Consider the following 112,751-nt stretch of genomic DNA (forward strand, 5'->3'; position numbering starts at 1 on the left):
TGGTCCATCAGTTCGCCATTGGCCTCATATACCTTGCGGCCTTCTGTCTTTTCCACGCGAAAAGCCTGAATGGTGGCGACGATGATAACCGCGCCACCGTCATAATCCGCTCGCTTGGCATAAAGGGCATCCTGAATGGTCATGACCTGGACATTCTCGCCGAAGCGGTCAGCTAGCGCCCGGCGGTTGGAATGCGCGCGGTCCGAAAGCGTTGCCAACGTCTGCTCACGAATTGCGTCTGAAGGCACCAACCAAAGCACGGTTGGATTGTCGCACCGAAGAAAACTATCGGCGGCAACGCCGATGCTGTGAGCCGCAAGAATAGTCTTGCCGCCGCCGGTTGGTACGCGCAGGCAGATATAGGGGAGACCCGGCAATCCCGGCGGCTGAAAGAATTGACGTTTCGTCAACGCATAAAAGGCGGTGTCGGCATCGTTCAGTTCGACGGCTTTTTCGAGATATCGGCGAAGGCTTGAAAGCGTCTGAAGCTGATAGTTCTTGAGCGAAAAGAGGGGGAGCGTCATCTCCTCAAATCCCTTCAATCTGATAAGGAATCTGCTTGAAGGTAACGCCAAGGCTGGCCAGCCTGCTATCCGGCACCGTGCAACCCTCGGCATAAACGATGCGCGCGCCGTCGAATCCCGGATCCGGCAAGGGCAGATTTTCGAGCATGGCGCCTGTTAGCACATTGCCGAATTTCTCATATGCCACGCCAACGCTTTCTGACGAAAGCAGCAGATAGATCGCCCGGTTCTGGAAGGTGCCGATGAGCGGTGAGGCGCCATCGGCGCGCTTTGGAATCGGCGATCCAGTTTCGCAGAAGAACACATGCGCGGCCAGATCGGCAAAGGTTACGGCCGGCGATACATTGCCATCGGAATCGAACAGCGGTTCGCCGAGGGTGCAGAAACGGAAGCCGCCGCCCAATCCGAGCACGTTGCAAATTTTACCGCTTTTATCTGCAAACTGGTAGCCTCCTATCGCTGCCTTCAATCTGGAGCTAGTTTTCCCCACGGCAATTTCTGCGTCGAGTTCCACCAGAATAAAATTTCGGTTTCCCCCAAGCTCGGAGTTGTTTGCCAACAAAGAGTGCGCTGTAGTACCTGATCCGGAGAAGGAATCTAAAACAATTGAATCTTCCGGTTCGGCGCCAATCTTAAGCAAGTAAGCGATGAGGTCTACCGGCTTTGGATAATCGAACTCAACACCCATTTTCCGCAGTTCATTTTTGCTACGTTCTGTAGTGCCAAGCCCACGCAATACGGACAATATATTTCGCGCGGCGACACGAGTTTTACGATATCGAATGCAGCCGTTACGGTTTATATAGAATTGGATTTCATCCTCGCCCTCTTTAACTGGCTCAAAGCTATTGGAAATGAATTCACCAAGCTTCTTTGAATTAGCCCACCCCGAGAAGAGGCGAACCTCCCTAGTTAGCTTCCCATCGATGATCTCCAAATCGTCTAGGCGGACAGGAACGTTGGAGATAGAATAACGTTTCTGAAGATCACGGCTAATCTCTTTCTCGGTATATGCAATATTCAAAAATTGATCGTCTACACGCTCCTTCTCAAGATTCAAATTATCGATTGAAGCAGGAAAACCAATCGGAAGGGTGACTATAGAAGGAGGGTTTTTTGGTCCGTTCTTTGTAATGTTGTTGTCGGCGTAACCAGCCAGCAAATTGCTGCCTTCTGGCGTGTTGGGGTCTACAACAGACCCGAAAGCGTATTTCCTAAATTTTTTATTCGCGCAATAACAAATAACGTACTCATGATTCACTTTAATTTGGAGTTGGTTGTCGGTATTTCCTTCGGTGTTCCACACAAAGTCGGCAACATGGTTTGGCTTACCAAATATTGCGTCACATATTATTTTAAGATTATGAAATTCATTATGATCGCAGGAGACAAGAAAAACACCATCATCACTTAAAAACTCCTTCAGCAGCCGCAAGCGCGGATACATCATGCAAAGCCATTTATCATGGCGGGACAGGTCTTCCGCTTCCTTACCTACGACGCTGCCAAGCCATGCTCGGATTTCCGGCGAGTTCACATTGTCGTTATATACCCAGCTTTCATTGCCGGTGTTATACGGCGGATCGATATATATGCACTTCACCTTGCCGGCGTAGTAGGGCAGCAGGGCTTTTAGCGCTTCGAGATTGTCGCCCTGCACCAGAAGATTGCCGGCATCGGGATCACCGTGGCTTTTGTCCTTGTCGCAATGGATGAGCCGATAGGGTACCTCGCGATGATGGTTCACCACCGCCTTTTTGCCGATCCAGTCGAGTGTGGGCATGGAATTTCCTGCAATCTATCATTGGTTCAATGACAAGCTTTGTAGACACCCCCTATCGCCCTGTCACGCCCTCTTGCGCAGGCTCTCCACAAGCGCCGCAATCTGTTCAATTTCGTTGCCGGTGCGCCCTTCTGGTTCGTCCTTGAGCGCCGCAATGATCTCCGCCTGCCGATTGGTGGCGACCATCCCGTAGCTGGATAGCGTGGTCAACATGCTTTCATGGCCCAGGTTCTGGCTCCACGCCTTCATTGCTTCGGTATTGGGGCAAATCCTCATGCCCAGCGCCGCCAGCGTATCGCGCAGGCAATGCGGATTGCTGTAAGGCAAGCCAGCCGCCTCGAAAGCGGATTTGAAAATGCGTCGGATCGCGCCGGCATCTTTCCAATGTTCACGGGAAAGGCCTGCGGCACCGAACAGTCCGCTATTGCTGAGCGCAACTTTCGTTGCCGGAAACAGCGGATCGTCCGGCCCGAACAACAGCGCGCTTTTCAAATGCCCCATCCAATCGGCAAAGATCGCTTCCACCTCGTCGCCAACGGGAAAGAAGACCGTGGTGAAAGTTTTGCGGTTTTTGGTCCGCACCTCGCGCGCATCCTGATCGACCCTTCTTTCAAGAAGTTCGATATGCTTGAGCTTGAAGGAAGCAATCGCGCTGTCCCGTGCACCTGTCAGCAGCGTGAAGGCGACAATGGCCCGGTCCCGCTTTTCAACGTCGCTGCCAACAGGCATTTTCGAAAGCACAAGCTTGACCTGTTCGACCGTCGGCACCCGCTTTTCGCGGCGCGCTGTGGCAATACGGCTGTCATTGGCTGATGGATTGAAATAATCAGAATCTGCATAGGCAATACGCGACCTGTATCCCGGCTGCCCGGCTAGCCAGTGAACGAAATTCTTGAGCTGCATCAGCCGCGAATGGATTGTGGCTTTGGCAAGCGGTTTGCCGGTCTTATCGTTTCGCTGTTTTGCAATAAAGGCCTTGAAGCCCTTGGCCAGCTCTATATGGAAGCTGGCGAAGTCGCGGTGGTTCGACCATCGCTCGAAGCCGGAAATCGCTGCGGCGGCGATATCAACGCTGCTGACGTCCATGCGCTTTGCTTCCTTCAGATAATCGAAGTAGCGGCGCTTTATCCGCTCGTTTTTCGGATGATGTTTTCTCATGCTGTCAGTTCCTTCTCGAAGTGATCATTTCCACTAGGCTTGCCCATATCGGTTAGGCGTGGATCACCGTGGGGAAACGAAACCTCCGCTTGCCGCTCCAGCACTGGTAGTTTCGACGCGCTGACGTTCTTGTGCATGATAGTTCCGCAATCCTCGCAGATCGCGCTAAGCTGCCCGCTGAACACGGTTCTAGGGACGTAATCCATCAAGCCGCCGGCAGCGGTTCTCGGCGCGCGGCAACGGAAGCAATAGAGTTCGTGAGGCTGACACCGCTGTTTCGGTTTGCGCTGCTTGTCGAAGAAATCGATCAGGTCCCCCCCCAAAATCAGGAAGGGCCTTTGTTCCGAGATATGCGGCAAGCCGTGTTTGAGCCATCGGCGAACACTTCCCTTTGCAACGTTGAGGGTGAGCGCCGCCTCTTCGACCGTGTAGTTGCGATGCTGCTTGATAGCGCGCCGGTTTGGGCGGTGCCGGGCCATTTATCGGCCCCCGTTGTCAATCAGCGCGCGGATGTCTTCAACCCGCCACGCGGTGATGCGCGGCCCAAGTTTCACCGGCTTGGGAAACCGCCCGTCCTTAATGCCCGCCCACCATGTGGACTTGCTGACAGGAATGGGGCCACTGGGAGCGATGATTGAGGAAAGCCGGACGAAGCCGGTAGTCGGGAAGTTTGATGTGTTCGGCATGGTGCCACCTCGTCTTGTTGAAAGTGAGGTGGTTCTAGATTGGCCGATAAGGGCTTTGGCCGAATTCGGTTTAGGCGAAACCGAATTCGATTTTGAGGACGACTATTCGGTTTCGCTGCCGTCAAGCAGGCCCTTTGCCTCGTTCAAATATTTTCTGATCGTATCCGCGTCTAGAGAAATGCCGCGTGTTGCCAGATCGGTTTCAATTTCAGACGTCGCCGCATTCTTCGCGGATTTGGGATTATAACCATAGCCCCCCATAGCCATACCGATTGCAAGCTTCAGCAAACTTTCCCGTTCGCGGCTTCCAAAAACCTTGTCAGGACGTCCGTTCGATTCGGTTTGGAACTTTGCAACTTTTGCAGATAGCTCGTCATTCGCCTCTTTGTATTGGCCAATTATTTCTCGATAGTCGGCCTCTTGTTGCTTGTGACTAGCTAACAGTTCCGACGTGAAATCCAGCCGTTCCTGCATGTCCGTCGCATAGGACTGTCGCGCCTCCTCAAGTTTAAGCCTCAGGGCAGCGGATGTTTCTGACTGGGCGTCGTAAAGTGTTTTCCAGTCGCATATCTGAATGCCGAGGGCCTTAACTTCATCGACAAGGTCACTTGGAAAAGCGATTTTAATCCTAGCGGCCCAGGCAAGGACCAGTGATGGTATAGTCGAATCCCAAAGCTGCCCCATCGTCTTTGCGCGAACGAACAACGAGTGCCTTTCGCCATAGAGCGCCACAAAATGGGGCTGCGGGTTCTGTCTTACAAACCGGCCAGCGTTGACGATACGTGGGTCTCTGCCAAAGCTAAGCGCGGTCGCCTCTTCAAGAGTCCAATAGGGCATTTTCGCCCAATACGTGAAGTCCGCCATGGCCTCCGGGCGATTGAAAAACAACTGCCGATCACGCTCTTCTTGTGCAAGCCGTAAATCCTCAAGCTGTTTAGCCCGCGTCTCTTCGACCAGCTTTGCGCGAGCCTCATCTGAAAGCGCCATAAGTTCCTTCCGGTATCGTTTTATGGCCTCACCGTCGAGAGTTGGTTTTGATGGCGATTTCATCCGCGATATTGAGGGAGGAAGATTCAACTGGTTCAGTTCAGGGAAACGTGCGCTCAACAGAAAGTGAATTGGGTCGGCTTTGTACAGATGCGCTGGAATTGTGGCCACGACCTATCCGATTCGCTTGTTTAATCGGACAATATCGTACGTCAAAAAACTATTACGCGGCAGTGTGGCAAGCGCTATTTCCACTATCCGCGAAGCGCAATGATCTCGGAAGCCCACCATTCCGCCATCTTCGTCCGCTCTTCCCAATAGAGCGCGCGGTGATAGGCCTTGCGAACTTCATCCGCCCCAATATGTGCCAATTCCGCTTCTATCGCGTCCGGCGACCAGTTGCCGCTTTCGTTCAAAAGCGACGAAGCGCTTGCTCTGAAGCCGTGGGAGGTGGCTTCGTGTTGAGCGAAGCCCATGCGCCGCAAGGCGCTATTCATGGTGTTCTCGCTCATGCTGCGGGTGCGGGACGTAACAGCTGGAAACAACTGCCTGCCGTCGCCGGTCAACTCGTAAAGGTTCTTCAGAATCGCCAAGGATTCTGCAGAAAGCGGTTTACGATGTTCTCGCCGCATTTTCATGCGCGATGTCGGGATGGTCCAAATCGCCTGTTCAAAATCGATTTCCTTCCATTCGGCTTGGCGAAGCTCACCCGGTCGCGGGTACAGCAGGGCCATCAGCTGAAGTGCCGCCCGCGTTTCAGGCATACCCTCATAGTCCCAGATAGCGCGAAGCAGCCCCCCATATGCTTTTCTTTCCGTTATCGCCGCACGATGCGAGACTGTGGGCACCGTTAGAGCACCCTTCAAACCGAACGTGGGATCGTTGTTGGTCCGCGCCGTCGCGATGGCATAGCGGAATATTTGCCCGATGGTCGAACGGACGCGACGGGCCGTTTCGTAATTGCCCTTGGCTTCGATCCTTCGCAGCGGGACAAGGATTTCGGCAGCAGTAATTTCCGATATGGCCCGCGACCCGATATCAGACATGGCAAGACTTAGCAGCCATTCCTTCTTGTTCTGTGTCGTATCAGCCTTGCCCTCTTTCGCGATCTTCATAAGGTATTCGTCCGCCACCACCTTGAACGTCACCGCATTGCTGACCTGTTTGGCGATGCGCGCAAGCTTCGTGTGCTGTGAAGGATCGATTCCTTTGGCCAGCAAAACTTTGGCGCTGTCCCGCTGACGACGGGCATCAGCAAGAGAAACCGACGGATAGGCTCCAAAAGCCATGGTCTTCTGTTTGCCAGCGAACCGATAGGACAGCCGCCATAGCTTTGAGCCTTGCGGAGAAAGCAGGATATGCAGCCCGCCGCCGTCACTATACTTCGTTGGGCGTCCTGTCGGCTTCAGCGCCTTTAAGGCGGTGTCAGTGAGCGCCATGTTGGTATCCAGACAGAAATTTGTTGGCATCGGGCCAAGCCGCTGTTGGCATTTTCTGCCAAGCACCAACGATGCTACCAACAAAATTCTCGGATGCAACAGGATGCTACTGGACGCCAGACAACAAAAAAGCCCGGAAAACCGAGCTTTCTTTAGTGTTTCTGGACCATCTAGGACGGTCTAAAACGGGAATTTGGTGCCCAGAAGAGGACTCGAACCTCCACACCCTTTCGAGTACCAGCACCTGAAGCTGGCGCGTCTACCAATTCCGCCATCTGGGCGACGGAGGGGGATGTACGGGGCTGACGCGCAGGTGTCAACAGGGTTTTTGAACTTTTCTTGAAAACTCCTGCAATAAGTGCATCAAGCACTTGGTTTGCAAGGGTTTTCCGATGGAATCAATTCCACTGGAAAGACACCGAACTGTCATCTTCCCCGTTGCGAATCGAAGGCGCGAATCCGGCCGAGACCCCGTTCAAGTAATGACTCGGCTTTCTCCTCTGTTTCTGCCTCCACATAGCAACGCATTTCCGGCGCATTTCCGGATGGGCGGAAGTGGATGATGCTCATATCGGAGAGCGTGACACGCAATCCGTCGATGTCGCTGACCGATTGCGGCGTGCCGATCGGCTCGAGGAAGTCGGAGAGATTGTCGTTGCCCCCACGAAGGTAGGTCATCAGCGCGCCGCTCGTCTCCAGCGGGAAATTCTCGATGCGGTCGGCGAGAGCGATGGGCAGGGCATAGGCCCGTGAGAGTTCAGAGAGCGACGTACGGCGCTGAACGGCGAGGGAGAGCACGGCCAACACCGGCAGGAAGCTGTCGCGCGTCGGCAGTGCCTTCAGGATCCCACCATTGAGCGCGAAGTCCGTCGCGGTCAGTGTGCCACCGTTCGCCTCGAAACCGACGACGCCTGTTTCGCCGCTGTTCACGGCGTCCTGCATCGCTTCGATGACAAAGGGTGAGCCGACCCGCGTTCGAAGCACCGTGAGTCCTTCCTGGCGCTCCAGGCCCGAATTGGAGGTGATTGGCGTCACGGCAACCGTGGCATCGACGAATTGCGCGGCGATCAGGCCCAGAAGGTCGCCCCGCAGCGGCAGGCCGGTCTCGTCGCTGACCAAGGGGCGATCGCCGTCGCCATCGGCCGATACGATGGCGTCGAGGCGGTGTTCTCTGGCCCATCCCTTGAGCAGGTCAATCGTGTCAGGCGAAACCGCCTCCGTGTCGACCGGAATAAAATCGACGGAGCGCCCGAGGGGAACGACATTGGCGCCGTAATGCGACAGCACGTCAACGAACATGTCGCGCGCCACGGTGCTGTGCTGGTAGACGCCGACCTTCAGGCCGGCCAAGGCTCCCGCCGGCAAGATCGCCTTGTTGCGAGAGGCAAACAGGCTCTCGGCCTGGGGAGCGTGATCCTCGGCGCTTCCCGGCGTCGCGTCGATGGGCGAGGTTTGCAATCGGATGGCCTGCGCGGCTGCGCCAATGGCCTGCTCGTCGCTTTTGGCGATCTCGCCATCCGGACGGTAGAACTTGATGCCGTTGCGATCGGCCGGAATATGCGAGCCGGTGATCATCAGGCCGGCGGCACTCTTTTCAAGGCCGTAGAGCGCCAGCGCCGGCGTCGGAACGGTGCCGCAATCGAGAACCGTCAAGCCGGCGCGACCGAGCGCGCCGGCGCAGATAGCCGAAATCGATGGGCTTGAATCGCGAAAGTCGCGGCCGAGCAGAACGGGATCACCGGGCTTGGCCTGGCCGGAGGACAGAAGATACTGCGCAAAGGCGGTGGCGTAGAGAGCGGCGGCAGGACCGTTCAGGTCCGTGGACAGGCCGCGCAGGCCGCTGGTTCCGAATTTCAAGCTCAAGGGATTCTCCGTCAGGCTGACAGTTTTCAGGCGTGGATTCACGTGACTCAATCGAAATAGTGGAGCATTCTGGATTTTCAGTAAGGACTGGGCGTCGGCGGACGCGGAAATGACAGGCGAGGCAAAATCTGAAACACGAATAATGCAGAAATGATGATCCTTATATCAAACAGGGACAGCAGCCGAAGCAAACCCTTTTGGGAGAAGTGAGGACACAAATGACGGGATTTCGACATTTCATTATCGGATGCGTGCTCAGTGCAGCCTCCATTATGATGCCTGTGGTACAGACACAGGCCTTTCCATTGCCAGCCGGTGACGTGACGGTCGCACGTCAGACGGACGTTCAGACCATCGCCCGCCGCGGCGGCGGCGTCCCGGAATATCGTGGCGGATACAATCGCCACTATCGGCCCGGATATAATTACCGGCCCAGCCACCGGCCCTATTACGGCTATCGTCCGGGCCATGGCTACCGACCCTACTACAACCGCCCCTACTATGGTGGGTATAGGCCATATTATGGATACCGGCCGTATTATCGCCCGGGTGTCAACGTCTATGTCACCCCGCGGCCTTACTATAACGATTCCTATTACGGCAATCAGTCCTACGGCAATTCGCATGTGGACTGGTGCCTGGCCCGGTATCGTTCGTATGATCCGGCGACGGACAGTTTCATCACCTATGGCGGGGTCGCCAAAGTCTGCATCTCGCCGTATCGATGAACCGTGAGGGGTGGAAACGGCAGATTTTCCGCCGTTTTTGCCTCAGCTCGTGGCGGTATCCCAGAGCCACAGTATCACAGCGTAACGTGTCGCCTTGCCGACCGTTACGTAGACGAGGAAGATGGGTATTGGCGTGCGCAGCAGCCCTGCCGCCAGGGTCAGCGGATCGCCGACGACCGGAAGCCATGAGAACAGCAGTATGGGGCGGCCGAAGCGGGCAAACAGCCTTTCGGCCTTCTGGCGGCTTGCGGGACTGACGGGAAACCAGCGGCGATCCTCGAAGCGCGTGAGAAAGCGGCCGAGCGCATAGTTGACCACCGCGCCAAGCACGTTCCCCAGCGTCGCTGCAAGAAACAGCAGGAACAGCGATGCTTGAGGCAGGCTTGCAGCGGCAAGCAGAGCCGCTTCCGATATGCCGACGAGGAGGGTTGCCGACAGGAACGCGGCACTGAAGACGCCGAACAGCACACTGGCGGTCAAGTCAGGTCCGGTCCGTATGGCCGAGATCGCGGTCCGGCTCGATGATGTCGCGCACGCGCTGTTTCAATTCCTTCGGTCCCGGAAAGCCGCCATCCCGCTTGCGCTCCCAGATCAGGGCGCCGTTCACCTGGATCTCGAAATTGCCGCCGGTGCCGGGAATGAGCGCCACTTCGCCGAGACTGTCACCGAATGTTGAAAGCAGTTCCTGTGCCATCCAGGCCGCGCGCAGCAACCAGTTACATTGGGTGCAATAAAGGATGGTGACGCGCGGCTTGTCGCTCATGGGTATTTCCGTGGTTTCCGAACGAGGCGGACGTTAGTCGTCCGCCAGAATTGCCGCAACCCCGATACAGCAAGGCGGCCTCACGAAAATGTCAACTAAATTTATCAGGTTTTCGGGTGCGGCAACTTGCCCCGGCGGATTTTCGCGGCAAGAAAATGTTGCGTTGCGAAATTTCAAAGGACACGACATGACCGACATCACCTCCACACGCCCGCCGGCGATGGTCCCCGCTCTCCAGCGACTCTATCTGCCGTTCGACACCACCGCCGAGACGCTGCTGCGCGTGGTCGCCGGCGTCCTGCTCGTCACCCATGGTTATGTCAAGATCATCAACCCGTTCGGCGCCGTCGGCATGGTGGAAGGCCTCGGCTTCTATCCGGGCGTCTTCTGGTCGCCGCTGCTGTCAGCCACAGAGTTCTTCGGTGGCATCCTCGTCGCCATCGGCCTATTCACCCGCCCGGCCTCGTTCGCCGCGATGATCGTGCTGCTGGTGACGGTCTATTTCCACGGCATCGTGCAGGGCGAAGGCCTCGGCGGCGCTGAAAAATCCATCCTCTGGGCAGCGATCTTCCTGTTCTTCGCCATCCGCGGCTCGAATTCGCTGTCGGTTGACGCCAAGCTCGGCCGGCAGATCTAAGAGCGTAAATTCAGGGCTGCGGCTGTGATGCCGTGGCCCTATTCCGCATATACACCTTGCGCATTTTCCAGCGCTTGCAAGCAAAACATCTTGAACTTGAGAAGCTTTTTCTCGCTGCCAAAAATTCGTTTCGGCAAGGCGATTTCTGCCTCCGAGCCCCCAAATATCATGAGGTAGTTTTCGGTCTCCCGGATTTCGGTGACCTCCTGCCACGGTATCTCGATTTTTCGTCCTCCACCATCGTAGGTCAGGGACTGAAAGTCGACGTCACATGTGACATCGCTCCCTTTGGTAAAACGCCGAAGGGAAATCTTGAAATAGATTTTCAGCACGAAATGCGCGATGACGGCAATCAGCGCAAAAATCCCAAAGCGAAGACTGAAATCCATCTTTCCGACATTCGGGGAAACCGAATAGAGGACCAGCATGGTCATTAGCGACACGAAGCAGAGAAATAGAACGTAATAAGAATATTGGAACGTGTTGCGAATACGCAGAAATAATCGATCTAAATAATCCCGGTCTCTATTTGCGGATATTTCGCGAACGACTTCCGTTGCGATAAACGTATCCAAACCGTTGGCTCGAAATTCCAGCCGCCAATTGCCGCCCGCTCTTGCAGCGGACAGCAATTTTTCCAACGGAAAGTCCATCGAAGCTTTTTACAGCGTGCGAGTGATATGCTCGACGCGGAAGCACTCGATCGTGTCGCCGGCGCGGATGTCTTCGTAATTCTCGAAGGCCATGCCGCATTCCTGGCCCATCGGCACTTCGGAGACTTCGTCCTTGAAGCGCTTGAGGGTCTTGAGCTTGCCTTCGTGGATGACGACGTTGTCTCGCACGAGGCGAACACCTGCACCACGCTCGACCTTGCCTTCGATGACGCGGCAACCCGCAACCTTGCCGGTCTTGGTGATGTTGAACACTTCCAGGATTTCGGCATTGCCGAGGAAGGTTTCGCGACGCTCCGGCGAGAGCAGGCCCGACATCGCTGCCTTCACGTCATCCACCAGATCGTAGATGATGTTGTAGTAGCGGATCTCGATCCCGGCGCGCTCGGCAGCCGTGCGGGCCTGTGCGTTGGCACGAACGTTGAAGCCGATGATGGCCGCGTTCGAGGCTTCCGCCAGCGAGATGTCGGATTCGGTGATCCCACCGGCACCCGAATGCACGATGCGCGCCCGGACTTCGTCGGTTCCCAGCTTGTCGAGTGCGCCGGCAATGGCTTCGATCGAGCCCTGCACGTCGCCCTTGATGACCAGCGGGAATTCCTTGAGGCCGGTATTCTGCAGCGTCATCATCATCTGCTCGAGCGAACCGCGCTGGCCCGATGCACGGGCAACGGCCTTGTCACGGGTCAGGCGCTGACGATACTCGGAGATTTCGCGAGCACGGCTTTCGTTCTCGACGACGGCGAAGCGGTCACCCGCCTGCGGCGTTCCGGAAAGACCGAGGACTTCGACCGGAGTGGCCGGGCCTGCGGACTTCACATGCTCGCCCTTGTCGTTGACCAGAGCCCGCACGCGGCCCCACTGATCGCCGGCAACGATGATCTGGCCAGGCGTCAGCGTACCCTTCTGGACGAGCACGGTCGCAACCGAGCCGCGACCACGGTCGAGCTGGGCTTCGACAACGGTACCTTCAGCGGAACGATCCGGATCGGCCTTGAGGTCGAGGATTTCCGCCTGCAGCAGGATGGCTTCGAGCAGCTTGTCCAGGTTCTTGCGGGTCTTGGCCGAAACCTCGACGTCAAGAACTTCACCGCCCATGGATTCCACGAAGACTTCGTGCTGAAGCAACTGCTGGCGCACCTTGTCCGGGTTTGCCTCATGCTTGTCGATCTTGTTGATCGCCACGATGATCGGAACGCCGGCAGCCTTGGCATGGCTGATGGATTCGATCGTCTGCGGCATGACGCTGTCATCGGCCGCGACGACGAGGACGGCAATGTCGGTCGCCTGCGCACCACGGGCACGCATTGCAGTAAACGCCGCGTGGCCGGGGGTGTCGATGAAGGTGATCTTGTTGCCGTTCTGCTCGACCTGATAGGCGCCTATATGCTGCGTAATACCGCCGGCTTCGCCCGAGACGACGCTCGTCTGACGAATGGCGTCGAGCAGCGAGGTCTTGCCGTGGTCGACGTGACCCATGATCGTGACGATCGGCGGACGCGATACCATGGCGTTGTCGTCGTCGGACTTGCTGAAGAGGCCTTCTTCAACGTCCGATTCCGAAACGCGCTTCACTGTGTGGCCAAATTCGCTGGCGATGAGTTCCGCGAGGTCGGCGTCGATGACGTCGCCCGGCTTCATCATCTGGCCTTCCTTCATCAGGTATTTGATCACGTCGACGGCCCGTTCGGCCATACGCTGCGACAGTTCCTGAATGGTGATGGTTTCCGGCAGGATGACTTCGCGCATGACCTTTTCGCGCGTTTCCTGCATCTGGCTGCGGCGGAACTTCTCCTGACGGCGGCGTATGGCGGCCATGGAACGGCCACGCGAGCTACCTTCGTCATCGAGAGCGGCTGTCAGGGTCAGCTTGCCCTTGCGACGTTCTTCTTCCGTCTTCGGACGAGCCGGAACCTTGGCCGGTTCAGGACGAACGACCTTGCCACGTGCCGGAGCCGCAGCACCGCCACGGTTCGGACGGGCGTCTTCTTCCTCGGTCTCTGTCTTGCGGCGAAGGCCTGCCGGCGGCACTGCCGTCGTGGTGGTTGCAGGCTTTGCAGTCTGTTGCGCGCGTGCCTGATCTTCAGCCTTGCGGGCTGCGACGGCGGCGGCCTGGGCTTCAGCGGCCTGTGCGGCTTCAGCTGCTGCCTTTTCGGCTTCGCGTTCGGCCGGCGTGCGCGCTGCTTCTTCGGCTGCGAGGCGGGCGGCTTCGGCCTGCTCTGCCTTCAGGCGCTCGGCTTCTTCAGCTGCGCGGCGTGCCTCTTCGGCAGCGCGGCGCTTGGCGTCTTCGGCGTCACGGATCTGGGCTTCGGCCAGCGCACGACGGCGGGCGTCGATCTCGCCAGCGGAAAGCTGGTTGAGAACCACGCCCACACGCGGGCGATTGTTGTTGTCCTGGCGATTATCCTGCTGGCGCGGCTGTTGCTGCTGCGGGGCAGGGCGCGACGGCTGATGCTGCTGGACCGGCGCCGGGCGCGGCTCGGGAGCGCGTACGACAGGGGCCGGCGCTGCAACGATCGGCGTGACCGGCTTTTCGTCTTCCGGCCGCATCGGGCGCCGTTTGCGTGTTTCGACCACGACTGCTTTCGTCCGGCCGCGACCCATGTCCTGCCGAACAGTTCCCTGACTGACCCCGGAGGGCTTCAGGGTCAGCGTCTTCTTGGCTCCGCCGAATGTCTTGTCGTCGTTGTTGTCGGTCATTCCGTTCCGTTCCTAAGATCAGGGCCGGATGCGTATCACCAGACCCCGCCGTTCGATTTCTTTTCTGCAATCGCGGTATTGCCGGCCTGCGCCGGTGACCCGCGTCATTGTGTCGGCAAGCCAGATTCGGCGCCAACGGCTCGAGCGGGGACGGTTCCCCGATATCGTTCGAGCATGTTTGCGCGCTTCACTACACCCTCACCCGCCTGCCCTGCAAGCGCGCAAGCATGGATAAAAGCATTCTGGCCCAAAAGCCCTTCCATTTCCGCCTCGGTGAAGAAGCGGAAGGAGGGTATTTCTTCTCCATCATCGGCGACAAAGCTCATGGCCTTGCGCGCCTGGTCAATTTTCCGCACCCCGTCGGGGGCGGCATCCACCGCGTGGAAGGTGGCAAGTGCTGCCATTCCCCGCACGGCCTGTTCCACTTTCGAGGCGCCGCTGACGAACTGGGCCGCCTTCCGCGCCATGTTCATCATGCCGGCGAGTTGCATCGCCAGGAGACGATCGACATCGTCGGCAAGCTCCGGTCCGGCTGTCACATCGGCCCGTTTCAGGCCGCGCGCGAACAGCTTCTTGGCGATCGCCTTTTCCAGCACCGCCCGTTCCGCGCTCACCCAGCAGCCGCGACCCGGCAGCTGCTTCTTGAGGTCGGCGACCACGCGACCATCCGGACCGGCGACAAAGCGGATCAGCGTTTCCGGCGTCCCGCCCTGCCGTGTCACGATGCACATGCGGCCGTTCACTGCTTCACCATCAATGTCCCCGTCAGGGTCGTTGTCCTCAACCAGCATGGCGGTTTTCAAGCAGCATCATCAGCCCGATCACGATCAGCAACGCCTTCTCAGGCGTCCTGTTCCGCGCCTTCCACGACTTCAAGTGCCTCTTCCTCGCGTGCCAGATCCTCTTCGGTGATCCAGCCGGCCGCGAGACGCGCCTGCAGGACCATGCGTTCGGCTTCGACGCGCGAGACTTCCAGCTTTGAGAACAAGCCTTCGAACTTCTTGGTCTCGCCATCCTTGCGCTCCGACCAGCCGACGAGATCGTCGGCGGCGCAGCCCGCGAAGTCTTCCATCGTCTTGATGCCGTCTTCGCCCAGCGCGACCAGCATCTGGCCGGTCATGCCATTGATCGCGCGCAGTTCGTCGGAAACGCCGAGCGCAACGCGCTTGGCATCCATTTCGGCTTCCAGGCGCTCGAGATACTCGCGTGCGCGGGTCTGCAGCTCGTTGGCGGTGTCTTCGTCGAAGCCTTCGATACCGGCGATTTCGTCGAGTTCGACATAGGCAAGCTCTTCGACGGCTGCAAAGCCTTCCGACGCGAGAACCTGGCCGACCATCTCGTCGACGTCGAGTGCTTCCATGAACAGGTTGGTGCGCTCGTTGAATTCCTTCTGGCGGCGCTCCGATTCCTCGGCTTCCGTCATGATATCGATGTCCCAGCCGGTCAGCTGCGACGCGAGGCGGACGTTCTGGCCGCGACGGCCGATGGCGAGCGACAGCTGCTCATCGGGAACCACGACTTCGATGCGCTCCGCATCCTCGTCGAGAACGACCTTGGTGACTTCAGCCGGTTGTAGCGCGTTGACGATGAACGACGCCGGATCCTGGGACCACGGAATGATGTCGATCTTTTCGCCCTGCAGTTCGCCGACAACCGCCTGGACGCGCGAACCGCGCATACCGACGCAGGCGCCGACCGGATCGATCGAACTGTCGTTCGAGATCACGGCGATCTTGGCGCGGGAGCCCGGGTCACGAGCAACCGAGCGGATCTGGATGATGCCGTCGTAGATTTCCGGAACTTCCATGGTGAAGAGCTTCACCATGAACTGCGGATGCGTACGCGACAGGAAAATCTGCGGGCCACGCTGTTCGCGACGGACGTCATAGACGTAAGAGCGGACGCGATCACCATAACGCATGTTTTCGCGCGGGATCATTTCGTCGCGGCGGATAATGCCTTCGCCACGGCCGAGATCGACGATGACGTTGCCGTATTCGACGCGCTTGACCGTGCCGTTGACGATTTCGCCGATGCGATCCTTGAATTCGTCGAACTGGCGGTCACGCTCGGCTTCGCGAACTTTCTGGACGATGACCTGCTTGGCCGACTGGGCGGCGATACGGCCGAAATCCATCGGTGGCAGCGGATCGGCGATGAAGTCGCCGAGAACGGCATCCGGGTTGCGGTCGCGGGCCAGTTCGAGCGGGATCTGCGTCGAGTAATCCTCGGCGTGCTCGACCACTTCGAGAAGGCGCTGCAGCCGGATTTCGCCGGTCTTGGAATTGATGTCGGCGCGGATGTTGCTTTCCGAACCGTAACGCGAGCGGGCTGCCTTCTGGATCGCGTCGGCCATGGCGGCCAGAACGATTTCGCGGTCGATCACCTTTTCGCGCGCGACGGCATCCGCGATCTGCAGAAGTTCGAGCCGGTTAGCACTCACTGCCATATTAAAGTCTCCGTCTGATTGCCGGGGCCTTCATCGAGGCTTCCCGCGCCCATGAACTCAATTGATCGGCGAATCTTCGTCTTCGAAGTTTTCGTTGGCAGCCTGCGCCGCCTTCGCCTTCTTGTCTGCCGTCAGCGCATCGCGGATCAGGTCGTCCGTCAGGATCAGCCTGCCCTCGGCGAAGGCCGTGAACGGAATAACCACGCGCGGCTCTTCGCCATAGGCGGGCTGGTCGCGTTCGATGGTGAAACCTTCGCCGTCGGCCGACAGAATCTTGCCGCGAAAACGCTTGCGGCCGTCGACCAGTACAGACGTTTCGCACTTGATGAGGTGTCCGGCCCAGCGGCTGAAATCCGACTTTCGCACCATCGGCCGGTCGATGCCGGGCGACGATACTTCGAGATGATACTCCCGATCGACCGGATCTTCCACATCGAGAACCGGCGAAATGGCGGTCGAGATCGTCTCGCAGTCTTGCACCGTCATCGTACCGTCAAGGCGCTCGGCCATGATCTGCAGTGTGGCGCCGTTCTGCGAGGACAGGCGGACGCGAACCAGCTGGTATCCCATCGGAACGATCACCGGTTCGATGATATCGGCGATGCGCTGGTCGATACCGGTCTCGGTGACCAGGCGCGGTTCCTGTGTATTTTCTGCCGCTGTCGTATCGGACAAACGATGCTCTCCCAAAACATCGGTAATAAAAAAGAGCGGGTCCTGACGGGCCCACTCTTCATCAACCGATCAAGAATTTGAGGGTCATATACGCTCGATTATCCGCAAATGCAAGATATGCCGGAATCGCATCCAAAATGCCGGACGATAAGGCCAAGTGGCAAAATCCTGCCGGGCTTGGCGCTTTTGCTTGCCCGGCGGATCATCTGGCCTAGATTGGGCTGACAACAACAATCAAAGACAGACAGGGTGGGGACAGCGTTGCCGCATCGACTATCGCCATTGGCGCCGTTCAGGCATGACACGTTCCGCGTCATCTGGGTGGCAAGCCTCGCGTCCAATTTCGGCGGCCTCATCCAAGCTGTGGGTGCGGCCTGGATGATGACATCGATCACGTCCTCGGCCAACATGGTCGCCTTGGTGCAGGCATCGACCTCGCTGCCGATCATGCTGTTTTCGCTGGTTTCAGGCGCGCTCGCCGACAATTTCGACCGGCGGCGGATCATGCTGGTGGCGCAGTGTTTCATGCTGGTGGTCTCGGCATTGCTGACCGTGTGCGCCTATTACGGCTTCATCACGCCGTGGCTGCTGTTGACATTCACCTTCCTCATCGGCTGCGGCACGGCGCTGAACAATCCATCCTGGCAGGCCTCGGTGGGCGACATGGTGCCGCGCGATGTGCTGCCGGCTGCTGTCGCGCTGAACAGCATGGGCTTCAATATCACCCGCTCGGTCGGTCCCGCCGTCGGCGGTGTCATCGTTGCGGCGGCGGGCGCGGCGGCCGCCTTTGCCGCCAACACGCTCAGCTATTTTGCCATTCTCTATGCGCTCGTGCGCTGGCGGCGTGAGGTGACGCTGTCACCGCTGCCGCGCGAATCGATGGGGCGGGCCATTTCGGCGGGCCTGCGCTATGTCGCGATGTCGCCCAATATCGGCAAGGTGCTGGTGCGCGGCTTCGTCTTCGGCCTGTCCGCCAGTGCCATCCTGGCGCTTCTGCCGCTGGTCGCCCGCGATCTCGTCGCCGGCGGGCCGCTGACCTACGGTATCATGCTCGGCGCCTTCGGGCTTGGTGCGATCGGTGGCGCGCTGCTCAGCGCACGGCTGCGCGAGCACATGTCGAGTGAATGGGTCGTGCGGATCGCCTTTGCCGGCTTTGCCATCAGTGCGCTGGTGACGGCCTTCAGCCCTTACGGCTGGCTGACGAGCCTTTCCCTGCTTTTGTCCGGCGCCGGCTGGGTGCTGGCCCTGTCGTTGTTCAATACCACCGTGCAACTGTCGACGCCGCGCTGGGTCGTTGGCCGGGCGCTGTCGCTCTACCAGACAACCACGTTCGGTGGCATCGCGGCCGGCAGCTGGATGTGGGGGCAACTGGCCGACATGCATGGTCCGGCCAACGCTCTCATCATCTCGGCATTGCTGATGATCGTTGGTGCCGCCATCGGGCTTCGGCTGCCGCTACCTGAATTCCAGTCGCTCAATCTCGATCCGCTCAACCGGTTCTCTGAGCCGCTCCTGAAGCTTGACCTGAAACCCCGCAGCGGTCCGATTGTGGTGATGATCGATTATGAAATCGCCGACGAGGATGTGCAGGAGTTCCTGACTGCCATGGCCGAGCGCCGCCGCATCCGCATCCGCGACGGGGCGGGTCAATGGGGCCTGATGCGCGACCTGGAAAATCCGACGGTCTGGACCGAAACCTATCACGTGCCGACCTGGGTGGAATATGTCCGCCACAACCAGCGCCGCACGCAGGCCGATGCTGCCATCGGCGACCGGTTGCTGGCGCTGCACAAGGGCGATGCCGCGCCGCGCGTGCACCGGATGATCGAACGCCAGACGATCCTTCCCTACGATTACGAGCGCTACAAGCAGCAGATGGACATGCACTGATCCATCTCTGTAGCCGCGAACTTTCAGGGGAGGACGGCTTTTCCGCGTTTGAAAATGCTCACCCGCATGGTTGACTGATTTCGATTATTTCGATATTCAACCATTAAGGTGAATAAATGGACGACGATGCTCTGTCACGGATATTGAAAGCTGCGGGCGATACCACGCGGCGACGCATCCTGACACTGCTGGTGCAGGAAGGGGCGCTGCGGGTCACCGCGCTTGCCGCCCATTTCGACATGTCGCTAAATTCTGTCTCCAAGCACATCAAGGTGCTGGAGGAGGCGGGTCTCGTCACCCGCCGGACCATGGGACGCGAGCACTTCATCGCGGCCGAACTCGAACCGTTGAAGGTGACAGAAGATTGGTTCGCGCAGTTGAAGTCCATCTGGGAATTGCGTCTGACGGCGCTGGAAAACCTGTTCGTTTCAAAGGATGAGAACGATGACCGAGCTTGAACTGACAGTGAACCGCAAGATCGCCGCGCCACGCGAAAAGGTCTTCAACGCCTGGCTCTCGCCCGCGATGCTGTCGAAGTTCATGGCGCCGCCCTTTGGCAGTTCCGAGCCGAGCAGGGTCACCAACGACCCGGTGAAGGGCGGTCGCTTCTCGATCGTCATGGTGACGCCGGACAAGGACATTCCCCATGCCGGCACCTATCTGGAAATCGACCCGTATTCGCGTCTCGCCTTCACCTGGGAGTCGCCCTATTCGCTGGATGACAGCGTCGTCACCATCGATCTTGCCGAGGTGGATGCCACGACGACCGAGATCACGCTCAAGCAGGTGAAGTTCCGGAGCGAGGAGGCGCGCGACGGTCATGAGAAGGGTTGGACCTCGATCATGGTCCTTCTGGAAGACCTGCTGGCTTAGAGCTTGCCCAGCATGTTTTCTTCCGGATAGCAGGTCGGCGTCATGCCATTGTCCGCCTGCCAGCGGCCGATCGAGCGGCGGGTCTTGAAACCAGGCAGGCCGTCTGCCTTGCCGACATCATGTCCCTGCGCTTCCAACGATTTCTGCATGCGCAGGACATCGGAGCGCAGCATCTTGCCGACATCGCCAAAAGCGCCCTTGAACGCCCCGCCACCCGTTGAAATCCGGTCGGCGAGGTTGCCGATGAACAGCGCATATAGGTCGGAGTTGTTGTATTCCTTGATAACGTAGAAATTCGGCGTGACGATGAATTCCGGCCCATGCCGGCCCGCCGGCACCAGCATCATGCCGTCTGCCTTCGATTCGCTGGATGGAAATGCCTTGCCGGAAATCCGCGTGATGCCGCTTGCCGCCCATTGGCCGATGGGCTTGGCAAGGTCCGGCCCTTCCTGCGCACAGGATACGTTGGCGGGAATCTTGACTTCGAAACCCCAGTCACGACCCCGCTGCCAGCCCTTCTCCGCCAGGTAATTGGCGATCGAGGCCAGCGTGTCGGGCGTCGACTTCCAAATATCCCGTCGTCCGTCACCATCGAAATCGACGGCATATTTGAGGAAGCTGGTCGGCAGGAACTGCGGCTGGCCCATGGCGCCCGCCCAAGACCCCTTCATTTCCGCCTCGCGTACGTCGCCGCTGTCGAGAATGTGCAGCGCCGCGATCAGTTCGCGCCGGAACAGGTCACCGCGCGTCGACATGAAGGCCTTGGTCGTCAGCACGTCCATGATTGGATGCGGAATTTTCGCCTTGCCGAAACCGGATTCCCTGCCCCAGATGGCAACGACGATCTGCCCGGGAACACCATAGGTCTTCTCGATCCGCTTGAGCGTCGCGGCATTTTCCTGCGCCAGTGCCCGGCCGGTCGCGGCCAGTCCCTGCAACCGCTTTTCGGAAAAATAGGCGCCCGGCGAGGCAAACTCCGCCTGGTTCTGCTTCTGCGTGCTCGGCGGTTTGCTGCCGGGCGGAACGAGGTCCGGCAAGTCCCAGTTCAGCTTCACATCGGCAAAGGCTGCCTTGAACGATTGTTCCGAGATGCCGGATTTCTTCGCCTCCGGCCAGAGGTCGGTTTGCAGCCATTGGCGGAACTGCGCCTCGGTCTCGGCCTTGGAAGCAGCGAGGGCGGGCAGGGGACTCAGAGCAAGGAGGATGCCTACTAGGAGGGGTAGAATGCGCCGCCCTTTACCTGACGGTGCATCCATACACTCCGTCATCCTCGCCCTTGTGGCGGGGATCCAGCGGCGCCATGTCCATGGCGCCTTAGACTCTTTCACGCGACGGACGTCGCGTGACTGGACTCCTGTGACAAGCACAGGAATGACGGAAGATGGTGTAATGGCTTTGCCAGCCAATTCCGTATTTGCCGCGAGAGAGGCGGCGGTAGCGAGATGCGTTGTCTTCCTCAAATCGCCGTCCTCGCCCTCAGCGCTGCCGTCAGCGTACCCTCGTCCAGATAATCCAACTCGCCGCCGACGGGGACACCATGCGCCAACCGGGTGATCTTGACGCCGAGTCCATCCAACTGGTCGGTGATGTAATGCGCCGTCGTCTGGCCCTCGACAGTGGCGTTGACGGCGATGATCAGTTCACGCACGCCACCCTTGGCGACGCGTTCCACCAAGCCCTTGATGTTGAGATCCTCAGGCCCGACGCCGTCGAGCGGCGAGAGTGTTCCGCCGAGCACGTGATAGGCCGTGTTCATCGCGCTCGCCCGCTCCAATGCCCAGAGATCGGAGACATCCTCCACCACGATGATGACGGAATTGTCGCGCCGGTCGTCGGAACAGACGCTGCAGGGGTCGATCGTATCGACATTGCCGCAACGGGAGCAAATGCGCACTTTCGCATGCGCCTGGCCCATCGCATCGGCCAGCGGGCCGAGCAGCTGGTCCTTCTTCTTGACCAGATGCAGCGCCGCGCGCCGCGCCGAGCGCGGCCCGAGTCCGGGCACCTTTGCCAGGAGCTGGATGAGTTTTTCGATTTCGGGGCCGGTGACTCGCTTTGCCATGCGGCGGTTCTACCCCATATCCAACGGGAACGGAATCGCTGAAAAGAAGGTGTCCCGCATGAAAATCCTGGCCGTCTGTACCGGTAGCGCCGAAGCGCTGGCCGGAAAATCCTACAAGACCGGCATCTTCAAGCATCCCGTGGAGGCCGCCGTAATGGTGGATCGCGAGGGCCTGATCGGCGATGCCATCTGCAACCGGAAACACCATGGCGGCACTGATCAGGCGGTCTATGTAATGGGTTCCGTCGATCTCGACTGGTGGTCGAAGGAATTGGAGCGCGATCTGCCCCCGGGCACGTTCGGAGAAAACCTAGTGCTCGAGGGCGCGGACAGCCGTACCATTTCCGTCGGCGATCGGTTCGAAACCGAAACGGTCGCGCTGGAGGTGACCTCCGCACGCATCCCTTGCGCTACCCTCACCGCAAGAATGGGCGATCCGGATTTTGCCAGACGCTTCGTCAGGGCGGGGCGGCCTGGTTTCTATTGCCGGGTCTTGATGGATGGTGTGATTCAGGTGGGCGATGCTGTCAGCTACCACGCCTATTCCGGCGACCCGGTGACCATGCCGGAGTTGCTGCGGACCTATGGAAAGAACATTCCGGATGAGGACAGGTCCCGCTATCTCACCGCGCCCATCAACGATCGACTGCGTGCAAAGCTCACCGGCGCGTGAGTTGGCTCGAAATGTGCGGCATTTTACAGATCGCCGGTTTTAACCATTTGTTTAACTTCTGCTTTATTTCACACTGCGTGCAATCTATGAAGCAGGTGTCGCCAAGGCCTTCATTGCATTCCCGCCTTTTGCGACACATCGATCATCATGCGGATACAAAGAAACTCGAGCGGGCTTGCGAGCGCAAGAATGCCGCCGGCTGTGTTTTGTCCGCGCAACTGGGCTAGGGCGGATCATGGCCGGATTGAAGCAATTGGCGTGTTGGAGCGGACGGCTCGGAATGCTGCTGATCGTTACGATGATCGGTGTGGTATTTCATGGCCATACAGCGCAAGCCGCCGGCAATGCGGAAATCGCTCGCTTGCAGCGCCAGATCGCCGCAAACCGCGCGTTTGAAACCAAGTACAGCTGTGCCACGCGTTCCACCTTCGCCTGCCGGGAAATCGCCGGCCGTATTGCACAGACCAGCGCCCGCCTTGCAAGCCTCTCGGCTGCGGCTCGCCCTGAGAGTGAACCGCGCCCGGTCGTGGCCGAGCGCACGCCGGTGAAACGCCAGAACAGCGGCCATATCAGCGCGCGCACCATGGCCGCCGCCTATGCCCTGCCGCGCAACAAGACCAAGATCGAGACACGCTGCGTCCGTCTTTCCGATGGTTACTATTTCCCGACCCCCAACTCAGGCTACAACACGGCCGACGACATGCAGGCGATTGCCGGGCAGTGCAAGTTCATCTGCGACGATCCGTCGATGGACGTCTTCCGGATGACGGGCACCGACCGCAATGCCGATGACATGGTGTCGGTAACAACTGGCCTGCGTTATGCCGACCTCCCCAATGCCGGCGCCTATCGCGCCGCCTCACCGCTCAAGACCTGCGACATGGCGCGGTTCTACAAGACGGTGCTGGCAAAAACGCCGGCTACAGCCGGCGAAAATATGGAGATTGCCGGCGTTGAAACCGGGGAGACGGCTGTGGCTGCCATCGATCAGGTTTTGCTCGGTGATGTCGGCCTGCGTGGCTCCACCAGCTTAGTTCCGCCGCCGGCCCGCAAGGTGCGCGTCGTCGGCGCCGCCTACCTGCCGTTCAACTGAGATTACTTAGAACGGAAATTTCATGCCGGGCGGGATCGGCAGGCCTGCGGTCAGTGCCTTGGTCTTCTCGGCGGTGATGGCCTCGGCCTTGTCCTTGCCGTCCTTGTGGGCGGCGACGATGAGGTCTTCAAGGATTTCGACATCGTCTTCCTTGAACAGCGACGGGTCGATCTTGATGCCCTTGAGATTGCCCTTGCCGTCCATGCGCACGGTCACAAGGCCGCCGCCGGAGGAGCCGTCGACTTCGAGAGCGGAAATCTCTTCCTGCATCTTCTCCATCTTGGCCTGCATTTCCTTGACCTTGCCCATCATTCCCATGATGTCACGCATCGTCATGTCCTCTTCTTTGTCTCGTGAAGTCTCTGGAATCAGTGCTCGATATCGTCGCCGGGCAGGATATCGCCGTCAGCGGATTCAGCGGCGGCCACCACAAGGGTTTCGCTCTCTTCTTCAGGCTCCGGCCCCTTGATCCTGACGTCGGTGATCTTGGCGCCGGGAAAGCGGGCGAGGATGGCAGCGACATCCGGATCCTGGCGGGCGTCACTGACACGCTTCTCCTGCGCCTGCGTTTCCGCCTCGATCAGCGTGGGCTGACCGGGTTCGCGGCTGAGGATGACCATCCAGCGGATGCCGGTCCAGTCTTCCAGCTTCTTCTGCAGTTCCGCGACCAAGGTCTTCGGCGCGTCGTCCGGCAGATTGAGTTCCAGCCGTCCGGGCTCGAGGCTGACCAGCCGCACGAAACCACGCACCAGCGTCTTCAGCTTGATGTCGCGGTTTGTGCCGCAGAGATCGGCGATATCGCTGACGGACCGGACGGAAACCTTGGGTTCGGGCTTCGCCGCAGGTGCTTCGACCGGTCGGGTCTCCGTCATGCCGACAGCCACCGGCTGCGGTGGCGCGACATCGGGAACCGCGCGCAGCATGGTGGCGCCGTTTCCGGTCGTCCGCTGGGCGGGCTGCATGTCGCTGCCGCGCGCTTGGGTCGATCCGCTGGAAAATGCCTGCGATGCCTGCGCGCCACCGCCGTTGCCGCCGTTCGGGGCGGGCGATGGGCGTTGCTGTGCGTCGCCATTGGACAGGTCGAGCAATCGCCGCGCTGCGTCTTCCGGGGAGGGGAGATGGGCCGCATGCGCCAACCGGATCAGTACCATTTCGGCGGCACCCGCCGGGCGTGACGAGCTTTCCGTTTCCGGAATGCCCTTCAAGAGCATCTGCCAGATGCGCGACAGAGTCGTCACCGCCACGGATGAGGCGAATTCGGCGCCACGGGTCCGTTCGATTTCGCTCAGCGACTGGTCGTTGGCAGCGTCGGGAACGAATTTCAGCCGGGTTACCAGATGGGTGAAGTCGGCAAGATCCGTGAGCACGACCGACGGGCTTGCGCCGGCTTCATATTGCCCGCCAAACTCCTCGAGAGCCGCCGCCACATCGCCTTTGACGATACGCTGGAAGAGATCGACGATGCGGGCGCGGTCGGCAAGGCCGAGCATCGAGCGCACCGCCTCGACCTCGACCACGCCGCCGCCATGGGCGATGGCCTGGTCGAGCAGCGACAGGCCGTCACGGGCCGAACCTTCGGCCGCGCGCGCGATCATGGCAAGCGCATCCGGATCGGCGGAAATGCCTTCCTTGCCGAGAATGGTGGTGAACAGGCCGACGAGGTCCGATGCGCCGATGCGGCGCAGGTCGAAGCGCTGGCAGCGCGACAGGACCGTGATCGGCACCTTGCGGATTTCGGTGGTCGCGAAGATGAATTTCACATGCTCCGGCGGCTCTTCGAGCGTCTTCAACAGGCCGTTGAAGGCCTGCGTCGAGAGCATGTGCACTTCGTCGATGATATAGACCTTGTAGCGCGCTGAAACCGGGCGGTAGCGCACCTGCTCGATGATCTCGCGGATGTCGTCGATACCGGTATGGGAGGCTGCGTCCATCTCGATGACATCGACATGGCGGCCTTCCATGATCGCCTGACAATGCTCGCCGGGCACACGGAGGTCGATCGTCGGCTTGTCGATCTCGGGCGTCTTATAATTGAGCGCGCGGGCAAGGATGCGGGCGGTGGTCGTCTTGCCGACGCCGCGAACGCCGGTCAGCATATAGGCCTGCGCGATGCGGCCGGTCTCGAACGCGTTGGTGAGCGTGCGGACCATCGGCTCCTGCCCGACCATCAGGTCGGAGAAATCCTTCGGCCGGTATTTGCGCGCAAGGACGCGGTAGGCGGCGGGCTTTTCGGATGTCGGGATCAACGTGTCTTCGCTCATCGCCCTTTTTTCCCCAAGACGGGGCCGCTTGGCTGCAAATCGCGTCCTGACGGACAGAAGAAAAAGGGTGGGAGGCTGGCACGATGACCCGTGCCTGGCTCGTTGGGGCTGCTTCCTTCCGGACCTGACCCGGTTGGCGAGTGGCTCGTCCACCACCAACCTCCCGGCTCTCATATCGGCAATATCGAAACCAAATGCAAGCCAAGCCTTCAAAAAACTGCTATCGATCTTGAAACAAAAGAAAAATCACCGCTCAGGGAGAGCCGCTTGCGTGCCTTTAATATCGATGAACGCCTTCAGCGTGACGGATTGCATATTGCGACGCTCGGTCTTTGCCAGTTGCGCATCAACAATGATCGCCGCTGGCCTTGGCTGGTGCTGATCCCGCAGCGCAACGGCATGTCGGAAGTGTTCGACCTCACGCCACTCGATCAGGCGATGCTGACATTCGAGACGAATATGGTTGGCCTGGCATTGAAAAAGGCGACGGGGGCGACGAAGATCAATGTCGGCGCGCTTGGCAACATCGTCCGCCAACTCCACGTCCATGTCATCGCCCGCAACGAGGGCGATGCCAACTGGCCGGGGCCGGTCTGGGGTTTCGGCACCGTGGAACCCTGGGACGAAAACGAGCGCAAGGCATTCGCAGCAAGGATACTGGAAAACCTCTGACATGACGAAATCGATCTTCGACCTGCACAGCCCGCATCCGGAACCCAGCACCCTCGTCGCCTTTGCCGAAAATCATCTGGACCGTCAGTCCGAACATCGAGCCGACGATTGTGTCGAGACGGCTTTCCGCAAGGAAGGCGCGCACGCGTTTGCTTTTTCAGCCGGCAAGCTTGTGGTCAAGCACGACGAGAAGATCATCGACCCGCTGTTTGCGCCCTACGAGCTGGCTGGGCTCGAGCCAGATCTAGACGAAGCGATCCTGCTCGGCTTTCTGCCCAATGGGGAGCCACGCCTGGCGGTGCCGATTGGGCTAATTGAAGAGACGCTTCCCGAGCCCTTCAAGCTCGCCGATGGCCGCACGCTCTATCGCCAGCAGATGCTGACGGATGAGCTTCTCGGCCAGTTCGCGCAGGCCTCCAGCCTGTTGAGCTGGAATGCCACAAACCGGTTTTGCGGCAAGTGCGGATCGGCGATGGAAGGCAAGGCCGGCGGCTATCGCCGCGTCTGCTCCGCCTGCGGCCACATGATCTTCCCGCGCACCGATCCCGTTGTCATCATGCTGACGATCGATCTGGAACGTGACCTCTGCCTGCTCGGACGCAGTCCGCATTTTCCGGAAGGCATGTTTTCCTGCCTCGCCGGCTTCCTGGAACCGGGCGAAACGATCGAAAACGCCGTGCGGCGCGAAACGCTGGAGGAATCCGGCATACGCGTCGGCCGCGTCCGCTATCATGCGTCCCAGCCATGGCCCATGCCGCATACGCTGATGATCGGGTGTTATTCAGAGGCGAAATCTCGCAACATTCATCGCAACGATCAGGAACTGGAGGATTGCCGCTGGTTCAACCGCGAGGAAACGGCAGCTATGCTGGCGCGCAATACCGGCGTGTCCTTGACCAATGGTGAAATAGGATCGCCGCCCAAAGGCGCGATTGCGCACCAGCTCATGCGCGACTGGCTCGATTGGCCGCGCTGAAACGAAACCGGCGCCCTCCGATGGAAGGCGCCGGTTTCGCATGCAAAGCTGTATACTGAGAATCCGGATCAGAAGTCGCGCTGGAATCGGATCGTGCCGCCAATCGCATCGCCGGTCCCACGCAATCCGTCGAAATCGGTGTAGTTCAATTCCGGCTGGAACTTCAGGCCCTCCACAACCGCATAGTCGAGATTGAGGGCGGCAGCGAACGTGCCGTCTTCTTCGTATGCTGCCTGTGCATTGATCGAGGCCTTTTCGTTGACCTGGATGGCAACGCCGCCCCACGCAGCCCAGTCGCCGAACCAGGGACCATAATAGCTCAGACGGCGCGTGCCACCGGGGCCATTGTCGTTGTCCCAGTCAGACTGGTAACCGCCCATGATCCAGGCGGAAAAGACACTGTTGAAGATCACGTCGAGACGGGCCTTGCCGCCGAACGATTCGGCTTCCGTGTCATAGCCGCCCACCGCCGCGATGCTGCCCCAGTCGCCGGCATATTTCACGCCGCCAATGATATGCGGAACGTCGGCGCCGTCATAATTGACGGTCGGCACGGGTGCAAAGCCGGTATCGTAGCTGCCTGAACCCTCTTCAAGTCCGATCAGAGCCGAAAATCCCTTTTCCTCATCGCCGAAGGTATAGCTGATCTGATTGGTGCGATCGCCGGTATAGTCGATCACGTCGTCATTGATGATATTGCCGGCCGAATTCAGCCAGATATCGAATCGGGAGTCGCCATATCCGGCGCGAAATCCGGACAGTGTGATGAAGGCGGCGTTCAGATAGGTGTCGGTATCGGTGATGTTGTTGGCGTCGCTGCGCAGTTCGATGAAGCTGCCAAGAGTGCCGAATTCCGTGTCGTTTCTCGCGTCGAACGTCATCGTACCGCGCGTGAAGGCATCCCAGCCGTTGCTTGTGCCGTCATAGGGGCTCTCGCCGTAATTCGAATCGAAGCGAACATAGCCGCCGATCTTCAGGCAGGTCTCGGTTCCCGGAATATAGAAAAAGCCTTCGCCGTAGGCGTCGCAGACGCGCACATATTCCATCGGTTCCGGCTCGGCCGCCACGATCGCGTCTGCGGCGTGGGTTGCGCTCGCGGCCATGAGTGCCGCAGTCGAGCTGAGAAGAAAAGTTCTGATGGCCATGATCACCCTCGCTTGCGCCCGCGTCTATAAGGCCCGCAGGTGCTGTCGTTACCGAAATGGTTGGCGCTGCCCCCGAGAACGGCCCAACGCATGAGCAAATCAAAGCTGCTCATGGCTAGGCAATCACTTTTTTTTGATGATTTCCACTCTTTTTCGAGAGTCCTTACCCCCTAATTCTAGCGAGAGTTGGCGTGGCTGGCTTCTTTACAACACGAGCCGCATCGGGTGCGCGGCATAGGAGCCGAGGATGCGGACCTTCTCCGAGAAGTATCGCAGTTCGTCCAGAGCCTGGCGAACATGGGCGTCGTCCGGATGCCCCTCGATGTCGGCGTAGAACTGGGTGGCGATGAATTTGCCGCCAAGCTGATAGCTCTCGAGCTTGGTCATATTGATGCCATTGGTGGCAAAACCGCCCAGCGCCTTGTAGAGGGCGGCCGGGATATTGCGCACGTTGAACACGAAGGTCGTGACGATGACATCCGAATCGGCCGTGCGCCGGATGATCTTCGGATCACGCGCGAGAACGACGAAACGAGTCACGTTGTTCTCGGTGTCCTCGACATTCTCGGCGACGATATCGAGATTGTAGAGATCGGCAGCAAGCCGGGGGGCGAGGGCCGCCATCGACCGGTCGCCCATTTCCGAGACGAGCTTGGCAGCGCCGGCCGTATCACCGGCGACAACCGGCTTCCAGCCATTGGCGCGAACGATCTTGCGGCATTGGCCAAGCGCATGGATGTGGCTGTGAACGGTGCGGATCTCGTCCCGAGTCACGCCTGGCAGGACCATCAACTGGAAGCGGATCGGCATGAAATATTCGCCGATGATATGCAGCCGCGAATCCGGCAGAAGGTGATGGATATCGGCAACGCGCCCCGCGATCGTGTTTTCGATCGGGATCATCGCCAGGTCCGCTTCGCCGTTTTCGACGGCCAGGAACGCATCCTCGAAAGTCTGGCACGGTAGCGGCTCCATCTCCGGGAACATGTCGCGGCAGGCCATGTCGGAATTGGCGCCAAAGTCCCCTTGGAACGAGATGCGGTTGGTCTTCGTGATCATGCGGGCTTCCGATCAGGCTTTCGCGGCGAGCAGACGCCGGGCTTTTTCAAGGTCGGCCGGGGTATCGACGCCCAGCGGAATGGATTTGACGATTTCCACGTCGATGCGCATGCCGGCTTCGAGCGCGCGCAGTTGTTCGAGCGACTCGCGCTTTTCCAGCACCGATGGCGGCAACGAGACGAATTTCTCCAGGGCGGCGCGCCGATAAGCGTAAAGGCCGATATGATGATAAAGTGGTCCCTTGCCGTGCGGCGCAGTGGTGCGCGTGAAGTACAGCGCCTTCAGCCGCGTATCAGAGAGCGGCGAGCCGACGACCTTGACGACGTTCGGATTGGTCTTTTCTTCCTCGTCCTCGATCTCCACGGTCAGCGTGGCGATATCGACCTCAGGGTTTTCCAGCGGCCGGAGAGCCGCGCGGATGGTTTCCGGTTCGATGGTCGGCAGGTCGCCCTGAACGTTGATGACGATTTCGGCCTTGCCTTCCGGATCGCTCTTCTGGAGCGCCTCATGGATACGGTCGGAGCCGGACTGGTGATCGGTTCGTGTCATGACGGCTTCGAAACCGGCGTTTACGACTGCGTCGAACGTATCCTGATGATCGACGGCGACGACAATCCGACCAGCTTGCGCATCGCGGGCACGAAGCGCCACCTGGATGATCATCGGCAGGCCGCAGATATCGGCAAGCGGCTTGCCCGGAAGACGTGTCGAGGCCATGCGCGCGGGAATGAGGATGAGGGTTTTGTCCAAATTGTCGTTCTTCATGCTTAGGCCTTCAAAAGACGCGGGAATAGTGTCAAAAGGTCTCAGTCCTGCGCGATAATGTCTGTTGCAACACAAAGCCAAAAGACATAGGTTCCGCGCGATTTCAAGATAGGCTGGCGCATTGTTTGCGCCGGGTGCAAGGGGAGCATTGGCGGATGAACTCATATGTGAACATGGGCGTGGGTGCCTTCCTGGGTACGGTCTTTGTTTTGATGTCCGTATCGATTGCATCGGAAGGCATCTTCCATTCGGAAGTTCCCGAGAAGGAAGGCTTCGCCATCATCGCCGAGGAAGGCTCGTCTGAAGCTGCCGGTGGTGCGGCCGAGGAAGTGGAAGTCGATATCAAGCCGCTCCTGGCAGGCGCAGATGCCGCCGCCGGCGCGACCGTCTTCAAGAAATGCGCAAGCTGTCACACCTCCGAGAAGGGAGGGCCGAACAAGGTCGGCCCGAACCTGTGGGGGGTCGTCGATCGCCCGATCGCATCGCATGAGGGTTTCAGCTACTCCGCTGGCATGAAGACCTTCGCCGAAGCCAACAAGACCTGGACCTATGATCACCTGAGCTTCTTCATCGAAGCACCGAAGAAGCACGTTCCGGGCACAGCAATGGGTTTTGCCGGCGTCAAGAAGCCGGACGAGCGCGCCAACCTGATCGCCTGGCTGCGTGAGCAGGCTGATACTCCGGTGGCTCTGCCGGATGCGTCCGCCGCTGCGACGCCCGCTGCCGAAGGCGGCGCTGAAAAGCCGGCAACCGAGACGGCTCCGGCACAATAATCAGACGCTGTTCGAATGCCGACAAAATAAGATTGAGGAATAGCCCGGCCATCGCGTCGGGCTTTTTCATGCCTGAATTTCCGTAAACCGGTCTCTACAGCAGGATATAGGCCCAGGCGGAAACCGAGATGACGCCCAGCGCTGTTGTCAGGGTGATCGTTGACGAGGCGAGCCCATGACCGACATTGAAATGGTTGGCGATCAGCCAGGCGTTGACACCCGTCGGGACCGAGGAGGTCAGCACCAGTGCCGCGGTCCAGTCACTGTTGAGACCAAGCACCTGGCAGGCCCCGTAGACGGTCGCGGGCAGCACGATCAGTTTCAGGGCGCTGGTGACGGACGCAATGCCCGTATTGCCGGTGAGGCCGTATTTGTCGAGCGCCATTCCGATCGAGATCAGCGCCGCCGGCGCGGCCACCCCGGCGAGTTGATCGACAATGATCTTCACCGGGCCGCCAATCGGCATCCCGATCAGGTGCACGACGGCACCCAGCACCAGGCCGATGACCAGCGGATTGCGAACGAGGTTGCGCAGGATGCCCCTGATCAGCCGTAGTGGGCTTTGTCCAGGCTTGCCGCTGGTCTTGCGCTCGGCGCGCTCCATCAGGATCGTGCCGGCAATCATCATCACCGGCAGGTGGACGGAGAGCAGGATGGACAGGGCCACCACACCGCCTTCGCCGACATTGCGTGAGACGAGTGGCAGACCGATAAAGACCGTGTTGGCAAAGGCGGACGAGACGCCGGCGAGAACGCCGATCCGTGCATCCTTCCCGAAAAACAGGGTTGCTGCGAAATGCCCGAGCGTCCAGGTCACGGCGACCCCGGAGAAGTAGGCCACCCAGAGAGGCCAGGGCGAGCCATCCTTGAAATCGGCCTCGGCAATGGTCCGGAAGAGGAGAACGGGAACGGCGACACGGAACACGAAATCGCCAAGCGCATCTCCAACCGTTGCCTTCAGATAACCCATCCGCACGATCAGCCAGCCGAGCAGGATGAGCACGAAGATCGGGACGACATTCAGGAAGACATCAGACATATGGATATAGCCTCTTGGCGATCAGGCTTCCGCCATAGACCCTTTGTGCGCCACGCCGCAACCCGAGCCGGCCCTGATTGCCTTCGCTGCGTACATTTCACGCAAGGCTCATATGACAGGATAATGACTGGAGGTTGCCCTATGATCGAAAAATGGTGGCAGGAACCCGTCGTCCTGGAACTCGACGGCATTGGACATTACCGCATCATCCGCAACACGCGCGAGGCGGCGGAATGCCTGCTCGACAAGTGGCCCGTGCATGACGGGACAGCCTACAAGGCCGCGATCCGCATGTGTGGCCACGTCCTGCGCGGCGAACAGCCCGTCGACTACGCGCGGCAGGATTTCATCGCCGCCGCCGTGGAAGCCTATATCCATGTCCAGGCCGGTCCTCAGGCCGGCGCCTGATCTGTAACGCACCGATGTCTCGTCGCCGGATTGCATGCCGCCTGAAGTGCATGTTGTTTGCCTTGAAAACACATTGGCGGAATTGCGGAACATTCAGGAAAAGCTCGCGTTGTTCCCATGAAGGACACCACCGCGATGCACAAGCAGATCTACATTCATCAAGACGACCATCCGGACCTGACGGACGATGAACTCGCCGGCAAGGTCCTACGATACATCCAGTATGTCTCGTTGATCGACACGTCAAACCTGTCCGTGACGGCGTTGGGCAGAACGGTGATCTTGAGCGGGTTTGTGTCCTGTGAGGCAGAAATCGGTTGTGTCGAGGAGGCGGCCGCCGCTGTTATCGGCGTCCATCTCATCGAAAACAGGGTCGAGGTGATCAGGCATTGAGGCAAGTTGCCGGAATGGTCTGGACTTGCAGCATCGCACGGGAGTTTTCCCGGTCTCGCTGTGAAGCTATATGGGCGCCCCTTGGGTGCCCATTGTCTTGTGGCTCAGAACACGAACAACGCGATGACGAGGAGAATTGGCAGTGGTACGCCAATCAGCCACATCAGCAGCTGTCTAAACATCAGCTGGCGATACTCCCGGTGCGCAGCCATTCTCTGAGTTTCTGAGATAATCATTTGCGTTCTTCCTCAAAGCGCTCCGCCGGTGACGGGATTCACCACGGGCCGCTCACTCTCATCCTTTCCGCCGATGGGTTGAACCATCGGCGGCGCCTTCGACTTTTCATCGGCGTGCGAGAGTTGGCCGGGCGGGCGGTGTACATCCTTTGGCTTCTTCTGTTCTGGAGTCACATTGGTATCGTCCGTCGACATCATCGTCTCCTCACGCCATTCCCGCAGGATCGCCGATCGGCAGCAGAGCCGGGTCGAGCACCGGATCGTTCGGGTTCTTGTTGTCGCCCTTGTCGATCACCGGCGGCTTCGCGGGCTTCTCCTGCGAGCGGTCTGGAATGCCGGGCGTAACCTGGGGGCCGCGCGGGTTTTCGTCGTCTGGAACGGGAATGGTTGTCGGCATGGTCTTACTCCTTTCGAGCAAAACGACGCGCAGGGCCTTATGGTTCCGAGGAGATTTCCGCAGCCGTTGCTGACGGCTGCGGAGATTTCAGTCGCGCGGAACGGTCGGGGCCAAGCGCCCCGACAAATCGTGTCAGTTTAACAGTGCAGGCTCGGCCTGAAGCGTTCCATCGATATGCTCTGGCTTCTTCTTCGGCGGGGTCTTCAGATTGCCGGAGACAAGATCGACCGGTGCCGCGACTGTGGTGGCAGCAACCTTGCCGACGGTGCCAACTGTTCCGGCAACGATTGCGGTGATGCCGTCGCCAACGCCGATCGTGGAGTCTGTCAGTGTTTGTCCCGTCACAAGCCTCTGACCGATCAATTGCACGATCGCCGGGCTTTCGGCAAATTTGCCGTGGTTGAGGCTGTCTGCCGATTTCACCGTGGTCAGGTCGACGACAGTAATGCCAGCCGCCTCCAGCTTGGTCTTGTAGGGTTCTTCCGCCGGATTAATCTGCCCCAAGCGCTGGACATCGCCCGAAATGTAGCGCGACAGGGCAAGGGCGCGGTCATCCTGCGAGACGAAGATGGTAAAGTTCGGCTTGTGTTCCCCAAGTTCGGTCCATTGGCGAGCAAACACATCGACATCGATATCGGGCGAGGCGAGGATGACGTTTTCGATCTTCTTCGGCAGGCCGCCGTCGCGGATCGCCATCTGGCGGATCGATTCCATCGCCAGCCATGTTCCCATCGAGTGAGCGAGGATGGTGATGTCCTTGATGTTCTTGTCCTCGATCAACGCCTTCAGCGTTCGTTCGAGGGTGGTTCGCGAATAGTTCGTGCTTTCCTTGTCGTAGTTATAGTCAAACACTTTTGCGCGTGATGGCCAGGTGAAAAGGACCGGGGTGACGTCACCGCCTGAATCGTGAACGATCTGCGCAAAGCGGAAAACCGAATCCTCGTAAGTATTGTTAAAGCCGTGGATAAAGACCATCGCATGGCCGCCGCGAGAGTGGCGGCGCACCCATTCGTGCCCGTCAGCCACGGTTGTCAGCGGCTTCACGCGGACAACCGTGAAATCGGTTTGCGGATTGGGTGGCAGTTTCTTCGGCCATTGAACGGTACCCGACGCGCGCGCCGGCGGAATCGAGACCGCAACGTCCGTGATGGACGGCTGTATGCTGCGCTCGCCGGAAAAAAGCGTTGCCGGATCGTCGGACGGCCGCCGGCTGGTCGCCACGAGCATGTCGACAACCGCGCCTCCCTGCGGCTCGGCCGCAAGGGTAACAGGTTGCATGACGCCCTTGATGTGGCCGCCACAGGCGCTCAGCGTCAGGATCAGCGGGATGATGAGCGCCATTCGCCCAAACCGTTTCACGGAACCGAATACTGCAGGCTTCTTATGCGACATGGTCATGATGGCGCTTCCGGCAAAAATACGAGAATTGAAAAATGCTTATTCTGGTGGAGGCAACTCCGCCCATAGTCCGCGGTACACGTCAAGCCCGCACAGCGCAACTCACCGGAACCGAAGTCTTCATCGCACAGCTTCATATTGTATTTTTGACACATTGGCGCGCACGCGAAAATAAAGCGCTTGACCGCTGAGACCGCGACATGATGGCGGTTTCGTTCAGTTCATTGTCAGCGACAGAGCCCAAGACATCCGAAACAAGGATGTCGCACAATGGGCAAGAGACTTTTCAAATGGGGTGGGGCGGTAACCGGTGTGGCTGGCCTCGCAATCGGCGTTTACCTGCTGGGCATGCAGATGACCGGCAATTTCCACGAGGTTTTGCCGGGTGAACTCTACCGCTCCAGCCAGCCGACCGCCGCCGATGTCGCCGACTATGCCAAGCGTTATGGTATCAGGACGATCGTCAACCTGCGCGGCAGCGCGGTCGATGCGCCCTGGTACCGCGAAGAGGTTGCGACGGCCGCCACGCTCGGCATGCGTCATATCGATTTCAGGATGTCGGCGTACCGTGCGCTCACGCTTGACGAGGCGCACCAGTTGATCGCTCTTCTGCGGGACGCTCCAAAACCGATCCTGATCCATTGCAAGTCCGGCGCCGACCGGACCGGTCTCGCCTCGGTCATTTATCTCAACCAGATCGCGGGCAAGAGTGAGGAAACGGCCGAAAGGCAGCTTTCGATCGCCTTTGGTCATCTGGCCATCCCGCTTCTGTCGCCCGCCTATGCCATGGACGAAAATTGGGAAGAACTGGAAAAGATGCTTCCGCGTCTCGGCTGATCCGCCTTCCACGGGAAGGGATCACGCGGACGAAGCTTGCCTTGTGTTAACTTAGCCTGTGTTAACCTGCCGCCAGTTTCTCGTCTGGAGGTCGACATGAGCCGTACGCTGTTCTCTATTTTCGGCGCCCTTGGATTGTCCGTCGCAACATTGTCCGGTTGCACCAGCGATAGTTACGATTACTACGCGGCCGCCCCGGACGGTGTTTATAGTGAGCGGGTCGTCCTCGGACGGAGCGAATATTACGCTGTTCCGAAGGTCGACTATCGTCATCGCAAGATGCCACCGCCCATCTCTTCCGGGCTGGCGGCCCACAGAAGCCCGCGCTGCTTCGAGACCAACTGCTATGTCGGTACGACCTATAGGGAAGATCCCTATTATCGATAGTCTTCCCAGCGACGCTGGGGTAGCGCATCGGCCGCATTTCGGGGATCAGGGAAAGAGAACGCATCCACTGGGGATTAGGTGATCATTGAGCTGGATCAAGAAGAGAATGGCGGACAGAGCGGGATTCGAACCCGCGATACGCTCTCACGTATACACACTTTCCAGGCGTGCGCCTTCAACCACTCGGCCACCTGTCCGTTTTTCAATCGCACCGGCGGTTGGGTCCGGTGGATCAGAGACAAGCGATTGCTTTCTCTTGGCGTCCGCTCGGCTTAACCGATCGGGTGCTCGCCAGCGCAAACCAGCGAACCGCCGCCGTATATACCGATGCGCTCCATGGGATCAACTGGTTTCTGACAGTTTTTTGACTTCTTCCAACATGCTGCCACCAAACCGCACCATTGCCCTTTGCGGGCGACATGCCTATTTCTGGTTGACACCGGTCTGCGGTTGAGACGGCGGACGGCAATGCGGGGAGGGGTAAATGCGTTTCTTGCTGCGATTTGCGAGTTTTCTGTCTCTTGTCCTCGGTGTCCTGGTGGCGTCGGTGGATGCCATCCAGTCTGTCTCGGCATCCCAGCCGGTTCTGACGCCGCTCGCGACGGCCCTGGCCGCCGGCGGCCCGTCGACAACGGCTCTGGTGCAGTCGCTGGAAAGACCGCATGCCGGCATTGCCATGTTCGATCCCCTGATCCGCTGGTCGCTGCAGCAGCCCGCCTTTGCCTTTCTTCTCCTGATCTCTCTGGTGCTCTGGATGGTCGCCTACAGGCGTCCGCCGGTGGCAGGCCGGTTTTCAGCCTGAAGCGTGCCGTATACGCGGTTTGGTCTCGGCGATAAGACCGCGTCCCGTCATTCTTCCTCTACGACCTGCAAATACAGGGGAGGCCTTTTCCGCGCGTATAACATGCAGGCGGAACTTGCCTGCGCCCATTGGGCGAAAATTTCATGGCGAAAAGGTCACAACCGCCGGGAAACGGGCGTTTGCGCTGTGTTTGAGCAATTGCAAAGATTCGGGTTCTGGATTAGTCAAAAACATGACTATTAAAAGCAGGTTTTATCCATGCCTGCAGCCTTGAGACCCCGATGACCTTTCAACCGCGCATGAACAACAGGATTTCCGGCTTCTCCGTCATCGGCGGTCTGAACCGGCGCGAGTGGAATGGTATCGTCGCCGATCTCTGGGATGTCGAATGCGCACCTGCGGCAGGTGGGTTCTATGTTGCCGATGATCCGCGTCTGTTCATCGTCCTCGACGCCAAGGGCGGCGGGCGGCGCAATCTGCGCCTGCGCCAGACGCATCAGCCCGTTGCCGAGGACAGCCGGCGGCAGGTGATTTCCTATATTCCCGCCGGCATGGAGCTCTGGGCGGAAATGGTCGATACAGACTATGTTCGCCATCTCGACCTGCATTTCAACATCGAAACCCTCAGCCGTCGCTTGGGCGAGGACCTCGATCGCGGACAGCTGGACATTCCGCGGCTGATGTTTTCGGAGCCGCGCTTCCTCGCGCTTGCCGAACTGATCGCCGCCGAATGTATCAATCCGCAGCCGCTGCACGATCTCTATGGCGATGGCCTGGCTGTAGCGCTGTTGATCGACGTGATGAAGCTCGCGCCGGTCAAGACCCGCAAGCGCAGCGAGCTGGCGACATGGCAGCTGCGCCGGTCGATCGATTATATCGAGGACAATTGCCTGCGTGGTATCCGGCTGGAGGAGTTGGCTACACTCACCGGCCTGTCGCAATCCTATTTCAGCCATGCCTTCAAGGCCTCCACCGGCCTGCCGCCGCATCAGTGGCAGATGAAAGCGCGCATTGAGCGCGCCAAGCAGTTGATGCTGAACGCCGATCTACCGATGAGCGTGGTGGCTGCCGAGACCGGTTTTGCCGACCAGGCGCATTTCACCCGCGTCTTCCGTAAGATGGTGGGCGCCACGCCGGCCAGCTGGGCAAAAAGCCAGAGGGCTTAGGTTGTCCCATTGTCTGTGTGCGATGCGGAATATGCGCCAGAATCGTTCAATTACCGCAGCCAGAGACAATCCCGCCGCCGCATAGTTGAGATAAATACTCAGCTTATATTCATGACATTGCCGGATTTCGCAGGGCCGACGGGGGCAGGTGCGGTCCGGTATCAGCTGGGGTGACCAATATATGCAGATCAAGGGGACTGGTCTTTATCGCGTGCTGATGGCAAGCGCGGCGATCGCTGTTGTAACATTGCCGCAGGCGGCCATGGCGCAGGATGCGGCGGGTGGAGCCACCCAGTTGGAGCGCCTGACGGTCGAAAGCGGGCAGGACGTAACCGACAAGGATGCTACAGGCCCTGTCGATGGCTATGTAGCCAAGGCCACTGGCACCGGCGCCAAGGCCGCGACGCCGGTTTCCGAGATCCCGCAGTCGGTTTCGGTCATTGGCCGCGAAGAACTCGACGACCGCGGTGTCGTCACCAAGATCGACGAGGCGCTGCGTTACACAGCCGGCGTGTCGACCGAGCCTTTTGGCAGCGATCCGGACACGGACTGGTTCTACATCCGCGGCTTCGACGCGACCCAGACCGGCGTCTTCCTCGATGGCCTCAATCTCTTCTCCTATGGTTTCGGGGGCTTCCAGACGGACGCCTACATGCTGGAGCGCGTTGAAGTGCTGAAGGGGCCGGCCTCCGTTCTCTACGGGGGGTCGAGCCCGGGCGGTATCGTCAACCTGATGCGCAAGCGCCCGCAGGACGAGACCGCCTATTCGACCGAAATCGGCATCAACAATTTCGGCAACGCCTTCTTCGGCTTCGATGCCAATGACAAGTTGAGCGCCGACGGCACCTGGACCTACCGCGTGACCGGCAAGGTCGCGGGCGGCGACAATTATTCGGATTATTCGGAAGACCTGCGCGGTTTCCTGATGCCGCAGGTTACCTATTCGCCGGATGACGCGACATCGCTGACCGTCTACGCCATCGCTTCCTCGCTCGACCAGACCCATGTCGGCAATGGCTTCCTGCCGTATGCCGGTACGGTGACCGATGGACCGTTCGGCGGCAAGATCGACCGTGATTTCTTCTTTGGCGAACCCGATCATGACTTCGGCCGCTATGACCAGGAAATCATTGGCTACGAACTCAGCCATGAATTCGACAATGGCTGGAAAGTCTCGCAGAACCTACGTTTCGCGCACTTGGATAAGCGGGAGGAACTGGTCTATCCATACGCGTATAGCGCCTTTAACCCGAACGAGTTGGCTCGTCTTGGCTTCAAGCACGATACCTCTGTCGACAATTTCTCGGTCGATACCCGTGTTGAAAAGGAGTTCCAGACTGGCGCTCTGGAACACAAGTTCCTGGCAGGACTGGACTACAAGAACTACAAGATCGATCAAACGCAGGCTTCTGCCTTCATCTTTAATGATGATCTGGACATCGACCCCACCAATCCGGAATATGGGAACCCTCTGCCGGCTTACAACACGTATCTCGACGGCATTACCAGATTGAACCAAATTGGCGTTTATGCCCAGGATCAGGTTCGTTTCGGCGATGGCTGGTTGGTGACACTGAACGGTCGCTACGACTATGTGGATATCGACAATGATTCGCGCCTGACGACCGGTTCCTACACGTTCGACGACAGCGCGCTCAGCGGTCGTGCCGGTATTGCCTACGAGTTCGATAACGGCCTGACCCCGTATGTATCGGTCGCGACCTTCTTCAATCCGCTGATCGGCACCTCTTATCTCGGGGGTGGACTGAAGCCGGAAGAGGGCCATCAGATCGAAGGCGGCGTGAAATACGATCCGACGTTCTTCGACGGTTCGTTGACCGCCTCCGTCTACCAGATCGTCAAGAAGAACGTTGCGCTGACGCGTCCTGATTTCCTGCAGGAGCAGCTTGGCGAGGTGACCTCGACCGGCCTCGAACTGGAAGGCAAGGTCAACCTGAATGAAAAGTGGAAGCTGCTGGCGACATATACCTACAATGATCTCGAAATCACCGAAGACCTGAACCCGGCGCTCGTCGGCAATCGCCCGTACCTCATACCGGAACAGCAGGCGTCTCTGTGGGTCGAGTATCTCGTGACGGACGGCCCGATCGAAGGCGTGAGCGTTGGAGGCGGCCTTCGCTACCAGGGCGAATCCTACGCCAACAACACAAATACCCTCACGGTGCCGGATGCCGTGGTTGCCGATGCGGCGATCCGTTACGAAAAGAACGGCTGGGGTGCTGCACTGAACGTCACCAACCTGTTCGACAAGGAATACGTCAAGGGTTGCCAAGGCGAGTTCACCTGCGGCTACGGCGACCAGCGGACGATCACGCTGAAGCTCAGCAAGTCCTGGTAAGCTGTTCCACCCCGATTTCGAAAGGCCGCCGCGCGAAAGCCCGGCGGCCTTTTGTTCTTTTGAGGGGGTGTGTCCCAAGGGTGGCGAGCGTCCCCACTGGCAGCATTTTTGGGCATGCTTTTCCCAAAACACACTGATTTCGCCGCCTTTTTGGGCAATTTACCTTTTTTTACCAATTGAAAAATTTCGGGTGAATTTTGATTTGAGGCATGCAAGGATGCGCCCCAGCCAGACATACCCTTGAAAGGGAGTGGTGGTTCCGCAGACATGCTCCCGCAGAGGAGCTTGCGGGAGGACCCAACAAGATCAATAGCAACAACAGGGCTGCACAATGAAAAAACCCCTCCTCGGTCTCCTTGCTTTCTCGATGATGTCGGCCACGGCGCTCGCCGCCGACATCAAGCCGGCGATCATCTACGATCTCGGCGGCAAGTTCGACAAATCCTTCAACGAAGCGGCCTTTAACGGCGCCGAGAAGTTCAAGACTGAAACCGGTATCGAATATCGCGAGTTCGAAATCGCCAACGATGCGCAGCGCGAACAGGCGCTTCGCCGCTTTGCCGGCGACGGCAACAACCCGATCGTCATGGCCGGCTTTTCCTGGGCTGCTGCCCTCGAAAAGGTTGCCGTCGAATATCCGGACATCAAGTTCGCCATCATCGACATGGTCGTCGACAAGCCGAACGTGAAGTCGGTCGTCTTCAAGGAACAGGAAGGCTCCTACCTCGTCGGCGTTCTCGCCGGCCTCGCTTCGAAGTCCAAGACCGTCAGCTTCATCGGCGGCATGGATATCCCGCTGATCCACAAGTTCGCCTGTGGTTATGTCGGCGGTGCCAAGTCCACCGGCGCTGACGTCAAGGTTCTGGAAGCCTATACGGGCACCACGCCAGACGCCTGGAACGACCCGGTCAAGGGCGGCGAAATCGCCAAGTCGCAGTTCGACCAGGGTTCTGATGTCGTCTATCACGCTGCCGGCGGCACCGGCGTCGGCGTTCTGCAGGCTGCCGCTGATGCGGGCAAGCTCGGCATCGGCGTCGATTCCAACCAGAACGGCATGCAGCCGGGCAAGGTCCTGACCTCGATGCTCAAGCGCGTCGACGTCGCCGTCTACGACGCCTTCACCTCAGCCAAGGACGACAAGTTCGCGTTCGGCATTTCCAACCTCGGCCTCAAGGAAGATGGCGTCGGCTATGCGCTCGACGACAACAACAAGGCCCTGATCACCCCGGAAATGGCTGCCGCCGTCGACAAGGCCAAGGCCGACATCATTGCCGGCACGGTCCAGGTTCACGACTACATGTCGGACGAAGCCTGCCCCTACTGATCGATCGTTATGTGAATAAAAAAAGCCGCCGGTCTCTGCAGATCGGCGGCTTTTTATGCTCGTTGCATGGTGATCAGTCGTTGTTTTCGGCCGACGTCGCCAGCGCCCTTCTGATCTGGTCAATCTTGCCGAAATCATCGCCGACGCCGAGAATATGTTTGGCCCGATCCAGTGTCGCATCTGACACGGTCGTCGTTCCGGCAGCGCTTGCCAATGCATCCCGCAAGGCCTCGTCCGAGAGGGCCGGATCGGATGGAAGCGTATCGGTCCCGTATTTCAGCTCATATTCGGCATAGGCGCGGGCATAGGCAAAGACATCCGAAAAGCGCGGATCGTTTGAGTTGAGGTAGGCATGATAATTGCGGTTCAGCGAGCTGAGCTTTGCTCGTTCCGCGACCTCGGTCTTTTCGGCCTTTCGGGCGATATGGACCTTGTTTTTCCGTTCGCCGGAGCGATCATCACTCTTTGCGGCTCGGGAATGGCCGCTGTTGGACTTGTCGCGTCCGGAATTGCTTCCGTGGCTGCCACCGTTGCCGCCACCATGGTCGCCGTTCTTGGCAGAGGCGCTGCCGATTGGCGCGGTGAGCGAGACGGCGAAAGTGATCAGGACCGAGGTGGCAATGGTCTTGACTGGCATGGTTCTCTCCTGGCTTCACCCGTGCTGGTGCGCGGATATATCATGCCAGTACATTGCGGCAATTAGGCGGCTGCAAGCCTTCCTGGACTAATGCTTGCCGGCACGGGACCAAAGTCTGGTTCAATCGTCATGGGCAGGAAGACGGCAAAAGCCTTCAATAATGCGGCGGCCGCGTGATTGCCGGGACCTCGAGGCTCTGTTCTTCCAGATTGAGGAAGCGTTCGGTCAGCCGGTCGAGCTTGGCGCGGACCTGTTCCACGACCTTCCACTGTTCCGTTAGCTGATCGGACAGTTCCTCGATGGTCTTGGCCTGATGGGCGATGGTCTCTTCGAGCTGGGTAATGCGTGCTTCGCTCATGTCTGTCTCCTGTGGCCAAGCCTGCGTTCGGCGCTCGCGCTGCCCTCCAGTATCACATGGATTGTGGTTGTGCAGGGACATGGCGGCATTTCCGTCTTGTGCTTGTGCAAGCGATGCAAATCCCGCTGGACTCTCTCGAATGAACTGGGAAGAGTAGGTCCGTCTTCGATTTTTGGGCTACCATGCGCGAAATTCGATGCTAAACTTATACCAATTGGTAAAAAAATCGATGCCTGGGCGCCCGTGGTCAACACGGATGAAACCGGGCCGACTTGGGGAACGTGGGTCAATATGAGCGATATTGCCATCGAATTGCGTGGCATCGACAAGAGTTTCGGTCTTGTCCATGCAAACAGGAACATAAACCTGACCGTCCGCAAGGGCACCATCCACGGGATCATCGGTGAGAACGGTGCCGGCAAGTCGACGCTGATGTCGATTCTCTACGGCTTCTACCAGGCCGACAGCGGCGATATCGTCGTCGATGGGAATGTCGTGACGATCAAGGATCCGAATGCGGCGATCGCGCATGGCATCGGCATGGTGCATCAGCATTTCATGCTGGTCGAAAATTTCACCGTGCTCGAAAATGTCATGCTCGGGGCTGAAGACAGCCAGATTCTCAATACCAGCATTTCCAAGGCCCGCGTCGAGCTGAAGCGGCTGGAAAAGGAATATGCGCTGGAGGTCAATCCGGATGCGCTGATCGAGGAGTTGCCCGTCGGCCTGCAGCAGCGCGTCGAAATCCTGAAAGCCCTTTATCGCAAGGCCGATATCCTCATTCTCGACGAGCCGACCGGCGTTCTGACCCCGGCCGAAGCCGATCACCTGTTCCGTATCCTTGGCCAGTTGAAGGACCAGGGCAAGACGATCATCTTCATCACCCACAAGCTGCGCGAAATCATGGCGATCACCGACGAGGTCTCGGTCATGCGCCGCGGCGAGATGGTGGCGACGCGCAAGACCAACGAAACCTCGGTCGAGGAATTGGCCGAACTGATGGTCGGCCGCCGCGTTCTGCTGCGGGTCGACAAGGGCGAGGCCAATCCCGGCGACGTGAAGCTGTCGGTCGAAAACCTGACGGTGCGCGACGGCCGTGGCGTCACCATGGTCGACAATGTCTCCTTCAACCTGCGCGCTGGCGAAATCCTCGGCATTGCGGGCGTGGCGGGCAACGGCCAGTCCGAACTGCTGGAGGCGATCTCCGGCATTCGCAAGGCGGTCAGCGGCTCGGTCCTGCTGAACGGCAAGCCGATCGATGTCACCGGCCACGCCGATCCGCGCGACCTGCGTGATCGTGGCCTCGCGCATGTCCCGGAGGACCGCCACCATGTCGGCCTCGTCTTGAAATTCGAGGAAGCCGAGAACGGTATTCTCGGCTATCACCATGACAAGCGCTACCTGAACGGCGTCTTCTTGAACACCAAGGCGATCCAGGCGGATGCCGAGGAAAAGATCAAGAAATACGATATCAGGCCGCCCAATCCGCGGCTGAAGACGGCCAATTTCTCCGGCGGCAACCAGCAGAAGATCGTGTTGGCGCGCGAGATGGAGCGCGGGCCGGACGTGCTGATCATCGGCCAGCCGACGCGCGGCGTCGATGTTGGCGCCATCGAATTCATCCACAAGCGGATCATCGAGATGCGCGACCAGGGCAAGGCGGTTCTGCTTGTCTCGGTCGAACTCGATGAAATCCGCGCCCTGTCCGATCGTATCATCGTCATGTTCGCCGGCCGCGTCGTCGGCGAGCGGGATCCGGATGCGACCGAAGGGGAACTCGGCCTGCTGATGGCCGGGGTCGAAGGCCGCAAGGAGGCCGCCGAATGAGCAATCCATATGCAAAACTGCCGGCCTGGGCAGAATACGGCCTGATCCCGCTGATCAATCTCGTCGTCGCCTTCCTCGTTGCCGGACTGGTCGTTCTGCTGGTCGGTGAGAACCCGCTGAAGGCGGCCTATCACATGATCAACGGCGCCTTCGGCCGTGGCGAATATATCGGCTTCACGCTTTACTATGCGACGACCTTCATCTTCACCGGCCTTTCGGTCGCCGTCGCCTTCCATGCCGGCCTGTTCAATATCGGCAGCGAAGGCCAGGCCTATATCGGCGGCATTGGCGTGGCACTGGCCTGCCTGTGGCTCGACAAGACCATGCCTTGGTTCATCGTCTTCCCGGTGGCGATCATCGGTTCGGCTGCTTTCGGCGCGCTCTGGGCCTTCCTGCCCGGCTGGCTGCAGGCTAAGCGTGGCAGCCATATCGTCATCACCACCATCATGTTCAATTTCATCGCCTCCAGCATCATGGTCTATCTGCTGACCAAGGTGATGAAGCCGCTCGGCTCGATGGCGACACAGACCCGCACCTTCGAGGCTGGCGGTCAGTTGCCGAAGCTGGATTGGCTGCTCGGCATCTTCGGGCTCAATGTCGGCAATGCGCCGTTCAACGTATCTTTCCTGCTCGCCCTTTTTGCTGCATTCGCCGTCTGGGTTTTGATCTGGCGCACGCGGTTCGGCTTCGAAATGCGCACCATGGGCCATAGCCCGTCGGCAGCGCGCTATGCCGGCATCAGCGAAACCCGCATCACCATCATCGTCATGATGATTTCGGGTGGTCTGGCGGGCCTGATGGCGCTCAACCCGATCATGGGCGAGCAGTTCCGAATGCAGCTCGATTTCGTGCAGGGCGCGGGCTTCGTCGGCATCGCCGTGGCCTTGATGGGCCGGTCGCATCCGGCCGGTATCATTCCGGCGGCGATCCTGTTCGGCATGCTCTATCAGGGCGGCGCGGAAATCGCCTTCGAGATGCCGTCCATCTCGCGCGACATGATCGTCATCATCCAGGGTCTCGTAATCCTGTTTGCAGGCGCGTTGGAAAACATGTTCCGCCCGGCGATCGGGCGTGCCTTTGCGGCGATCGGCAGCCGCTCCTCTGCCGCCGCACAGACACGAGGAGCCTGATCCATGGACCTTTTCCACACCATCATCGCTCTTCTCGAATCCACCATCCGCGTTTCCGTGCCGCTGATCTTCGCGGCGCTTGCCGGTCTCTTCACCGAGCGAGCAGGCGTCTTCGATATCGGGCTTGAGGGCAAGATGCTGGGTGCCGCCTTTGCCGCCGGCGCCGTCGCAGCCGTGTCCGGCTCGGTCATCATCGGGCTGCTCTGCGCCATCCTCATCTCGGTGCTTCTGGCACTGGTCCATGGCTATGCCTCGATCACCCAGCGTGGCAGTCAGATCGTCTCCGGTGTCGCCATCAACTTCGTCGTTGCCGGCTCCACCGTCATTCTCGGCGAAGCCTGGTTCCGCCAGGGCGGCCGTACACCCGCTTTGGCCGGCGACGCGCGTTTCCAGACGATCACCTTCCCCTTCGCCGATGCGGTGAAGGACGTGCCCATCCTCGGGCCGATCTATTCCAATCTGTTGTCCGGCCATTTCGCGCTGACCTATCTGGCCTTCGCCATGGTGCCGATCAGTTGGTGGATCCTCTATCGCACCCGTTTCGGCCTGCGGCTGAGGGCCGTGGGTGAAAACCCCGGCGCCGTCGATACGGCCGGCATTTCGGTCATCTGGCTGCGTTATCGCGCGGTCATCTGCGCCGGTATCCTGTGCGGCTTTGCCGGCGCCTACCTGTCGCTTGCCATGAATGCCGGCTTCGTCAAGGGCATGACGGCGGGCAAGGGCTATATCGCGCTCGCCGCGCTGATCTTCGCCAAGTGGCGGCCGTTCAACATCATGCTGGCCTGTCTGCTGTTCGGCTTCCTCGACGCACTGGCGATCCGCCTGCAGGGCAATCCGCTGCCGCTGATCGGTCAGGTGCCGGTGCAACTGATGCAGGCTCTGCCCTATATTCTGACCGTCGTCTTGCTCGCCGGCTTCATCGGCAAGGCGATCCCGCCCAAGGCCGGCGGCATACCCTATGTGAAGGAGCGTTGATTATGGCAAATGATCTGTTCGAAGCCGCCCGCGAGGCGATGGCCAAGGCGCATGCACCCTATTCCAAGTTTCCGGTCGGTGCCGCCATTCGCGCCGAGGACGGCAAGATTTATACCGGCGCCAATATCGAGAACCTGTCTTTCCCGGAGGGCTGGTGCGCCGAGACGACCGCGATCAGCCATATGGTCATGGCCGGCCAGCGCAAGATCCTCGAAGTCGCTGTTATCGCCGAAAAGCTGGCGCTCTGCCCGCCCTGCGGCGGCTGCCGCCAACGCCTCGCCGAATTTTCCGGCGCCTCGACACAGATCTATCTATGCGATGAGGCCGGCGTGAAAAAGACGCTGTCGCTCTCCGACCTGCTGCCGCATTCCTTCGAAACCGAAATCCTCGGATGACCGCCGCCGCCGACATGCTGAAGGGGAAGCTTGCTGGGCTTTCACCGCGCTACGGGATCGTGCTCGGTTCCGGCCTCGGTTCGCTGGTCGAGGCGGTGGCAAATCCGGTGCGGATTTCCTATGCGGATATTCCGGGTTTTCCCGTCAGCGCCGTCTCCGGCCATGCCGGCGAACTGGTGGGCGGAACGATCGGTGGCGTGCCTGTCATTGTGCTGTCAGGCCGTGTCCACTTCTATGAGCGCGGCGATGCCAATGCCATGCGCGGACCGATCGAGACGCTAAAGGCGCTGGGCGTCGAAACGCTGATTCTGACCAATTCCGCCGGTTCCCTGCGGGAGGACTTGCCGCCGGGTTCGGTGATGCAGATCGCCGACCATATCAATTTCTCCGGTGTCAGCCCGCTGATCGGCGTCGATAGCGACGATCGCTTCGTCGGCCTGACCTCCGCCTATGACGCGGAGCTTGCCGAGCGCATGCGCGCCGCCGCGATCAAGCTCGATATTCCCTTGGGAGCCGGCGTGTACATGTGGTTCTCCGGCCCCAACTTCGAGACGCCAGCGGAAATCCGCATGGCGCGCATTCTCGGCGCCGATGCGGTGGGCATGTCGACCGTGCCGGAGGTCATCCTCGCCCGGTTCTTCGGCCTGAAGGTCGCGGCCGCTTCCGTCATTACCAATTATGGGGCCGGCATGACCGGTGGCGAACTCAGCCATCACGAGACCAAGGACATGGCCCCGATCGGCGGCCGGCGTCTGGCCTCCATCCTGACGCAAATGATCTCCGGATGAAGCTCGATCGGCATTTCATGCCGGCCGTAGCGCGCATGACGGTTTGCGCGGCGCGCTCAAGCGTATAGAACATGCGCTCGTGGCCGCTGCTTCGGTCGTGTAGTGTCATCTCAGAAAATGGACGGAACCCATGATGCTCGAAGCCAACAATCGCCAGATCGCGTCGCTTGCCCTGTCGCTGCTTGACCTGACCGACCTCACCGACAATTGCACGCCGGAAGCCATCGAAAAGCTCTGCGCCCAAGCCCGCACGCCGTTCGGCCACACCGCCGCCATCTGCATCTGGCCGCGCTTTGTCGCCCAGGCACGGGCGATCCTTGGACCGAACAGCGCTGTGAAGATTGCGACTGTCGTGAATTTCCCGTCCGGCGATCTGCCGGTGGAAACGGTCGTCAAGGAAACCCGCCAGGCAATCGCCGATGGCGCCGACGAGATCGATCTGGTCATTCCTTACCGCGCCTTCATGGCCGGTGACGAACAGGCCGTCCGCACCATGATCTCCGCCGTCAAGGCTGAATGCGCAGCACCTGTCCTGCTCAAGATCATCCTCGAAACCGGCGAATTGAAGGACCGCGATCTCATCCGCAGCGCCTCCCACATCGCCATTCAGGAAGGCGCCGATTTCATCAAGACGTCAACCGGCAAAGTCGCCGTCAACGCGACGCTTGAAGCCGCCGACATCATGCTCACCTGCATCCGCGAAAGCGGCCGCAAGGTCGGTTTCAAGCCGGCCGGTGGGGTGCGCACGGTCGGCGATGCCCGGCTTTATCTCAATCTCGCCGCTACCATTCATAGCCCGGACTGGCCGATGCCTTCGACTTTCCGGTTCGGCGCGTCGGGTCTGCTCGGCGATATCCTGTCGGTCTTCGAAGGCCGCGAGCCTGTCGCCGGCGCGGCGGCCTATTGATGATCCCGCAGGAAATCATCCGCAGAAAGCGGGATGGCGCGGCGCTGGACAAGGCGGAAATCGCCGCCTTCATCCGCGGTCTTGCCGACGGATCGATTTCCGAGGGGCAGGTGGCGGCTTTCGCCATGGCCGTCTGGTTTTCCGGCATGAACCTCGATGAAACCGTCGCGCTGACGCTCGCCATGCGCGACAGCGGCGATGTTCTGTCCTGGGCTGATATCGGTCATCCTGTCGCCGACAAGCATTCGACCGGTGGCGTCGGCGATAATGTCTCCCTGATGCTTGCCCCCATCGTGGCTGCCTGCGGCCTTGCCGTGCCGATGATTTCCGGGCGAGGGCTTGGCCATACCGGCGGGACGCTCGACAAGCTGGAATCGATCCCCGGCTATGACATCATGCCGTCGGAGGCATTGTTCCGGCAGACGGTGGCAGAGGCCGGTTGCGCCATCATCGGCCAGACCGCCGAACTCGCCCCCGCTGACCGGCGGCTCTACGCGATCCGCGACGTCACCGCGACGGTCGATTCCGTGCCGCTGATCACCGCGTCGATCCTGTCGAAGAAGCTCGCCGCCGGGCTTCAGTCGCTGGTGCTTGATGTCAAGATCGGCAATGGCGCCTTCATGGTTGGGCTGGACGAAGCCGAGACGCTGGCCCGCTCGCTGGTCGGCGTTGCCAATGGCGCAGGGGTCCGGACCACGGCGCTCATCACCGACATGAACGAGCCCTTGGCGGATGCTGCCGGCAATGCGCTTGAGATCGTCAACTGCATGGCCTTCCTGCGTGGCGAAAAAGCCGGGACGCGGCTGGAAGCCGTGGTCATGTCCTTCGCCGCGGAAATGCTGATGACAGCCGGTGTTGCCGCAAGTCCAACCAAGGCAACCGATCTTGCCAGCCGCGCCCTGCAGAGCGGTGCTGCCCTCGAGCGGTTCGGCCGCATGGTTCATCTCCTGGGCGGCCCCGCCGATTTCGCTGATCATCCGCAAGGCTACCTGCCGAAGGCGGCGGTCATCCTGCCGGTCGAAGCGCCGCGCGATGGCTATCTCTCACGCTGCAACGCCCGCGACATCGGTATGGAAGTGATCGCGCTTGGCGGCGGTCGTACCCGCCCGAACGAACCGATCGATCACAGCGTTGGTTTCAGTGGGTTGAAACCGCTGGGCGCCAAGGTTGGTAAGGGCGAACCTTTCGCTTTCGTCCACGCATCCAACGAGGACAAGGCGTTGGCGTCTCGCGCCCGACTGCTGGAGATTTACGAGGTAGGTGACGCAACCGCCGCCGAGCGTCCCGTGATCGTGTCCCGGATCAGCGAATAAGGCGCAAGGCCCCGCCTTCGACGCTGTAGGACGACAGCTTGCCGAGAAAGCTCATGCCGACCAGCATGCCGGAGAGCGATTTGTCCGGCAGCACCAGTGCGTCCACATCCTTGACCGATATGGTGCCGATCTCCATCCGGTCGAGCGAGACACGCGCCGCCTTCACGGTGCCGTTCGCTGTGCCGACCGGTACGGTGAAGGAGAGTGAACCGGTGGAAATCCCAAGGCGCCTGGCGGCCGAGACATTGATGGCGACGGTGCTTGCTCCGGTATCGACAAGCCCGTTTTCCTTGCGGCCGTTGATGGCGAATGTACCGAAGAAATGTCCGCCTGCGCCTGGTTGCAGCAGCACCCCGCGCCCGCCCGCATATTTCGCTGTGCTCACCGGCTGCGGCTTGGCGTCTGTTTCCTCGGCCATTGGCTGGTCGAGATAGGAAGTGGCAAGCCCCGGCAGCACCATAGCCGCCGCAACCATTCCCCCGGCAAAAACAGCCATTCGTACCAGCATTCGAGCCACACTCCGCGACGTCAGAAACAGCGACGAGCTAAGCATGATCCTGTCTAACAGGATGCAAAAAGCCGCCGGTTTTTATCCGCGGCGGCTTTCCAACTGAAAATCAGGTTAAGAAATCGAAAAAATCCGAAGGATTACTTCGTCCCGTACATCCGGTCACCCGCATCGCCGAGGCCGGGAACGATGTAACCGTGCTCATTGAGATGGCTGTCGATCGAGGCTGTGAAGATTGTAACGTCCGGATGGGCAGCCTGAAAGTTCTTGATGCCTTCCGGCGCTGCCAGAAGGCAGACGAAACGCAGGTTCACCGCACCGCGCTCCTTCAGCTTGTCGATGGCAGCGATCGAGGAATTGCCGGTGGCGAGCATCGGGTCGACGACGATCACGAGGCGTTCGGCCATGCTCTCCGGCGCCTTGAAGTAATATTCGACGGCTTCCAGCGTTTCATGGTCGCGGTAGACACCGACATGCGAGACGCGGGCCGAAGGCACCAGTTCTAGCATGCCCTCGAGCAGGCCGTTGCCGGCGCGCAGGATCGAGGCGAAAACCAGCTTTTTGCCCTCAAGCACCGGCGCCTGGATGGTCTGCATCGGTGTTTCGATGGTCTCTTCCGTCAGTTCGAGATCGCGGGTGACCTCGTAGCAGAGCAGGGTGGAAATCTCACGCAGCAGCCGACGGAAACCAGCCGTCGAGGTCTCCTTCTTGCGCATGATGGTCAGCTTGTGCTGCACCAGCGGATGATTGATGACTGTAACGCCGTCCATGGCCAAGCCCTCCTGCGGAAACCCGAATTTAAACTCTTTTTTTCACGGAAAGGCGCGGGGCCGCAAGGCCTGAGCAGTGCTTTGCCCCGTCATCAACAGCCCACAAGCCCTCAAAACGCAGCGAGCAGCTTCTGGCGGGTCGGCTCGTCCACGAAGGCGGCTTCGATCGCGGTCCGGGTCATGCCGTTAATCTCGGTGTCGGTGAAGCCCATGACCTGTGAGGCGATTTCGTATTCCTGTTTCAGCGAGGTGTGAAAGAAGGGCGGATCGTCGGAATTGAGCGTCACGCGGCAACCGGCCTCATAGAGCGCGCGCAGCGGATGCGAGGCGAAATCCCGAAACACCTGCAGCGAGACATTGGAACCCGGGCAGGTTTCCAGCACCACGCCCTCGTCGGCAATCCGCTTGACGAGATCGGCGTCCTCGATGGCGCGCACGCCGTGGCTGATGCGCGACGGACGCACATGGTCGAGCGCATCGCGCACGCTGAAGGCACCCGCCATCTCGCCAGCATGGATGGTGATGCCGAGGCCGCAATCACGCGCAATATCAAAGGCGCGGGTGAAGTCGGCGACCCGGTGCATCCGTTCCTCGCCGGCAAGATTGAAGCCGGTCACCAGCGGATGCTCTCGCTTGGCCGCATAAAGCGCGGTACGAACGGCCGCTTCCGGCCCCATATGGCGGATGATGGTGATGATCATCCGGCCTTCGATACCGGTCCTGGCCTTCGCCGCCTCGATGCCGGCGGCAAGGCCGCGAATATAGGCGTCGCTGCCGATGCCGATCGTGTTGCCATGGTCGGGGGAAACGATGATTTCGCTATAGATCGTGCCGGCCTCTGCAAGTTCCGTCAGATAAGCCTCGGCCAGCAGCGCATAGTCTTCCTCGGTGCGGAAGAGTTCGGCCACGGCATCATAGCATTTCAGGAAATGGCTGAAATCGGCCGAGACATAGGCACCGTCCTGGATGATGCCGCTGACATCGACATTATATTTGCGGGCCATTTCCAGCGCGAGGGCCGGCGGGGCCGCACCCTCGATGTGGCAGTGCAACTCGGCCTTTTTCAGATATGCGGTCACAGAAAACTTCTCCCATGCAGGCCCGGTTCAAGGCCAAGATGTTTGGCAACGCTCTCACCGATCCCGGCAAAGCCCGGCAGGACGCCAATAGAGCGGGTGCGGACGTTTGGACCGAAAACAAGGATCGGCACGCGCTCGCGCGTATGGTCGGTGCCGCGCCAGGTCGGATCACAGCCGTGGTCGGCAGTCAGGATGACGATATCGCCCGGCTTCAGCTTGCGGTCGAGATCGGGCAGGCGCTGGTCGAAGGCTTCGAGCGCGGCGGCATAGCCGGGCACGTCGCGGCGATGGCCATAGAGCATGTCGAAGTCGACGAAATTGGTGAAGACGAGATCGCCGTCCTCGGCCTCGTCCACGGCCTTCAGCGTCGCGTCGAACAGATCCATGTTGCCGTTCGCCTTGATGACACGACCGATGCCCTGATGGGCAAAGATATCGGCGATTTTGCCGACGGCATGAACGGTGCGACCCGCTTTCGTCAGGCGATCCAGCAATGTCGGTTCGGGCGGCAGGACGGAATAGTCGCGGCGATTTCCGGTTCGGACAAAATCCTTCGGTGTGGTGCCGATAAACGGGCGGGCGATGACGCGGCCGATATTGTAGTCATCCAGCAGGCGGCGCACCGTCTGGCAGAAGCCGAGCAGCCGGTCGAGACCGAAGGAATGCTCATGCGCGGCGATCTGGAAGACGGAATCCGACGAGGTGTAGCAGATCGGCTTGCCGGTCCGCATGTGCTCTTCGCCATAGCGGGCGATGATGTCTGTGCCCGACGCATGGCAATTGCCGAGAATGCCAGGAACTTCGCCCTCGCGGCAGATCGCCTCGACGAGTTCGGGCGGAAACGCGTCACCCTCGGCGGTGAAATAGCCCCAGTCGAACTGCACCGGCGTGCCGGCGATCTCCCAGTGGCCGGACGGTGTGTCCTTGCCGCGCGAGACTTCGCTTGCCGCGCCATAGAGACCGAAGATCCGTTCCGGCAGCGGCATTCCGGCCGGCGTGCGGCCATTGGCCAATTTGGCGGCATGCAATAGCCCGAGCGCAGACATGTTCGGCAGGTTCAGCGGTCCTTCGCGCAAGCCTTCACGGTCGCCGGCACCCGCCGCGCAGAACTCGGCGATATGGCCGAGCGTATCAGCGCCAAGATCGCCGAACTCGGCGGCATCCGGTGCTCCACCGATACCGAAGGAGTCAAGAACGAAGAGAAAGGCACGCGCCATGGATCACCCGAAAGCTGTCAAAAGCGCGGTATCCTGAAGGGAGGCCGCGCCCGACAAAACTGCTATTGCTCGTCTCAGGGCGCTCACCTGCCACCGGGACGAAGGCGCGAAGAAATACCCCGGTGCGGGCCGGATTGCAAATCGCGGACCTCGCTCCCAGGGGCTGGTTTTCGATCAGCAGTCGCTGCAGGTGATCTTGTCGCCGACGCGCTGGCGGAAATAGTAGGTCTTGGAAAGGTTGATCGTCTTCAGCGTATTGTCGGCCAGACCCGGCGCGAACAGCAGGAGATGGTGGGGTACGACCAGTTCAGACCGCACGACGAAGGCATTCACAGCGGAAATATCCGAAGGCAGGGTCACGACGGAGCCGGCCTTGTAGGGTGTGCCACCGGCCTGGTCGCGTGACCACGCGACAGTTCCGACGCCGGCGGCCGTGACGGTAATGCCGGTCATCTTCAGCGTATACGTGTTCATCTCGTAAGGCGCCATGACGCTCTTGGCCACGTCTTTCATGCCGTCCAGGGTCGCCTTGCTGACATCGGTCTGTTGGGTCAGGACGTCGGCGACAGTGCTGGAAGCGCGGGCGACCTTGCGCGAGATGCTGAAGCCCAGCGACACCTCGAACGAGCCGATATAGGCCATGATCAGCAGTGGCGCGATGATCGCGAACTCGATCGCTCCGGTACCTTTCCTGTCGCGCCAGAATCTGCGGAAGGCCTCGGTTTTGTCGGAGAGCACGGCCATGTGGTAGCGGAGGACGTTTTTCATCGCGTGCACCTCAATAGTTTTCGTTGCGGAATGCGGCCGTCGATACCATCAGGTAGTCGTTTGGCATGCTGCTTCCGGCGGGGCGCAGGTTGGTGATATAGGGGCGGACCAGGTCGGTAATCACCTCCCAGCGGTAATAGGCGCGCACGATATTGATCGTGGTCGGGCCGCCGGGTGAGAACTTGAATCCGCTGGTGTCGAGATCGCCGCTGGAGCCGCCCTTGCGTGGGATCGCGACCGGAATTTTCGAGAAATCCGCAAAGCTGCGAACGTCGATGAACAGCCGCGACGGCTTCTTCGCTTCGGTTTCCGAACATTTCATGATGATCGAGATCTCGTTGCAGAAGGCCTTGCGGAACTGCTCTTCGGACATGTCCGTCGCCGGATTGAGACCGAAGGTGATTTCGCCGGTGCGCACCTTGCGCGCCATTGTGTCCGTGGCGTTGGACAGCAGCTGTTCGGCCGTAAATGCCGCGAAGGTTTCCAGCGATGCGAAGAGGACGATGAGGAAAGGCAGGGCCAGGAGGGCGAACTCGATCGTCGATGTGCCCGACTTTTCCTTGCAGAATCGCCGCAACAAGCCACGCCGCACTTTGGGGCGCGTGTCTCCAGTGCAGTCGGTCACAGGATTTTCATTCTGGTTGTTCAACATCCGTCATTCCGCCAAGCCACAACACGATGACGTACATTAGGAAATGACTGTTGATATTTCGTATGCAGGAACCGGGGTAATTTGAACGGACTGATTCACGAAATGGCAACGATTGATCGTTGCCATTACCGTTCAGGGTATGGACGCCCTAGTTGGCGGCGGCCGCCTTCTGTACGGCGTGCGCTTCGCAGGTCGGCGTGCACGACAGCACGGAGCGTGAGGTCTGGCGATAGACGCGCAACGTGTTGCCCTCGTCGATCGAAACCAGGATGCGTTCGTCGACGATCGCATTACCAGCACTGTCCAGGATGACCAGGTTCGTCGTTCCGAATGAACGGCCTGTCAGCACGATGGTCTTGGCATCGGCGACGGTGGCGTCGGCCACGTCGGAATTGCCAATGATGACCTTGCTTACGGGGCGATCGAGCTTCAGGACGCGTGCATGGTCCATATAGACGCGCAACATGTCTTCCGAAGCGCCCGCCGGATTGGCGAAGAGAACGGCGGCCAGCGTCAGGCTTGCGAAGGCAGGCGCCAGCAACCGGGCGCCGATGGCTGTATGGAACATGTTCATGGCCGTGTCCTGATGATGCAGATGATCCAACATGCGCGGTTTTGGTGAATGAAGCGTTAAATCCGCCACCAAATTCCGGGCGGGCATCCCCCGGGCAGACATCCGGCTTCCTGCCGTTGCCAGGCAATACTGATAGATAGAATTTTATACTATCGGTTACTGATATTTTTACCAAGAAACGCGGTGTCGGCCGTTAACATCTCGGTAACTGTTTTCCTTAAGCGGTTTGCAATTCACCGTGTGTAGGTTCGCTCCATCCGATCAACGGAAACAGTTGGCGGTAGTGCTGAACAACAAGTGAAGTAGGAGTATGACCATGACCAAGATTTTCGCACGTTTCATGAAGGACGAATCTGGTGCAACCGCGATCGAATACGGCCTCATCGCCGCGCTCATCTCGGTGGCTCTGATCACTGGTGCAACGACGCTCGGCTCTGCCCTGGACACGCAGTTCCAGGACCTGAGCACGAAGATGACGACTGCCGACAAGTTCTAATTTCCGTAGTCGCTTGAAATGGGGCGCAGCCGGATCGGTTTCCGACCGGATGCGCCCAAGTCCCGCCGATGAGGCGGGCAACAGTACCCGTCGCTGTTTTTCAATAATATCCGCCCGGGACCGGCCACTCATTACAGATGAACGTTGGCGGTTGACTGGAGCGGCAACCAGAACCAGGAGAAATGATATGACCAAGATTTTCGCACGCTTCATGAAGGATGAGTCCGGCGCCACCGCTATCGAGTACGGCCTCATCGCTGCTCTCATCTCCGTCGCACTCATCACCGGTGCAACGACCCTCGGCTCGGCTCTGGACACACAGTTCCAGGACCTGAGCACGAAGATGACGACCGCCGACAAGTTCTGATTTCGGTGTCATTTCGAAAGGGAAACCGCCCGTTTGGGCGGTTTTTCTTTTTCGGGACCAGTTTTAGCAGCAGGATTGGCGTTTCGTTAAATCGAGAGGGGTAACCTCTCTAGCGTCCGCGATCGGCATCGACCGGCCTTGATCGCCTTGTGGACATGCAAATCGGAGGTATGCGAGTGATCGAAGCAGCCATTTTTGTCATTTTTCCGCTGTGCCTGGCGATCGCGGCCTTCTCCGACCTGTTCACCATGACCATCCCCAATCGGGTATCGGCCATTCTGCTCGGCTCTTTTTTCCTGGTCGCGCCGCTCGCCGGCCTAGCGCTTCCTTTGATCGGCATGCATTTACTGGCCGGAGTGATCGTGTTCGCCGGCTGCTTCACGCTGTTTGCGCTCAATGTCATGGGCGGGGGCGACGCCAAGCTCCTGACGGCCAGCGCTGTCTGGTTCGGATTCAACAGTTCGCTGTTCGAGTTCCTGATCTATGTCTCGATCTTTGGCGGTCTGTTGACGATTCTGATTCTCATCATGCGCAAGCAGGAAAATGCAATCCTCGCCTCGGGCATCCCGGTGCCGCCGCTGCTGTTCACCGCCAAGAAGATTCCCTATGGAATCGCCATCGGTCTGGGTGGCTTCATTGCCTATCCCTCGTCGCCCCTGATGCAGGCCGCATTGGCGCAACTGCATTAATTTTTGCGTGCCAGCCTGACCCAAGCGATACGAATGCGGCACGCGTGCCGCATTTTTTATGTGCCTTTGCGGTGCAAATCATTTGTTAACCACGATTGTAAGCAGTCCGTTAACTATAATTACACCAATTCCTGATCAATCTGTTCCAAGCATAGTCTCCGACTGCAGGGAAAGATCATGAAACCGGTGCGCGTTATTATTTTGGCGGTTGCTGTCGTCTCGGCAGGACTGGCCGGATTTTTGGCACTCAAGCTCACCAGTGGCAGGGCGCCGATGACATCGGCCGAGCCCGTCATCGAGCGCGAGCCCACCGTTAACGTGCTGGTCGCCAGCAAGAGCCTGCCGGTCGGATCGCGCCTCGATCCCGATGCAATCCACTGGATGTCCTGGCCAAAGGACGGCGTCGTCGATGGCCTGATCACCGAAGAGCTCCGTCCCAACGCCGTCGCTGACCTCCAGGGTGTCGTCGTTCGCCTGCCGATCTTCAATGGTGAACCGGTACGCGCCGAAAAGATCGCCGATTCGTCGAGCCGGGTCATGTCCGCGCTGCTGCCGGCCGGCAAGCGTGCGGTCGCCACCGAAATTACTGTCGCGACCGGCGCGGGCGGCTTCATCCTGCCGAACGACCGCGTCGACGTGATCATGGTGCGCAAGACGCCGGAAGGCTCCTTCCTGACCGAAACCGTGCTGAGCAACGTCCGCGTTCTCGCGATCGACCAGCAGATCGAGGAAAAAGAAGACGGCAGCAAGTCGGTGGTCGGCACGACCGCGACGCTGGAACTTACCCCGGACCAGACAAAGGTCATGACCGTCGCCCAGCAGATGGCCGAGCGCCTGTCGCTCGCGCTTCGCAGCGTGGCGGATGCACAGGAACCGGATACCGCTGCGGCGGACTACCTGCTGAGCGGAGATGGCCGCCCGGCAATCCAGATCATCAAGTCGGGTTCGATCGTGAAGAGCGAAGAAGGCTCTTCCATGAACGAAGCGCAATAATGTTTGAGCGGGAGCGGAACGTGAACCGGATCGGCAAGAAATTTCGTAGCTCCGTCGCAGGCGGCCTGGCATTTTGCCTCGCCTTCTCCGGCATGCCCGCCCTGACCTCTACCGCGGAAGCGGCGAACACGTCGGTAGTGCGCATCGTCGATAGCGGGCCGGGCGTCAAGAAGACCATCAAGCTGGGGCTGAACAAGGCCGTCGTCGTCGATCTGCCGGCAGACGCCCATGACATCCTGGTCGCCGACCCGACGCTGGCCGACGCGGTCACGCGCACTTCGCGGCGCATCTACCTTTTCGGCAAGACGGTCGGGCAGACGAACATCTTCGTCTTCGGTCCGAACGGCGAGGAAATCGTCAGCCTGGACCTCGAGATCGAACGCGATATCTCCAACCTCGAAGCCAATCTGCGGCGTTTCCTGCCTGATTCCGATATCAAGGTTGAAATCGTTTCGGACAACATCGTGCTGACCGGAACGGTCCGCACACCCCTTGATTCGACCCGCGTCGAAGATCTTGCGAGAGCCTTCCTCAAGGGTGGTGAAGCGACAACCCGCAACATCACGGCCCAGGGTAACAATGGCGATGCGGACATATTCGCCGAAGACCGCCAGGAATCTCAGATCGTCAACCTGTTGAGGATCGATGGCGAAGACCAGGTCATGCTCAAGGTCACCGTTGCGGAAGTGTCGCGACAGGTGCTGAAGCAGCTTGGTTTCAGCGGCTTCATCGGCAGCACCAGCGGCGAAGGGATTTCCTTCCGCAACCCGGCCAACCTCGGCAACGCCGTGAACGCATTCTCGTCGAAGATCACCGCGTCGATCGGCTCCGGCTCTGGTCTGTTCGCGAGCTATTTCAACGCCATGGAGCAGGCGGGTGTCATGCGCACCCTGGCCGAACCCAGCCTGACGGCTATCTCCGGCAAGAAGGCGAGCTTCTCCGTCGGCGGCGAGTATCGCCTGCCGTCTGAGCAGGAAATCGGCGAGGACGGATTGTCACGCACGGTCGAGACCGTCGAATATGGGATCGGACTGGACTTCACGCCGGTCGTGCTCGGTCCCGGCCGCATCGCCCTGGAAATCGCTACCGAAGTTTCCGAGCCGACATTCGAAGGCTCGGTCGTCAATGCGAATGCCATCGATGCCCCCGGCCAGACCTACATGTCGATCCGTCGGCGCAAGGCGGCCACCAGCGTCGAGCTTCCCTCGGGTGGTTCGATCGTGATCGGCGGTCTGGTGCAGGACAATGTCCGTCAGGCACTGTCGGGTCTTCCGGGCGCGCAGAAGATTCCCGTCCTCGGCACGCTCTTCCGCTCGAAGGACTTCATCCGCAACGAAACCGAACTGGTCATCATCGCAACGCCGTATCTGGTCAAGCCGGTGGCGCGCGGAGAACTCTCGCGTCCGGATGACAATTTCAACCCGACCGACGATCTGTCCAGCGCATTCCTCGGTGAGGTCAATCGAATCTACGGCAACCGCCAGGCCGCCCCCGTCGGGCAGTATCATGGCAGTGTCGGCTTCATCTACAAATAGGCGGAACCGGTCATGACAGCGAAGCTCATCCTGAACCGCAATCTGAAAAGGCACTCGATCATGCGGCCAAACACCTTTAACGGTCCGGTTCGTCTCCTGCGTATGCTGACCATCGGTGCCGTCCTCGTCACTGGCACAACGCTTGCCGGTTGCGCCCGCGACCCCAACACGACAGGCGCGCTGCCGGATGATTACCGCACACGTCACCCGATCGTCATCGCCGAGGCCGAACGTTCGATCGATATACCGGTCGCATCCGGTGACCGGCATCTGACAAAGGGTGCCCGCGATTACATCCGCGGCTTTGCATCGAACTACAAGAACGATGCCAGCGGAGCGGTGCAGATCATGCTGCCGCAGGGATCGGTCAACGCCCAGGCGGCGTCGGTTGTCCGCAAGGAAGTCCGCGGTGTTCTGGTTGGCGCCGGCATTCCGGCCACGCGCATGATCGAAGTAAGCTATCAGGCCGATCCCAACGGTGACGCGGCCCCGATCCGACTGACCTATAGCGCCATCACGGCGAAGACGGCGCCCTGCGGCAACTGGCCGTCGGATCTTGCCATGAACACGTTCGAGAACAAGAATTACGAGAACTTCGGTTGCGCCAGCCAGGCCAATCTCGCGGCCCAGGTCGCCAGCCCGCTGGATCTCCTCGGTCCGCGTGAAATGTCGCCGATCGATGCCGTCCAGCGCGGTCAGGTCATCAGCGATTATCGCGGGATAGAGACTGGCACGGAAACGACTATCAACATCAACAATTGACGAATCCGGACGCTTTGACGGGATAGCAACATGAGCGCGATTGACTACAAGATCGAAACCGGAAGCGGTGAAGCCGACAGTGCATATGACGCTGTTCGCCCCAGCGACATCGACCATTTGCGGCCGCTTCCGCGCATTTCGGTACACGCCTTTTGCGAAACCGAAGCGCTGCAGCGGGTCATGGAGCGGTGCGGCCAGGACCGGCGGATGAGCAAGGTCAGCCTGCGTATCAACAGCGGCACGATTGCGGCCGCTGCCAATATGTTCGCGACCGCGCCGACGCCGAACCTGATCATTCTGGAAACATCGACCGAGCCGCGTTTCCTGATGGCGGAACTGGAGCCGCTGGCTTCCGTCTGCGATCCCTCCACCAAGGTGGTGATCATCGGCCGCTACAACGATATTCCGCTCTACCGCGAACTAATCCGCAACGGCATTTCCGAATATATCGTCGCGCCGGTCACCATGCCGGATGTGTTGGCGGCCATCGCCTCGATCTTCGTCGACCCGGAAGCCGAACCACTCGGTCGCAGCATCGCCTTCATCGGCGCAAAGGGCGGCGTCGGCTCCTCGACACTCGCACACAATTGCGCCTGGGGCATTTCCAACCTGTTTTCGACCGAAGTCGTGCTTGCCGACCTCGATCTGCCCTATGGCACCGCCAACATCAACTTCGACCAGGATCCGCCACAGGGCATTTCCGAAGCCGTATTTTCGCCGGAACGCCTCGACGAAGTCTTCCTCGATCGCTTGCTGACCAAGTGCTCGGAGCGGCTGTCGCTGCTTGCAGCGCCCTCGATGCTCGATCGCCCCTACGATTTCGACGCCACGGCCTTCCAGCCGTTGATGGAAATCCTGCAGCGCAACGCGCCGGTTTCGGTGCTCGACGTGCCACATATGTGGGCTGACTGGACACGCTCGGTGCTGGCCGATGCCGATGAGGTGGTAATCACCGCCGTGCCGGATCTCGCCAACCTGCGCAACGCCAAGAACCTGCTGGATTCTCTGAAAAAGATCCGTCCGAATGACAAGGCGCCGCATCTGGTCCTCAATCAGGTCGGCATGCCGAAGCGGCCCGAGATTTCGCCGAACGATTTCTGCGATTCTCTCGAAATCGAGCCGGTGGCGATCATTCCGTTCGACACGATCCTCTTCGGCAATGCCGCCAACAGCGGTCGGATGATTGCCGAGATCGACAAGAAGGCACCAACGGCCGAAACCCTGGCGCAGCTCGCGCATCTCGTCACCGGCCGGGTGACGGCCAAGAAGGCAAAGAAGGGCGGACTTGGCAAGATGCTTGGAATGCTCGGACGCAAATAACTGATATCGAAGCAAAGACCGGATTGAGCGCATGTTTGGTAAAAAAGGAAACGAAGGCTTCGGCAAGAGCGGCTCCATCAGCCCTCCCGTGCAACAGCCCGTGCCTGCCAGTGCCGCCGCAACCGTGGCAGTGGCCGAGCGGCCCGCCACGCCTGTGCTTGCCGAGCCGGCGCGTGAAGCAACGCCGGTCACCCGCGCGCAGCCCAGTCCTCCACCGGTCCGCAAGAAGGCGGCCCGCACCGAGGATTATTACGATACGAAAAGCCAGGTCTTCTCGGCGCTGATCGACACGATCGACCTGTCGCAGCTCGCCAAGCTCGACACGGAGAGCGCGCGCGAGGAAATCCGCGATATCGTCAACGATATCATCACGATCAAGAACTTTGCGATGTCGATCTCCGAGCAGGAAGAACTGCTCGAGGATATCTGCAACGACGTTCTGGGTTACGGTCCGCTCGAGCCGCTTCTGGCGCGCGACGACATCGCCGACATCATGGTCAACGGTGCGGGCCAAACCTTCATCGAAGTCGGCGGCAAGACCATCGAGTCGGAAGTCCGCTTCCGCGACAACGCCCAGCTTCTGTCGATCTGCCAGCGCATCGTTTCCCAGGTCGGCCGCCGCGTCGACGAATCGTCGCCGATCTGCGACGCCCGTCTGCCCGACGGTTCGCGTGTCAACGTCATCGCGCCGCCGCTCGCCATCGACGGTACGGCGCTCACCATTCGTAAGTTCAAGAAGGACAAGCTGAAGCTTGATCAGTTGGTCAAGTTCGGCTCGATCACGCCGGAGGGCGCAGTCCTCCTGCAGATCATCGGCCGCGTCCGCTGCAATCTCGTCATCTCCGGCGGTACCGGTTCCGGCAAGACGACACTTTTGAACTGCCTCACCGGCTATATCGATGAGCAGGAACGCGTCATCACCTGCGAGGATACGGCCGAACTGCAGTTGCAGCAGCCGCATGTCGTGCGTCTCGAAACCCGTCCGCCGAACATCGAAGGCGAAGGCGAGATCACCATGCGCGATCTCATCAAGAACTGCCTGCGTATGCGGCCGGAGCGCATCATCGTCGGCGAAGTGCGCGGACCGGAAGTCTTCGACCTGCTTCAGGCGATGAACACCGGTCACGACGGCTCGATGGGTACGATTCACGCCAATACCCCGCGCGAATGCCTGTCGCGTATGGAATCGATGATCGCCATGGGCGGCTTCACGCTGCCGGCCAAGACCGTGCGCGAAATCATCTCCGGCTCGATCGATATCATCGTCCAGGCCTCGCGCCTTCGCGACGGTTCACGCCGTATCACCCACATTACCGAGGTGATCGGCATGGAAGGCGACGTGATTATCACGCAGGACCTCCTGCGCTACGAGATCGAGGGCGAAGACGCCAATGGCCGGATCATCGGCCGTCACAAGTCCACCGGTATTGGCCGTCCTCATTTCTGGGATCGCGCCCGTTACTTCAACGAAGACAAGCGGTTGGCTGCGACGCTCGACGCGATGGAAAAGGACTGATCGCTTTGTTGTTCGGGATCGATATCATCGTTCTGGCCATTGCCGGTCTTGCCGCTCTTGCGACGGCCGGTCTTGCCTATGGCGTCCTGTTCACGCGTATCGAGACCGAGAAGAAGGCCGAAAGCCGCGTCCGCAAGGTCAAATCCGCTGAAACCGATCGCGTTCAGGTCAAGGCCGCGCGCGACCGCATGAACGAAATGTCGAAGCGGCGCAAATCCGTGGCCGACTCGCTGAAAGACCTCGAGAAGAAGCAGCAGGAAAAGACCGCCAAGGCGAAGCCGACGATGAAGATCCGGCTGATGCAGGCCGGTTTGAAGATCTCGATCACGCAATTCTATATTTTCAGCGTTGTCTTCGGGGTTGTGGCTGGCCTGATGGCTTTGATCGCCGGTGCCATGCTGCCCATCGTTGCCGGTATCGTGCTGATCGGTGCTGCCGGTTTCCCGCGCTGGTTCGTTGGCTTCATGATCAAGCGGCGCTGCAAGGCCTTCCTCAACGAATTTCCGAACGCGCTCGATGTCATGGTGCGCTCGATCAAGTCCGGCCTGCCGCTCAACGATGCCGTCCGGCTGATCGCCAATGACGGCCAGGAGCCGGTCAAGACGGAGTTCAAGCGCATCATCGAGGCGCAGCAGGTGGGTCTCAACATTCCCGAAGCCTGCGCCCGCATGATCAACAGCATCCCGCTGCCGGAAGTGAATTTCTTCGCCATCGTCATCGCCATTCAGGCGCAGGCCGGTGGTAACCTGTCCGAAGCTTTGGGCAACCTCGGCAAGGTGCTGCGCGAACGCAAGAAGATGAAGGCTAAGGTGCAGGCGCTCTCCATGGAAGCCAAGGCATCGGCCTGTATCATCGGCGCCTTGCCCTTCATCGTTGCCTTCATGGTCTACATGACCTCGCCGGAGTACATGATGATCCTGTTCACCGATCCGCGCGGCCACATCATCATGGGCTGCTCGGGCGTGTGGATGAGCATCGGTATCTGGATGATGCGCAACATGATCAATTTTGATATCTAGGAAAGGGTCCGGCATGAGCGAGGGCATGATCAATACCCTGACCGATCCGACCGTTATTGTGGCATTTCTCGTGTCCGTGGCGGTTCTGGCGACATTCTATTCGCTGGCGATCCCCTTCTTTGAACGCGGAAATCTCGACAAGCGAATGAAGTCGGTCGCTACGGAACGCGAGCAGATCCGGGCGCGCGAACGCGCACGCCTGAATGCCGAGGCGTCCGCCAGCAAGGCCTCGCTGCGTGCACAGAACAATACGTCCGTCCGCCAGATCGTCGACCGCCTCAACTTGCGCAAGGCGCTGGTCGACGACAACACCGTCAACCGGCTGAAATCGGCGGGTTACCGCTCGCAAAACGCGCTCAACATGTTCCTTGTTGCCCGCTTCTGCCTGCCGTTCCTGTTTCTCGCAGTCGGCGCCTTCTACATTTTCTTCCTCGGCTATCTCGGCGAAAAGCCGCTTCCGATGCGAATCCTGGCGGTGATCGGGATTGGTTATGCCGGTTTCTATGCGCCCAACATCTTCATTTCTAACGCCGTCTCCAAGCGCCAGTTCTCCATCCGCAGGGCCTGGCCGGACTCGCTCGATCTCCTGCTGATCTGCGTGGAATCCGGTATCTCCATGGAGCTTGCCCTGCGGCGCGTGGCCGATGAAATCGCCGCCCAATCGCCGGCACTTGCCGAGGAACTGGTGTTGACGGTGGCGGAACTCTCCTTCCTGCCGGATCGTCGTGTCGCACTGGAAAATCTCGGTACCCGAACCGGCCTGGATGAAGTCAAGTCGGTCATGCAGGCGCTGATCCAGGCGGATCGCTACGGCACGCCGATCGCCCAGGCGCTCCGCGTTCTCGCCCAGGAAAGCCGCGACCAGCGCATGAACGAGGCAGAAAAGAAAGCCGCCGCCCTGCCGCCGAAGCTGACCGTGCCGATGATCCTGTTCTTCCTGCCGGTGCTGATCGCCGTCATTCTCGGACCGGCCGGCATTCAGGTATCGGACAAGTTTTAAAGTTAAAGGGCCGAACAAGGAGAAAGACACTGCCACGCGAAGCGGCAGTGCCTTTTGCGTTTTATGCTGCTGCGGATTCCGGTGGGAAGTCCGTCGAAGTGGCCAGTTCGCGCCAGGTCGCCAGTTCCGCGGCAACGCTGGCATTCTTCGCCTCGATTGCCGCGACCGTATCCGTACCGAACAGCATGCGCAGCGGCGGGTTTTCAGCCTTGGACAGCGTGATCATCGCCTTGGCGAGGCGCAGCGGATCGCCGGGCTGGCCGTGGTTCTTGCCGGCGGCGAAGTCACGCATGGCACCGGCCGGGGTTTCGGCATAATCGGCAATCGAACTCGGGCTGATCGACAGCGAGGCCTCATCGAGGAAGTCGGTGCGGAAGAAACCGGGTTCAATGACTGTGACGTCGATCCCCAGCGGCTTGACCTCGATCGCGAGCGATTCCGACAGGCCTTCGATCGCGAACTTGGTCGAGCCATAGACGCCCCATCCGGGGAAGCCGACATAACCGCCGATCGACGAGATGTTCATGACATGGCCGGAACGCTGGCGGCGCATGTGCGGCAGCACGGCGCGGGTGACCTTCAGCAGCCCGAAGACATTGGTCGCATAGATCTTTTCGATCTCCTCGGCAGTCGCTTCCTCGACGGCGCCGAGCAGCCCGTAGCCGGCATTGTTGAGCAGAATGTCGATCCTGCCGAAGCGCTTGACCGCGCTTTCGGCGGCCGCATGGGCCTGCGCCTCGCTGGTTACATCCAGCGCCACCGGCAGAAGGTTGGGATGCTCGCCGAACCGGTCGATGATCGTCTGGGGATTGCGGGCCGTCGCGACGACGGCGTCGCCGGCATCGAGAGCTTCGCGAGTGATAAGGGCGCCGAACCCGCGGGAGGCACCGGTGATGAACCATACACGCATGACGTTTTCCTTTCGTCGTTGAAATGTGCTTGCAGGAACAAGGTAGGACCATATGATAAGTGAGGTAAGCCGATATCTCTTCCATGTTTCAGTGAGGAAAATTCATCAATGCGCCGGATACGTTCTGCCGATCTCGCCGTTTTTCTGGCGATTGCCGAACATCGAAGCTTCCGCAAGGCAGCTGTCGAACTCGGCGTGACGGCCTCCGCTCTCAGTCATTCCCTGAGATCCATCGAGGAGAGGCTCGATGTCCGTCTGGTAAACCGGACCACGCGCGGGGTCGGCCTGACCGAGGCCGGCGAGCGGCTGCTGGAGCGCATCCGCCCCGCCTTTCTCGACATCGATGCAGCGCTTGATGAACTCGACACCTTTCGCGGCCAGCCGATGGGAAAGCTGAGGCTCAATGCACCGCGCGCCGCAGCAAAGCTGGTGCTCCTGCCGATGGTCTCCCGGTTTCTGCAGGCCCATCCCAATATCGAGGTCGAGATCGTCGTCGATGATGCGCTGGTCGATATGGTGTCGGGTGGCTTCGATGCCGGCGTGCGCTTCGGCGAGAGCATCGCGGCCGACATGATCGCGCTGGCGATCGGTCCACGTCACCGGTTCGCAGTGGTCGGATCACCGGAGCACATTCTGCGCCATGGAATCCCCGTCACGCCCCATGACCTCAAGGATCATCCCTGCATTCGCTACCGGTTCGCCGGCGGTTCATTCTATCGCTGGGAATTCGAGCGTGGCGGCGTCGGGCTGGATATCGACGTACAGGGGCCGCTGACATTGGGGGATCAGGACATGATGCTCGATGCAGCGCTGGAGGGGGCAGGGCTCGCCTATGTCTTCGAAAGCCAGGCGACGGACGCGATCGCCGAGGGAAAGCTCGTCAGCGTGCTGCAGGACTGGTGCCCCTATTATCCGGGCTTCTTTCTCTATTACCCGAGCCGCCGGCAGTTGCCGGGTCCGCTGCGAGCCTTTCTCGATTTTGTCAGGGCAAGCCGATAAGGCGCTGCTCAGTTCGTGCCGTTGTCTTCCTTGGAGAGCTTCTGCCAGGCATTCTGCTGCGACATGATCGAGCGCAGATATTTGACGTTCGCCTCGGCCTGGGCGGGCGAAAGCTCGGCGCTGGCGATCTTTTCCGCTTCCTGGAAGCGGCCCTGCAGGCCGACGGCAAGCGCCAGGTTCTGGCGCACGCTGCTGTCGGCGCCGGGCTGTTCGACGGCCTGCCGCAGATAGGTTTCGGCCGTCTTCAGGTCCTTGTTGAGCAGATAGGACATGCCGAGGTTGGACAGCACGGTCGGCTCGTTCGGCTGGATATCGAGGGCATCGCGGTAGCGCTGGCGCGCTTCGCCGGCGCGGCCGAGCTGGTCGAGGATCGCCCCTTCTGCCGATTTCAGCCGCCAGTCCGGACGGTCGGGGGTCTGTGCGCGCGTGATCGTGTTCAGCGCCTGCTCGAGTTGGCCGGCGGCGGCCTGCGACTTGCCATAGGCCGCCAGCACTTCGCGGTCGCTGGGGAAGTTGATGGCGACCTGTTGCATGACGGCCAGCGCCTGATCGTTGCGGCCGGTCATCCGCAGCATGTTGGCATAGTTCAGGCCGGCTGCGCGATCCTTGGGATTACGTTCATAGGCCTTGCCAATGCTCTCGGCTGCCGCTGCAAGTTCGGTCGAGTTCATCGACTGGACGGGCTTGGAAAAATGCGGCTGCGGGATCGATCCGGTCGTCAGTTCCTTCTTCTGGGTCGAGCATCCCGCGATCGCCAGAATGATAATCGCAAGCGAAGCTCCCTTGAGGATACCATGTGTCGAAAAGGACCGATGTCTGCGTGCCGTCATGATCAATGCCCCTAAGCATTTGTTCAAGCGCCGCAGCATTCCCCAACAGATTCGGCGCAATCTTCACTCCAGCAATAATCTGTTAACCCTAACAGAGCGTTAATCGGGTGATTCTACACCGCTTTCTTTGCAAGGATTTCCATGGCCCCGTATCAATTCATTGATCGCCCGTCTCCGTTCAACACAAGCGGCGGTAAGACCCTGCCGATCTTTGCGGTGACGCCGGCCCATATCGAGCTCGGCGCGATCGATCCGATCGCACTGGATTGGGCTCGCAAGGCCGGCTTCAAGGCGGAATCAGGTGTGGTTCTCCTGGTGCCGTCGGAAGACGGGCAACTCGGCGGAGCGCTGTTCGGGCTCGGTGCCAATCCATCGGAGGCGCCGTTCCTCACCGGTAAGCTGGCACGCACGCTGCCCGCTGGAAAATGGCATGTCGAAACCGCGCCGCTGACAGCCAATCGCCTGGCTCTCGGCTACGGCCTTGGCTCCTATACGTTCGAGCGCTACAAGGCAGCCGGTAAGGAAGCGCCGACGCTGATGATCCCGGCCGATGCGGATGCTGCCGATATCAAGCGCCAGATCGCCGGCGTCTTCCTCGCTCGCGACCTGATCAATACGCCGACCAACGACATGGGGCCGAACGCGCTGGAACAGGCGTTTCGCGCACTCGGCGAGTATTACAAGGCAACCGTGTCGGTCATCACCGGCGATGACCTCTTGAAACAGAATTTCCCGCTCGTCCACACCGTTGGCCGCGCCAGCGCCGAGGCACCACGCCTGCTTGAAATGCGCTGGGGCAAGAAGGGGCACCGCAAGGTAACGTTGGTCGGCAAGGGCGTCTGCTTCGATACCGGCGGCCTCGATATCAAGCCGTCGGCCTCCATGCTCCTGATGAAGAAGGACATGGGCGGTGCGGCAAATGTCATGGGCCTCGCCCTGATGATCATGGACGCCAAGCTCAAGGTCGACCTGCGCGTCATCGTGCCGGTCGTCGAGAATTCGATCTCGGCGAACGCCTTCCGTCCGGGCGACATCTACCGCAGCCGCAAGGGCCTCACGGTGCAGATCGACAACACCGATGCCGAAGGACGCCTGATCCTTGCTGATGCGCTCGCCTATGCGGACGAGGACGAAACCGACCTCTTGATCGATATGGCGACGTTGACCGGCGCCGCTCGTGTCGCACTTGGCCCAGACCTGCCGCCATTCTACACCGACGAGGAGGATTTCGCGCATGACCTGACCGAGGCAAGCCTGACCGTCGATGACCCGATGTGGCGCATGCCGCTCTACAAGGGTTATGAAAAGGATATCAACGCCCGGATCGCCGACCTCACCAATGCGCCCTCAGGTGGCATGGCGGGCTCCATCACCGCCGCATTGTTCCTGAAGCGCTTCGTCACCAAGGCAAAGAGCTGGGCGCATTTCGACATTTTCGGCTGGACCCCATCCGAACGCCCGCACTCGCCGCTGGGCGGTGAGGCACAGGCGATCCGCGCGCTCTATCATCTGATCGCGAAGGGGAAGAAGTAGGGGAGGGGCATCGACTTCTCTCTTCTCCCCAGCGGGGAGAAGGTGGCCGAAGGCCGGATGAGGGGGGCCGAAGGCCACCATTTCAGTGTGGCGCTTGCGCCGGCTTATGCCGTTGCCCCTCATCGCCTCGTTTTACTCGACACTTCTCCCCGGCGGGGAGAAAAAGCCAAGTCTACTCGTTGATCAACCGCTTCAGAAGTTCGATCTCGTGGCTGAGCTTGGTGTCGCCGGTGATCAAATCTTCGATCTTGCGCACGGCGTGCAGCACCGTGGTGTGATCGCGTCCGCCGAACCGGCGGCCGATTTCCGGGAAGGAGCGCGGCGTCAGGGTCTTGGCCAGATACATGGCGATCTGGCGTGGCTTGACGATGACGCGGGTACGGCGGTTCGACACGAGCTCCTGTCGCGAGACGTTGTAATGCTTAGCGACGACCCGCTGGATGTCTTCGATGCGCACCCGGCGCGGTTCGCCGGCATTGACGAGATGACCGAGCAGTTCGTCGACGCGCTCGACTGACAGATGCGGCTCGAACGACAGCCGGAACAGCAGCTGGTTGAAGGCGCCTTCGAGTTCGCGGCCGCTCGCGGTGATGTTGCGGGCAACATGGCTCAGGATATTGGCCGGAATATCGAGCGACGGGTCATCCTGGCGCGCGACGTCCAGACGGCGCTTGAGGATTTCGAGACGCATCTCGTAGTCTGGGCCTTCCATCTCGATGGCGACGCCACCCTGGAGGCGCGAGCGGACCCGCGGATCGAGCGATTCCAGCTCCCAGGGCGCACGGTCGGCGGCAACGACGACCTGCTTGGCGCTGTCGAGCAGCATGTTGAGAAGGTGACAGAATTCGTGCTGGATCGACTTGCCCTGCAGGAACTGCATGTCGTCGATGACCAGAAGGTCGATGTTGCGCAGGGTTTCCTTCAGCGACAGCGCGTCATTGTCGCGGATTGCGGTCGCAAAGCGCCACATGAAATATTCAGCTGTCAGATAAACGACGCGCGGAGCGCGCGGGCTCTGGATGGCAGCCGTGGCGATCGCCTGCAACAGATGCGTCTTGCCGAGACCGACGGTCGAGTGAATGAACAGCGGATTGAAGCGCACGGCGCCGGCACCGGCTTCGGCGATCGTCTTGGCGGCAGCGAGCGCGACGCGGTTGGACGAACCCTCGACGAAGCTTTCGAATGTATAGCGTGGGTCAAGCGGCGAGCCGAACAGAGGACCGGCTGCCGGCTGGGCTTTCTGCAGATTGTTGACGGTCGCGGCGGCATGATGGGCAACGCTCTGCGGCGCGGATTTGCGCGCCGAGGCCGGCGTTGCCGTCTCGCCGGCATGGCTGATCTGCGGCGCATCGTCCTGCAGGCCTGGGCGGGCGCTGCTGCGTGTCGCGGTACGAACCAGGATCTCAACCTTGAGAACCTCGGGATCTTCCTGCTGCACGATGCTGGTGATCAGATCGAGATAACGGTTGTTGATCCAGGATTTGAGGAAGGTCGTCGGCACGGACAGCCGCACGACGCTCTTGGAAACTGAATGAAGCTTCAGCCGGCCAAACCAGCTGGCAAAGACATCGGGACCGACCTGGGCTTTCAGACGCGCACTGACCCGTTCGAAAAGCGCGTTCTGCTTCATGTCGCCGTTGTCCCCCGCGGAAGCGTCAGATTGCTGAGCCATCTGACGCGCATTCTCCCTATTCTCGAATACGATCGCCGCCGTCACCGAATTACCAAGCATATTGCCGCCTTCCAATATCATGCGCGATACCGCCATTGCTGCCGGCATCAACTCTTAATGTTCGTTCCGCACGGCCCTTTCAAGGCATGCCGCCGGGTTCAAACGCTCCCCATGTCGCCGAAGGATCCTCATTTCCCTCTCCGGCATGGTTTCCGTACAAAACCGTCCGGCTGCCAGCCAAACGCTTGTCCCGCTTGTACGGTTTCACATCCGGGACGGTTGGGTTCCCTTGCGAAAACCCGCGCGTCCGACTGCACTTTTCACCCGGCCCTCCCAACCCTCGTTACAGATGGTCAGACCAATCCGCCGCAATACGTCCTCATCCGTATTCGGCGGACATCCGGGCACCGTACGGCAAGAGCCATGGCGGGCGTCCGGATAGCATCTCGAAGGGGGCTTCCTTTCCTGCAACCAGAAAATGCAATGACGCATTCCGGGCAGGAGGCCTGCGCGGCTGAAAACATCCAATTCTGATTGATGGAACGTTGTGGAACCACCCCGTCACAGAAGGTTGAAGTGAAACTGCACCGCCCGTTGAAAGGTGGCCTTTTCATTCGTCCACAGGATTATCCCGCGCCTTCTGTGGGAGGCATTTAGGCAGGATCGTGACACAAGATCAATCGCGAATTTTACGGTTTGCGAGAGGTCGGGCGTTGACTCTCATAGCGTGTCCTGCATGGGCGAAAGGTCGCCCGGAGAGAATCGCTTTTGAATCAAGGGCTTTCAATTTTGGGACAGAAGTTAGCTGGCGAAAAACAAAAAAAATAAAAATTCCCTTGACTCGCCACACACCTTAACAGGCCCCTGCTTGTGCACCGCACTCGCTGGGCTCCTCCGACAAGTCATTGTTTTCACGTCAAAATTTATGTCATTGCGGTGACATAATCACGGACGACCGGTTAACCATGCCGGACGCCTGAAGCTTGAATCCGAAAAGCCCGGCTGTAAGGCCGGGCTATCGATTAACGAAAATTTAGTGAGCCGGATTAAGCCGACAGGGCCTTTACGCGGCCGGCCAGGCGGGACACCTTGCGCGATGCCGTGTTGGCATGCAGCACGCCCTTGGTGGCGGCGCGCATCAGTTCCGGCTGGGCTGCCTTCAGGGCTGCCTGGGCCAGTGCCTGATCGCCCGAAGCGATGGCTTCTTCGACCTTGCGGATAAAGCCGCGAACGCGCGAACGGCGGGACTTGTTGACTTCCGTGCGGCGGGCGATCTTGCGGGTCGCTTTTTTCGCCGAAGTTGTATTGGCCATTTGGTGTCTCTCTTCGAAATCTGACAAAAACTCTCTACCGCCGTGCCGGGTCACTGCGACCTGTCGTCCGTGCAAGTAGGGAGCAATATCGGAAAACCTTGGAGCGGCTTTCCAAACTGTGGGCGGCATATAGCCTTAAACATGGCTCCCGTCAACGCGCTATTTTGCAAAACTGGGCGGCGGGAGTCGGCTGTCGGCTAAGCTATTTCTGGCATTCCGGGCAATAGAAGGTCGAGCGCCCCGCCTGCACGACGCGCGCGACAGTGCCGCTGCAGCCCGGCGTGCGGCACGGCTCGCCCTCGCGGTCATAGACCGAGAAGGAATGCTGGAAATAGCCGAGCGTGCCATCGGTCTGGATATGATCGCGCAGCGAGGAGCCGCCGGCTGCAATCGCATCCGCGATCACGGCGCGAATGTCATCAGTCAGGCGCTTCAGCGATGTCTTGGGCTTTCCCTTCGCATCGACCAGCGTGCCGGCCGCGCGCATCGGCGAGAGGCCGGAGCGCCAGAGCGCCTCGCAGACATAGATATTGCCGAGCCCGGCAATGTTCTTCTGGTCGAGCAGGGCGGATTTGAGTGGCTGCGCCTTGCCGGTAAAACGCCGGGCGAGATAATCGGAGTCGAGAACGTTGCCGGTTGGCTCCTCGCCGAGTTCGCGGAAGAAGGCATGGCTCGCCAGTGCCTCGCGCCGGGTCACGTCCATGAAGCCGAAGCGGCGCGGATCGTTGTAGATCACACGCGCCGGACCGTTTGCGGTGTCGAGGTGGAAGATGACATGGTCATGCTTCTCGTCCTTGCCACGCGGATGATGGAAGTCTCCCGGTATCTCGCTGCCAGCGCCTTCCTCGACACGGAACGAACCCGACATGCCGAGATGGGCGATGATCACGTCACCGCCTTCGAGATCAATCAGCAGATATTTTGCCCGCCGACCGAGCGAGAGAATACGGCGACCGGAGACCAGCGCCGAAAAATCGGCGGGAAAGGGAAAGCGCAGGTCCGGCCGGCGCAGCTCAGCCCGCACCAGCAGCGAGCCCTCCATCGCCGGCGTCAGGCCGCGCCTGACGGTTTCCACTTCCGGAAGTTCCGGCATGTCTCATATCCTTTTCATCGGCCGGATGGCATGCGCCATTTGGCAATTCCCTTGGTCGCGCACATATCCTATAGGAGGGCCAGCTTTCCAGCGGGCAAACTTTCCAGCGGTGGCCGGCGGGCGTCAATGTCGCAGGCCAGTCCCGCCGCAGAGATAGCGTGGATCAGGCGAATTCGCTATGGTCGGCCGAAATGAGATCGAACCGGAGTATGTGTTGATGACAGGTGAGCGGACGTCTGCCGATGGCGGCATGGAAACCTCCTACGGTTTTCGCCAAGTTGGCCAGGGTGAAAAGCAGGCGCTCGTCAACGATGTCTTCCACAAGGTCGCCAAGCGCTACGACATCATGAACGACGTCATGTCCATGGGCCTGCACCGGGCCTGGAAGGATGCGATGATCGCGGCGCTCAACCCGCGCCGCTCGGAGGACTACAAGGTCCTCGACGTCGCCGGCGGCACCGGCGATATCGCTTTCCGAATTGTCGAGGCGTCGGACCGCAAGGCGCACGCGACCGTGCTCGATATCAACGGTTCGATGCTCGCCGTCGGCGCCGAGCGCGCCGAGAAGAAGGGCCTCTCGCCCAATCTCACCTTCGTCGAGGCCAATGCCGAGGAGCTTCCGTTCGAGGCCAATTCCTTCGACGCCTATACGATCGCTTTCGGCATCCGCAACGTTCCGCGCATCGATGTGGCGCTTTCCGAAGCCTTACGCGTACTGAAGCGTGGCGGCCGCCTCCTGGTCTTGGAATTCTCCGAGGTCGACATGCCGCTGCTTGACAAGGTCTACGACGCCTGGTCGTTCAACGCGATCCCGCAATTCGGCAAGATGGTCACGGGCGATGCGGAGCCCTACCAGTATCTGGTGGAATCGATCCGCAAATTCCCCAACCAGCGCGATTTCGCCGCCATGATCACCAAGGCCGGCTTCTCTCGCGTCAATTTCACCAATTACACTGGCGGCATCGCGGCCCTCCATTCCGGCTGGAAGATCTGACGCATGATGCCCATTCTCGTGAAGTGCTGTGAGGGGCTTGCCCCGCGCTCAGGCCCAACCCCGTGCTTAGGCAGGGCCTCGTGAGCACGCCCGGCGCCTATGCGCGCCTGATCCGGATCGGGTGGGTGCTGGTGCGCGAAGGCGTGGTCTCCGCACTGCCGTCGGAAAACCTGCCGATGCTGCCGCGCGCCGCGCAGTCCCTTGCCGGCCTGTTTGCCCGCCGACGCGCCAAGAATGAAGATCGCAGCGACCGGCTGGCCCGTGCCATCGAGCGCCTCGGCCCATCCTATGTGAAGATCGGCCAATTCCTCGCCACCCGGCCCGACGTGGTCGGCGCTGAATTTGCGGATGACCTGTCCTTCCTGCAGGATCGCATGGCGACCTTCCCGGTCGAGGAGGCGCGTGCGACTGTCGAAGGCTCGCTCGGCCGGCCCGTCTCGGACCTCTATGTCCAGTTCGGGGAACCGATCGCCGCCGCCTCGATCGCCCAAGTTCATCCGGCCGTGGTGCGCAAAGACGGCATCGACACAAAGGTCGCCGTCAAGGTTATCCGCCCCGGCGTGCGCCAGCGTTTCGCCCATGATCTGGAGGCGATGTTCCTTGTGTCGCGGCTGCAGGAGCGTTTCCTGCCGCATACCCGCCGCCTGCGCCCTGTCGAGGTGACCAAGACGCTGGAGCAGACCACCAAGATCGAGATGGACCTGCGCCTCGAGGCCGCCGCTCTGTCCGAACTCGGTGAAAACTCAGCGGATGATCCCGGCTTCCGGGTGCCGACGGTCGATTGGGAACGCACCGGCCGCGATGTCGTGACGATGGAGTGGATCGACGGCGTCAAGATGTCCGACGTCGAGGGCCTGCGCCGCGCCGGTCACGATCTGAATGCGCTCGCCGATACGCTGATCCAGTCCTTTCTGCGCCATACGCTGCGCGACGGCTTCTTCCACGCCGACATGCACCAGGGCAATCTCTTCGTTGATCCCAGGGGCATGATCGTCGCCGTCGATTTCGGCATTGTCGGCCGTCTCGGAAAAAAGGAGCGGCGGTTCCTGGCCGAAATCCTCTATGGCTTCATCACCCGCGATTATCGCCGCGTGGCCGATGTGCATTTCGAAGCCGGTTACGTGCCCGCCCATCACGATGCCGCGAGCTTCGCCCAGGCGATCCGCGCCATCGGCGAGCCGATCCACGGACAGCCGGCTGAAACCATTTCCATGGCCAAGCTCCTGACGCTGCTGTTCGAGGTGACGCAGCTGTTTGAAATGGAAACGCGGCCGGAACTGGTCATGCTGCAGAAGACCATGGTCGTCGTCGAGGGCGTTGCCCGTACGCTCAATCCGCGCTTCAACATGTGGAAGGCGTCGGAGCCGGTGGTCGGTGGCTGGATTCGCGATAATCTCGGACCGAAGCGCATTGTCGGCGATGTGAAGGAAGCCTTCCACGCTGCCGTCCGCCTCGCGGAAGCAGCCCCCGAGATCGCCGCCAAGACCGAGAAGTTTTCCCGCGAGATCACCGCCATGGCGGAAAACGGCCTGCGCTTCGATGCCGAAACCGCCGAGGCGATCGGCCGCTCGGAAGCCCGCCACGGCCGCTCCGGCCGGGTGGCGCTGTGGGTCATCGCGTTGGCGCTGGTCACCATCGCGTGGAAGCTGTTCTGACGGGGCTAAGCCAGCGATACGTCTCGCCGTCTGCATTGTTCCTTTTGGAACTTCGCAACTCTCCGGATTGTGGGATTGTCTGTCTCAAGGATGAGGCGGGCTCATCCAGCCAATCTGAGGAGAGACGACCATGCGTAAACTGATCATTGCTTCCATCGTTGCCGTTGGCGCGGCTCTTTCGTTCGCAGCACCGTCGCAGGCTGGTGGTTATTACGGCGGCGGCAGCTATTACGGCGGCTACGACAACGTCGATCACTACTACGGTCACAAGCGCCACTATTACAAGAAGCGCCACTACGTCCAGAATTGCTGGATCAAGAAGGTCCGCAAGTACGATTACTACGGCAACCTGGTCGTCAAGCGTATCAGGGTCTGCGATTGATCCGGCCTCCCCGGATGCAAACCCTCGCGAAAACCGGCGGCTCTCCCGCCGGTTTTTTCGTTGTTTCAGCAACGCCGGAAATATCGCGAGCGCTGCGGAAACATTTCGAAACCAGAAAGTGGAAAGATTACAAACATTTCATGCCGCCGGACTTCATTCTGGCGTAGTTGCATCCTAGCTAGATCCTGAACCACGCGGCCCGTTGACCGCCTTTGTTTGAGAGATGCTTGAGATGGCGGATGCCACCCGTAAGATCATTGCCCCGGTCGAGGCCACGGCGGCCGCAACGCCTGAACCCGCCTTCGTGCCGCGAAAGCGCCGGCGGTCGAAAGCACGCTGGCTGGTGCCACTGGTCCTGATCCTTGCGGGTGCGGCCGGCTGGTACGGCTGGTCGACCTATGGCAAGGAAACCGCCGCCGAAACGATCGTCACCGAAAACCCGGTGCGGGGCGATATCGAAAACAGCGTGACCGCGTCCGGCCTCTTGAGCCCGATCAAGGATGTCGATGTCGGCGCCCAGGTCTCGGGCCAGTTGAAAAGCCTCAAGGTCGAGATCGGCGACAGCGTCAAGCAGGGACAGTTGATCGCCGAGATCGACAGTGCCTCTATCGAGACGCAGATCGAGATCGCCGAGGCCGAACTTGCCAATCTACAGGCGCAGATGATCGACAAGGAAGCGCAGGTCGTCCTGTCCTCCGCCAATCTCATCCGCCAGCGCGCACTCGTCGCCAGCAATGGCGCCGCCCAGTCGGCGCTGGACGAGGCTGTGGCCGCCCTTGCCACGGCGGAAGCCAATGTCGATGCGCTGAAGGCCCAGATTCGGAAGCAGCAGGCGACCCTCAAGGACGCCCGCATCAGCCTCGGCTATACCAAGATCTATGCGCCTATGACCGGCACCATCGTCGAGACCTCCGCCAAGGAGGGCCAGACGCTGAATGCCAACCAGACGGCCCCGACCATCGTCACCATCGGCGATCTCTCGACCATGACCGTCGAGGCCGAGGTGTCCGAGGCCGATGTCGGCAAGCTGAAGATCGGCATGAACGCCTATTTCACGCTGCTCGGTCAGCCGGGCAAGCGCTATCCCGGCACGCTCCGCCAGATCAAGCCGACGCCATCGACCGAAAACAATGTCGTGCTCTATTACGCCCTGTTCGATGTGCCCAATCCCGACGGCAACCTGATGATGAACATGACGGCCCAGGTCTTCTTCGTACAGTCTTCGGCTGAAAACGTCCTGACCGTCCCGGCGGCGGCCGTTCACTTCGGTGCGGATGGCAAGTCCGGCGAGGTAACGGTGGTCACGGCATCCGGCGCGCGCGAAACCCGCACCGTGGACACCGGCGTGCGCAACCGTGTCCGCGTCGAGATCACCAGTGGGCTCGACGAAAAGGACGCCGTCGTGGTCGGAACGGGTTCGGCCGACAAGGCCGCGTCGTCCAGCCGCAACAATTCGCGTCGCGGCATGCCGCCGCCGATGTTCTGAGGCGGCCGATGACCCCGCTCATTTCGCTGAAGGATATCCGCAAGACCTTCGTCAACGGCGATGTCGCCGTCGAGGTTCTGCGCGGCGTGTCGCTGGATATCCAGCCGGGTGAATTCGTCGCCATCGTCGGCGCCTCCGGCTCCGGCAAGTCGACGCTGATGAACATTCTCGGCTGCCTCGACACGCCGACCGGCGGCCAGTACCTGCTCGAAGGCGAGAATGTCTCGGATCTCGATCCGGATGAACTCGCCGCCCGCCGCCGCCAATTGTTCGGCTTCGTCTTCCAGAGCTACAATCTGGTGCCGACGGCCAGCGCCCAGGAAAATGTCGAAATCCCCGCCATTTATGCCGGTATGCCGGCGCGGGAGCGGGAGGAGCGGGCCGAAATGCTGCTGCGTTCGCTCAGGCTCGGCGACCGGCTCGACCATCTGCCCAACCAGCTCTCCGGCGGCCAGCAGCAGCGTGTCTCCATCGCCCGCGCCCTGATGAATGGCGGCCAGATCATCCTCGCCGACGAACCGACCGGCGCGCTCGACAGCCAGAGCGGCAAGGAGGTCATGGCGACCCTGCGCGAGATGAACGAGCGCGGCCACACTGTCATCATCATCACCCATGCGCCGGAACTGGCGGAATCGGCCGATCGCGTCATCGAGATCAGCGACGGCCTGATCGTCGCCGATCGCATTCCCGGCAACGTCAGGCGGATCGGCCGGGCAAAGCCGGCGCTGCCGGCAAGGGCCGATGGCAAGGCGGCTATCGTCACCGATGTCGCGGAAGCCGTACGCATGTCTTTCCGGGCGCTGCGGGCCAATCTCTTCCGCACGATCCTGACCCTGCTCGGCATCGTCATCGGTGTCAGTTCCGTCGTCGCCATGCTGGCGATCGGCACGGGCGCGCAGGATTCGGTCCTGAGCCGCATCGCCGCCATGGGCTCGGACCTTCTTGTCGTGCGGCCAAACATGGCCAATTTCCGCGGCGGGGAAGGGGGTAGCATCGTCTCGCTCATTCCCTCCGATGCGGACGCCATCCTCGAATTGCCGAATATCAGCTTCGCGGTTCCGGAAATGTCGAGTTCGCTGACGGCGCGGGCCGGCAATCTCGACACGCAGACGACCGTCAACGGCACGGTGCCGCAATTCCCTCAAGCCAAGTCCTGGGCTGTGGAAGAGGGCGCTTTTCTCGGCAAGGACGACATGGACGCCTATGCCAGCGTGGCGGTCCTCGGCCGCACGGTCGCCGACACCCTGTTTCCGGATGGCGCCGATCCGCTCGGCCAGTATATCTTGATCAAGAACATCCCGTTCCAGGTGATCGGCGTCATGGCGAAGAAGGGGGCGACGGCCGGCGGCAACGATCAGGACGATACGGTGCTGGTGCCGCTCTCCACCGGAAACCTGCGCCTGTTCGGCGCGAGAAACGTCCGTTCCATCACCGTGCAGGTCAAGGATGACAGCGCCATCAACCTGACGCAGGACCAGATTCAGGCCCTGCTCGACACGCGCCACAAGCGGCAGGACACGCAGATCACCAATCTAGCCGCCATCCGCGAGACGTTTACCGAGACTTCCAACATCCTGAAAATCTTCCTAGGCTCGATCGCAGCCATCTCGCTATTGGTCGGCGGCATCGGGGTGATGAACATCATGCTGGTCTCCGTCACCGAACGCACGCGCGAGATCGGCATTCGCATGGCGACCGGCGCGCGCAGCCGCGATATCCTCACCCAGTTTATTGTCGAGGCTCTGGTCGTCTCCGCCCTCGGCGGCCTGATCGGTGTCGGGCTGGGGTTGAGTATCGGCGGCATCGCCAAGGCCTTCGGCATCGCCGTCAGCTTCGCCCCAGGCCCCGTCATCCTCGCCTTCGGCAGCGCCTTCCTCACCGGCCTCGTCTTCGGCTACCTGCCTGCCTACAACGCCTCCCGCCTGCAGCCGGCTGTGGCGCTGGCATCGACGTGATCGGTGGGTTTGCGAAAGCCATGCTGCCCGTGATTGCCCTTCACCCTAACCTCTCCCTGCTTGCGGGAGAGGGGATGACAGAGCTTGCGGCACGGTCCTTCTCCCCGTCAAACGGGGAGAAGGTGGCCGACAGGCCGGATGAGGGGCAAACCAAAGTTGACGCCGCAAACCCCTCGGGTCCACACTCTCCGGAAAAATAGGAGAACAACCCATGTCAGACGATGATCGTTTCATGACGCAGGCCATTGCGCTGGCGCGCGAGAATGTCCGTCACGGTGGCCGGCCGTTCGGCGCTGTGCTGGTGATGGATGGCGAGGTCGTCGCAACCGGCGTGAACGGCGTGATGGAAACTCATGATCCGACGTCGCATGCCGAACTGGTGGCCGTGCGGATCGCCTCCCACAAGCGACAGTCGCCGATCCTCAAGGGTGCGAAAATGTATGCGAGCGGCCATCCCTGTCCCATGTGCCTTGCCGCCATGCGCATCGCCGGGATTACCGACATCGCCTATGCCTATTCCAACGAGGATGGCACGCCCTATGGCCTGACCTCGGCGCCGCTCTATGCCGATCTCAGGAAGCCGCTCGCCGAACAGCAGATGACCTTTACCTACCAGCCGGTGCGGCCGGCGGAAGAAGAGGATATCTACGAACTCTGGAAGCATATGCAGGGTTAAACGTTTGGTTCCCTTGGGACGTCCATCCGCCTTGTCTTTTCGCATGAAAAATTATCAACTGCCGGAACTTTCTGCTTTTGGGCGCGTTTCGCGCCTTATCTGCAAACCTGACTGTTGATTTCTTGCGTATCCGGAAACCCTCTATGCCCGATCGGTCCCGCCGAACTCTCCTGCGCGAAAGCACGTCTGAAGCGCATGCCTCCCTCGACCGCATGGTCGGGTCCTTCGACAGTCCGGCGAGTTATGGCCGATATCTGCAGGGCATTGCGACCTTTCGTGAAGCCGTCGAACGCAAGCTCGGTTCCACCGCCTGGCCATCGCCCTTCGCCGCCTGGCAGGCGGAGATGTTTTCCGGTCTGATCGCCGATGACCTGCAGGATCTGGAGGTGACGCCGCAGGCGCCGCTCGACCCGCCGGATATCGAGAGTGGACCGGAGGAGTTTCTCGGCATGCTCTATGTGCTGGAAGGCTCGGCGCTGGGATCTCGTGTGCTCTACAAGCGTGCCCAGGCGCTCGGGTTCGACGCGGATTTCGGTGCCCGGCATCTGGCCGTCCAGTCCCGCCGCAGCGACCGCTGGCAGGATTTCCTGGCACTTCTGGAAAATGCCGAAGCGATCGACATGGATCGGGTCGCCAGCGCCTCGCGGGTCACATTCGAGAAGGCCGAGCAGGCGTTCCGTCAGGTTTCTCATGAACCAGCGTGAGGTCAATCAGGCGGGCGCGGTCAACCTGACCAACTGCGACCGCGAACCCATCCATATTCCCGGCAGCATCCAGTCGCACGGATGCATGATCGCGTGCGACGCGCGTGCCGCGACCGTCCTGCGCCATTCCGCCAATGCGGCCGCCATTCTCGACTTGGCGGGCGAGATCAACGGCCTGTCTCTGGAGGCTGTGGTCGGGGCGGAGGCTGTGCACACGCTGCGCAATGCGCTCGCGACCATCGGCGAAGGGATGCGGCCGGCGCTTCTTCCCGGGTTGCAGTTGCCAGCGGGAACATTCGACGTTTCCATCCATATCTTCCGCTCCATCGTCATCATCGAGTTCGAAGCGGCCGTCAGTGGGCAGCCGCTACAGCTTGCCCGCAGTCTGATCGGCCGGATCAGCGATATCGACGATACCGACAAGCTGGTGCGCCAGTCCGCCCGGTTGATCCGCGGAATGTTGGAATACGACCGCGTCATGGTCTACCGGTTCGAACAGGATGGATCCGGCAAGGTCGTGGCAGAGGCCAAGCGCGCCGATCTGGAAAGCTTCCTCGGCCAGTATTTTCCGGCGAGCGACATCCCGCAGCAGGCCCGCATCCTCTACCTCAAGAATACCATCCGCATCATCGGCGATGCCAGCGGCGAGCGCATTCCGATCGTGCCGGTCTTCGATGTATCCGGGGAGGCGCTGGACCTGTCGCTGGCGCATCTGCGCAGCGTCTCGCCGATCCATTGCGAATACCTGCGCAACATGGGCGTCGCGGCCTCCATGTCGATTTCGGTGATCGTCGATGGCGCGCTCTGGGGCCTGATCGCCTGCCACCACTATCAGCCGCGTATTCTCTCCATGGCCGAGCGCATCGCCGCCGAAATGTTCGGTGAGTTCTTCTCGCTGCACATGGCCTCGTTGAAGCAGAAGCGGAAACTGGAAGCCGCCACACGGGCGCGCGAATCGCTTGACCGCTTCCTGCGCCTCGCCGCCCATCATGCCGATATCGCCCAGTTGCTGACGGAGCACCTGCAGGATTTCACCTCCCTGATGCCCTGTGACGGGATCGGTCTCTGGATGAACGATTCGTGGAGCGCCGTCGGCTCGGTGCCGCCTGCCTCGGCCATTCCCGGGCTGGTGCGTCTTGTCGGTTCCATGACCGAAGGCGGGATATGGGCAACCCATGCCCTGTCCCAGCGCCTGCCGGAGGCGGAGGCGTTCTACGCGGTTACCGCCGGGGTACTGGCCATTCCATTGGCGCAGACGCGAAACGAATATCTGTTCTTCTTCCGCAAGGAACTTGTGCAGACCCTCAATTGGGCGGGAAATCCCGACAAGACCTATACCAGCGGCCCCTTGGGTGACCGTCTGACACCACGCGAAAGCTTCGCCATCTGGAAGCAGATCGTCCATCAGCAGGCCCAGCCCTGGACGGACGCGGACCGGGAGATCGCCGAGGTCACGCGGGCAGCGCTCGTCGAGGTCGGCTTGCGCCACAGCGAATTGATGGCGGAGGAGCGCAGCCGCGCCGATGTCCGCCAGCGCATGCTTAACGAGGAACTGAACCACCGGGTGAAAAACATCCTGGCGCTGATCAAGTCCCTCGTCGGCCAACCGCTGCAGGATGGCCGCAATCTGACCGACTATGTCGCCTCGCTGAAAGGCCGTATCCAGGCCCTGTCCTTTGCCCATGATCAGGTCGTGCGCGGCGATGGCGGCGGTCTGCTGCGCGATCTGCTGGAGGCGGAACTGAGCCCCTACCGGCAACCGGCCGTGTCGATCGCCTTTTCCGGCCCGCCGGTCCTGCTGAACTCGCGTGCCTTCTCGGTGATGGCTCTCGTGCTTCATGAACTGGCGACCAACGCCGCGAAATATGGCGCGCTCTCGCGTCCCGGCGGCCGTCTCGACGTCTCCTGGTCGCTGACCCCGGTTGGCGACTGTGACCTCTCGTGGCGGGAAACGGGCGGTCCCCACGTATTTCCGCCGTCGCGAACCGGTTTCGGCACGGCACTGATTGATCGCAGTGTGCCCTATGATCTCGATGGTCGCAGCGAAGTGAGCTATGGCCGCGAAGGAGTCACCGCCCGGTTCCTGCTGCCCGCCAAGCATATCTCGCTGGCCGAGCAGGAATCGCCGGTGGTATTGGGCCTTGCCGGCACCATGGAATCATCCGGCCGCGCCTTGTCGGAAGATCTGAAGGTATTGCTGGTCGAGGACCAGATGCTGATTGCGCTCGATGTCGAAAGCATGCTTGCCGATCATGGAATTTCCGATGTCATTACGTCGGCTTCCGCGGCCGATGCGCTCGCCCGGCTTGCGGATTTCACGCCCGACGTCGCGATCCTCGACGTCAATCTTGGAGATGGAACCTCGCTGATCGTCGCACGGGAGCTGACAATACGCGGCGTGCCCTTCCTCTTTGCCACCGGCTACGGCAAGAGCGAGATGATCCCGCCGGACTTCGCCTCGGTGCCGGTCATCCGCAAACCCTATGATGCCTCATCCCTGGTCTCGACCATGAGGAAGCTCGTGGGCGAGGGCGGCAGCCCTGCATGAGACGACTGGGTTCGATGGGCCGATTGCCTCGTCGCTGTCGGTCAAGTAGGGTCCGGCCGATTGGGCGGACGCCTGCCGGGACGGAATTGACATGATACTTCAGGGAAAACGCATTCTCCTCATCATTTCCGGCGGCATCGCGGCCTACAAGAGCCTCGATCTCATCCGCCGTTTGCGGGAGCGCGGCGCCTCGGTGCGCCCGGTGATGACGGCGGGCGCTCAGGCCTTCGTCACGCCGCTTGCCGTCGGCGCGCTGGCCGCTGACAAGGTCTTTACCGACCTGTTTTCCCGCGAGGACGAGCAGGATGTCGGCCATATCCGGCTGGCGCGCGATTGCGATCTGGTGCTGATCGCACCGGCAACCGCCGACCTCATGGCCAAGATGGCAAACGGCCTGGCTGACGATCTCGCCTCCACCATCCTGCTGGCGACCGACCGTCCGGTGCTGGTCGCGCCCGCCATGAATCCGAAAATGTGGTGGCATCCGGCCACTTGCCGCAATCACGCAACGCTTGTCGCCGATGGCATCCGCTTCGTCGGCCCGGCTTCCGGCGAAATGGCCGAAAGCGGCGAAAAGGGTGAAGGCCGAATGGCCGAGCCGCTCGATATCGTCGCCGCCGTCGAGGATGTGCTCGACCCATCATCGAAGCCGCTGCTCGGCCGCAAGGCCATCGTCACCTCCGGCCCGACCCACGAGCCCATCGATCCCGTGCGCTACATCGCCAATCGCTCGAGCGGCAAGCAGGGCCATGCGATTGCCGGCGAACTTGCCCGGCTCGGTGCCGATGTCACGCTGGTCTCCGGCCCGGTCACCATCCCCGATCCGAAGGGTGTGCGTGTCGTCCGCGTGGAGCGGGCCGAGGAAATGCGGGATGCGGTTCTCGCCGCCCTTCCGGCCGATATAGCCGTCATGGTGGCGGCCGTCGCTGACTGGCGCGTCGCGAGCGCCGCCGGCAACAAGATCAAGAAGCAGCCCGGCGAAGCCCCACCGCCGCTTCAACTCACCGAAAATCCGGATATCCTGAAAACTGTCGGCCATCATGCCCAGCGCCCGGCGCTGGTCGTTGGCTTTGCCGCCGAAACCCAGGATGTCGCCGAAAACGGCCGCGCGAAACTGGAGCGCAAGGGCGCGGATTACATCGTCGCCAACGATGTCTCTCCGCAGACCGGCATCATGGGCGGAGACCGCAATACGGTGAAGATCATCGGAAAATCCGGCGACGAGGACTGGCCGGATATGGATAAGCAGGCGGTCGCCGAAAAGCTCGCTCTGCTGATCTCCTCACATTTTGCGGGATGACATCCGGCCCATCGGAACCGCTGCGGGCGATACACCCTGCGTTCCGAACAGCCGGACATCGACGCCGTTTTCTCCAACGATGACAGCCGTGCCATCGGGTATTTCGACCCAGGCATTGTCGTCGTCGTTCAGAGGTTCGGAAACGAGGCAATAGCCGCCGCTCGGCCCCATCGGCGCAGCGTAGAGTGTCGGCGCCTTCCAGTCGGAGGCATAGCGCACGGCATAGAGATCGTGCCCGTCGGACAGGGCGGCGGTGAAGCGGACGAGGACCTTGCGTTCCAGATGCTCGGCCAGCCGTTCGACAAAGGCGATCGTTTCGGCAAGCGCGCCGAGCGGATCATGCTCCAGCCCGAATTGCAGCGCCAGCAGGAACAGCAGTTCGCTGTCTGTCGAGCCGGTGCGTGACGTGTAGAGGTCGTTGTCGAGCATCGCCTCCATCGGGCGACGCAGATGGTCGAAATCTCCGATCTGGCCGTTGTGCATGAAGGACCAGCGGCCATGCACGAAGGGATGGCAATTGTCCCGCCGCGTGCCGCCGCCGGTCGCGGCGCGGACATGGGCGAGAAACAGCGGGGAACGGATCTGCCGGGCAATGCTTTTCAGGTTGCAATCGGACCAGGCGGGAAGGATGTCGCGGTAACGGCCGGGTTCCGGATGGTCGCCATACCAGGCGATGCCGAATCCGTCACCATTCGTCGCGGTCTTGGCGCGGGTCGCGCAATGGGATTGCTCGATCAACGAATGCGCCGGCGACGAGACCAGTTCTTCCAGATAAAGCGGCTCTCCGCGATAGGCTGCCCAGCGGCACATGAAGCATACTCCGGATCGCGGGGATGGCCCGCCTTGATGGTTCGTTAACCATGATGGAACCGATCATTCGGCGCAACATGGTAAAAATGCGTTAACGAAAGGCGCTTTTCTACATTTTCACGGTCAATCTAGCCCCCTTTTAGCTTGGCTATCTGTTTCAGTCGGAACAGGCGACATGAGTTTCGAACAAATATTCCATATTGACAAAGTTTGTAAAATTCATTTCATTCGCCCGCAAATGCCGCGCAGTGCGGTTTCGGGAGGAGTGCAGGCATGAGCGGCAAACGCAGGATCGGCGTCGGCTTGATCGGAACGGGTTTCATGGGCAAGGCCCATGCCTTGGGCTTCACGATTGCGGCGCGGGTCTTCGATCAACCCTATGAGCTGGATCTGGTCACGGTCGCCGATGTTTCGCTCGATGGCGCCGAAAAGGCCCGCCGGGGGCTCGGTTTCCGCAAGGCGACCACAGACTGGCGTGAGCTTCTGACCGATCCCGATATCGACATTATCGACATCACCACGCCCAACCTCCTGCACAAGGAAATGGCGCTCGCGGCCATCGCCCATGGCAAGCATGTCTATTGCGAAAAGCCGCTGGCCCCGACGGTCTCCGAATGCGCCGAAATGGTCGCAGCGACTGAAAAAGCCGGCGTCATCACGCAGGTCGGCTTCAACTACCTGAAAAACCCGATGATCTTCCTCGCCAAGGACCTGATCGAAAGCGGCGAGATCGGCGAGATCCGCTCGGTGCGCGGCATCCATGCCGAGGATTTCATGATGGACGCATCCGCTCCCTGGGGCTGGCGTCTCGATCCTAAGAGCGGCGGCGGCGCGCTCGCCGATATCGGCAGCCATATCATCGCTTCGCTGCGCCATCTGGTCGGCCCGATCACCTCGGTTCTGGCCGAAACCATTATCCAGGTGCCGGAACGTCCGGTCGCGCGCGGGTCGAGCGAGATGCGCGCCGTCGAGGTCGATGACATCACCCGCGCCTTCGTCCGCTTCGAGGGCGGCGCCACCGGTAGCTTCGAGGCCAACTGGAGCGCCAGCGGCCGCAAGATGCAGCATGATTTCGAGATCTACGGCTCCAAGGGCAGCATCGTCTTTACCCAGGAGCGCCTGAACGAGATCAAGGTTTGGTTCGCTGGCGACGACATCCGCACCCGTGGCTATCGCACCATCTGGGCCGGACCGGAGCACAAGCCCTACGGCGCCTTCTGCGTCGCGCCCGGCCACCAGATTGGCTTCAACGACCTGAAGGCGATCGAAGCTAACGAATTCCTGGAAGCGATCGCCAGCGGCAAGGCTCCGGGCACGGATTTCCGTGAGGGCTTCGAGGTCCAGAAGGTCGTCTCGGCCACCTACCAGTCCGCCAAGACCAATGAATGGGTGCATATCGGCAAGGACTGATGAACGGGGTGGAAAAATCGGAACGACGGAATAAATATTCTATTCCTCGTTCCCTTCTTTGCATAAGGTCTTGAGGCATCGAAAACGCAGGAAGACCGGACGTCATGGCAGAAACCGACAACAGCATCGCTCTTCCGCAGGATTTCGACGGCTTGAAGGCGATCATTCTGGAACGCAAGGCGCAGTTGCCCAAGCGCCTGCGCCAGGTTGCGGCCTATGCCCTGGATAACCCGGATGAAATCGCCTTCGGTACGGCGGCAAGCATTGCCACCTCGGCGGACGTCCAGCCGTCGACACTGGTGCGTTTCGCGCAGCATTTCGGTTTCGAAGGCTTTTCCAGCCTGCAGCAGATTTTCCGCGCACGGCTGCGTGAGCGCACGCCCGGTTATGACGAACGGCTGAAGGCGCTGAGCGACAACGAACACAGCAAGCTCGAAAGCGGCTCGATCTTCAACGGCTTCGTCGCCGCCGCGCACCGCTCGCTCGACAATATCGCCACCTCTGTCGAACCGGAGGCGTTCGAGCGCGCGGTCAACATCCTCGCCGGTGCCGAAACCATCTATCTTGTCGCCAAGCGCCGGTCCTATCCGATCTCCGGCTACATGGCCTATGCGTTCGGCAAGCTGAAGGTCCGCTACCAGATGGTCGGCACGGCCGCCGGGATCGACGACGATATTCTCGCCATGGCCGGGCCGAAGGACGCGGCCTTCGCCGTCAGCTTCTCGCCCTATGCCTCCGAAAGCGTCAACCAGGCCAAGCTGCTCGCCAATCGCAATGTGCCTGTCGTGTCGCTGACCGATTCGGCCTTCTCGCCGCTGGCGGAATCTTCGAAGGTCTGGTTCGAACTCGTCGAGGCCGATCACGCCGGCTTCCGGTCCCTCTCCGCCAGCATGGCCTTTGCCATGGCGCTGACCGTTGCGGTCGCGGAAAAAAGGCGCCGGATCAGCGAAGAACGCGTTATAGAATGAAAATTCCATATTGACTAATCGGCGGAATTTATGTTTCATTGACATCAATACCCCACCAGCCAATAAAAATGTCGGCGCGACGAAAGCGCCCGCCGGGAGGATGCAGTGAGCCAGACCAACAGGACGCAGGCCGACAAGCCGCTTGACCTCATCACCATCGGCCGCGCCTCGGTCGATCTCTATGGCCAGCAGATCGGAACGCGGCTGGAAGACGTCGCCTCCTTCGCGAAGTCCGTCGGCGGCTGCCCCACCAATATCTCCGTCGGCACGGCCCGCCTCGGCCTGAAATCGGCGCTTCTGACCCGCGTCGGCAAGGAGCAGATGGGTCGCTTCATCCGTGAGCAGCTGGAGCGCGAGGGTGTTGAGACCAAAGGCATCGTCACCGATCCGGAGCGGCTGACTGCGCTCGCCATCCTCTCGGTCGAAAGCGATCATTCCTTCCCGCTGCTGTTCTATCGCGACAACTGCGCCGATAGTGCGCTCTGCGAGGACGATGTTTCCGAAGACTTCATTCGCTCCGCCCGCGCCGTACTGGTCACCGGCACCCATTTCGCCAAGCCGCACACGGATGCCGCACAGCGCAAGGCGATCCGCATCGCCAAGGAAAACGGCGCCAAGGTCGTGTTCGACATCGACTATCGCCCCAACCTCTGGGGTCTGGCCGGTCATGACGCCGGCGACAACCGCTATATCGCCTCTGACAAGGTTTCCGCCCATCTGCGGACGGTTCTGGCCGATTGCGACCTGATCGTTGGTACCGAGGAGGAAGTGCTGATCGCCTCCGGCGATAGCGACCTCCTGGCCGCTCTCAAGACCATCCGCGCCAATTCCAAGGCGACGATCGTGCTGAAGCGCGGCCCGATGGGCTGCATCGTCTATGACGGCGACATTTCCGACAATCTCGAAGACGGTATCGTCGGCAAGGGCTTCCCGATCGAGGTCTATAACGTGCTCGGTGCCGGCGACGCCTTCATGTCCGGCTTCCTGCGCGGCTGGCTGCGCGGCGAACCCCATGCGACGTCGGCCACCTGGGCGAATGCCTGCGGTGCCTTTGCCGTGTCGCGCCTGCTCTGCGCGCCCGAAATCCCGACCTGGACCGAGCTGCAGTTCTTCCTCGAAAACGGCAGCAAGGAAAAGGCGCTGCGCAAGGACGAGGCGATCAACCACGTCCACTGGGCAACCACGCGGCGCCGCGATATTCCGCAACTGATGGCGCTGGCCATCGATCACCGCAGCCAACTCGAGGATCTCGCCGACGGCAAGCCCGAGCTTCTCGCCCGCATCCCCGCCCTCAAGGTACTGGCCGTCAAGGCCGCCGAGCGCATCGCCAATGGCCGTCCCGGTTTCGGCATGCTGCTCGACGACAAGTACGGCCGCGATGCATTGTTTGCGGTCAACAAGAACTTCTGGATCGGCAAGCCGATCGAGCTTCCGGGCTCCCGTCCGCTGCAGTTCGAATTCAGCCAGGATCTCGGCAGCCGGCTGATCGACTGGCCAGTGGACCATTGCATCAAGGTCCTGAGCTTCTTCCATCCGGACGATCCGGCCGAACTGAAGGCCACGCAGATCGCCAAGCTGCGCGCCGCCTTCGAAGCCGCCCGCAAGGTCGGCCGCGAAATCCTGATCGAGATCATCGCCGGCAAGCACGGCACGCTCGACGACCAGACGATCCCGCGTGCGCTCACAGAACTCTACGATGCCGGCCTGAAGCCCGACTGGTGGAAACTGGAGCCGCAGGCAAGCCGCGCCGCCTGGGCCGGGATCGATGCCGTCATAGAGAAACGCGATCCGCTCTGCCGCGGCGTGGTCCTGCTCGGCCTCGAAGCCCCGTACGAAGCTTTGAAGGAAGGCTTTGCGGCCGCCCGCACGTCCCGCACCGTCAAGGGTTTTGCTGTCGGCCGCACCATCTTCGCCGAGGCCAGCAAGGCATGGCTCGCCGGCGACATGACCGACGAGCAGGCCATCGCCGACATGGCCGCCAGGTTCGGCGCGCTGGTGGAACTGTGGCTGGGTCTGGCGGAAACGAAGGCGGCTTGATTAGACTTCCCTCTTCTCCCCAGCGGGGAGAAGTGCTGAGCGTATGCGAGGCGATGAGGGGGCGGCGGCAAAGCCGACGCGAGCGGCATATCCAAAGGTGGCCTTCGGCCCCCCTCATCCGGCCCTTCGGGCCACCTTCTCCCCGCTGGGGAGAAGAGGGGCGAGCCCGGTCGAGAGGCAATAGAACAATCTCCCCCTTGAGGGGGAGATGTCACGGAGTGACAGAGGGGGGTAAAACTTTCCTCATAGACAGAGATCAATAAGCGAGGCCCGGGCCTCGTTCGAGGAGGAAACAATGAGCCCGAAAACAGTGCGCCTGACCATGGCGCAAGCCGTCGCGCGGTTCCTGACCAAGCAGATGACGATCGTGGAAGGTGAGAAGCTGCCGATTTTCGGCGGCATCTTTGCCATTTTCGGCCATGGCAATGTCGCCGGCATCGGCGAGGCGCTCTATGGCATCAAGGACACGCTGCCGACCTACCGCGCGCACAACGAGCAGGGCATGGCGCATGCGGCCATCGCTTATGCCAAGGCCTCGTTCCGCCAGCGCTTCATGGCCTGCACCACCTCGATCGGTCCCGGCGCCCTCAACATGGTGACCGCCGCCGGCGTCGCCCATGTCAATCGCATCCCGGTCCTCTTCTTGCCCGGCGATATCTTCGCCAACCGTGCGCCCGATCCGGTGCTGCAGCAGATCGAAAGCTATGGCGATGGCACGCTGTCGGCCAACGATGCCTTCCGTCCGGTCGTTCGCTATTTCGATCGTATCACGCGGCCCGAACAGATCATTTCGGCCTTGAAGCGCGCCATGCAGGTGATGACCGATCCCGTCGATTGCGGCCCGGTCTGCCTGTCGCTGTGCCAGGACGTGCAGGCGGAAGCCTTCGATTATCCGGAAAGCTTCTTCGACGAAAAGGTCTGGTCGTTCCGCCGCCAGCATGCCGATGACAACGAGCTGGCCGCCGCCGTGGCGGCGCTGAAGGCCTCGACCAAGCCGGCGATCATTTCCGGTGGCGGCGTGCTCTATTCCCTCGCCACCAAGGAACTGACAGCCTTTGCCGAAAGGCATGGCATCCCTGTCGTGGTCACCCAGGCCGGAAAATCCTCGATCGACGAGCGTCACCCGCTCTCCCTGGGCTCGGTCGGCGTCACCGGCACCTCGGCGGCCAATGCGATCATCGACCAGGCCGATCTGGTGCTCGCCATTGGTACGCGCCTGCAGGACTTCACCACCGGTTCCTGGGCGATCTTCAAGAACCCGGACGTCAAGTTCGTCGGCATCAACACCGCAAGCTTCGATGCCGCCAAGCACAATGCGCTGCCCGTGGTCGGCGATGCCCGGGTAACCATCGAAGCCCTGTCGAAGGCACTCGGTGGCTGGGCCGCTCCGGCCGGGTTGAAGGACCAGGCCGTCAAGCTCAAGGCCGAATGGATGGCCGCTGCCGAAAAGGCGATGGCGCCGACCAATGTCGCCTTGCCGTCGGATGCGCAGGTCATCGGCGCCACGGCCAGCAACCATTCCGGCGAAAACACCGTGCTTCTCTGCGCCGCCGGCGGCCTGCCGGGCGAATTGCACAAGCTCTGGCCGGCGACCTCGCCGGGCAGCTATCACATGGAATACGGCTTTTCCTGCATGGGTTACGAAGTGGCCGGCGGCCTCGGCGTCAAGATGGCGCGGCCGGATGCCGATGTCGTCGTCATGGTCGGCGATGGCTCCTACATGATGCTCAATTCCGAGCTTTCGACCTCGGTGATGATGGGCAAGAAGATCACCGTCGTCCTGCTCGACAATCGCGGCTACGGCTGCATCAACCGGCTGCAGATGGGCACCGGCGGCGCCAACTTCAACAATCTGCTGAAGGACAGCTATCACGAGGTGATGCCGGATATCGATTTCCGCAAGCATGCCGAAGCGATGGGTGCCGTCGCGCTGAAGGTCGAATCGATCGCCGAACTGGAACAGGCGCTGAAGGACACGCGCGACAATGGCCGCACGACCGTCATCGTCATCGACACGGATCCGTTGATTACCACGAAGGAAGGTGGTCACTGGTGGGATGTCGCCGTGCCGGAAGTGAGCGCCCGCCCGGAAGTCAACAAGGCCCGCGAGGCCTATATCAAGGCGCTTTCCGCCCAGGTCATCGGCTAAACAGAAAACACGGCTCTCCTCCTCTCCGTCATCCTCGGGCTTGACCCGAGGATTCACCCCCACCGGCATGTCGGAGAGGAAGGGAAAACAAGAACAGGAAGGCCACCTGCCTTCCTCCAAGGAGACTTTCATGAAAGCCAAACTCGGCATGTCGCCCATCGCCTGGTGGAACGACGATCTTCCCGAACTCAGCGACGACGTGTCGCTCGAGGAATGCCTGCGCCAGTCGCGCGGCGCCGGCTTCACCGGCATGGAACAGGGCCGCCGCTTCCCGAGCAATCCGGAAGAGATGCTGCCGATCCTGCGCGCCGCCGATGTGACGCTGTGCGGCGGCTGGTTCTCCGGCACGCTGGTCAACGAGGATCTGTCGGCCAACAAGGACCGCATCCTGCCGATGATCGAACTGTTCAAGGCCGTCAACGCGCCCTGCATCGTCTATGGCGAAGTCGCTCGCTCGATCCAGGGCGACCGCTCCAAGCCGCTCGCCACCAAGCCGAAGCTTTCCGATGACGAGATGAAGGCCTATGCCCGCCGCGTCACGGACTTCGGCGAATGGTGCGCCGATCAGGGCATGCCGCTGTCCTACCATCACCACATGGCCGCCGTCGTCGAAACCGAGCCGGAACTCGACGCCTTCATGAAGAATTCGGGCGAGGGCATTCCGCTGTTGCTCGATGCCGGCCATCTCAAATTCGCCGGCGGCGACGTGCTGCGCGCCATCGACAATCACCATGCCCGCATCAACCACGTGCATGTGAAGGACATCCGCCAGTCGGTCATCGACGGGCTGGACCGCTCGAAACAGTCCTTCCTCGATGCCGTGGCCCTCGGCGCGTTCACCGTGCCGGGCGACGGCTCGCTCGATTTCGGCGCTATCGTCAAGCGCTTCGCCGATTACGGTTATGAAGGCTGGTTCGTCGTCGAAGCGGAACAGGATCCCCGCAAGGCGCCGCCGCAGAAAATGGCCGAGATCGGCTATGCCGAACTGATGCGCGTCATGACGGCAGCGGGCTATACGGTCGAGACGGAAGGCTTTCCGAAGGGGTGATGTTTTGGGGAGTACCCCTCACCAAGCGCGTCCATGAACTCGACATTGTCTCGTTCGGACTTGCTATCCTCTCCCACAAGGGGAGAGGAAGAGGTGCCTCAATCTCCGTCCTTTTCCATCTGGTGAGGACGGTACCGCGAGTTTTTCCTCTCCCCTTGTGGGAGAGGATACGCAGGCCGGGTGAACGCCAGTGAACCCTTGGCCGAAGTTGGTGAGGGGTAATCACTCCCGTCACAGACCATGCAACAGGAGACCCACCATGCCCAACCTGCTCGTGAAGCCCAATGGCGCCCATGGCCGCGTCACCCATGTGACGCCGGAGAATGCCGGCTGGACCTACGTCGGCTTCGACATGCACCGGCTGAAGGCCGGCGAGACGGCGTCGGGCGAGCCCGGCGATCGCGAGGTCTGCCTCGTCTGGATTTCCGGCAAGGGTAAGACGAGCGCTGACGGACAGGATTTCGGTGTGGTCGGCGAGCGCATGACGCCGTTCGAAGGCGCGCCGCATTCACTTTATGTGCGGGCCGGTGCCAACTGGTCGGTGACGGCCGAGACGGACCTCGAACTCGCCGTTTGCTCGGCGCCTGGCGGTGGTGCTTACAAGACGAAGCTCATTGCGCCCGGCACCCATCCGCAGTTCACCCGCGGCAAGGGCTCGAATGTCCGCCATGTCACCAATATCATGCCGGAAGACGACAATTCCGCCCATTCACTGCTGGTGGTCGAGGTGATCACGCCGAATGGCAACACGTCGTCCTATCCTTCGCACAAGCACGACCAGGACAATCTGCCGGACGAGAGCTTCCTCGAAGAAACCTATTACCACCGTCTGAACCCGCCGCAGGGTTTTGCGTTCCAGCGCGTCTATACCGACGACCGGTCCCTGGACGAGGCCATGGCGGTCGAGGATCGCGACGTCACGCTGGTGCCGAAGGGATATCACCCCTGCGCCACCATCCACGGCTACGATCTCTATTACCTCAACGTCATGGCAGGCCCGTCGCGCGTCTGGAAATTCAACAATGCCAAGGAACATGCCTGGCTGTTGAACACTTGAGCAGTTCCCCTTCTCCCCAGCGGGGAGAGGTGGCGCGTAGCGCCGGATGAGGGGGGCCGAAGGCCACATTCAAGATATGCCGCCCGCGCCGGCTTCGCCGCCGCCCCCTCATCGCCTCACTAAGCTCGGCTCTTCTCCCCGCCGGGGAGAAGAGGGAGGCTGCCGAAATGCTCCTGACCCATATATACTCGCCTCAAAGCATATGAGGTGTGAGCCATGCATATCGACGGACATTGCCATTGCGGGGCGATCCGCTTTGAGGCCGAGATCGATCCGGAACAGGTGGGCATCTGCCACTGTACCGACTGCCAGCACCTGACCGGCTCGGTCTATCGGGTCACCGTCGCAGTCGCGAAGGCGGATTTCCGGATCACGGCCGGCGAGCCGAAAACCTATATCAAGACCGGCGACAATGGCCGGACGCGTTTCCAGATGTTCTGCGGCACCTGCGGTTCGCCGATCTATACGACCGGCACCGACGAGGACGCAGACGTGATCGGCATCCGCTGGGGCAATATCAGCCAGCGTGCCGCGCTTGCGCCGAAACACCAGATCTGGTGTTCTTCGGCGATGGACTGGTTTGGCGAGCGCAAAGCTTTGCCTGGGTTGGAGCGGGATTAGGAAGCATGGGAGCCGGGCAATTCCGGATGCGGTTATGTGCGATGCCGGGCGTCGAGGCGGTGGAGGCCGACAGCGCCCACAGCTTCGGCCGGCACACTCATGACCAGTTCGGCATCGGCATCATCATCCGCGGCGCCCAGAAATCCGCAAGCGGACGGGGACCGGTCGAGGCGGGTGCCGGCGATGTGATCACCGTCAATCCCGGCGAGGTCCATGACGGCCACCCGATCGACGATGCCGGCCGCGCCTGGCGCATGCTCTACCTCGATCCCGCACTGATCGCAGGCGCCAGCCTTGATATCAGCGAAGGCCGCTCGGCCGATTTCGTCTTCTCCCATCCTGTGATGGCCGATGCCGCGATGGCCCGCCGGCTTCAAGCTGTCTATTCCGCCATGCTGTCGCCGGAGGGCGGGGAAACGCTGATGGCGGAAACGGGACTGCTTGGCCTTATCGCCTCGCTGCTCAGCGCGCGTGCCTCTAACGCCACGCCACCCTCCATTTCCCGCGCCAAAAGCTTGATCGACGACGATCCCACATCGGAGATAACGCTCACCGCGCTTGCTGAGGCAAGCGGGCTCAGCCGTTTCCAACTGGTCCGCAGTTTCGCGCAGTCGACGGGCATGACGCCACATGCCTATCTCGTCCAGTGCCGTATCGGGGTCGCCCGCCGGATGATCGCCAGGGGCATGCCGCTCGCTGAGGCGGCCGCTGCCAGCGGCTTTGCCGATCAGAGCCATATGACCCGGCATTTCGTGCGTGCCCATGGTGTGACGCCGGGTGCCTATGCGCTGGCCTTCAGCTGACATCCTGCAATTTCGTTCAAGACCCGGACCGCGCAATCCGCTTTGCTGCGGCTTTCCTCGTTGAAACGGAGCCGTGTCTTGACCCTCGAATATCTGCTGACATCCATCGTCGTCATTCTGCTGCCGGGACCCGGCGTCCTCTACACGCTGGCAATCGGCCTGAATTCCGGCGCCCGTGCCAGCGTGGTGGCCGCCTTCGGCTGCACGCTCGGCATCCTGCCGCACGTCATCGCCAGCGTCGCCGGTCTGGCGGCTCTTCTGCACACCAGCGCCATGGCCTTCGAGGTCATTAAATATGTCGGTGTAGTCTATCTGCTCTACATGGCCTGGAGTGTCCTGAAAGATACCGAAAGCCTGCGCATCTCCGAGGATCCCAAGCCAATGTCGGCGCTGCGGATCATCGGTACGGCCATCCTGCTCAACAGCTTCAATCCCAAACTGTCGCTGTTCTTCCTCGCCTTCCTGCCCCAGTTCGTGCCGGCCGAGACGCAATCGCCGACGTCCTTCATGCTCGGTCTTGCTGTCGTCTTCATGGTCCTGACTTTTCTCGTCTTCGTCTTTTACGGCATCTTCGCGTCCGCCGCCCGGCGCTATGTGATCGCGCGGCCCGGCGTGACGACATGGTTGCGTCGCGGCTTTGCCGGCGCCTTCGGGCTGATGGGGCTGCGTCTCGCCCTCTCGGCCCGGTGAAAGGCAGGATTTACGGTATGGCCGGGCGGATATCCGTTTGATCTGAACAGGGAATCCGCCTATTCGAACGGGGACCCTCAAAGGCTGCCGGACAGGCGGCCGCCCGATCATCAAAGGAGCCGCCCTTGTCTTCCGCCTCGTCGTCCGTCTTCGGAAAGAAATACGCCGCCTTCCTGTTCGACATGGACGGAACGCTGCTGAGTTCCATCGAAGCCGCGGAACGCGTCTGGGGCAGCTGGGCGGAAAGCCATGGCCTCGACGTTGCGACCTTCCTGCCGACCATGCACGGCAAGCGCGGCGTCGATACGATACGCCAACTTGGCCTGCCGGGCGTCGATCCGCAGAGCGAAGCTGACAAGATCACCCAGGCCGAAATCGACGATGTCGAAGGCGTGAAGCCGCTGCCGGGCGCCATCGAATTCCTGAAGAGCCTGCCGCCGGAGCGCTGGGCGATCGTCACCTCCTCGCCGCGTGAACTCGCCAAGGTCCGCATCGCCGCCGCCGGCCTGCCGGAACCGAAGTTCATCGTCATCGCCGAGGATGTCTCGCGCGGCAAGCCGAGCCCGGAATGCTACCTGCTGGGCGCCATGCGCGTCGGTTTCGATGCCAAGGATTGCCTCGTGTTCGAAGACGTCGCCGCAGGCGTCATCGCCGGTGAATCGGCCGGTGCCGACGTGATGGTCATCACCGCCACCCACACACACCCGTTTGAGACGGCGCACCAGACGATTCCCGGCTATATCGGCATCGAGGTGTCGGTGGATGAAAACGGCGATCTCATGCTGACGGATCGGCGCTGAGGAGCGGGACGCTCGTCAGTCCGGTCCGTGCGACAGGATGTTGACGACCGTGCCAAACGGGTCACGCACATGGAAGCGGCGCACGCCCCATGGCTCGTCGGTGATGTCGTAGATTATAGCGAAGCCCATCGTTCTGGCCTTTGCATAGACCGCGTCGACATCGTCGACCTCAATCGAAAGCTGCGGCACCGGCGTGCCGGAGCCGCCCTCGCTGGCAATCGAAACCTGTGCGACAGCACGCTTATCCGAGGCAAAGGTGACGATCCAGCCGTGATCCATCGCAAGATCAAGCCCGAGCAGATCACCGTAGAAGGCGTGGGCGGCCTTGGGCTCCGGCGCGTGCAGATTGGCGACGATGCGGCGAACGGCCATTGCGCAAACCTCCCTGGAGCGCGCCTGCGCCATCGACTGATCGAGCTGTGAAATCAGCAGCAAAAGCATATCGTTTGCCGGCGTCGGCACGCCGGCCATGCGGGCAAGCTGGGTGATGGCGCCGGTGAGCGGCACGATCTCCATCGGTCGCCCCTGTTCGAGATCCTGCAGCATGGAAGTCTTGGCGCTGCCGAGGGTGCGGGTATGCTCCATCCTCTGGTCGATCGTCGTGGGTATCTGGCAGCCCAGCCGTTCGGCGACGGCCTTCGTCTCCGCCATGATCTCACGCACCAGCGGTTCCAGCGGTCCGTTGACGATCTCGTCGATCCGGGCGCGGGTCAGCGCGCTGATCGGGTTGAGCGCCGCATTGCCGAGCAACTTCAGCCAGAGTTCGTCGCGGATCCGGCCAGTCTGCCTGATGGTCCAGCCGCTCGCCTTGAACAGATCGGCAATGGCTGCCAGCGTCGGCGACAGCGTGCCGGAAGGCTCGCCGAGATGAAGCAGGCCGTTGCTGGTCAGGCGGATATGGCCGGGCTCGATCATCTGCGCGCCCTGATAAATGACGCCGCCGATCACCCGTTCGGGGCCGATCCGCTGCCAGACGAGGCCGCCCGGATCGAGCGCCTCGATCTGCCGCCCTTCCAGTCCGCTTGCCGTGTCGCCGTGGAAATACCACCAGGGAATACCGTTCTGGATCATCACCACGCGTCCCTCCGGCTTCAGCAGCCGGGCAATATCGGCACTTGCCGCGGAAAGCTGGTGGCCTTTCAGCGTCACGATCACCAGATCCTGTGGCGGCAGGTCGGCGGCGGTATCGGTTGCCGTAATATTGGCGACCAGCGGCTCGGAGCCGCCGTGTTCATGCAGGTGAAGCCCATGCTCCCGGATGGCCTGCAGATGCGCGCCGCGAGCAATGGCCGATATTGTCGCGCCAGTCAGCCTCGTGGCCAGACGCACTGCAAGAGCCCCGCCGATTGCACCGGCCCCGAAAATGCAGATGTTACGGAAATGCGCCGAAAGGCCCGTATCCTGCACGGCGTGTTCCATGACATCTCCTCCACTGCGCTTTCAAATGATGAAGCGTTAGTAGCAATGCCACCGGTTCGGAACCAGACGGAAAATCAGGCTGGTCTTGAAAAGTGATGCGGTTCGAATGCGGCACACTCCCTCTTCTCCCCAGCGGGGAGAAGTGCCGAGCACAGCGAGGCGATGAGGGGGCGCCGGCTTGAGCCGGCGCGAGCGGCGTGCTCCAATGGTGGCCTTCGGCCCCCTCATCCGCCCTTCGGGCACCTTCTCCCCGCCGGGGAGAAGAGAAGGCAAGCCGTTATCACGCCGCCTTGGCGACGTGATATTCCTTGATGGCGATCATCTTGATAGCCGGGTAACGTTCTGCCTCGTAGCGCAGAGAGAACGAATCCTGCGCCAGAAACACCGGGTCGCCGTCGAGGTCGCGGGCAATGTCGCCGCGCCGCGCGGTGATGAACTTGTCGAGATCCACCGGATTGTCGGCAGAGATCCAGCGGCAGACGGAAAACCGGGCGACATCGAAGGAGACCGGCAGGCCGTATTCCGAGCTTAGCCGTTCCTTCAGCACGTCGAGCTGCAGTGCGCCGACGACGCCGACGATCGCCGGCGAGCCGTCCTCGGGCGAAAACAGCTGCACGACGCCTTCCTCGGCCATCTGCTGCAGCGCTTCCTTCAGCTTCTTCGCCTTCATCGCATCTTCCAGCCGCACGCGGCGCAGGATTTCCGGCGAGAAGTTCGGCACGCCCTGGAACACCAGCTGTTCGCCCTCGGTCAGCGTATCGCCGATGCGCAGCGTCCCGTGGTTGGGAATGCCGACCACGTCGCCGGCGTAAGCCGTGTCGGCCAGCTGCCGTTGCGAGGCGAAGAAGAATTGCGGTGCGGTGAGGCCGAGTTGCTTGCCGGTTCGCGCCAGTCGCGCCTTCATGCCGCGTTCCAGCTTGCCGGAGCAGATGCGGGCAAAGGCGATGCGGTCGCGGTGGTTCGGGTCCATGTTCGCCTGGATCTTGAAGACGAAGGCCGTCATCTTCTCGTCGGTCGCATGCACGGTCCGAACATCGGCGACCTGGTCGCGCGGTGGCGGGGCGAAATCGCCCAGCGCATGGATAAGATCGCGGACACCGAAATTGCGCAGCGCCGAGCCGAAGAAGACCGGCGTCAGATGGCCTTCGAGGAAGGCCTTCTTGTCGAACGGCTTGCAGGCCTCGATCGCCAGCGACAATTCGTCGATGAAGGTCTCGCGCTCGTTTTCCGGCAGCCGGTTGGCGACCGCTTCGGGACCGTTGACCTTGGTCGGGATTTCCTGCGTATCGGCGGCGCGTACTGTGTTGTCGGCCAGATGATAGGAGCCGCAGAAGGTCTTCGACCGGCCGATCGGCCAGGTCACCGGCGCGCAGTCCAGCGCCAGCTTTTCCTCGACCTCATCCAGGATTTCGAAGGGGTCGCGGCTTTCGCGGTCCATCTTGTTGATGAAGGTGATGATCGGAATGTCGCGCATGCGGCAGACTTCGAACAGCTTCAGTGTCCGCGGCTCGATACCCTTGGCGGCGTCGATCACCATCACGGCGGCATCGACCGCCGTCAGCGTCCGATAGGTGTCGTCGGCGAAATCTTCGTGACCGGGCGTATCGAGAATGTTGAAGACATTGCCATGATACTCGAACGTCATCACCGAGGTGACGACGGAAATGCCGCGCTCGCGTTCGATCTTCATCCAGTCGGACCGCGTCTGGATACGGTCCTTCTTCGCCTTGACTTCGCCGGCGAGCTGGATGGCGCCGCCGAACAGCAGCAGCTTTTCGGTCAGCGTGGTTTTACCGGCATCCGGGTGCGCGATAATAGCAAAGGTGCGGCGGCGGGAGACCGCCTCGGCAAGACTTTCGGCCATGATGTGAATCCTGTGAATTGCGGCGTCTTCTACAGGCTCGGGCGAGAATATGCAATTGACCGCGCCGGGCATGGGACGGCTAATGCCGCCATGACCCTTCACGCACAGACCCGACCGTCGCTCAGCCTTCTCCGCCTGCCGCATGGAGCGGAGATCGACCTGCCGGCTTACGAAACCGCAGGTGCAGCGGGCATGGACCTGCGCGCCGCTGTAAGCGCCGATCAGCCGACGATCCTCTCGCCGGGCAAGCGCACGTTGGTGCCGACCGGTTTCATCTTCGAGATTCCTGCCGGGTATGAGGCCCAGATCCGCCCACGCTCCGGGCTTGCCTTCAAGCATGGCATCACCTGCCTCAACACACCAGGCACGATCGACAGTGATTACCGCGGCGAGGTGAAGGTGCTGCTTATCAATCTCGGCGACGAGGATCTCGTTATCGAGCGCGGCATGCGGATCGCCCAGATGGTGATCGCTCCTGTCACGCAGGTTTCGGTCCATGAGGTCCAGGAAACGAGCGAGACGGCGCGCGGCGCCGGCGGGTTCGGCTCGACGGGCGTCTAGGTGACCACCGGTCCCGGCCATCCGGTTTTTCGTCAGGATTATTTTGGTGATCCCGCCGCATGGTCGGCGCTGGTGGCCTTGTTGCACGATACGTTCGATATCGATGTCGGCATTCAGGATCGTTTTGGTGGCCCGGACCCGACCAGCATGCCGTTCGGCTATTTCGATGCCGATGGCACCTGCATCGCCAATTTCAGCGCATTTTCCATGTCGGTCATCATTGAAGGACGCCCGGTGAAGGCCGCCGGCTTCCAGTCCGGCGCGGTCCGGCCGCAGTGGCGGGGCAGGGGGCTCTATCGCGACCTGATGAATCGTGCCTTCTCCCGGTGCGATGCGCAGGGTTTCGAGCTTGGCTTGCTCCTCACGGACAAGCCGGCGCTTTATGAGCCCTATGGTTTCCGAGTCGTGCCCCAGCACAAATTCGTGGGCAGCCCACCGCCAATCCAGCCTTGGACCTCGGCACGGCGTCTTTCGCTGGAAAATGCCGACGATATCGATCTGCTCAAGAATCTGCTTTTCCTTAACAGGGTACCGGTTTCCGAGCGGTTCGCGGTTGCGTCGCAGGCGGAGATGTTCCTGCTGAACAGCTTTTTCGATGGCGATGTCAGGCTCGATTATCTTGAGGCATTCGATGCGGTCGCGGCCTGGAAAGAAGATGCTGGGACGGTCCAACTGCTCGATATTGCTGGGCGGGCGATCCCGCTGCTTGGCGATATCCTAGCGGCACTCGGCGTGACGCATGAGGATGTCGAGGTCTGCTTCCCGCCGGATAAGCTGGGCTGGCAGGGCATGCCGGAAGTCCATGCCTCCGGCACAAGCCTGATGATCCGGGGATTGCCGGCGGAAAGCTTGGTCGATCCCGTTATGCTCTCCCCAATGGCGGAGTTCTAAGGTCTACTTCCCGGCCAGCGGCGGCAGGCGCCGTTTCACCGGGGTCGACTTGACGATCGAGGTATTGGTCTGGGCGCGTTCGGCGACCTTGTCGAGGATCGCGTCGAGCTGTTCCATGTCGCGCACCAGCAGCTTGGCGATGAAGCAGTCGTCGCCCGTTACCTTGTCACATTCGACGAATTCCGGCGTGTCCTGAATGAGCTTTTCGACGATGTGCAGCATGCCCGGCATGGGCCGGACACGCACGACCGCCTGCAGGGCATAACCGAGTGCCGTCGGATTAATGCCGACGGTAAAGCCGGTGATCACGCAGCGATCTTCCAGCCGCCGCAGCCGGTCGGCGGTGCTGGGTGAGGACAGGCCCGCCTCCTGTGCCAGTTCCTTCAGCGAGATCCGGGCATTGACGGAGAGGATGTCGAGAAGCCGGCGGTCGAGATCGTCGAGCATGGGAATCTCCGTTAGGTGAAATTGCGATAATGCCTTCGATGATCAGGCAATGTACGGCAATTGCCTCTGATAATCCATATTTTCGCATTGGTCGTCGCGATATTCTCCGGTCACGTTCAATGGAGTGGATGGACATGGACAAGGATATCAAGACCGGCAGTCTCGAAATGACCGCGGCAATGCTGATTTCCGGCACTGTCGGCTGGTTCGTGTTGATGTCAGGGCAGCCGGTGGTCAATGTCGTGTTCTGGCGCTGCCTGTTCGGCGCACTGACACTGCTCGCCATCTGCGGCGCGCTTGGGCATTTCCGCCGTGGCATTATCACTCGGCGTCTGCTGGGGCTCGCCGTGCTCGGCGGTGTCGCGATCGTCGTCAACTGGCTGCTGCTGTTCGGCGCCTATTCCCGCGCCTCGATCTCCATTTCGACCATGGTCTACAACACCCAGCCCTTCATGCTGCTGGCGATCGGCGGGCTGTTCTTCAAGGAGAAGATCACCGCGACGAAGCTCTTCTGGCTCGGTGTCGCCTTCGCCGGCATGATCGCGATCGTCGAGGCCAAGCCGCCTGGTGATTTCACCGGCGGCGATTATCTGACGGGCATCGCCATGGCGCTCGCCGCCGCCTTCTTCTATGCGCTGGCGGCCATGGTCGCCAAGCAGCTGAAGGGCGTGCCGCCGCATCTGATCGCGCTCATCCAGGTCGTTACCGGTCTGCTGATGCTGGCGCCGCTCGCCGGTGGATCCGGACTGCCGGCGGAGCCTGTTCAGTGGGCTCTGCTGATCGCCATGGGCGCCATTCATACAGGGCTGATGTATGTGCTCCTCTATGGCGCGATCCAGAAGCTGCCGACGCATCTGACCGGCGCCCTGTCGTTCATCTACCCGGTCGCCGCCCTCGCCGTTGACCGCATTGCCTTCGGCCATCAGCTGCAAGCGATGCAACTCGTCGGCTCAGTGGCGATCCTGATAGCGGCGGCCGGCATGACATTCGGCTGGACATGGTCACGTCCGGTGCGGCATCAGGCGAGCTGAAAACATCCAAGGAGACCCGCATGATCACCTGCACCCTTCGTTACGTCATCGACCCCTACAAGCTGGCGGAATTCGAGGAGTATGCCCGGCTCTGGATCCCGCTGGTCAACCGGCTGGGCGGCACGCATCACGGCTATTTCATGCCGCATGAAGGGGCAAACAATATCGCGCTGGCGCTGTTCAGCTTTCCGAGCCTTGCGGCCTACGAGACCTATCGTGAGCGCATGGCCAAGGACCCGGAATGCCAGGCGGCCTTTGCGCTTGCCGAACGCACACGCTGCATCCTCAGCTATGAGCGGAGCTTCATGCGGCCAGTGTTCGAATAGGATATTCGAATAGGCTCAGAAGCTGATTTCGTCGCAGCGGCGCAATTCGACGTGATGGGCGCCGGCATCGAACCCACCCAGCAGCCGGTTGTGATGGGCGATGATCTGCGGGAAGGTCAGGTCGCCCATGTCGCCGGTCGCGTGTCCGTCCGAAAGCAGGGTTACATCGTAGCCGAGCGAGACGGCACGGCGGACCGTGGTATCGACGCAGAATTGCGTCATGCAGCCGCCGATAACCAGATGGGTGATGGAGAGCCTGTCCAGTTCGTCCTGCAGGTTGGTCTGAAAGAAGCTGTCGCAGGCCTTCTTGTGGACGACGGTCTCGCCGGGAACCGGCGCGATCTCGTGGCGCAGGCCCCAGCCGTTCGACGAACGCGCCAGCCGGTCGCCGGGGCCGCCATCGTGCTGCACCAGGATCACCGGGATATGGCTGGCACGGGCACGGGCCTGGATTGACTGGATGCGGCCGACGGTCTCTGTGAGTGCCGCGTCGATGGCAGACTGGCGTTCCGGCGTCCCCGCACCTTCCACGATGGCATTCTGGACGTCGATGATGATGAGGGCAGTGGTCATGGTGGTCTCTGATCAGTGTTTCGAAGAGAACGAATGTCTCGACGGGGCGAGGGCGGGGTGCCCTCTTGTGGGGTGATGCGGAACCGTGCGGCTATCGACGCAGCGGACCCGGCTTCCGCGTCTGATTAGACCCTTCGGTGCGGCTGATCAATGCCGGGTAAATTGCGTTCATCAGAAAAAGCCGATACATGTCGGCGGCGCAAAATCCGGAGCTTTCCATGACACTCGCCACCCTTCTTGCCTATTCCACGGCGCTTTTCATTGCGGCTGCTATACCGGGGCCTGGAATGACGGCGATCGTCGCTCGTGCGCTCGGTTCCGGCTTTCGCGAAACCTTTTTCATGGGGCTTGGCCTCGTGCTCGGCGATCTCGTTTACCTGACAGCCGTCATCCTCGGCCTTGCGTTTGTCGCGCAGACATTCACCACCGCTTTCCTGGTCATCAAGATCCTCGGCGCGCTCTATCTCTGCTATATCGCCTGGAAGCTCTGGACCGCCGGTCTGCTGCCGCAGGATATCCAGGCGCGCAAGAGCACCAGTCTCGGCATGTCCTTCCTGTCCGGCCTGCTGATCACGCTCGGCAATCCGAAGACCATGCTGTTCTACGTGGCGCTGGTGCCGACGCTGATCGATCTGCACGCAATCGGCCTCAACGATTATGCGCTGCTGGTCGGCGCCACCTTCATCGTGCTGATGTCGGTTCTGATCCCCTATATCCTACTTGCGTCACGCGCTCGCCTGCTACTCAAGCAGCCCCGCGCGCTGAAATCGCTGAACCGGACCGCCGCCAGCATTCTAGGTGCGACGGCTGCCTATATCGCTGTCCGCGCGGCCTGAAAAAATCATCCTGCGCTTAGGCGCTCAGCGGCAGTTTTTTCCAATGGAATAAGGCCCGTTATCGGCATCACTCTGGCAAGTCGGCTGCTTTGCCCCTATTGTTCACGCAACTGAACGAAAAGGGAGAACACCATGTCAGAACAGCGCAAACCCGGCCGCGGCCGCATCTATTCCTCAATCACCGAGACGATCGGCGATACCCCGATCGTGCGCCTCGACAAGCTGGCCCAGGAGAACGGCGTGAAGGCCAATCTCCTCGCCAAGCTCGAGTTCTTCAATCCCATCGCCTCCGTCAAGGACCGTATCGGTGTGGCGATGATCGAATCGCTGGAAGCCCAGGGCAAGATCACCGCCGGCAAGACGACGTTGGTCGAGCCGACCTCGGGCAATACAGGCATCGCGCTTGCCTTTGCCGCCGCCGCCAAGGGTTACAAGCTCATCCTGACCATGCCGGAGACCATGTCGGTCGAGCGGCGCAAGATGTTGGCTCTGCTCGGCGCCGAACTGGTGCTGACGGAAGGCCCGAAGGGTATGAAGGGCGCGATCGCCAAGGCCGAGGAACTGGCGGCTTCGCTTCCCGACGCGATCATTCCGCAGCAGTTCGAAAACCCGGCCAATCCGGAAATTCACCGCAAGACCACAGCCGAGGAAATCTGGAACGACACCGACGGCAGTGTCGATATCCTTGTTTCGGGCATCGGCACGGGCGGCACGATCACCGGCGCCGGCCAGGTGCTGAAGGGCAAGAAGCCGTCGATCAAGGTCGTGGCCGTGGAGCCGGCCGAATCCCCGGTCCTGTCCGGCGGCGCGCCCGGCCCGCACAAGATTCAGGGTATCGGCGCAGGCTTTGCCCCCGCCATTCTCGACACCAAGATCTATGACGAGGTCGTCACCGTCTCCAGCGCCGAGGCGATCGAGACCGCCCGCCATGTGGCCCGTCTGGAAGGGGTGCCGGTCGGTATTTCCTCGGGTGCGGCGCTGACGGCGGCGATCAAGGTCGGCCAGCGCCCGGAAAACGAAGGAAAGACGATTGTCGTGATCATTCCGTCCTTTGCCGAGCGGTATCTGTCGACGGCCCTGTTCGAGGGGCTTGGCGGGTAAGGTTTTCTTGGGGGGGTGGGGCCGGCTTCGGGCTGTTCTCGGGCTTTGCACTGTTGGCAAGGTGACGTTTTTGGCGCCGGCAGTGTGTTCCGGAAACAAGGCGATTGCCAAACGCCACACTCCGTCATTCCCGTGCTTGTCACGGGAATCCAGTCACCGCGCGTCTGCGCGGTGAGAAAGTCTTTTGACCCGACGGACGTCGGGTCGCTGGATCCCGCCACGAGGGCGAGGATGACGGAGGGTGTAGATTTCGCTTCGTCACACAACCTGCTTGGGTGGATGTCGTCGACTTGAGCGTAACGCTTGAAGGCTTGATTCCTAGGCAGTAACCGGCGTCTCTCTCGCATCAATCGCAGTCGTGAATGGCCTCCGAAAAGATCCCCTCCCCAACCCCTCCCCACAAGAGGGAGGGGCTTAACCTGCCGCGCGCTCCGTGGTCGAAAGCGGGCATGGTCTAAGCCGACCTTTTGGGGGAGACAGCCGATAGGCCAGCGGGTTGCTCGATATGCAACAGAGCTGGTTTTTCGGAAGAGAACCCTCGGTTCGCGGTCCACATGGACTTTGCAGGCATCGCGTCTTGCGATGACACGGCGGGCGGGGGCGGAAACTCTAAATCCGTTCGCTGCAAAAGCGGTGTATTGCAGACGATCGATGCCGCCGAAACCGAAATGTCCCAAAATCCTGTCAAAGAACCGGAAGTGCATCCATCAAAGTGCTTCCGGCATTATAACCTCCCCGGCAGTACCGGGGAAAATGTCATGCTGCAGCGGTGAGCCTTTCGCCGGCGATGCGGTAGGAAATGGCTTCGGCGAGGTGGATGCGGCCGACGGTCGGTTTTTCGTCGAGATCGGCCAGCGTACGGGCGACTTTCAGGACGCGGTGATAGCCGCGCGCCGAGAATTTCATCTTTTCGGCGGCGTCGCGCAGCAATTGCAGGCCCCCGGCATCGGGTTCGGCCATCTTCTCGATCATTGCCGTGGAGCATCGGGCGTTGGAGAAGACCTGTGGCGTGCCGAAGGCAATGAAACGGTCCATCTGCAGTTCGCGGGCCTTGGCCACCCGGCGAGCGACGACGGCGCTGGTTTCGGCCGGTGCCGGGCGGATGAGGTCGGCGGCTGTGACGGCGGGCACATCGATGCGGATATCGATCCGGTCCATCAGCGGGCCGGAAATGCGGCCCTGATAGTCGGAGACGCAGCGCGGTCCCCGGGCGCAGCTATGGCCGGGCTCCCCCGCCATGCCGCAGCGGCAGGGGTTCATGGCAGCGACCAGCTGGATCGCGGCGGGATAGGTGACGCGGTGGTTGGCCCGGGCGATGATGCATTCGGCCGTTTCCAGCGGCTGGCGCAGTGCGTCGAGAACCTGCGGCGTGAATTCCGGGAACTCGTCGAGAAACAGAACGCCATTGTGCGCCAGTGACGCCTCGCCCGGCTTGGCCCGCAGGCCACCGCCAATCATCGCGGCCATGGTGGCAGAGTGGTGTGGGGTGCGGAAGGGGCGGCGATCCGACAGCTTGCCACCGGCAAGTTGCCCGGCGATCGAGTGGATCATCGAGACTTCGAGCAGTTCGGACGGTGAGAGCGGCGGCAGGATCGAGGGCAGGCGGGCGGCGAGCATGGATTTGCCGGAGCCGGGCGGCCCGACCATAAGCATGTCTTGTATATTGGACCCCTAATTATTACATCGTGGGCTGTTTGAGGAGCCGCTTCATGAACATACCAAAGCCAACTGCTTTTTCCTACATCCGCTTTTCCACCCCAGAGCAAGCGCTAGGGGACAGCGAGCGCCGCCAGATCGATGCCGCTCAGCGTTATGCCGACCAGCACGGCCTTGAGCTCGACACGCGGACGTTTCGGGACCATGGGGTTTCCGCGTTCAGGGGCAAGAACGCAAAGATGGGGGCTCTGCGGGCGCTGCTCAGGCAGGCCGAGGATGGAGACATTCCAGCGGGAAGCTACCTCATCGTGGAGAGCATGGACAGGCTCAGCCGCACCATCCCCCGCAAGGCGGTGAAGACCCTAGAGGCGCTGTGCGAGGCGGGCCTCACGGTGGTCACCCTAGATGACGGGCAGGTCTACACGGAGGCGCGGCTGGATAAGGAGCCCTATGCCTTCATGGTCGTCTACATGGTCGCGATCCGTGCCAATGAGGAGAGCTTGAGAAAGGGTCGTCGGGTTGCCGAGGCTTGGGCCGCCAAGCGAGGCCGGGCGGATAGCGAGAAGCTGACCGCAATCTGCCCCTATTGGCTGCACCTCAAGCCCACGCGGAAGGCCTTTGTAGTGATAGAGGAGAGGGCGGAGATAGTTCGTCGCATCGTTCAAGAGGCCCTTGAAGGGCAGGGCCAAGAGCGCATCGCAAGGCAACTCAATGAAGAGGGCGTGAAGACGTTTGGGCGGGGCGAGCGGTGGTATAAGAGCACCATCGGCAAGCTCCTACGTTCGCCAGCCCTCGCAGGCTTCTACCAGCCCCACAAGATGGCTTATGGCGAGGACGGGGTGAGGCAGCGAGAGCCCGATGGCCCCCTCGTGGCTGGCTACTATCCGCCGGTGATCTCAGAGGAAGACTATGCGCGGCTCCAGGCGGGGCTAGACGGTAAGCGGGCTCCTTACAGGCGCATCACCCACGCCATCACCAATCCCCTCGCAGGTATCGCCAGATGCGGCCTCTGCGGTGCGAGCATGACGCAGGTCGCCAAGGGGAACCGCGCTAAGCCCCGCCTCGTGTGCTCTCGTGCCAAGGTGGGGGCCGGTTGCAGCTATCGCAGCATCCCCACGGAAGACATCTGGGCGGCGCTTCGTGATCCGATGCTTTCGGCGGACGCTCCCACGGGCAGCGACAAGAGCCGCGAGCAGTGGGAGGCCATTCGGAGGGAACGCATGGGCGCAGAGGTCCAGCTTTCCAACCTCGCAAACGCTATCCGGGATGGCGTCTCCGCCTCTGTGCTAGGCCCCCAGATATCCGCCGCTGAGCGGTCCCTAAAGGCCCTCAATGAGCAGGAGAGGGCGGTGGAACAACGCATGTTGGCTGAGACCCCCCACAGCGTCAAACGACGCCTAGCAGCCCTCGGTGCGGTGCTTGAAGACGGCGATGCGGATGCTGCTACCGTCAATCGGCATCTGAGGGAGAACGTCTCCGCCATCATCATCCATCCCGACATGCCCGAGCACATGGAAGCCGCAAGCATGGACGTTCGGTGGCTACATGGCGGGGAGAGCAGTGTGGCGATAGGTGGCTTTGCCGCCTTCCCCATCAACCCAGAAAGGAAATGAGCATGATACCTACATCCGAAGAAATCTTGCGCTGGCGAGACGGTAATACCCACAAGATCGGCCCATTGACGCTGCGCTACCGGCTCCCCGAAGAGTCGATGCCGTCAGGGGAATGCTTCATTGAGACAGAGGAGGGCGCGGCCTTTAGGCTCGATTGGATGGATGCCGAGGCTCTCGCGTGGTGCATATTCCCGAGCGCAGACCTTTGGGGAGCACACGCAAATGATCCAAAGCTCCAGAGCAGCGGGAGCCGGTTAGGCTGGCTACGTTTCAAGATGACGAGCGATCCTACAAAGCTGGGTTCGCTTACGGGGTGGTCGGGAAAGGTGTTTCAATTCTCCCGTCTCTTGTTTGATGCAGGGGTCGGGGAAGTGGTGCGGCCGGTGGGGCAGAGTCGGACCTTAGACTATCGACGGCAGGCTCTCCGGAAGGTCGGCGGCCCTGCGTCGGCCGATACGCGAACGAGCTTTGTGCATTGCTGTGCGGCATTCGCGAAGCACCGAAATCCCGAGGTAGACATCGCCGGGTGGCAGCAACAGGCGATAGCGCGGTTCCATGCGGCCGACCAGATGGCGGATTACGTAGCGAACGAGGGGGATGACGATTAATTCCCTCCGGGGAGCCCAGGGCGTTTATCCATTAGCTTAGGCTGATATTGGGATATTTTGCTCCATGACTCCCCTTTCTTTGCTGATTTCGAAATGTCATTCCTAAATAGGGCCTTTTGGAGCACAAAAAATATCCTTCGAATAAGGTATAACCTTATGCCCCCTCCAGGTATATCCCCCAGCCTTCCCCTTGGTAGTGAGAGACACCTCTCCCCCACCATCATGCTCTGAGCACATGCTTTAGGTCTGTGCTCAACCGGACCATGAAGGGCCTCCCTGTGCTCTCCCCTATGGGAGGGAGGGGGATGGGGTGTCTCCTCCACCCTTGTGGCTTCAAGGCCCCCTTGTGACATCTATCAGTGGGCCGGAGGCAACTTCCGGAGGGGCGTTGAGAGGGGTCACACACGCGAGACATGGAAGAACGTGGCGGCGGCTAAGCGTTTCCCCCCGTGCCGCCTACTAGGGGCGCATAGTGCATTCGCTTCGGGGCGGGGCTTAGCGAATGGCCGCCGGACAGGGGATGATGTGGGGTCTAATGTTGACAACGTGAGGAGATTATGATTGCCGGCGGCGGCGACTTCCAGCGCGCGCTTGGCGCTTTCCTGACCCTTGATATCGGCAAGATCCGGCATATTGGCGGCAGTGGCGCGCACGGAAGCTTCCGGCCGCGACAGGACCTGCGTGCCGCGAAAATGATTGGCGAGCGCGATCAGGCTGCGGGGTGCGAGAATATCGATCTCGGAACCGGCCCAGGCGGCTTCCGCGCCGCTGTCGGACGGGCAGATCAGGCCCTTGCCGAGACCGTTGGCGCCGATGGCGGCAGGCAGGGCGCCAGCGACGGCGGCGATCGTGCCGTCAAGATTGAGTTCGCCGATGACGACATAGCCATCCAGTGCATCGCCGGGGATAGCGCCAAGCGCTGCCATCAGGCCGAGTGCGATGGGCAGATCGAAATGAGAGCCCTCTTTGGGAAGATCGGCCGGGGCAAGATTGACGGTGACTTTCTTGGCTGGCAGCGACAGGCCGGAGGCGTGCAGGGCTGCCTGGACCCGCTCGCGGCTCTCGGCCACCGCCTTGTCCGGCAGGCCGACGATCTGCATGCCGACCTTGCCCGGCGCGACCATGACCTGAACATCGACCGGCACGCCTTCTATGCCCTGAAATGCAACCGTACTGACACGCGCGACCATGATTGCCCCTCTTGCCGCGCGACGGATGAACAACCCGCCGCCACAACCTTCATCGGTTGTGGCGGGAAATCTGGCACGAATATCGGAATAAAACAAGAACAATCATCGAACAGAATCGATGAATGCAATCGTCCTGGTTGAGGCCGGTTGTATTGTGCGAACGAAGCGGAACAACCGTGAACATCCGGAGCGCGAAACGGGTTGTATCACGCTTCGGGAGAGGAGGCGTTGGTCAGGCGCGCTTGCGTTCGATCGCATCCCAGAGCAGGGCTGCGATATCGGCGCCGCCGAATTTCTTCACTTCGCGGATGCCGGTGGGCGAGGTGACGTTGATCTCGGTCATGACATCGCCGATCACGTCGATGCCGACGAGCAGGAAACCGCGTTCACGCAAGGCAGGGCCGATGCGGGCGCAGATTTCCTTTTCGCGCGGGGTCAGTTCCGTCGGCATGGGCGTTCCGCCGGCATGCATGTTGGAACGGGCGTCATGTTCGGCGGGGACGCGGTTGATCGCGCCGACCGGCTCGCCATCGACGAGGATGATGC

109 protein-coding genes, 2 tRNA genes, 1 other RNA gene and 3 pseudogenes (2 of these 115 cut by a window edge) are annotated in these 112,751 nt (G+C 60.8%); 63 read left to right on the top strand and 52 right to left on the bottom strand.

The window, feature by feature from the left end:
- The 9 genes from ASG68_RS16460 to ASG68_RS16500 form a co-directional block, all read right to left on the bottom strand.
- Nucleotides 1-524: the beginning of a DEAD/DEAH box helicase gene (locus ASG68_RS16460; protein ID WP_062609900.1), read on the bottom strand. 2,134 nt of this gene lie to the left of the window's left edge; the window shows 524 of its 2,658 coding nt (coding positions 1-524); the start codon lies at nucleotides 522-524; its stop codon lies off the left edge, out of view.
- Nucleotides 525-528: 4 nt separating this feature from the next.
- Nucleotides 529-2,307, bottom strand: coding sequence for a site-specific DNA-methyltransferase (locus ASG68_RS16465; RefSeq protein WP_062609902.1), 1,779 nt, complete (start codon nucleotides 2,305-2,307; stop codon nucleotides 529-531).
- Nucleotides 2,308-2,370: 63 nt separating this feature from the next.
- The gene (locus ASG68_RS16470; protein ID WP_062609904.1) at nucleotides 2,371-3,465 is read right to left on the bottom strand and encodes a tyrosine-type recombinase/integrase; all 1,095 of its coding nucleotides are present in this window, start codon (nucleotides 3,463-3,465) and stop codon (nucleotides 2,371-2,373) included.
- Complete coding sequence (locus ASG68_RS16475) at nucleotides 3,462-3,944, bottom strand: helix-turn-helix domain-containing protein (protein WP_062609905.1); 483 nt, start codon at nucleotides 3,942-3,944, stop codon at nucleotides 3,462-3,464. The genes ASG68_RS16470 and ASG68_RS16475 overlap by 4 nt, the downstream gene beginning before the upstream one ends.
- Nucleotides 3,945-4,151, bottom strand: coding sequence for a helix-turn-helix transcriptional regulator (locus ASG68_RS16480; protein ID WP_062609907.1), 207 nt, complete (start codon nucleotides 4,149-4,151; stop codon nucleotides 3,945-3,947).
- Nucleotides 4,152-4,253: 102 nt separating this feature from the next.
- Nucleotides 4,254-5,309 carry a hypothetical protein gene (locus ASG68_RS16485; protein ID WP_156384879.1) on the bottom strand — a complete coding sequence of 352 codons (1,056 nt, stop codon included), beginning with the start codon at nucleotides 5,307-5,309 and terminating at the stop codon, nucleotides 4,254-4,256.
- An 83-nt stretch (nucleotides 5,310-5,392) separates the two neighbouring features.
- Nucleotides 5,393-6,577: a tyrosine-type recombinase/integrase gene (locus tag ASG68_RS16490; protein ID WP_062609911.1), complete on the bottom strand. Its 1,185-nt coding sequence runs from the start codon at nucleotides 6,575-6,577 to the stop codon at nucleotides 5,393-5,395.
- 194 nt (nucleotides 6,578-6,771) lie between these two features.
- Nucleotides 6,772-6,858 (bottom strand) — tRNA-Leu (locus ASG68_RS16495).
- A 145-nt stretch (nucleotides 6,859-7,003) separates the two neighbouring features.
- Nucleotides 7,004-8,440 (bottom strand): phosphomannomutase, encoded by a 1,437-nt coding sequence (locus tag ASG68_RS16500; protein WP_062582427.1) that lies wholly within the window; start codon nucleotides 8,438-8,440, stop codon nucleotides 7,004-7,006.
- Nucleotides 8,441-8,712: 272 nt separating this feature from the next.
- Between ASG68_RS16500 and ASG68_RS16505 the strand changes: the two genes are divergently transcribed.
- Nucleotides 8,713-9,168, top strand: coding sequence for a BA14K family protein (locus tag ASG68_RS16505; protein ID WP_244484252.1), 456 nt, complete (start codon nucleotides 8,713-8,715; stop codon nucleotides 9,166-9,168).
- 42 nt (nucleotides 9,169-9,210) lie between these two features.
- On the opposite strand, the gene ASG68_RS16510 is transcribed toward ASG68_RS16505, so the two are convergent.
- A complete protein-coding gene (locus ASG68_RS16510) occupies nucleotides 9,211-9,567 on the bottom strand; it encodes a YqaA family protein (protein ID WP_062582429.1) in 357 nt (118 codons plus the stop codon).
- Nucleotides 9,568-9,649: 82 nt separating this feature from the next.
- The gene (locus tag ASG68_RS16515; protein WP_062582216.1) at nucleotides 9,650-9,931 is read right to left on the bottom strand and encodes a SelT/SelW/SelH family protein; all 282 of its coding nucleotides are present in this window, start codon (nucleotides 9,929-9,931) and stop codon (nucleotides 9,650-9,652) included.
- A 187-nt stretch (nucleotides 9,932-10,118) separates the two neighbouring features.
- Between ASG68_RS16515 and ASG68_RS16520 the strand changes: the two genes are divergently transcribed.
- Nucleotides 10,119-10,568 carry a DoxX family protein gene (locus ASG68_RS16520; RefSeq protein ID WP_062609913.1) on the top strand — a complete coding sequence of 150 codons (450 nt, stop codon included), beginning with the start codon at nucleotides 10,119-10,121 and terminating at the stop codon, nucleotides 10,566-10,568.
- Nucleotides 10,569-10,606: 38 nt separating this feature from the next.
- Here the strand turns inward: ASG68_RS16520 and ASG68_RS31450 are convergent, their stop codons facing one another.
- From ASG68_RS31450 to rimP, 5 genes are all read right to left on the bottom strand, one after another.
- Nucleotides 10,607-11,209: a YcxB family protein gene (locus ASG68_RS31450; protein WP_162243598.1), complete on the bottom strand. Its 603-nt coding sequence runs from the start codon at nucleotides 11,207-11,209 to the stop codon at nucleotides 10,607-10,609.
- A 21-nt stretch (nucleotides 11,210-11,230) separates the two neighbouring features.
- Nucleotides 11,231-13,939, bottom strand: a complete 2,709-nt coding sequence (infB, locus tag ASG68_RS16530) for a translation initiation factor IF-2 (protein ID WP_062582221.1) — start codon at nucleotides 13,937-13,939, stop codon at nucleotides 11,231-11,233.
- Nucleotides 13,940-14,043: 104 nt separating this feature from the next.
- Nucleotides 14,044-14,730 (bottom strand): RNA-binding protein, encoded by a 687-nt coding sequence (locus ASG68_RS16535; RefSeq protein WP_062582223.1) that lies wholly within the window; start codon nucleotides 14,728-14,730, stop codon nucleotides 14,044-14,046.
- 50 nt (nucleotides 14,731-14,780) lie between these two features.
- Nucleotides 14,781-16,388 carry a transcription termination factor NusA gene (gene nusA / locus ASG68_RS16540; RefSeq protein WP_062582225.1) on the bottom strand — a complete coding sequence of 536 codons (1,608 nt, stop codon included), beginning with the start codon at nucleotides 16,386-16,388 and terminating at the stop codon, nucleotides 14,781-14,783.
- Between the two features lie 57 nt (nucleotides 16,389-16,445).
- The gene (rimP, locus tag ASG68_RS16545) at nucleotides 16,446-17,063 is read right to left on the bottom strand and encodes a ribosome maturation factor RimP (protein WP_062582227.1); all 618 of its coding nucleotides are present in this window, start codon (nucleotides 17,061-17,063) and stop codon (nucleotides 16,446-16,448) included.
- 261 nt (nucleotides 17,064-17,324) lie between these two features.
- On the opposite strand from rimP, the gene ASG68_RS16550 reads away from it, so the two are divergent.
- The 3 genes from ASG68_RS16550 (at nucleotide 17,325) to ASG68_RS16560 (ending at nucleotide 19,826) form a co-directional block, all read left to right on the top strand.
- Nucleotides 17,325-18,953, top strand: coding sequence for an MFS transporter (locus tag ASG68_RS16550; RefSeq protein WP_062582229.1), 1,629 nt, complete (start codon nucleotides 17,325-17,327; stop codon nucleotides 18,951-18,953).
- Between the two features lie 116 nt (nucleotides 18,954-19,069).
- Complete coding sequence (locus ASG68_RS16555) at nucleotides 19,070-19,411, top strand: ArsR/SmtB family transcription factor (RefSeq protein ID WP_062582231.1); 342 nt, start codon at nucleotides 19,070-19,072, stop codon at nucleotides 19,409-19,411.
- Nucleotides 19,398-19,826, top strand: coding sequence for an SRPBCC family protein (locus ASG68_RS16560; RefSeq protein ID WP_062582233.1), 429 nt, complete (start codon nucleotides 19,398-19,400; stop codon nucleotides 19,824-19,826). Before ASG68_RS16555 ends, ASG68_RS16560 begins: the two co-directional genes overlap by 14 nt.
- Here ASG68_RS16560 and ASG68_RS16565 read toward each other — a convergent pair.
- Nucleotides 19,823-21,082, bottom strand: a complete 1,260-nt coding sequence (locus ASG68_RS16565; protein WP_156373905.1) for a lytic murein transglycosylase — start codon at nucleotides 21,080-21,082, stop codon at nucleotides 19,823-19,825. The genes ASG68_RS16560 and ASG68_RS16565 overlap by 4 nt on opposite strands.
- Nucleotides 21,083-21,282: 200 nt before the next feature.
- Entirely contained in the window at nucleotides 21,283-21,888 is a 606-nt protein-coding gene (recR, locus tag ASG68_RS16570) for a recombination mediator RecR (protein WP_062582235.1), read from the bottom strand.
- 58 nt (nucleotides 21,889-21,946) lie between these two features.
- Between recR and ASG68_RS16575 the strand changes: the two genes are divergently transcribed.
- Both ASG68_RS16575 and ASG68_RS16580 read left to right on the top strand, forming a co-directional pair.
- Nucleotides 21,947-22,561, top strand: coding sequence for an MOSC domain-containing protein (locus ASG68_RS16575; RefSeq protein WP_062582236.1), 615 nt, complete (start codon nucleotides 21,947-21,949; stop codon nucleotides 22,559-22,561).
- Nucleotides 22,562-22,841: 280 nt separating this feature from the next.
- A complete protein-coding gene (locus ASG68_RS16580) occupies nucleotides 22,842-23,654 on the top strand; it encodes a DUF2865 domain-containing protein (protein WP_062582238.1) in 813 nt (270 codons plus the stop codon).
- A gap of 6 nt (nucleotides 23,655-23,660) precedes the next feature.
- Here the strand turns inward: ASG68_RS16580 and ASG68_RS16585 are convergent, their stop codons facing one another.
- The 3 genes from ASG68_RS16585 to ffs all read right to left on the bottom strand — a co-directional run bounded on the left by ASG68_RS16585 (nucleotide 23,661) and on the right by ffs (nucleotide 26,079).
- Nucleotides 23,661-23,984: a YbaB/EbfC family nucleoid-associated protein gene (locus ASG68_RS16585; protein ID WP_062582432.1), complete on the bottom strand. Its 324-nt coding sequence runs from the start codon at nucleotides 23,982-23,984 to the stop codon at nucleotides 23,661-23,663.
- A 38-nt stretch (nucleotides 23,985-24,022) separates the two neighbouring features.
- Nucleotides 24,023-25,915 carry a DNA polymerase III subunit gamma/tau gene (locus ASG68_RS16590; protein ID WP_062582240.1) on the bottom strand — a complete coding sequence of 631 codons (1,893 nt, stop codon included), beginning with the start codon at nucleotides 25,913-25,915 and terminating at the stop codon, nucleotides 24,023-24,025.
- A gap of 67 nt (nucleotides 25,916-25,982) precedes the next feature.
- Nucleotides 25,983-26,079, bottom strand: an RNA gene (ffs, locus tag ASG68_RS16595) — signal recognition particle sRNA small type.
- A 103-nt stretch (nucleotides 26,080-26,182) separates the two neighbouring features.
- Between ffs and ASG68_RS16600 the strand changes: the two genes are divergently transcribed.
- Both ASG68_RS16600 and nudC read left to right on the top strand, forming a co-directional pair.
- On the top strand, nucleotides 26,183-26,587 hold the full coding sequence (locus ASG68_RS16600) for an HIT domain-containing protein (protein ID WP_062582242.1): 405 nt from the start codon (nucleotides 26,183-26,185) through the stop codon (nucleotides 26,585-26,587).
- Between the two features lies 1 nt (nucleotide 26,588).
- Nucleotides 26,589-27,563: an NAD(+) diphosphatase gene (gene nudC, locus ASG68_RS16605; protein WP_062582244.1), complete on the top strand. Its 975-nt coding sequence runs from the start codon at nucleotides 26,589-26,591 to the stop codon at nucleotides 27,561-27,563.
- 68 nt (nucleotides 27,564-27,631) lie between these two features.
- On the opposite strand, the gene ASG68_RS16610 is transcribed toward nudC, so the two are convergent.
- The 3 genes from ASG68_RS16610 to ASG68_RS16620 all read right to left on the bottom strand — a co-directional run bounded on the left by ASG68_RS16610 (nucleotide 27,632) and on the right by ASG68_RS16620 (nucleotide 30,532).
- The gene (locus ASG68_RS16610; RefSeq protein WP_062582246.1) at nucleotides 27,632-28,708 is read right to left on the bottom strand and encodes a porin; all 1,077 of its coding nucleotides are present in this window, start codon (nucleotides 28,706-28,708) and stop codon (nucleotides 27,632-27,634) included.
- Between the two features lie 204 nt (nucleotides 28,709-28,912).
- On the bottom strand, nucleotides 28,913-29,767 hold the full coding sequence (locus ASG68_RS16615; protein WP_062582247.1) for a prephenate dehydratase: 855 nt from the start codon (nucleotides 29,765-29,767) through the stop codon (nucleotides 28,913-28,915).
- Between the two features lie 12 nt (nucleotides 29,768-29,779).
- Nucleotides 29,780-30,532 (bottom strand): 3-deoxy-manno-octulosonate cytidylyltransferase, encoded by a 753-nt coding sequence (locus ASG68_RS16620; protein WP_062582250.1) that lies wholly within the window; start codon nucleotides 30,530-30,532, stop codon nucleotides 29,780-29,782.
- Nucleotides 30,533-30,687: 155 nt separating this feature from the next.
- Between ASG68_RS16620 and ASG68_RS16625 the strand changes: the two genes are divergently transcribed.
- Nucleotides 30,688-31,305 (top strand): c-type cytochrome, encoded by a 618-nt coding sequence (locus tag ASG68_RS16625; protein ID WP_062582252.1) that lies wholly within the window; start codon nucleotides 30,688-30,690, stop codon nucleotides 31,303-31,305.
- 94 nt (nucleotides 31,306-31,399) lie between these two features.
- Here the strand turns inward: ASG68_RS16625 and ASG68_RS16630 are convergent, their stop codons facing one another.
- Entirely contained in the window at nucleotides 31,400-32,344 is a 945-nt protein-coding gene (locus ASG68_RS16630) for an AEC family transporter (protein ID WP_062582254.1), read from the bottom strand.
- A 141-nt stretch (nucleotides 32,345-32,485) separates the two neighbouring features.
- On the opposite strand from ASG68_RS16630, the gene ASG68_RS16635 reads away from it, so the two are divergent.
- Together ASG68_RS16635 and ASG68_RS16640 are read left to right on the top strand one after the other, a co-directional pair.
- Complete coding sequence (locus ASG68_RS16635; protein WP_062582256.1) at nucleotides 32,486-32,752, top strand: DUF982 domain-containing protein; 267 nt, start codon at nucleotides 32,486-32,488, stop codon at nucleotides 32,750-32,752.
- A 117-nt stretch (nucleotides 32,753-32,869) separates the two neighbouring features.
- Complete coding sequence (locus tag ASG68_RS16640; RefSeq protein ID WP_244484254.1) at nucleotides 32,870-33,145, top strand: BON domain-containing protein; 276 nt, start codon at nucleotides 32,870-32,872, stop codon at nucleotides 33,143-33,145.
- Between the two features lie 248 nt (nucleotides 33,146-33,393).
- Here the strand turns inward: ASG68_RS16640 and ASG68_RS16645 are convergent, their stop codons facing one another.
- From ASG68_RS16645 to ASG68_RS16655, 3 genes are all read right to left on the bottom strand, one after another.
- Nucleotides 33,394-33,576 carry a hypothetical protein gene (locus ASG68_RS16645; protein WP_062603594.1) on the bottom strand — a complete coding sequence of 61 codons (183 nt, stop codon included), beginning with the start codon at nucleotides 33,574-33,576 and terminating at the stop codon, nucleotides 33,394-33,396.
- A 10-nt stretch (nucleotides 33,577-33,586) separates the two neighbouring features.
- On the bottom strand, nucleotides 33,587-33,778 hold the full coding sequence (locus ASG68_RS16650) for a hypothetical protein (RefSeq protein WP_062582257.1): 192 nt from the start codon (nucleotides 33,776-33,778) through the stop codon (nucleotides 33,587-33,589).
- A 132-nt stretch (nucleotides 33,779-33,910) separates the two neighbouring features.
- A complete protein-coding gene (locus tag ASG68_RS16655) occupies nucleotides 33,911-35,170 on the bottom strand; it encodes an alpha/beta hydrolase (protein WP_062582438.1) in 1,260 nt (419 codons plus the stop codon).
- 276 nt (nucleotides 35,171-35,446) lie between these two features.
- Here ASG68_RS16655 and ASG68_RS16660 point away from each other — a divergent pair, with 276 nt between their 5' ends.
- Nucleotides 35,447-36,013 (top strand): dual specificity protein phosphatase family protein, encoded by a 567-nt coding sequence (locus tag ASG68_RS16660; protein ID WP_062582259.1) that lies wholly within the window; start codon nucleotides 35,447-35,449, stop codon nucleotides 36,011-36,013.
- Between the two features lie 96 nt (nucleotides 36,014-36,109).
- Nucleotides 36,110-36,400: a hypothetical protein gene (locus ASG68_RS16665; protein WP_062582261.1), complete on the top strand. Its 291-nt coding sequence runs from the start codon at nucleotides 36,110-36,112 to the stop codon at nucleotides 36,398-36,400.
- Between the two features lie 107 nt (nucleotides 36,401-36,507).
- On the opposite strand, the gene ASG68_RS16670 is transcribed toward ASG68_RS16665, so the two are convergent.
- Nucleotides 36,508-36,597: transfer RNA gene (locus ASG68_RS16670), tRNA-Ser, on the bottom strand.
- Nucleotides 36,598-36,884: 287 nt separating this feature from the next.
- Here ASG68_RS16670 and ASG68_RS16675 point away from each other — a divergent pair.
- The 4 genes from ASG68_RS16675 (at nucleotide 36,885) to ASG68_RS16690 (ending at nucleotide 42,051) form a co-directional block, all read left to right on the top strand.
- A complete protein-coding gene (locus ASG68_RS16675; protein WP_062582263.1) occupies nucleotides 36,885-37,202 on the top strand; it encodes a hypothetical protein in 318 nt (105 codons plus the stop codon).
- 281 nt (nucleotides 37,203-37,483) lie between these two features.
- On the top strand, nucleotides 37,484-38,368 hold the full coding sequence (locus ASG68_RS16680) for a helix-turn-helix domain-containing protein (RefSeq protein WP_062582265.1): 885 nt from the start codon (nucleotides 37,484-37,486) through the stop codon (nucleotides 38,366-38,368).
- 181 nt (nucleotides 38,369-38,549) lie between these two features.
- On the top strand, nucleotides 38,550-40,727 hold the full coding sequence (locus ASG68_RS16685; RefSeq protein WP_062603561.1) for a TonB-dependent siderophore receptor: 2,178 nt from the start codon (nucleotides 38,550-38,552) through the stop codon (nucleotides 40,725-40,727).
- 331 nt (nucleotides 40,728-41,058) lie between these two features.
- The gene (locus tag ASG68_RS16690; protein WP_062582269.1) at nucleotides 41,059-42,051 is read left to right on the top strand and encodes a BMP family lipoprotein; all 993 of its coding nucleotides are present in this window, start codon (nucleotides 41,059-41,061) and stop codon (nucleotides 42,049-42,051) included.
- A 73-nt stretch (nucleotides 42,052-42,124) separates the two neighbouring features.
- Here ASG68_RS16690 and ASG68_RS16695 read toward each other — a convergent pair whose 3' ends face one another.
- Together ASG68_RS16695 and ASG68_RS16700 are read right to left on the bottom strand one after the other, a co-directional pair.
- The gene (locus ASG68_RS16695) at nucleotides 42,125-42,688 is read right to left on the bottom strand and encodes a hypothetical protein (RefSeq protein ID WP_062582272.1); all 564 of its coding nucleotides are present in this window, start codon (nucleotides 42,686-42,688) and stop codon (nucleotides 42,125-42,127) included.
- A 154-nt stretch (nucleotides 42,689-42,842) separates the two neighbouring features.
- Complete coding sequence (locus tag ASG68_RS16700) at nucleotides 42,843-43,046, bottom strand: SlyX family protein (RefSeq protein WP_062582274.1); 204 nt, start codon at nucleotides 43,044-43,046, stop codon at nucleotides 42,843-42,845.
- Nucleotides 43,047-43,337: 291 nt separating this feature from the next.
- Between ASG68_RS16700 and ASG68_RS16705 the strand changes: the two genes are divergently transcribed.
- The 7 genes from ASG68_RS16705 to deoA all read left to right on the top strand — a co-directional run bounded on the left by ASG68_RS16705 (nucleotide 43,338) and on the right by deoA (nucleotide 50,381).
- Nucleotides 43,338-44,873 (top strand): ABC transporter ATP-binding protein, encoded by a 1,536-nt coding sequence (locus ASG68_RS16705; RefSeq protein ID WP_062582275.1) that lies wholly within the window; start codon nucleotides 43,338-43,340, stop codon nucleotides 44,871-44,873.
- Nucleotides 44,870-46,003 carry an ABC transporter permease gene (locus ASG68_RS16710; protein ID WP_062582277.1) on the top strand — a complete coding sequence of 378 codons (1,134 nt, stop codon included), beginning with the start codon at nucleotides 44,870-44,872 and terminating at the stop codon, nucleotides 46,001-46,003. Before ASG68_RS16705 ends, ASG68_RS16710 begins: the two co-directional genes overlap by 4 nt.
- Before the next feature lie 3 nt (nucleotides 46,004-46,006).
- Nucleotides 46,007-46,978, top strand: a complete 972-nt coding sequence (locus ASG68_RS16715; RefSeq protein ID WP_062582279.1) for an ABC transporter permease — start codon at nucleotides 46,007-46,009, stop codon at nucleotides 46,976-46,978.
- 2 nt (nucleotides 46,979-46,980) lie between these two features.
- Nucleotides 46,981-47,373 (top strand): cytidine deaminase, encoded by a 393-nt coding sequence (locus ASG68_RS16720; protein ID WP_112408623.1) that lies wholly within the window; start codon nucleotides 46,981-46,983, stop codon nucleotides 47,371-47,373.
- Complete coding sequence (locus ASG68_RS16725; protein WP_062582283.1) at nucleotides 47,370-48,161, top strand: purine-nucleoside phosphorylase; 792 nt, start codon at nucleotides 47,370-47,372, stop codon at nucleotides 48,159-48,161. The genes ASG68_RS16720 and ASG68_RS16725 overlap by 4 nt, the downstream gene beginning before the upstream one ends.
- A 133-nt stretch (nucleotides 48,162-48,294) precedes the next feature.
- Nucleotides 48,295-49,068 (top strand): deoxyribose-phosphate aldolase, encoded by a 774-nt coding sequence (deoC, locus tag ASG68_RS16730; RefSeq protein WP_062582440.1) that lies wholly within the window; start codon nucleotides 48,295-48,297, stop codon nucleotides 49,066-49,068.
- Nucleotides 49,068-50,381 carry a thymidine phosphorylase gene (gene deoA / locus ASG68_RS16735; RefSeq protein WP_062582285.1) on the top strand — a complete coding sequence of 438 codons (1,314 nt, stop codon included), beginning with the start codon at nucleotides 49,068-49,070 and terminating at the stop codon, nucleotides 50,379-50,381. Before deoC ends, deoA begins: the two co-directional genes overlap by 1 nt.
- Here the strand turns inward: deoA and ASG68_RS16740 are convergent.
- The 7 genes from ASG68_RS16740 to ASG68_RS16770 all read right to left on the bottom strand — a co-directional run bounded on the left by ASG68_RS16740 (nucleotide 50,371) and on the right by ASG68_RS16770 (nucleotide 55,949).
- Nucleotides 50,371-50,889 carry a TIGR02281 family clan AA aspartic protease gene (locus ASG68_RS16740; RefSeq protein WP_062582288.1) on the bottom strand — a complete coding sequence of 173 codons (519 nt, stop codon included), beginning with the start codon at nucleotides 50,887-50,889 and terminating at the stop codon, nucleotides 50,371-50,373. The two genes, deoA and ASG68_RS16740, sit on opposite strands and share 11 nt — an antisense overlap.
- A 140-nt stretch (nucleotides 50,890-51,029) precedes the next feature.
- A complete protein-coding gene (upp, locus tag ASG68_RS16745; protein WP_062582289.1) occupies nucleotides 51,030-51,659 on the bottom strand; it encodes a uracil phosphoribosyltransferase in 630 nt (209 codons plus the stop codon).
- 110 nt (nucleotides 51,660-51,769) lie between these two features.
- Nucleotides 51,770-52,738, bottom strand: coding sequence for an adenosine deaminase (locus ASG68_RS16750; protein WP_062582291.1), 969 nt, complete (start codon nucleotides 52,736-52,738; stop codon nucleotides 51,770-51,772).
- Nucleotides 52,735-53,955, bottom strand: a complete 1,221-nt coding sequence (locus ASG68_RS16755) for a phosphopentomutase (protein WP_062582293.1) — start codon at nucleotides 53,953-53,955, stop codon at nucleotides 52,735-52,737. The genes ASG68_RS16750 and ASG68_RS16755 overlap by 4 nt, the downstream gene beginning before the upstream one ends.
- A gap of 174 nt (nucleotides 53,956-54,129) precedes the next feature.
- Nucleotides 54,130-54,723, bottom strand: coding sequence for a TadE/TadG family type IV pilus assembly protein (locus ASG68_RS16760; protein ID WP_156373904.1), 594 nt, complete (start codon nucleotides 54,721-54,723; stop codon nucleotides 54,130-54,132).
- Between the two features lie 10 nt (nucleotides 54,724-54,733).
- Nucleotides 54,734-55,375, bottom strand: coding sequence for a TadE/TadG family type IV pilus assembly protein (locus tag ASG68_RS16765; protein ID WP_062582295.1), 642 nt, complete (start codon nucleotides 55,373-55,375; stop codon nucleotides 54,734-54,736).
- Nucleotides 55,376-55,523: 148 nt separating this feature from the next.
- A complete protein-coding gene (locus ASG68_RS16770) occupies nucleotides 55,524-55,949 on the bottom strand; it encodes a pilus assembly protein N-terminal domain-containing protein (protein ID WP_082478505.1) in 426 nt (141 codons plus the stop codon).
- Nucleotides 55,950-56,265: 316 nt separating this feature from the next.
- On the opposite strand from ASG68_RS16770, the gene ASG68_RS16775 reads away from it, so the two are divergent.
- The 10 genes from ASG68_RS16775 to ASG68_RS16820 all read left to right on the top strand — a co-directional run bounded on the left by ASG68_RS16775 (nucleotide 56,266) and on the right by ASG68_RS16820 (nucleotide 65,646).
- Nucleotides 56,266-56,445 carry a Flp family type IVb pilin gene (locus ASG68_RS16775; protein ID WP_062582297.1) on the top strand — a complete coding sequence of 60 codons (180 nt, stop codon included), beginning with the start codon at nucleotides 56,266-56,268 and terminating at the stop codon, nucleotides 56,443-56,445.
- A 187-nt stretch (nucleotides 56,446-56,632) separates the two neighbouring features.
- Complete coding sequence (locus ASG68_RS16780; RefSeq protein WP_062582297.1) at nucleotides 56,633-56,812, top strand: Flp family type IVb pilin; 180 nt, start codon at nucleotides 56,633-56,635, stop codon at nucleotides 56,810-56,812.
- A 170-nt stretch (nucleotides 56,813-56,982) separates the two neighbouring features.
- Nucleotides 56,983-57,501, top strand: a complete 519-nt coding sequence (locus ASG68_RS16785; protein WP_062582299.1) for a prepilin peptidase — start codon at nucleotides 56,983-56,985, stop codon at nucleotides 57,499-57,501.
- Between the two features lie 177 nt (nucleotides 57,502-57,678).
- A complete protein-coding gene (gene cpaB / locus ASG68_RS16790; protein WP_062582302.1) occupies nucleotides 57,679-58,494 on the top strand; it encodes a Flp pilus assembly protein CpaB in 816 nt (271 codons plus the stop codon).
- A 20-nt stretch (nucleotides 58,495-58,514) separates the two neighbouring features.
- Nucleotides 58,515-60,029: a type II and III secretion system protein family protein gene (locus ASG68_RS16795; protein ID WP_156373902.1), complete on the top strand. Its 1,515-nt coding sequence runs from the start codon at nucleotides 58,515-58,517 to the stop codon at nucleotides 60,027-60,029.
- 102 nt (nucleotides 60,030-60,131) lie between these two features.
- On the top strand, nucleotides 60,132-60,791 hold the full coding sequence (locus tag ASG68_RS16800; protein ID WP_062582446.1) for a CpaD family pilus assembly protein: 660 nt from the start codon (nucleotides 60,132-60,134) through the stop codon (nucleotides 60,789-60,791).
- 30 nt (nucleotides 60,792-60,821) lie between these two features.
- Nucleotides 60,822-62,111: a CtpF protein gene (locus ASG68_RS16805; RefSeq protein WP_062582305.1), complete on the top strand. Its 1,290-nt coding sequence runs from the start codon at nucleotides 60,822-60,824 to the stop codon at nucleotides 62,109-62,111.
- A 31-nt stretch (nucleotides 62,112-62,142) separates the two neighbouring features.
- Nucleotides 62,143-63,627 carry a CpaF family protein gene (locus ASG68_RS16810; RefSeq protein WP_062582313.1) on the top strand — a complete coding sequence of 495 codons (1,485 nt, stop codon included), beginning with the start codon at nucleotides 62,143-62,145 and terminating at the stop codon, nucleotides 63,625-63,627.
- A gap of 8 nt (nucleotides 63,628-63,635) precedes the next feature.
- Entirely contained in the window at nucleotides 63,636-64,646 is a 1,011-nt protein-coding gene (locus ASG68_RS16815; protein ID WP_062582448.1) for a type II secretion system F family protein, read from the top strand.
- Nucleotides 64,647-64,659: 13 nt separating this feature from the next.
- Nucleotides 64,660-65,646, top strand: a complete 987-nt coding sequence (locus tag ASG68_RS16820) for a type II secretion system F family protein (RefSeq protein WP_062582315.1) — start codon at nucleotides 64,660-64,662, stop codon at nucleotides 65,644-65,646.
- Between the two features lie 61 nt (nucleotides 65,647-65,707).
- Here ASG68_RS16820 and ASG68_RS16825 read toward each other — a convergent pair whose 3' ends face one another.
- On the bottom strand, nucleotides 65,708-66,556 hold the full coding sequence (locus ASG68_RS16825) for an oxidoreductase (RefSeq protein ID WP_062582317.1): 849 nt from the start codon (nucleotides 66,554-66,556) through the stop codon (nucleotides 65,708-65,710).
- 108 nt (nucleotides 66,557-66,664) lie between these two features.
- Here ASG68_RS16825 and ASG68_RS16830 point away from each other — a divergent pair, with 108 nt between their 5' ends.
- Nucleotides 66,665-67,555: a LysR family transcriptional regulator gene (locus ASG68_RS16830; RefSeq protein WP_062582319.1), complete on the top strand. Its 891-nt coding sequence runs from the start codon at nucleotides 66,665-66,667 to the stop codon at nucleotides 67,553-67,555.
- 8 nt (nucleotides 67,556-67,563) lie between these two features.
- Here ASG68_RS16830 and ASG68_RS16835 read toward each other — a convergent pair whose 3' ends face one another.
- Nucleotides 67,564-68,385, bottom strand: a complete 822-nt coding sequence (locus tag ASG68_RS16835; protein ID WP_062582321.1) for a tetratricopeptide repeat protein — start codon at nucleotides 68,383-68,385, stop codon at nucleotides 67,564-67,566.
- A gap of 141 nt (nucleotides 68,386-68,526) precedes the next feature.
- Here ASG68_RS16835 and ASG68_RS16840 point away from each other — a divergent pair, with 141 nt between their 5' ends.
- Nucleotides 68,527-69,918: a leucyl aminopeptidase family protein gene (locus ASG68_RS16840; RefSeq protein ID WP_062582323.1), complete on the top strand. Its 1,392-nt coding sequence runs from the start codon at nucleotides 68,527-68,529 to the stop codon at nucleotides 69,916-69,918.
- A 172-nt stretch (nucleotides 69,919-70,090) separates the two neighbouring features.
- On the opposite strand, the gene dnaA is transcribed toward ASG68_RS16840, so the two are convergent.
- The 3 genes from dnaA to mutM all read right to left on the bottom strand — a co-directional run bounded on the left by dnaA (nucleotide 70,091) and on the right by mutM (nucleotide 73,996).
- Nucleotides 70,091-71,548, bottom strand: a complete 1,458-nt coding sequence (gene dnaA / locus ASG68_RS16845; protein ID WP_062582450.1) for a chromosomal replication initiator protein DnaA — start codon at nucleotides 71,546-71,548, stop codon at nucleotides 70,091-70,093.
- Nucleotides 71,549-72,636: 1,088 nt separating this feature from the next.
- A complete protein-coding gene (gene rpsT, locus ASG68_RS16850; protein ID WP_062603558.1) occupies nucleotides 72,637-72,903 on the bottom strand; it encodes a 30S ribosomal protein S20 in 267 nt (88 codons plus the stop codon).
- A 202-nt stretch (nucleotides 72,904-73,105) separates the two neighbouring features.
- Entirely contained in the window at nucleotides 73,106-73,996 is an 891-nt protein-coding gene (gene mutM / locus ASG68_RS16855) for a bifunctional DNA-formamidopyrimidine glycosylase/DNA-(apurinic or apyrimidinic site) lyase (RefSeq protein ID WP_062582328.1), read from the bottom strand.
- Nucleotides 73,997-74,213: 217 nt separating this feature from the next.
- Between mutM and ubiE the strand changes: the two genes are divergently transcribed.
- The 9 genes from ubiE (at nucleotide 74,214) to coaBC (ending at nucleotide 85,696) form a co-directional block, all read left to right on the top strand.
- The gene (gene ubiE, locus ASG68_RS16860) at nucleotides 74,214-74,990 is read left to right on the top strand and encodes a bifunctional demethylmenaquinone methyltransferase/2-methoxy-6-polyprenyl-1,4-benzoquinol methylase UbiE (RefSeq protein WP_062582452.1); all 777 of its coding nucleotides are present in this window, start codon (nucleotides 74,214-74,216) and stop codon (nucleotides 74,988-74,990) included.
- 80 nt (nucleotides 74,991-75,070) lie between these two features.
- A complete protein-coding gene (gene ubiB, locus ASG68_RS16865; RefSeq protein WP_062582330.1) occupies nucleotides 75,071-76,645 on the top strand; it encodes a 2-polyprenylphenol 6-hydroxylase in 1,575 nt (524 codons plus the stop codon).
- 130 nt (nucleotides 76,646-76,775) lie between these two features.
- Nucleotides 76,776-77,027: a hypothetical protein gene (locus tag ASG68_RS16870; protein ID WP_062582332.1), complete on the top strand. Its 252-nt coding sequence runs from the start codon at nucleotides 76,776-76,778 to the stop codon at nucleotides 77,025-77,027.
- A 232-nt stretch (nucleotides 77,028-77,259) separates the two neighbouring features.
- A complete protein-coding gene (locus ASG68_RS16875; RefSeq protein WP_062582334.1) occupies nucleotides 77,260-78,513 on the top strand; it encodes an efflux RND transporter periplasmic adaptor subunit in 1,254 nt (417 codons plus the stop codon).
- 8 nt (nucleotides 78,514-78,521) lie between these two features.
- Nucleotides 78,522-80,468, top strand: coding sequence for a MacB family efflux pump subunit (locus ASG68_RS16880; protein WP_062582336.1), 1,947 nt, complete (start codon nucleotides 78,522-78,524; stop codon nucleotides 80,466-80,468).
- A gap of 211 nt (nucleotides 80,469-80,679) precedes the next feature.
- The gene (locus ASG68_RS16890; protein WP_062582339.1) at nucleotides 80,680-81,144 is read left to right on the top strand and encodes a nucleoside deaminase; all 465 of its coding nucleotides are present in this window, start codon (nucleotides 80,680-80,682) and stop codon (nucleotides 81,142-81,144) included.
- Between the two features lie 143 nt (nucleotides 81,145-81,287).
- Nucleotides 81,288-81,848, top strand: coding sequence for a biliverdin-producing heme oxygenase (locus ASG68_RS16895; protein WP_062582341.1), 561 nt, complete (start codon nucleotides 81,288-81,290; stop codon nucleotides 81,846-81,848).
- Complete coding sequence (locus ASG68_RS16900; protein WP_062582343.1) at nucleotides 81,835-84,396, top strand: HWE histidine kinase domain-containing protein; 2,562 nt, start codon at nucleotides 81,835-81,837, stop codon at nucleotides 84,394-84,396. The genes ASG68_RS16895 and ASG68_RS16900 overlap by 14 nt, the downstream gene beginning before the upstream one ends.
- A 91-nt stretch (nucleotides 84,397-84,487) precedes the next feature.
- A complete protein-coding gene (gene coaBC, locus ASG68_RS16905) occupies nucleotides 84,488-85,696 on the top strand; it encodes a bifunctional phosphopantothenoylcysteine decarboxylase/phosphopantothenate--cysteine ligase CoaBC (protein WP_062582345.1) in 1,209 nt (402 codons plus the stop codon).
- Here the strand turns inward: coaBC and ASG68_RS16910 are convergent.
- Nucleotides 85,679-86,506 (bottom strand): class II glutamine amidotransferase, encoded by an 828-nt coding sequence (locus ASG68_RS16910; protein WP_062582347.1) that lies wholly within the window; start codon nucleotides 86,504-86,506, stop codon nucleotides 85,679-85,681. The genes coaBC and ASG68_RS16910 overlap by 18 nt on opposite strands.
- Before the next feature lie 273 nt (nucleotides 86,507-86,779).
- On the opposite strand from ASG68_RS16910, the gene ASG68_RS16915 reads away from it, so the two are divergent.
- The 10 genes from ASG68_RS16915 to ASG68_RS16960 all read left to right on the top strand — a co-directional run bounded on the left by ASG68_RS16915 (nucleotide 86,780) and on the right by ASG68_RS16960 (nucleotide 98,089).
- Entirely contained in the window at nucleotides 86,780-87,916 is a 1,137-nt protein-coding gene (locus tag ASG68_RS16915) for a Gfo/Idh/MocA family protein (RefSeq protein WP_062609916.1), read from the top strand.
- A gap of 104 nt (nucleotides 87,917-88,020) precedes the next feature.
- The gene (locus tag ASG68_RS16920) at nucleotides 88,021-88,884 is read left to right on the top strand and encodes a MurR/RpiR family transcriptional regulator (RefSeq protein WP_062582351.1); all 864 of its coding nucleotides are present in this window, start codon (nucleotides 88,021-88,023) and stop codon (nucleotides 88,882-88,884) included.
- Nucleotides 88,885-88,989: 105 nt separating this feature from the next.
- Nucleotides 88,990-90,921: a bifunctional 5-dehydro-2-deoxygluconokinase/5-dehydro-2-deoxyphosphogluconate aldolase gene (locus ASG68_RS16925; RefSeq protein WP_062582353.1), complete on the top strand. Its 1,932-nt coding sequence runs from the start codon at nucleotides 88,990-88,992 to the stop codon at nucleotides 90,919-90,921.
- A gap of 295 nt (nucleotides 90,922-91,216) precedes the next feature.
- Nucleotides 91,217-93,070: a 3D-(3,5/4)-trihydroxycyclohexane-1,2-dione acylhydrolase (decyclizing) gene (iolD, locus tag ASG68_RS16930; RefSeq protein WP_062582355.1), complete on the top strand. Its 1,854-nt coding sequence runs from the start codon at nucleotides 91,217-91,219 to the stop codon at nucleotides 93,068-93,070.
- Nucleotides 93,071-93,200: 130 nt separating this feature from the next.
- The gene (iolE, locus tag ASG68_RS16935) at nucleotides 93,201-94,118 is read left to right on the top strand and encodes a myo-inosose-2 dehydratase (protein ID WP_062582357.1); all 918 of its coding nucleotides are present in this window, start codon (nucleotides 93,201-93,203) and stop codon (nucleotides 94,116-94,118) included.
- A 259-nt stretch (nucleotides 94,119-94,377) separates the two neighbouring features.
- Nucleotides 94,378-95,175, top strand: a complete 798-nt coding sequence (gene iolB / locus ASG68_RS16940; RefSeq protein WP_062582359.1) for a 5-deoxy-glucuronate isomerase — start codon at nucleotides 94,378-94,380, stop codon at nucleotides 95,173-95,175.
- Between the two features lie 216 nt (nucleotides 95,176-95,391).
- Complete coding sequence (locus ASG68_RS16945) at nucleotides 95,392-95,796, top strand: GFA family protein (protein WP_062582361.1); 405 nt, start codon at nucleotides 95,392-95,394, stop codon at nucleotides 95,794-95,796.
- 5 nt (nucleotides 95,797-95,801) lie between these two features.
- Nucleotides 95,802-96,599: an AraC family transcriptional regulator gene (locus ASG68_RS16950; protein WP_082478487.1), complete on the top strand. Its 798-nt coding sequence runs from the start codon at nucleotides 95,802-95,804 to the stop codon at nucleotides 96,597-96,599.
- A 78-nt stretch (nucleotides 96,600-96,677) separates the two neighbouring features.
- Complete coding sequence (locus ASG68_RS16955) at nucleotides 96,678-97,289, top strand: LysE family translocator (RefSeq protein ID WP_062582365.1); 612 nt, start codon at nucleotides 96,678-96,680, stop codon at nucleotides 97,287-97,289.
- Between the two features lie 125 nt (nucleotides 97,290-97,414).
- Nucleotides 97,415-98,089 (top strand): HAD family hydrolase, encoded by a 675-nt coding sequence (locus ASG68_RS16960; protein WP_062582367.1) that lies wholly within the window; start codon nucleotides 97,415-97,417, stop codon nucleotides 98,087-98,089.
- A gap of 15 nt (nucleotides 98,090-98,104) precedes the next feature.
- Here ASG68_RS16960 and ASG68_RS32470 read toward each other — a convergent pair whose 3' ends face one another.
- From ASG68_RS32470 to ASG68_RS16970, 3 genes and pseudogenes are all read right to left on the bottom strand, one after another.
- Nucleotides 98,105-98,494: a VOC family protein gene (locus ASG68_RS32470; protein ID WP_320416521.1), complete on the bottom strand. Its 390-nt coding sequence runs from the start codon at nucleotides 98,492-98,494 to the stop codon at nucleotides 98,105-98,107.
- A gap of 3 nt (nucleotides 98,495-98,497) precedes the next feature.
- Nucleotides 98,498-99,508, bottom strand: a pseudogene (locus ASG68_RS16965) (ketopantoate reductase family protein); the annotation flags it as partial.
- A gap of 280 nt (nucleotides 99,509-99,788) precedes the next feature.
- On the bottom strand, nucleotides 99,789-101,372 hold the full coding sequence (locus ASG68_RS16970; protein ID WP_062582369.1) for a peptide chain release factor 3: 1,584 nt from the start codon (nucleotides 101,370-101,372) through the stop codon (nucleotides 99,789-99,791).
- 90 nt (nucleotides 101,373-101,462) lie between these two features.
- On the opposite strand from ASG68_RS16970, the gene dut reads away from it, so the two are divergent.
- Together dut and ASG68_RS16980 are read left to right on the top strand one after the other, a co-directional pair.
- Nucleotides 101,463-101,933 (top strand): dUTP diphosphatase, encoded by a 471-nt coding sequence (gene dut / locus ASG68_RS16975; protein ID WP_062582371.1) that lies wholly within the window; start codon nucleotides 101,463-101,465, stop codon nucleotides 101,931-101,933.
- A complete protein-coding gene (locus ASG68_RS16980) occupies nucleotides 101,934-102,824 on the top strand; it encodes a GNAT family N-acetyltransferase (RefSeq protein ID WP_062582372.1) in 891 nt (296 codons plus the stop codon).
- A gap of 3 nt (nucleotides 102,825-102,827) precedes the next feature.
- Here the strand turns inward: ASG68_RS16980 and ASG68_RS16985 are convergent, their stop codons facing one another.
- The gene (locus tag ASG68_RS16985) at nucleotides 102,828-103,271 is read right to left on the bottom strand and encodes an Lrp/AsnC family transcriptional regulator (protein WP_062609918.1); all 444 of its coding nucleotides are present in this window, start codon (nucleotides 103,269-103,271) and stop codon (nucleotides 102,828-102,830) included.
- Between the two features lie 134 nt (nucleotides 103,272-103,405).
- On the opposite strand from ASG68_RS16985, the gene ASG68_RS16990 reads away from it, so the two are divergent.
- Together ASG68_RS16990 and ASG68_RS16995 are read left to right on the top strand one after the other, a co-directional pair.
- Entirely contained in the window at nucleotides 103,406-104,302 is an 897-nt protein-coding gene (locus ASG68_RS16990) for a DMT family transporter (protein ID WP_413814017.1), read from the top strand.
- A 20-nt stretch (nucleotides 104,303-104,322) separates the two neighbouring features.
- Nucleotides 104,323-104,628, top strand: coding sequence for an NIPSNAP family protein (locus tag ASG68_RS16995; protein WP_062582455.1), 306 nt, complete (start codon nucleotides 104,323-104,325; stop codon nucleotides 104,626-104,628).
- A gap of 15 nt (nucleotides 104,629-104,643) precedes the next feature.
- Here the strand turns inward: ASG68_RS16995 and ASG68_RS17000 are convergent, their stop codons facing one another.
- Nucleotides 104,644-105,201, bottom strand: a complete 558-nt coding sequence (locus ASG68_RS17000) for a cysteine hydrolase family protein (RefSeq protein ID WP_062582378.1) — start codon at nucleotides 105,199-105,201, stop codon at nucleotides 104,644-104,646.
- A 218-nt stretch (nucleotides 105,202-105,419) separates the two neighbouring features.
- On the opposite strand from ASG68_RS17000, the gene ASG68_RS17005 reads away from it, so the two are divergent.
- Nucleotides 105,420-106,037, top strand: coding sequence for a LysE family translocator (locus ASG68_RS17005; RefSeq protein WP_062582457.1), 618 nt, complete (start codon nucleotides 105,420-105,422; stop codon nucleotides 106,035-106,037).
- A 132-nt stretch (nucleotides 106,038-106,169) separates the two neighbouring features.
- A complete protein-coding gene (gene cysK / locus ASG68_RS17010; protein ID WP_062582380.1) occupies nucleotides 106,170-107,138 on the top strand; it encodes a cysteine synthase A in 969 nt (322 codons plus the stop codon).
- A 756-nt stretch (nucleotides 107,139-107,894) separates the two neighbouring features.
- On the opposite strand, the pseudogene ASG68_RS17015 reads toward cysK, so the two are convergent.
- Nucleotides 107,895-108,794 (bottom strand): annotated as a pseudogene (locus ASG68_RS17015) (YifB family Mg chelatase-like AAA ATPase); the annotation flags it as partial.
- Nucleotides 108,795-108,847: 53 nt separating this feature from the next.
- Between ASG68_RS17015 and ASG68_RS17020 the strand changes: the two are divergent.
- Nucleotides 108,848-110,407: a recombinase family protein gene (locus tag ASG68_RS17020; RefSeq protein ID WP_062609920.1), complete on the top strand. Its 1,560-nt coding sequence runs from the start codon at nucleotides 108,848-108,850 to the stop codon at nucleotides 110,405-110,407.
- 1,156 nt (nucleotides 110,408-111,563) lie between these two features.
- Here the strand turns inward: ASG68_RS17020 and ASG68_RS17030 are convergent.
- Both ASG68_RS17030 and gshB read right to left on the bottom strand, forming a co-directional pair.
- Nucleotides 111,564-112,205, bottom strand: a pseudogene (locus ASG68_RS17030) (magnesium chelatase domain-containing protein); the annotation flags it as partial.
- A gap of 232 nt (nucleotides 112,206-112,437) precedes the next feature.
- A protein-coding gene (gshB, locus tag ASG68_RS17035) for a glutathione synthase (protein WP_062582384.1) crosses the window boundary here: on the bottom strand, nucleotides 112,438-112,751 show its end. Its footprint extends 634 nt past the window's final position; the window shows 314 of its 948 coding nt (coding positions 635-948); its start codon lies off the right edge, out of view; the stop codon is at nucleotides 112,438-112,440.

The sequence above is a fragment of the Rhizobium sp. Leaf453 genome, assembly GCF_001425605.1.
GTDB lineage: Bacteria > Pseudomonadota > Alphaproteobacteria > Rhizobiales > Rhizobiaceae > Pararhizobium.

Coding starts and splice junctions, on each gene's coding strand:
- ASG68_RS16465 (WP_062609902.1), bottom strand. CDS start 2,307: ATGCCCACACTCGACTGGATCGGCAAAAAGGCGGTGGTGAACCATCAT.
- ASG68_RS16470 (WP_062609904.1), bottom strand. CDS start 3,465: ATGAGAAAACATCATCCGAAAAACGAGCGGATAAAGCGCCGCTACTTC.
- ASG68_RS16475 (WP_062609905.1), bottom strand. CDS start 3,944: ATGGCCCGGCACCGCCCAAACCGGCGCGCTATCAAGCAGCATCGCAAC.
- ASG68_RS16480 (WP_062609907.1), bottom strand. CDS start 4,151: ATGCCGAACACATCAAACTTCCCGACTACCGGCTTCGTCCGGCTTTCC.
- ASG68_RS16490 (WP_062609911.1), bottom strand. CDS start 6,577: ATGGCGCTCACTGACACCGCCTTAAAGGCGCTGAAGCCGACAGGACGC.
- ASG68_RS16505 (WP_244484252.1), top strand. CDS start 8,713: ATGATGCCTGTGGTACAGACACAGGCCTTTCCATTGCCAGCCGGTGAC.
- ASG68_RS16515 (WP_062582216.1), bottom strand. CDS start 9,931: ATGAGCGACAAGCCGCGCGTCACCATCCTTTATTGCACCCAATGTAAC.
- ASG68_RS16520 (WP_062609913.1), top strand. CDS start 10,119: ATGACCGACATCACCTCCACACGCCCGCCGGCGATGGTCCCCGCTCTC.
- infB (WP_062582221.1), bottom strand. CDS start 13,939: ATGACCGACAACAACGACGACAAGACATTCGGCGGAGCCAAGAAGACG.
- ASG68_RS16535 (WP_062582223.1), bottom strand. CDS start 14,730: ATGCTGGTTGAGGACAACGACCCTGACGGGGACATTGATGGTGAAGCA.
- nusA (WP_062582225.1), bottom strand. CDS start 16,388: ATGGCAGTGAGTGCTAACCGGCTCGAACTTCTGCAGATCGCGGATGCC.
- ASG68_RS16555 (WP_062582231.1), top strand. CDS start 19,070: ATGGACGACGATGCTCTGTCACGGATATTGAAAGCTGCGGGCGATACC.
- ASG68_RS16560 (WP_062582233.1), top strand. CDS start 19,398: ATGACCGAGCTTGAACTGACAGTGAACCGCAAGATCGCCGCGCCACGC.
- ASG68_RS16565 (WP_156373905.1), bottom strand. CDS start 21,082: ATGGATGCACCGTCAGGTAAAGGGCGGCGCATTCTACCCCTCCTAGTA.
- recR (WP_062582235.1), bottom strand. CDS start 21,888: ATGGCAAAGCGAGTCACCGGCCCCGAAATCGAAAAACTCATCCAGCTC.
- ASG68_RS16575 (WP_062582236.1), top strand. CDS start 21,947: ATGAAAATCCTGGCCGTCTGTACCGGTAGCGCCGAAGCGCTGGCCGGA.
- ASG68_RS16580 (WP_062582238.1), top strand. CDS start 22,842: ATGCTGCTGATCGTTACGATGATCGGTGTGGTATTTCATGGCCATACA.
- ASG68_RS16585 (WP_062582432.1), bottom strand. CDS start 23,984: ATGCGTGACATCATGGGAATGATGGGCAAGGTCAAGGAAATGCAGGCC.
- ASG68_RS16590 (WP_062582240.1), bottom strand. CDS start 25,915: ATGAGCGAAGACACGTTGATCCCGACATCCGAAAAGCCCGCCGCCTAC.
- nudC (WP_062582244.1), top strand. CDS start 26,589: ATGACGAAATCGATCTTCGACCTGCACAGCCCGCATCCGGAACCCAGC.
- ASG68_RS16610 (WP_062582246.1), bottom strand. CDS start 28,708: ATGGCCATCAGAACTTTTCTTCTCAGCTCGACTGCGGCACTCATGGCC.
- ASG68_RS16615 (WP_062582247.1), bottom strand. CDS start 29,767: ATGATCACGAAGACCAACCGCATCTCGTTCCAAGGGGACTTTGGCGCC.
- ASG68_RS16620 (WP_062582250.1), bottom strand. CDS start 30,532: ATGAAGAACGACAATTTGGACAAAACCCTCATCCTCATTCCCGCGCGC.
- ASG68_RS16625 (WP_062582252.1), top strand. CDS start 30,688: ATGAACTCATATGTGAACATGGGCGTGGGTGCCTTCCTGGGTACGGTC.
- ASG68_RS16630 (WP_062582254.1), bottom strand. CDS start 32,344: ATGTCTGATGTCTTCCTGAATGTCGTCCCGATCTTCGTGCTCATCCTG.
- ASG68_RS16635 (WP_062582256.1), top strand. CDS start 32,486: ATGATCGAAAAATGGTGGCAGGAACCCGTCGTCCTGGAACTCGACGGC.
- ASG68_RS16640 (WP_244484254.1), top strand. CDS start 32,870: ATGAAGGACACCACCGCGATGCACAAGCAGATCTACATTCATCAAGAC.
- ASG68_RS16645 (WP_062603594.1), bottom strand. CDS start 33,576: ATGTCGACGGACGATACCAATGTGACTCCAGAACAGAAGAAGCCAAAG.
- ASG68_RS16650 (WP_062582257.1), bottom strand. CDS start 33,778: ATGCCGACAACCATTCCCGTTCCAGACGACGAAAACCCGCGCGGCCCC.
- ASG68_RS16655 (WP_062582438.1), bottom strand. CDS start 35,170: ATGTCGCATAAGAAGCCTGCAGTATTCGGTTCCGTGAAACGGTTTGGG.
- ASG68_RS16660 (WP_062582259.1), top strand. CDS start 35,447: ATGGGCAAGAGACTTTTCAAATGGGGTGGGGCGGTAACCGGTGTGGCT.
- ASG68_RS16665 (WP_062582261.1), top strand. CDS start 36,110: ATGAGCCGTACGCTGTTCTCTATTTTCGGCGCCCTTGGATTGTCCGTC.
- ASG68_RS16675 (WP_062582263.1), top strand. CDS start 36,885: ATGCGTTTCTTGCTGCGATTTGCGAGTTTTCTGTCTCTTGTCCTCGGT.
- ASG68_RS16680 (WP_062582265.1), top strand. CDS start 37,484: ATGACCTTTCAACCGCGCATGAACAACAGGATTTCCGGCTTCTCCGTC.
- ASG68_RS16685 (WP_062603561.1), top strand. CDS start 38,550: ATGCAGATCAAGGGGACTGGTCTTTATCGCGTGCTGATGGCAAGCGCG.
- ASG68_RS16690 (WP_062582269.1), top strand. CDS start 41,059: ATGAAAAAACCCCTCCTCGGTCTCCTTGCTTTCTCGATGATGTCGGCC.
- ASG68_RS16695 (WP_062582272.1), bottom strand. CDS start 42,688: ATGCCAGTCAAGACCATTGCCACCTCGGTCCTGATCACTTTCGCCGTC.
- ASG68_RS16700 (WP_062582274.1), bottom strand. CDS start 43,046: ATGAGCGAAGCACGCATTACCCAGCTCGAAGAGACCATCGCCCATCAG.
- ASG68_RS16705 (WP_062582275.1), top strand. CDS start 43,338: ATGAGCGATATTGCCATCGAATTGCGTGGCATCGACAAGAGTTTCGGT.
- ASG68_RS16710 (WP_062582277.1), top strand. CDS start 44,870: ATGAGCAATCCATATGCAAAACTGCCGGCCTGGGCAGAATACGGCCTG.
- ASG68_RS16715 (WP_062582279.1), top strand. CDS start 46,007: ATGGACCTTTTCCACACCATCATCGCTCTTCTCGAATCCACCATCCGC.
- ASG68_RS16720 (WP_112408623.1), top strand. CDS start 46,981: ATGGCAAATGATCTGTTCGAAGCCGCCCGCGAGGCGATGGCCAAGGCG.
- ASG68_RS16725 (WP_062582283.1), top strand. CDS start 47,370: ATGACCGCCGCCGCCGACATGCTGAAGGGGAAGCTTGCTGGGCTTTCA.
- deoC (WP_062582440.1), top strand. CDS start 48,295: ATGCTCGAAGCCAACAATCGCCAGATCGCGTCGCTTGCCCTGTCGCTG.
- deoA (WP_062582285.1), top strand. CDS start 49,068: ATGATCCCGCAGGAAATCATCCGCAGAAAGCGGGATGGCGCGGCGCTG.
- ASG68_RS16740 (WP_062582288.1), bottom strand. CDS start 50,889: ATGCTGGTACGAATGGCTGTTTTTGCCGGGGGAATGGTTGCGGCGGCT.
- upp (WP_062582289.1), bottom strand. CDS start 51,659: ATGGACGGCGTTACAGTCATCAATCATCCGCTGGTGCAGCACAAGCTG.
- ASG68_RS16755 (WP_062582293.1), bottom strand. CDS start 53,955: ATGGCGCGTGCCTTTCTCTTCGTTCTTGACTCCTTCGGTATCGGTGGA.
- ASG68_RS16760 (WP_156373904.1), bottom strand. CDS start 54,723: ATGAAAAACGTCCTCCGCTACCACATGGCCGTGCTCTCCGACAAAACC.
- ASG68_RS16765 (WP_062582295.1), bottom strand. CDS start 55,375: ATGTTGAACAACCAGAATGAAAATCCTGTGACCGACTGCACTGGAGAC.
- ASG68_RS16770 (WP_082478505.1), bottom strand. CDS start 55,949: ATGAACATGTTCCATACAGCCATCGGCGCCCGGTTGCTGGCGCCTGCC.
- ASG68_RS16775 (WP_062582297.1), top strand. CDS start 56,266: ATGACCAAGATTTTCGCACGTTTCATGAAGGACGAATCTGGTGCAACC.
- ASG68_RS16780 (WP_062582297.1), top strand. CDS start 56,633: ATGACCAAGATTTTCGCACGCTTCATGAAGGATGAGTCCGGCGCCACC.
- ASG68_RS16785 (WP_062582299.1), top strand. CDS start 56,983: ATGCGAGTGATCGAAGCAGCCATTTTTGTCATTTTTCCGCTGTGCCTG.
- cpaB (WP_062582302.1), top strand. CDS start 57,679: ATGAAACCGGTGCGCGTTATTATTTTGGCGGTTGCTGTCGTCTCGGCA.
- ASG68_RS16800 (WP_062582446.1), top strand. CDS start 60,132: ATGCTGACCATCGGTGCCGTCCTCGTCACTGGCACAACGCTTGCCGGT.
- ASG68_RS16805 (WP_062582305.1), top strand. CDS start 60,822: ATGAGCGCGATTGACTACAAGATCGAAACCGGAAGCGGTGAAGCCGAC.
- ASG68_RS16810 (WP_062582313.1), top strand. CDS start 62,143: ATGTTTGGTAAAAAAGGAAACGAAGGCTTCGGCAAGAGCGGCTCCATC.
- ASG68_RS16820 (WP_062582315.1), top strand. CDS start 64,660: ATGAGCGAGGGCATGATCAATACCCTGACCGATCCGACCGTTATTGTG.
- ASG68_RS16825 (WP_062582317.1), bottom strand. CDS start 66,556: ATGCGTGTATGGTTCATCACCGGTGCCTCCCGCGGGTTCGGCGCCCTT.
- ASG68_RS16830 (WP_062582319.1), top strand. CDS start 66,665: ATGCGCCGGATACGTTCTGCCGATCTCGCCGTTTTTCTGGCGATTGCC.
- ASG68_RS16835 (WP_062582321.1), bottom strand. CDS start 68,385: ATGACGGCACGCAGACATCGGTCCTTTTCGACACATGGTATCCTCAAG.
- ASG68_RS16840 (WP_062582323.1), top strand. CDS start 68,527: ATGGCCCCGTATCAATTCATTGATCGCCCGTCTCCGTTCAACACAAGC.
- dnaA (WP_062582450.1), bottom strand. CDS start 71,548: ATGAAGCAGAACGCGCTTTTCGAACGGGTCAGTGCGCGTCTGAAAGCC.
- rpsT (WP_062603558.1), bottom strand. CDS start 72,903: ATGGCCAATACAACTTCGGCGAAAAAAGCGACCCGCAAGATCGCCCGC.
- mutM (WP_062582328.1), bottom strand. CDS start 73,996: ATGCCGGAACTTCCGGAAGTGGAAACCGTCAGGCGCGGCCTGACGCCG.
- ubiE (WP_062582452.1), top strand. CDS start 74,214: ATGACAGGTGAGCGGACGTCTGCCGATGGCGGCATGGAAACCTCCTAC.
- ASG68_RS16870 (WP_062582332.1), top strand. CDS start 76,776: ATGCGTAAACTGATCATTGCTTCCATCGTTGCCGTTGGCGCGGCTCTT.
- ASG68_RS16875 (WP_062582334.1), top strand. CDS start 77,260: ATGGCGGATGCCACCCGTAAGATCATTGCCCCGGTCGAGGCCACGGCG.
- ASG68_RS16880 (WP_062582336.1), top strand. CDS start 78,522: ATGACCCCGCTCATTTCGCTGAAGGATATCCGCAAGACCTTCGTCAAC.
- ASG68_RS16890 (WP_062582339.1), top strand. CDS start 80,680: ATGTCAGACGATGATCGTTTCATGACGCAGGCCATTGCGCTGGCGCGC.
- ASG68_RS16895 (WP_062582341.1), top strand. CDS start 81,288: ATGCCCGATCGGTCCCGCCGAACTCTCCTGCGCGAAAGCACGTCTGAA.
- ASG68_RS16900 (WP_062582343.1), top strand. CDS start 81,835: ATGAACCAGCGTGAGGTCAATCAGGCGGGCGCGGTCAACCTGACCAAC.
- coaBC (WP_062582345.1), top strand. CDS start 84,488: ATGATACTTCAGGGAAAACGCATTCTCCTCATCATTTCCGGCGGCATC.
- ASG68_RS16910 (WP_062582347.1), bottom strand. CDS start 86,506: ATGTGCCGCTGGGCAGCCTATCGCGGAGAGCCGCTTTATCTGGAAGAA.
- ASG68_RS16915 (WP_062609916.1), top strand. CDS start 86,780: ATGAGCGGCAAACGCAGGATCGGCGTCGGCTTGATCGGAACGGGTTTC.
- ASG68_RS16920 (WP_062582351.1), top strand. CDS start 88,021: ATGGCAGAAACCGACAACAGCATCGCTCTTCCGCAGGATTTCGACGGC.
- iolD (WP_062582355.1), top strand. CDS start 91,217: ATGAGCCCGAAAACAGTGCGCCTGACCATGGCGCAAGCCGTCGCGCGG.
- iolE (WP_062582357.1), top strand. CDS start 93,201: ATGAAAGCCAAACTCGGCATGTCGCCCATCGCCTGGTGGAACGACGAT.
- iolB (WP_062582359.1), top strand. CDS start 94,378: ATGCCCAACCTGCTCGTGAAGCCCAATGGCGCCCATGGCCGCGTCACC.
- ASG68_RS16945 (WP_062582361.1), top strand. CDS start 95,392: ATGCATATCGACGGACATTGCCATTGCGGGGCGATCCGCTTTGAGGCC.
- ASG68_RS16950 (WP_082478487.1), top strand. CDS start 95,802: ATGGGAGCCGGGCAATTCCGGATGCGGTTATGTGCGATGCCGGGCGTC.
- ASG68_RS32470 (WP_320416521.1), bottom strand. CDS start 98,494: ATGGCGCAGGCGCGCTCCAGGGAGGTTTGCGCAATGGCCGTTCGCCGC.
- ASG68_RS16970 (WP_062582369.1), bottom strand. CDS start 101,372: ATGGCCGAAAGTCTTGCCGAGGCGGTCTCCCGCCGCCGCACCTTTGCT.
- dut (WP_062582371.1), top strand. CDS start 101,463: ATGACCCTTCACGCACAGACCCGACCGTCGCTCAGCCTTCTCCGCCTG.
- ASG68_RS16985 (WP_062609918.1), bottom strand. CDS start 103,271: ATGCTCGACGATCTCGACCGCCGGCTTCTCGACATCCTCTCCGTCAAT.
- ASG68_RS16990 (WP_413814017.1), top strand. CDS start 103,406: ATGGACAAGGATATCAAGACCGGCAGTCTCGAAATGACCGCGGCAATG.
- ASG68_RS16995 (WP_062582455.1), top strand. CDS start 104,323: ATGATCACCTGCACCCTTCGTTACGTCATCGACCCCTACAAGCTGGCG.
- ASG68_RS17000 (WP_062582378.1), bottom strand. CDS start 105,201: ATGACCACTGCCCTCATCATCATCGACGTCCAGAATGCCATCGTGGAA.
- ASG68_RS17005 (WP_062582457.1), top strand. CDS start 105,420: ATGACACTCGCCACCCTTCTTGCCTATTCCACGGCGCTTTTCATTGCG.
- cysK (WP_062582380.1), top strand. CDS start 106,170: ATGTCAGAACAGCGCAAACCCGGCCGCGGCCGCATCTATTCCTCAATC.
- ASG68_RS17020 (WP_062609920.1), top strand. CDS start 108,848: ATGAACATACCAAAGCCAACTGCTTTTTCCTACATCCGCTTTTCCACC.